The following is a 115,343-nucleotide window of genomic DNA, read 5'->3' on the forward strand; positions in this document are numbered from 1 at the left end:
ATCAACCAGCTTCTCGCCGGCGTTCACATCGCTGCCGCCAGCGAGGCCATCGCCTTCGCCGCCAAGCAGGGTCTCGATATCAGAAAGGTCTATGAGGTCATCACCGCCTCGGCCGGCAATTCCTGGATGTTCGAGAACCGCATGCCGCACGTGCTCGACGGCGACTACACGCCGCGCAGCGCGGTCGAGATCTTCGTCAAGGACCTCGGCATCATCCAGGACATGGCACGCAGCCATCGTTTTCCGGTGCCGATCTCGGCCGCCGCGCTGCAGATGTTCCTGATGACGTCGGCCGCCGGCATGGGCCGCGATGACGACGCCTCTGTGGCGCGGATGTATGCGCAGGTCACCGGCACGACGCTGCCGGGCCCCTCCAAGTAGCAGCACGACGAGTCTTCACGCCATGCCCCGCTTCGCCGCCAATCTCTCGATGATGTTCACCGAGCATCCGTTCCTCGACCGCTTCGCGGCCGCCGCCAAGGCCGGCTTCACTGCGGTCGAATTCCTGTTTCCGTATGACCATCCGGCCGAGGAGGTCGGCAAGCGGCTGCACGGCAACGGCCTGACGCAGGCGCTGTTCAACCTGCCGCCCGGCAATTGGGATGCCGGCGAGAAGGGGTTTGCGGCGCTGCCGGAGCGCTTCGACGATCTCAAGGCGAGCCTCGAGACCGCGCTGCCTTATGCCATGGCGACCGGCGTGAAGCGGCTGCACATGATGGCGGGGATCGCCGAGCGCAGCGATCCGAAGGCGGTGGAGGCGTACTACAAATCGGTCGCATGGGCGGCCGAGTTCTTCGCGCCCCACGGCCTCGACGTCGTCATCGAGCCGATCAATCCGCGCAACGTGCCCGGCTACTTCCTCAACGATTTCGACTTCGCCCGCGACCTGATCCGCGAGCTGAAGATTCCGAACCTGAAGCTGCAGTTCGACATCTATCATTGCCAGATCATCCATGGCGACGTCACGATGCGGCTGCGCGAGATGATGGACATCATCGGCCACATCCAGATCGCCAGCATTCCCTCGCGCAACGAGCCCGACGGCGAGGAGCTCAACTATCCGTTCCTGTTCGCGGAACTTGACCGGCTCGGCTATGCCGGCTTCGTCGGCTGCGAGTACAATCCGCGCGGCCGCACCGAGGACGGGCTCGGCTGGTTCGCGCCCTACAAGGGAGTGAAGCCGTGAGCCTGAAGCTCGGCTGCATCGCCGACGACTACACCGGCGCCTCCGATCTCGCCAACACCCTGACCCGCGCCGGCCTGCGCACGGTGCAGACCATCGGCGTACCGGCTGATGACCTCACGCTGCCCGAGGTCGATGCCGTCGTGGTGTCGCTGAAGAGCCGCTCGATTGAGGCGTCGCTTGCCGTGGCCCGCTCACGCGAGGCCGACACATGGCTGCGCGCACGAGGCGCCGACCACGTGCTGTTCAAGATCTGCTCGACGTTCGATTCCACCGACGCCGGCAATATCGGTCCTGTCATGGACGCGCTGGCGGGCGATGCCGGTGAAACGATCGTGCTGGTGACGCCGGCGTTCCCGGAAACCAGGCGGACCGTCTATCAGGGCAACCTGTTCGTCGGCGGCGTGCCGCTCAATGAGAGCCCGCTCAAGGATCATCCGCTCAACCCGATGCATGACGCCAATCTGGTGCGCGTGCTCGGCCGGCAAAGCCGACGGAAGATCGGTCTGGTCGATCTCGCCACCGTGGTGCATGGGCCGGAGGCGATCAGCCACCGGCTGCAGGAACTGGCCGGGCAGGGCATGGGTGCCGCGATCGTCGACGCCGTGTTCGATGCGGACCTGACCGCGATCGGTGCGGCCGCCTTGAAGAGCCGGGTCTCCGTCGGCGCGTCCGGCATCGGGCTCGGTCTGGCGCGCGCTTTGGTCGAGGCCGGGCGCGTGCATTCCCACGGCTTGGCGCATCACGCCGATGCCCCCGTCGGCGGCTTGGCCGCCTGCCTCGCCGGCAGCTGCTCGCAGGCGACGTTGCAGCAGATCGCGCAGGCCGAGACCATCATGCCGGTGCTGCATCTCGATGCGGCGGGTCTGGTCGCCGGTCCGGACGAGACGCAGCGCGCGCTCGCCTGGGCGCGTGAGCGCATCGCCAAGGGGCCTGTGCTGATTGCCTCCAGCGCGACGCCGGATCAGGTCAGCGCGCTGCAATCCAGGCACGGCCGCGAGGCGGCGGGGCACGCCATCGAGCAGGCGATGGCCGATCTCGCCGAGGGGCTGATCCAGGCCGGCGTGCGGCGGTTGATCGTCGCCGGCGGCGAGACCTCGGGCGCTGTCGTTGATCGGCTGGGGATTCCGGGCTTCCTCGTCGGTCCGGAGATCGCGGCCGGCGTGCCCGTGCTTCGCACGATCGGCGCCGACGCAGGCGACATGCTGCTGGCGCTGAAGTCCGGCAATTTCGGTGGGCCGCAGTTTTTCGCCGACGCGCTCGGGCTGATGCGCTAACTGCGCGTCAGCCGACTCCCGGCTGCGTCGGCCCGTGCCGGATTTTGGAACGACGTGCTTGGCCTCGGTCCCGATCTCATCATCTGCTTAGTTTGTGAGCCGTCGCTCGGCGCGGCAGCGCCGTCGTGCCGCCATAAGCATCGGGACGCACACTGAAAAAGCAGAAGTTTTTTGCGTGTAATGCCCGATAACTCCCGTAAATTAACGGTCTCTAGGGACCTCACCGCTATACCTCCAGTACGGACCGTCGCGTGACGCGTTCATCTGTGGGTAGGGCAATGAAACTGAATCGGATCGGCTACAAACTCGGGCTCGCTGGCGCCATCGGCGCATCTCTCGCCGTCGGCATGATCGCTAACCAGTTGATGGCGGAAAGAGCGGTCAACCACGCCAATCAGCAGGCCGAGCGCGCGCGGCGCGTCGTCGAGAGCGTGCTGTCGGCCAGCATCAACATGCAGCAGACCCAGCTCGGTGGCCGTTCGGCGCGGCTGGCGCGTGCGCCGGCCGAGGCAGAGAAGGCCGCCGCCGACATTCAGCAGTTCTCGACCGGGATGGTGACGGACATCGACGCCGCACTCGCCAACGTGTCGACCGCCGACAATCGCGCCCGGCTGACCCGGATCAAGGAGCTGATGACGAGCTATGCCGCAGGAGCGGTCGATCTCGCCGAGGCGCAGAAGAAGTTGCTGACGCAGATCGAGAAGCGCAGTGCTGTCTCCAACGACTGGAACACCAGCCTGAAGGCGCTGCTCGCCTCGCCGTCGCTGCCGAAGCTCGCCTTCCGCGAGCGGGTCGAGCGCCAGCTTCACGCTGCCGATGCCAAGTTGAACTACATGCGGTCGCAGGCCTGGCGGTTCGGTATGACTGGCGATGCCGCGACGATCCTGACGGTGAAGCAGACGGTGCCGGGGCTGAAGAGCTCGCTGACCGATGCCCGCATGCTGGCCGACGACCGCGAGATCCAGGCCACGATCACCAAGCTCAATGGCCTCGCCTCGGACTTCGTCGCCGCGAACGACGAGGTGGTGAAGACCGAGGGGATCAAGGAGGCCGTACTGCGCGACCGCACGCTCATCTATCTCGGCGAGGCCGGCGAGCTGATGTCCTCTGCGATCCAGGACGCGCGCGCGCGCAACGCGAGCGCGCGGTTCGAGGCAGACCAGGTCGCCGCGCAGGCGAGCTATATCACGCTGTTTGTCGGATTGGCGGTTCTGTTGTCGGTGATCGGTTCGGTCGTGTTCTCGTTCCTCGGGATCGCGCGGCCGTTGACGCGGCTGAACGCGGCGCTCGGCGAGATGGCGCGCGGCCGGCTCGACATCGCCATTCCCGGCGCATCGCGGGGTGACGAAATCGGCGATCTCGCCAAGACCGTAACGGTGATCCGTGGCAATGCGGAGGAGAAGGCGCGCGCCGAGGCCGAGGAAAAGAGCGCGCAGGACGCGATCACGGCGCGCCAGCGCAAGGCCGACATGCAGCGGCTGGCCGAGCAGTTCGAAGCCGCGGTCGGCGAGATCGTGAACACCGTCTCGTCGGCCTCGAGCCAGCTCGAGCAGTCCGCCACCACGCTGACCCAGGCCGCGACGCGCTCGCAAGGCTTGACGACGGCGGTTGCGTCCGCCTCGGAGGAAGCCACGACCAACGTCCAGTCGGTGGCGTCTGCGACCGAGCAGATGGCCTCGTCGGTCACCGAGATCAGCCGCCAGGTGCAGGAATCGGCGCGCATCGCCAACGACGCCGTCGGCCAGGCCCGCACCACGACCGGGCGCGTCAGCGAGCTGTCCAAGGCTGCCACCCGCATCGGCGACGTCGTCGAACTGATCAACACGATTGCCGGCCAGACCAACCTGCTGGCGCTCAACGCCACCATCGAGGCCGCACGCGCCGGCGACGCCGGCCGCGGCTTCGCGGTCGTCGCCTCGGAGGTCAAGGCGCTGGCGGAGCAGACCGCGAGGGCGACTGGCGAGATCGGCCAGCAGATCTCGAGCATCCAGGTCGCAACGCAGGAGTCGGTCAGCGCGATCAAGGAGATCTCCTCCACGATCGAGAAGCTGTCGGAAATCTCCTCGACCATCGCAGCCGCCGTCGAAGAGCAGGGCGCGGCGACGCAGGAGATCTCGCGCAACGTCCAGCAGGCGGCGCATGGCACGCAGCAGGTCTCGTCCAACATCGCCGACGTCGAGCGCGGTGCGGCCGAGACCGGGTCGGCCTCGGCCCAGGTGCTCTCAGCGGCACAGGCGCTGTCCGGCGACAGCAACCGTCTCAAGCAGGAGGTCGCGAGCTTCCTCGGTTCGGTGCGGGCGGCGTAACGCCGAGACGCGGAAGCGGCCAACTCGGATTGCGCAGGGGATTAAAAGGCCGGAGCATCGAACGCTCCGGCCTTTTGCGTTGTCTCGCGTTGCATCGACGCCGGCAAACTAACCTGCGTAGTCAATCTGCGTTTTTAACTTGTGTTAAGAATCGGCGCGTAGGGTCCGGACGTTCGCGGCCAACGCGCAGTCGAGTCCCACGGGCAGACGGCGCTTCTCTCGTTCGGTCGCATGGCACGAGACGACGCGTCGCACGGCAAGCCGGAGCGCGTTACCGATCTGGACGGGCAACGATCAGTTTTCGATCGTTGCTCCGTATTTGCACGGACATCGTCTTAACCAGACTTAATATTGGGTTCCGTAGCTTCCACGCGTGGGCTGCGGGCCCGTTTGCGTGACGACGAGGGCGAGCCCCCCGACCGTCGACGTGATCTGTCCCCGAGCGCCCCAAGCATGAGTCGCGCCCGTGGAGACTGACATGTCGTTTGCAATGCCTCATCGCCTCAAGCTCACCATCGGGATCAAGATCTACGCCCTGATCGGTCTGAGCTTCCTCGGTCTGATCGGCCTGACTGCCTTCAATTCCCGTGAGCTCGCTGCCGGCCTCAAGCAGCAGAAGCAGCTCGAGCTGCGGCATCTGACCGAGCTCGCGCTCGCCATCTTCGCCGAGGAGCATGCTGCCGCGCAGAAGGGGACGATCTCGGTCGCCGACGCGCAGAAGCGCGCTCTGGAGCGCGCCTCCCAGCTCCGCTATGGCGGCAACGAGTATTTCTTCGTCACGGACATGACCGCGAAGATGCTGATGCATCCGATCTCGACCAAGCTGATCGGGCAGGACGTCGCGGACATGAAGGATCCGAACGGCAAGAAGCTGTTCCAAGAGATGATCGACGTGGTTCGCCAGCATGGCCGCGGCTTCGTCGACTACGATTGGCCGAAGCCCGGCTCCGAGACGCCGCAGCCCAAGCTCACCCATGTCGCAGGCTTCGCACCCTGGAATTGGCTGGTCGGGACCGGCGTCTATATCGATGACCTCTCGGCTCAGGCCTGGGCCTCGACGCGGCAGTCGTTGATGGCGGCCGGGATCGTGCTGCTGATCCTGCTCGTCGTGTCGACGCTCGTCGGGCGCGGCATCACCAGCCCTCTGCATCGCATGACCAGCGCGATGAAGAGCCTCGCCGGCGGCCGTCTCGACGTCGAGGTCCCCGGCGTAGGACGCGGCGACGAGATCGGCGAGATGGCCGGCGCCGTCGAGGTGTTCAAGAGCAATGCGGTCGCACGTCACGCGCTGGAAGCGGAGCAGAAGGAAGCCGAGCAGCGGGCGCTGGCCCGCCGCAAGGCCGACATGCACAAAATGGCCGACGACTTCGAAAGCGCCGTTGGCGAGATCGTCGAGACGGTCTCGTCGGCTTCGTCCAGACTGGAAGTCTCGGCGGATACCTTGAGCAAGACGGCGGTCCGCGCCGGCGAGCTCGCAACCACGGTGGCGGCTGCGTCGGAGGAAGCGTCGACCAACGTGCAATCCGTCGCCTCGGCCACCGAGGAGATGACGTCCTCGGTCACCGAGATCGGCCGCCAGGTGCATGAATCGGCGCGCATGGCCAACGAAGCGGTCGAGCAGGCGAAGAAGACCAACGAGCGGGTGAGCGAGCTGTCGCGCGCGGCGAGCCGCATCGGCGACGTGGTCGAGCTGATCAACAGCATTGCCGGGCAGACCAATCTGCTGGCGCTGAACGCCACGATCGAGGCGGCGCGTGCCGGCGAGGCGGGGCGGGGCTTCGCCGTGGTCGCCGCCGAGGTCAAGGCGCTGGCGGAGCAGACCGCCAAGGCGACCGATGAGATCGGCCAGCAGGTGGCCGGCATCCAGGCGGCGACACAGGAATCGGTTGCGGCGATCAGGCTGATCTCCGGCAGCATCGAGCGGCTGTCGGAGGTTTCCTCGACGATTGCAGCCGCTGTCGAAGAGCAGAACGCCGCGACCAAGGAGATCTCGCGCAACGTGCAGCAGGCGGCGCACGGCACGCAGCAGGTCTCCGTCAACATCACCGACGTGCAGCGCGGCGCCACCGAGACCGGCTCGGCCTCGACCCAGGTGCTGGAGGCGGCCCAGGGGCTGTCGACAGACAGCAACCGCCTCAAGCGCGAGGTCAGCCGCTTCCTGCAGACGGTCCGCGCGGCCTGACAGGCCGCGGCAATCTCACTAGCTCAATCAACGATCCGACCAGCGTGTCTCAACGAGTTCAAATCCCGTCATGATGGCCTTCCTTGACCTCCGGCCCCGCCACGAGGTGGTGAACCGGATCCGATCGCTCGCGACTTCCTCGGTGATCATCCTCACCCTCATGCTCACGACCTCGGTCGGTGCCGCGCCCGGCGACAACCTCGCCGTCGTGCGCGACCTCGGCGGCAGGATCGGTCCCGCCATCGGAGCGGCCCTTGCCTGCAGCGAGATCCCTCGGCCGCGGATCCAGGCCATCATCGGCAAGTTCCAGGCCGTCATCCGGGAGGCGTCGAGCGACGACGGCGATCGCAACGAGCTGACGCGCGAGTTCGACCGCTCCATCGCCGACGGTCGCGCGGCCGTGGCGAGTGGCCGTCAGGACTGCCGGCGGGCCGAGCTTCAGCTCGCAGACATCGAGCGATCGATCGGCGCGCCCGCAACGGCGGCCGGCGCGCTGCCGGACTCTGCGCCCTCCATCGCTGCGGCTGGTGCGACGAGCGCCGTGCCTGCTCCATCGGTTCGCGGCGTCACGGAGCGCGACATCACGTTCGGCAGCGTCTTGCCACTGTCGGGCGCGAACAAGGAATCGGGTCGGCTGCTCAAGGTCGGCATCGAAGCCGCCTTCAACCGCGCCAACGACGCCGGCGGGGTCAATGGCCGGATGCTCAAGCTCGTCGTCGCCGATGACGGCTATGATCCGAACCGCACGCTCGACGCCATGAAGCAGCTCTACGAAAAGGAGCGCGTGTTCGGCTTCGTCGGCAGTTTCGGGACCGCGACGGCGGCCGTCGCGATCCCATATTCGCTCGAGCGCCGGATGCTGTTCTTCAGCCCCTATACCGGTGCGAACGTCTCGCGCCACGATCCGCCGGACCGCTACGTCTTCAACTATCGTCCGAGCTATTCGGAAGAAGCCGATGCGCTGGTCCGTTACCTGGTGAAGCTGCGCCGCGTGCCGCCACGCCAGATTGCGCTGTTCGCGCAGGACGATTCGTTCGGCGATGCAGGCTTTGCCGGCGTGGCAAAGGCGTTTCGCGTCCTCGGCCTCAGCGACGCCGCGATCCTGCGCGTCAACTACACCCGCAACACCGTGGATGTGGAGCCGGCGATCAACCAGCTCAAGGCCCAGAAGGTGCCCGTCCGCGCGGTCATCATGGTCGCGACCTCGCGCGCGGCGGCGAAGTTCATCGAAAAGGCGCGCGATGCGCTTCCCGGCGTCCTCTTCGTCAATGTGTCGGCGGTCGGCGCATCGGCGCTTGCCAATGAGCTCATGCTGCTCGGTTCGCGCTACGCGGCCGGGGTCGTCGTGACCCAGACCGTTCCCGCCGTCTCCGGCTATTCGAGCGTGGTGCTCGACTACAAGGCCGCGCTGGCTCGACACTTCCCCGGCGAACCGCCGGACTACACCTCGCTCGAGGGCTACATCGAGGCGAGTATCCTGGTTCAGGCCCTGAAGCAGGCCGGTCCGCAGCTCGATACCGAGCGGCTGATCGATACGCTGGAGTCGATGCGCAACATCGATCTCGGTCTTGGCGCCTCGCTCAACTTCGGCCCCGCCGAACATCAGGCCTCGCACAAGATCTGGGGCACGGCGCTCGACGAGACCGGCGCCTATCAGCCGATCGAGCTGGAATGACGCGGCTATCGCCGGGGTGCAGCGCGGCTCCGGCGAGACCGGCTCGGCGTCGTCCCAGGTGCTCTCGGCGGCGCAAATGCTGTCCGGCGACAGCAACCGACTGAAGCTCGAGGTTGGACGTTTCCTGGACACCGTGCGCGCAGCCTGATCCCGGCGCGCAGATCCCGACCAGACCAGGGCGTGGCCGCGAGGCCGCGCCCTTTTTTCGTGGGCCGGTCGGCGCGGACGGCGGGCGAGGCAGCCGGCCAGGCGCGCGGGACCACCGATCGCCTCGGCGGGCTGTCGAAGGCCGCGACCCGCATCGGCAAAATCGTCGAGCCGATCAACATCACCGCCGGCCGAACCAACCTGCTGGCGCTCTTGCGCTTCCTGCAAACGGTTCGCACCGATTGATCCAGTTTCCTGCATCAACGGCGGCAACATGGTTGGGCCGTTCTGTCTGGCTCGTATCGAGGAGACACGCCGGCGACAGGTCTTGTGAGATTGCGGCCGTCCGTGAACGGGGTCCAGCGACCCGTATTTCGACGGTTGCGGCATTTTATCTTAGGTTAATCGGCGACTGCGACAATCGATGCATCGTTTGCAGCAAAATTAGTCATGCCGATGCCGGCATGACTCGCGGCCATCATCGTCGATTGAAAGACTCGCCATGCGTAAGAATTTGCCCGTCACCAACGTCGAGTATCCGATCACGGATGACACGCTGATCGTGTCCAAGACCGACACGAAGGGCAAGTTGACCTTCTTCAACCAGGATTTTGTCGATGCGGCCGGCTTCACCGAAGCCGAGCTGATGGGGCAGCCGCACAACATCGTGCGTCATCCGGACATGCCGCCTGAAGCTTTCGACAATCTCTGGACCACGCTCAAGGCCGGCCGTCCCTGGGTCGGAGCGGTCAAGAACCGCCGCAAGAACGGCGACTATTACTGGGTGCTGGCGACGGCGTCGCCGATCTGCAAAGACGGCCAAGTCGTCGGCTACACCTCGGTGCGCACCAAGCTGCCCGCTGACCAGCGCGCAGAGGCCGAGCAGGTCTATGCGGCGATCCGCGAAAAGCGGCCACATGGTTACAAGATCGACGACGGCATCGTCCGCCGCCGCTCGGTGTTCGACCATCTCTCGATGTTCACCGGCACGATCGCGGCAAGGCTGCGAACGCTGGTCGGATTGCAGACGCTGTTCCTGCTCGTGCTTGGTGTCATCTCGTTCGGGGAGGGCGGGCTCGCCGGAATGACCGCCGTGGCGATTGCTGCTACCGGTGTCGTGCTGTGTGGCATGGTCGGACTGCGCACGATGAACGTGATCGTGGCGCCGCTCGATCATGTGAACGAGACGATGGAAAGCATCACCCAGGGCAAGCTCGACACCCGCATGCACATCGAGCGCGACGACGAGATCGGCCGCGCCTTGCGTAACCTGCAGACCGTCCAGACGATGGTGCGGTTCAACGCCAGGGAGCTCGGTGAGCAGGAGCGGCGCGCAGCCGCCTCGCGCAAGCGGGAGATGTCGGAGCTCGCCAACAGTTTCGAAGGCGCCATCGGCAACATCGTCAATACGGTGTCCTCGGCCTCCAGCGAGCTCGAGAGCTCGGCCAACTCGCTGTCGAGCACCGCCGTGCGAGGGCAGGAGCTTTCCACCACCGTCGCCGCGGCCTCCGAAGAGGCGTCGGCCAATGTTCAGGCCGTCGCCTCGGCGACCGAGGAGCTCACTTCGTCGGTCCGTGAGATCAGCCGCCAGGTGCAGGAGTCCGCGCGCATCGCCTCCGATGCGGTCGAGCAGGCACGCCGCACCAATGATCGTGTCGGCGAGCTGTCGAAGGCGGCGACCCGCATTGGCGACGTTGTCGAACTGATCAACACGATCGCCGGGCAGACCAATCTGCTGGCGCTCAATGCCACGATCGAGGCCGCGCGGGCGGGCGAAGCCGGCCGCGGCTTTGCCGTCGTCGCCTCCGAGGTCAAGGCGCTGGCCGAACAGACCGCCAAGGCGACCGGCGAGATCGGCCAACAGATTTCTGGCATCCAGGGGGCCACGCAGGAGTCGGTCGGCGCCATCAGAGAGATCTCGACGACGATCGAGCGGCTGTCGGAGATCGCCGCGACGGTGGCGGCCGCGGTCGAGGAGCAGGGCGCAGCAACCGCCGAGATCTCGCGCAACATCCAGCACGCCGCCGCAGGTACACAGCAGGTGTCCGCCAACATTTCCAACGTCCAGCGCGGCGCCAGCGAGACCGGCGACACCTCGGGGCAGGTGCTCAGCGCCGCGCGCCAGCTCTCCGGTGATAGCCAGCGTCTCAAGCTGGAGGTCAGCCGCTTCCTGCAATCGGTTCGCGCCGCCTGACCCAAGACAGTGACGAAGCGGAGGACAGCGGCCGAGATTGGCCGCTGTCGCATCCGATAGTCGAACGACACAGCCCTAACGATAGCCGCGGACAGAGCCGACGACGCCCCCGCGAACCACGTCGACGCTCATGCGTGCGCCGTTCGTCAGGCGGCGCCCCGCTCGACCGGATCATCCCCACCGTTGCAGACTCCCCACACCTGACGCCCCGGCCAGAAAGGCCGTTGTCGCGCCATAATCCCGCTAAGGTGCGGAGATTAACTTGTGTTAGGCATTTATTCAACCGACGGTATATTTGAGTGGCAGGCAATGTGATTGCGGGTGGTTTTTCGCGAAGGACCCTGGTGCTATCGGCCGCGACGGCCGCGGCTGCCTTGGGTCTCGATGCGGGACTAGCCGTCGTTGCCGCCAAGCCGCACCGCCGCACTGAGGATCCCGCACGCGGCTATCGCCGGATCACGATCGGCGAGGCGGAGGTGATCGCCCTCTACGACGGCGTGTGGGAAAAGCCGCACGAGGCCGGCTTCATCAGCAATGCCAGCATCAGCGACGTGAAGGACGCACTGCGCGCCGCTGGTCTGAGCCCGGCCTTCGTCCCGGTCCCGATCTCCACCTTCGTGGTGCGGCTGAAGGGCAAGACCGTGCTCTGCGATGCCGGCGGCGGTGGTCAGGTGCAGGGCTACAATTCCGACTCGATCTTCGTTTCGGGTCGCATGCTGGACAATCTGAAAGCAGCCGGCATTCGCCCGGAAGACATCGACACCATCCTGATCTCGCACTTCCATCCCGATCATATCTTCGGACTGCTCGGCGAGAACACCGACGCGCCGGTGTTTCCCACCGCCGAGATCATCGTGGCTGCGGCCGAGTACAAATTCTGGACCGATGCATCTCTGACCAGCCGGCTGCCGCCGTGGCGGCAGTCGCTGGCGCGCCGCATCCAGAGCGTGATCCCGGGCTGGAAGAACGTGCTGCCGGTCGAGGGCGAGGACGAGGTGGTGCCCGGCATCCGCTTCGTCAGCGTCCCCGGTCATACCCCGGGGCACACCGCGTTTCATCTCGGCTCCGGAGCGGAGCAACTGATGATCTCCGGCGACACCGCCTATGTGCCGGCGTTGTGCCTGCGCCATCCGGAATGGCACGGCGCCTATGACCAGGACGGCGCGGCTGCCGAGGTCAGCCGGCGGAGATTGCTCGATCGTATCGTTGCAGAAAAGATGTTGGTTTGTGGATCTCATTTTCCGTGGGCCGCGTTCGGTCGGCTCACCCGCGATGGCGCGCATTATGCGCTCGACCTGCTCCCCGCGTGATCCCGGACCGACCTCGGAAGAGAGGTTCGGGATCGCGCCATGACGACGCATTATGAGGTGCTCGGCGTATCGCCGCGGGCCGATCTCGACACGATCAAGCGGGCGTTCCGCCAGGCCGCCAAGGCGCACCATCCCGACCTCCGGGGCAGCGCCGATGCGGCGTCGGAGCATCAGCTCAAGCTGATCATCGTCGCCTACAACGTGCTGCGCGACGCGGGCCTGCGTGCCGAATACGACGCCCATCTCGCCTCCGAGCGCGACCGCGTCCGCCGCGAACGCTGGGACGCCATCCTGCAGTTTACCGCGGCGACCGCCGTGCTCAGCGCGGTCCTGATCGGCCTGGAGATTCTGCTGTTGCCCTCCGCCGGTGACTGGATGAGCAGGCAGGCGACGCGCTCGATCGTGACACCGTCGCCGCAGGCCCGATCGGGGCCGCAGCGCAAGGTCGCAGGTGAGACCGTCCCGGCGCCTGCCGTCCAGGACGCGACCGGAGCCGTGCTCCCGCTGCCGCCTCCGGCGGCGGAGGCCCCCGCGCCGCCTCCGCCGGCAGAGCCGAAAGCGGCAGAGCCGGTCGTGCCGCCTGCGCCGATGACCGCCGCATCCTTGGTGAAGCGCGCGATGGACCGCAGCCGACAGGGCGATCTCGAGGGCGCCGTCGCCGATTTCGACGAAGCAATCCGGCTCGCGCCCCGCAATGCCGATCTCTATCACTACCGCGCCAAGGATCTGGTCCGCATGGGTCGCTTCGACCGGGCGCTTGGCGATTATGAGCGGGCGATCCGGCTGGATCCGCACAGCCCGATGCTGTTCCACGATCGTGGACTTGCGTTCCAGCGCAAGGGAGATCTCGACGAAGCCCTTGTCGATCTCGACCACGCCGTGCGCATGGGCTTCAGCGATGCCGCAACGTACAGCGACCGGGGCACGGTGTGGCTGGCAAAGGGGCACTACGACCGCGCGCTCGCCGACTTCAACCAGGCGCTCAAGCTGGATCCGGAATTGGCGGTCGCGGCCGCCCGGCGTGACGAGGCGCTCGCGCGCAAGCGCGACCAGCAATTGGCGGGCGACGACAGCGCGCCTCCGGCGGCTGCGGAGACCACGGGCACGGTGCCTGCCAACGTGAAGCCCAGGCGAAGTGGGCGCTGAGCGCCGGCCCGTGATCCGCACTCGACATCCAGGACGCGGTGGGCAGCGTTGTGCTCACACCTGTCGGCGCGACCGTTCCATCGCGCGGCGGTTTGCGATCCAGGAGCGCGCCATGAGCGTCTACGTGTCCGTCACCGGCTTCCGCCCGCATCGCGGCCTCACGCGGCTGGCGCGATTCTGGTGGCACACGCTGCGCGCCGTCCGCCAGGCGCGTGCGGCTCCCGGGAATCTGCGCGTCGAGCTTCGTCCAGTGAATGGCATCTATCACACGCTGACGGTCTGGACCGACGAAGCCAGCATGCGCGCCTATGTCAGAAGCGGCGCGCACCGCCGCGCCATGATCGGCTTCCGCGACCTCGGTGGCGGCAGGACGCTCGGCTTCGCGGCGGAGCGCGATCCCGATTGGGAGACGGCCCATGCGCGCTGGCAGCACGAGGCGCGGGAGGTGTGAGGCGACGGAAGCGAACTAATTCGTCCGCCACTCCGGCACACCATCGGCGGCCATCGTGATCGTGCCGAGCGCGCCGACCGGCGACCTGTCCTGATCCATCAGCCGCGCCAGCGTGGCTGCGTCCTGCGCCGGCACGCGCGCCAGCGTGCGCGTGTCCTGCTCGGTGCGCAGCATCACCACGCCATGCTCGACCTCGCCGTTGCGATCGAACAGCGCGGTGAAGCTCTCGACCCTGCCGCCGCCGCCGGCCTCGCTGACGAACTCCGGCGCGGCGGCGCGATGCCGATCGGCCTCGGCCTGCACGCTCACCTCCTGCGACAGCGATGACGGCGGCTCGCGCGAGATCACCAGCGCATGATGCTTGGTGACGAAGCCGCCCTGGCCGTACAGCAGGCCGCGCCTGGCGCCGCCGCGCAGCCGCCGCACCATCGCGCAGGCGGCATGCGTCATGTAGGTGTTGAGCGGCGCGCCGAAGAAGGTCAGCCCGCCGGTGACGGTCGGCTCCACGTCAGCGCCGAGGCCGAGGATCCGCCGCGCCATCTTCGGCACGCAGGGAAAGCAGCTGTAGAGCTCGATGACGTCGAACGCCGCGCCGTTGCCGCCGACGATGTTCATCGCGGCCCGCAACACGGCGTTCTGCGGATGACTCTCGGCGAACTGATCGCGCGTGAGGTAGTCGCGCGGATCCTCCGCCGATGCGCCGCCGAGCGGATAGATCATGCGGCTGTCGGCAATGCCCGCCGCACGCGCCTTGGCCAGGCTGGTCAGGATCAGCGCCGCGCCCATGTTGACCATGGGATTGGCGACCATCAGCTTGGTGTAGGGCCAGGCGATCGGGCGGTTGTCGGCCGACGGAGTCGTGATCTCCTCGGGCGCGAAGTGCCGCTTCAGCCAGGCGTTGGGATTGTAGGCGGCAACCGCGGAAAAGCGCGACCACAGCTCGCCGGATTCCGCGAGCGCCTGCCGCGTCGTCTGGCCCCATTTGGCTGCGCTCGCGACTTCGTAGAACGGATAGACCGTGACCGGACGGAACACGCCGAGCTTCACCGCTAGCGGCTTCTGGAATGCAGCGCCGCGCTTCGGCCCCTCGACGTCATGCGCGAACGGCGTCCACGGCAGGGTCACGCCGGCGCGTTCGGCCTTGGTCGCCGTCGATTGCGCCTCGGCGCCGCAGACCACTGCGACCTCGCATTCGCCGCGCGCGATGCGCAAGGCGGCCTCGTGCAGAAAGCGGATCGGGCTCTCGCCGCCGACGGGACCGTAGTGGCAGTGCGCCGGGCTCACGCCGAGCCGCTGCGCGAGAAGCTGCTCGGGATCGCGGTAGCGCCAGCTCAGGAAGTTGACGACGTCGAGCGAGCCGGTGTCCTGGATGAGCTTGGCGACCGCGTCATTTTCCGCGCGGCGGATCGCCTGTTCGAGCAGCGCCAGCGGCTCGAGACCGTCGCCGATGTTCTTGGGGCGATCGACGATCTCGCCCACGCCGACGATCACGGGAATGCGGTCGGGGGGCAGGGGACTTGCAGTCATCGGCGTTTCCAGGAGCCGGCCCGCGACGGACCGTCATTGTTGTCTTGTCTCCGTTCTGTCATCGCAGGTTCGACCGCGCAATGCAGAAAATGCTGATGGCGCCCGCGCGCAGCGTGGCTTCCGCTCGACGGCATATGCGCCTAAAACGCTCGCTCCTGACGCTCACGCCGGAGTCTGCCGTGTCTGAACAGAACAGCTATGTGCCGCCCAAGGTCTGGACCTGGAACAAGGCGAGCGGCGGCCGCTTCGCCAACATCAACCGGCCGATCGCAGGTCCGACGCACGAGAAGGAATTGCCTGTCGGTCGTCATCCCTTGCAGCTTTATTCTCTGGGAACGCCGAACGGCGTAAAGGTCACAGTGATGCTCGAGGAGCTGCTGGCGCTCGGCCACAGCGGCGCCGAATATGACGCCTGGCTGATCCGGATCGGCGAGGGCGATCAGTTCGGTTCGGGCTTCGTCGCCATCAATCCCAATTCCAAGATCCCGGCGCTGCTGGATCGCAGCGGGCCGGAACCGATCCGCGTGTTCGAGTCCGGCGCGATCCTGGTTTATCTGGCCGAGAAGTTCGGCGCCTTCCTGCCGACCGAGCCGGCCAAGCGCGCCGAATGCCTGTCCTGGCTGTTCTGGCAGATGGGGGCTGCGCCCTATCTCGGCGGCGGCTTCGGCCACTTCTATGCCTATGCGCCGACCAAGATCGAGTATGCCATCGACCGCTTCGCGATGGAGGTGAAGCGCCAGCTCGACGTGCTCGACCGCCGCCTGGCCGAAAGCGAGTATCTCGCCGGCCCCGACTACACCATCGCCGACATCGCGGTGTGGCCGTGGTACGGCGCGCTCGCCAAGGGCCTGCTCTACGAAGGCGGCGAGTTCCTCTCGGTGCAGGACTACAGGAATGTCCAGCGCTGGACCGACCAGATCGCGCAGCGCACCGCTGTGAAGCGCGGCCGCATGGTCAACCGCGTCTCCGGCGATCCCAAGAGCCAGCTCCACGAGCGCCACGACGCCAGCGACTTCGAGACCAAGACACAGGATAAGATCGGGCAGGGCACGTAGTTGCGCGTGTAGGGTGCACAAAGGAGCGGCGAGCTCATCGCGGCGTGCAACAACCGTGGAGCGCGCCGTGCCCAACGTCGTCCCTCGCCGGCGCCGTCGGTGGGCACGCGCCGCCTGACGGCCCCGATTGCCCCCCTGCGGTTCGATGCACGATTGCTCTTGTTGCACGTGCGAAGTCTCGGCCGTTGCCGCGCTGCGATGCTATGATTGCGGACGTTCGCGGCTTTTCTCGCAGTGAGAGAATGTGCAACGATCAATTCGCAGCGGCCGTGCATGCCGCTAGATTTCGATGAGAGCCGGCGGTGATGACCGCGGGTTCAAAACGACCACTCCGGAGGGAGTTGCATGATCGACAGACGTGATCTGCTCAAGGGAGCAGGGCTGGCGGCGCTGCTGGGCGGGTTTGGCGCGACGCGCGCGCTGGCCGAGGACACCGTGACGTTTCCCTTCGCCAACGGCGAGCGCCCGCTGGTGAAGTATCCGCAGAAGCGGCCGATGATCGGCCTGACCAGCCGGCCGCCGCAACTCGAAACGCCATTCGGGGTGTTCAATGACGGCGTGATCACGCCGAACAATGCCTTCTTCGTCCGCTATCATCTGGCGGGCCTGCCTTACGATCTCGATCCGGACAGGTTCACGCTCGCGATCAAGGGGAAGGTCGACAAGCCGCTCAAGCTGTCGCTCAAGGACATCCGGAAGATGAAGGCGACCGAGATCGTCGCCGTCAACCAATGCTCCGGCAACAGCCGCGGCTTCTTCGAGCCGCGCGTCGCAGGTGGCCAGCTTGGCAACGGCGCCATGGGCAATGCGCGCTGGCGGGGCGTGCCGCTCAAGGCCGTGCTCGAGATGGCGGGCGTCCAGACGGGCGCGAAGCAGGTCACCTTCAACGGTATGGACGGCCCGGTGATCGACAAGACGCCGGACTTCGTCAAGGCGCTCGACCTCGATCACGCCATGAACGGCAAGGTGATGCTCGCCTATGGCATGAACGGCGAGGACCTGCCGTTCCTCAACGGCTTTCCGCTGCGCCTGATCGTGCCGGGCTATTACGGCACCTACTGGGTCAAGCACCTCAACGAGATCACCGTCATCGACAACGTGTTCGACGGCTTCTGGATGAAATCGGCCTATCGGATTCCGGACACGCCGAACAATGCGATCGAGCCCGGGACCGCGCCGAAGGCGACGATTCCGATCAATCGCTTTACGGTCCGTTCCTTCATCACCAGCGTGAGCGATGGCGCGAAGCTGAAGGCGGGCACGGCGACGCTGCGCGGCATCGCATTCGACGGCGGAAGCGGGATCAAGCAGATCGCGGTCTCGACCGATGGCGGCCAGACCTGGACCGACGCCAAGCTCGGCAGGGATCTCGGGAAATATTCCTTCCGCGAGTGGAAGCTGGCGGTGAAGCTTGCCGCGGGATCCCACGATCTCAAGGTGCGGGCCACCAGCAACTCCGGCGAGACGCAGCCGGAGACGCCGCGCTGGAATCCGGCCGGCTATCTGCGCAATGTCATCGAAACCGTCCGCGTCACGGCGGCCTGAGGAGCAGCACCCATGCAGCGGACGTTTTTCCTCATCGCCACGCTAGCCACCGGACTTGGCTGCCTTGCGGGCAGCCCCATCGCCCTGACCGCGGCGTCAGTCAACTACCAGGTTCCGCAGGAGACTGCCGCCTTCAAGCCCGGGCCCGATCTCGCCGTCGTGCAGGGCAACTGCACGGCCTGTCACTCCTCCGACTACATCAAGACGCAGCCGCCGATGCAGAACAAGAAGGAGTTCTGGCAGGCCGAAGTCACCAAGATGATCAAGGTTTATGGCGCCCCGATCGACGCGGCCGATGTCGGCAAGATCGTCGACTATCTCGCCGCAACCTACTGACGCCAGGGCCCGGCGGCCAGGGCGTTCAGCCATCGCCCTTCGCCGGCGGGAAATCCATCCGGTCGTCGGTGCGGCAATAGCGGTCGGCGAACATGCGCCCGACAGGATGGAACAACTCCATCTCGACCCGCATCTTCTCGGTGTCCCACAATTCGTCACGGATGTGGAAAGCGAGGCCTTCGCCGAGCACCAGCACGCGATCGCCATTGACGTCGATGAGCTGCCAGGTCTTGCACTCCATCGCGAACGGCGCCTCCGCCAACCGCGGAACGCCGATCATCCGGGACGGTGTGAGCTTGAGCCCAAGGTGATCCGGCTCGCCGATCTCGGGCGGAAAGTCGCCGCCGGTCTCATGCATCGCCTGCGCCAGGGGCTCGTCGGTGACGTGGACCACGAACTCGCCTGAGCTGCGGATGTTGACCAGCGTGTCCTTGATCCGGCCGTCCGGCCGCAGGTTGATCGCGAACACGCACAGCGGCGGGTCCTCGCCGAGCACGTTGAAGAAAGAGAACGGTGCGGCGTTGACCACCCCGGTCTCGCCTCTCGTCGTAACCCAGGCGATCGGCCGTGGCAGCACGAAGGAGGTCAGGATCTTGTAGCGCTCGCGCGGGCTGAGATCGGTGGCGAGGTATTCCATGTAGAGGCCTCTGATGCGTCGGTTCCCCGACCGTAGTGGGCCGCGACGCGATCAGGAAGCCAATAAAGCGGGCAGGGGTGCGCACCTCGGCGTCGTCGCGGGAAATTCCATGTTTCCGGGAACGGCTCCGCCGGCGCCACGTTCGGACAGCACGGCAACTACAATCAGCGCTGGCGCAGGGCAGCCCACAGACCACGCCGCCGCCGAGTGCGCAGAATTCCGGAGCAGGCATCCAGGGCGCGCCTGGCAACAAGAACGGACCGGGCACTGAGACGAAAGGCGGCACCGTCGGCTCGTCCACGATCAACCGCCATAATCCGGACGTCAGCGCTCAGGACCCGTCGAACATCAAGGGCATGCCGGGGAATAAGAACGGCCCACCGGCCAAGAAACCGCAGGACTGACGCCTGCGATGGCAGCTGCGCGATTGCGCAGCTGCCATCGCACGCCAGCGCTGAGGTGTCGTCAGATCAGGGCAGGGCCGCTGCGCCGTTGGTCACGATCAGATTGTCGGTGTCTGCCGGGGCCAGTTCGCTCGTCGCATCGCCGCCGAGATATTTGTCGAGCGTCGCCTGGATCCGTTCCCGCGCCGTGTAGGGGCCGCGGTCGCTCATCCAGGTGTGCTGGAACTCGGTCTTGATGATGTCGATGCCGCTCTTCTTGTCGACATGCGTTGGCAGAACGCCGGGGTCGGTCTTGAACTGCGGATCATCCGAGCGGAACGACAGGATCTTGAGCTTGTCCCTGATAACGAAAGGAACGCGCAGATTGTCGAGCGTCACCACCTGCGAGACGATGTTCGGATGCTCCTTGGCGAAATACATCGCGGTATCGCCGCCATTGGAGTGGCCGACCAGGGTCAGGTGATCGTAGTCGGCATTCGGATGACGCTTCTTCATCTCGTTCAGCACGCAGAGGATGTTGGCCTCGCCTTTCCGGTAGACGTCGAGCCGGCCGACATAAGGCATCCCGACCTTGGTGACGAGCGGCGGATCAGTCGGAAGGTCCTGCTGGACGCTGGCGACAAGGTAGCCGCGCGCGGCGAACACGTTCGCGAGGAAGGAGTACTCGGTGTTCTTCACTGTGTTGCCGTTGCTGATGATGGCGACCGGCAGCCGCCACAGCCCGGCATTGGCCTTCATCTCGTAGTCCTTGCGCACGGCGACATCGACATTGATCGACCGCTGCCGCGCGGCATCGAAGAACTCGCGGCTTTCGTGCTGAATGCCCCATTTGGCCATTGCAAAGTAACCGGCCACAGCCAGGGCAGACACACAGGCCAAAACCGTCACACCGCGCTTCATGGTATCCTTCCTTGGACGTCTCTCCGTTATGTGATGGAAGACAACGCCCGGGTCACGGGGGTGTGGCAGCCAGGGGTGGATTAAATTTCCGAAATCTTGCAGTGCAGCACGGGAACAATCCGCGGTTGGTGAACCGGCGCGCCGGCTCACCTCCCACTGCGAGGAGTCAGAATGCGGTATAGCCGCCGTCGATCACGAGGCAGTCTGCGGTGTGATAGGACGACGCCTTGCTCATGAGGTAGACGGCGATGCCGCCGAAATCCGACGGCTCGCCGAAGCGGCGCACCGGGATACGCGGCATGACGTTGGCAACGAACTTCTCGTTTCCCATGATGCCTGCGGTCATGTCGCTCTTGATCCAGCCAGGCAGGATCGCATTCGCGGTGACGCCGTGGCGTGCGAGTTCGACGGCGAGCGCGCGGCACAGCGCATTGATTGCCGCCTTGGTTGCCGCATAGTGCTCGTTCCGCGCGGTGCCGAACAGCGAGGCGAGGCTGGAGGTCGCGACCAGGCGGCCGAACGGATCGCCGGCTTCGGCGCGCGCGGTCATGTGCTTGGCGGCGGCCTGGAAGGCATGGAAGACGCCGTCGAGATTGGTCGCGAACATTGTGCGCCATTCCTCCTCGCTGCGCTCGATGAAGGGTTTGCGGCCGCCGCCGCCGATGCCGGCGTTGGCAAAGCAGCCGTCGACGCGACCGAAGGTGTCGAGTGTCGCCTTCATCGCCTCGTTGACGGAAGCAGGGCTCGTCACGTCGCAGACATGGGTATCGACCCTGCCGGGCCCCGCGGCCATCGACGCCGCAGCCGCCTTGTTCTTCTCGGCGTTGCGGCCCCAGATCGAGACGTTGCAGCCACTGGACGCAAGTGCCTGGGCGATTCCGAGGCCTATGCCTCCATTGCCGCCGGTGACGACGGCCACACGGCCGGTGAGGTCGAACATGCTCATGGGGTTCTCTTGGGCGTTTCCGTGATGATGTGAGCGCGCTGCGCGCCGCTTCGGTTATTGGGATGATCCAACCATGGACAAGCGAAGCGCAAAAATCAAATATGCTGACAGAACCGTGCCGCGCTTCAAATTTCCGCGGCGAAGAATGCACTGACCGAAAAGCTCTTGAGAGGAAAACATGCAGTTCAAGCACGTCACGCTCGATTTCGACGGGCCCGTCGCCGTCCTCACGCTCGATCATCAGGAGGTCATGAACGCGGTCTCGATCGATATGCTTGGCGGGCTCGCCGAGGCGCTCGACGAGATCGAGGAGAAGAAGGCGGAGGTGCGCTGCCTGGTCGTAACCGGCGCGGGGCGAGCGTTCTGCACCGGTGCCAATCTGCAGGGCCGCAATGCGCAGGCGAAGCCCGGCCGCAGCAATGCCGGCGCCGCGCTCGAGACGGCCTTTCATCCGTTCCTGCGCCGCTTGCGCAATCTGCATTGCCCGATCGTGACGTCGGTCAACGGCCCGGCCGCCGGTGCTGGCATGAGCTTCGCGCTGATGGGCGACATGATCCTGTGCGCGAAGTCCGCGTATTTCCTGCAAGCCTTCCGCCGCATCGGTCTCGTTCCCGACTGCGGCTCGACCTGGCTGTTGCCGCGCCTCGTCGGCAAGGCGCGCGCGATCGAGCTGTCGCTGCTCGGCGAGAAGCTGCCGGCCGAGACGGCGCTGCAATGGGGCCTCGTCAACCGCGTCTATGACGATGCGGCCCTCAAGGAGGAAACGATGAAGCTCGCGCGCGAGCTCGCCAACGGGCCGACGGTGGCGCTGGCGCAGATCCGCAAGCTTTACTGGGACAGCCCGGAGAACTCGTTCGAGGAGCAGCTCAACGCCGAATTCCAGTCGCAGCGCATCGCGGGCGGCACGTCGGATTTCAAGGAGGGCGTCACCGCGTTCCTCGAAAAGCGCCCGGCCAAGTTCAAGGGCCAATGATCGAGGCCGAGCTGTCGCGCTGCGTCGCCTCGTTCATGCCGGGGGCGACTGGCGTGCGCGGCGCCGCGAAACTCTCCGGCGGCGCCAGCCAGGAGACGTGGCGGTTCGACATCGTCCATCCCGGTGGTGATGTCGGCGCCATCCTGCGCCGCTCGCCGAAGGGCTACGGCGCCGCGCCCGGGCGTGCCGCCGGGCTCGACAACGAGGCGGCGCTGATGCGGCTCGCTTGTGCGGCCGGCGTGCCGTCGCCCGAGGTACTGCACGTGCTACGGCCGGAGGACGATCTCGGCGCCGGTTTCATCATGCGCCGCGTCGAGGGCGAGACCATCGCGCGCAAGATCCTGCGCGATGCTGAATTCGCCGAGGCGCGGCCGCGCCTCGCGCGCCAGCTCGGCGGCATCGCTGCCGGCATCCACGGGATTCGACGCGAGACGCTGCCCGCGTTGCGCGAGATGAACGCGACCAGGGAGATCGCGGAGCTCGCGCGCGAATATCAAAGCTTCGACTGGCCGCGCCCGGTGTTCGATCTCGCGCTGCGCTGGCTGTCGCACAACGATCCCGGCCCCTCGGCGGAGGTGACGCTGGTGCATGGCGATTTCCGCAACGGCAATCTCATCATCGGCCCCGACGGGGTGCGCGCTGTGCTCGACTGGGAGCTCGCCCATCTCGGCGATCCCATGGAGGATCTCGGCTGGATCTGCGTCAACTCCTGGCGCTTCGGCGAGATCGACAAGCCCGTCGGCGGCTTTGGCTCGCGCGAGGAGCTGTACGCGGGCTACGAGGCCGCTGGCCGCAAGGTCGATGCCGGCAGGGTGAAGTTCTGGGAGGTCATGGGCACGTTGCGCTGGGGCGTGATGTGTTGCGGCATGATGCAGCGGTTTCGCTTGGGTCCCGACCACTCGATGGAGCGCGCCATGATCGGCCGCCGCGCGTCGGAGACAGAGATCGATCTGCTGCGGCTGCTGGCGCCGAGAGGAGAGGGCTGATGCATGACGAACCGACGCCGACGGAGCTGGTGAAGGCGGTCGCGGATTTCCTGCGCACCGACATCGCGCCGCTGATCTCCGGGCACCCGGCGTTCAAGCTGCGCGTGGGAATCAACGCGCTCGATCTGGTGGTGCGGCAGTTGACGCAGGCTGCTCCGGCGGATGCCGCGGAGCACGCGCGGCTGAAACAGCTATTGAGACGAGACGGCGACTTGCTCGAACTGAATCGTGTGCTTTCCGAGCAGATCGCCAGTGGTGCCGTCGATCTCGGCACGCCGGGCCTGAAGGACCACCTCTGGCAGACCACGCTCGACAAGCTCGCTGTCGATCAGCCCAACTACGCGTCCTACAGGCGCGAGGCGGGGAGGGGCCAGGATGATGCCTAATTCTCCGTCGTCATTGCGAGGAGCGCCAGCGACGAAGCAATCCAGACTGCTTTGGGACTCTGGATTGCTTCGCTTCGCTCGCAATGACGGCGGCGGGAGCTGGACGGGCGTTGCGATCACCTCGGCCGTCGTCCCGGGGCGCGACGCAGTCGCGAGCCTGGAATCCAGACTCCCGTTCGTGGTCACGGATTCCGGGCGCGCGCTCCTCGTGTCCCGGAATGATCACCTTGGCGATGCGCTACCGCCCCAGCCATTTCGGCGGTCGCTTCTCGGAAAACGCCTTCGGCCCCTCAATGTAGTCCTGCGAGTGGATCATCGCCTGCACCGCCGCGTAGTCGCGCTGCTCGGTGATGGCCTGCTCCAGCGACACCGCGAGGCCCTTCTCGATCGCCTGTTTGGAGGCGCGGATCGACATCGGCGAGTTCTTGGCGATGGTGTCGGCCCAACGCTCCGCGGCCGCCAGCGCCTCGCCCTGCGGTACGACCTCGTTGACGAAGCCGAGCTCGTGGCCCTCGCGGGCGCCGACGTGGCGGCCGGTCAGGATCATGCCCATCGCGCGCTTCATGCCGATCTGGCGCGGCAGCCGCTGCAGCCCGCCGGCGAGCGCGGCGAGGCCGACGCGCGGCTCGGGCAACGCGAAGGTCGCATTCTCGGAGGCGATGATCAGGTCGCAGGCCAGCGCGATCTCGAAGCCGCCGCCCATCGCAACGCCGTTGACGGCCGCGATCAGCGGCTTGTCGCAATCGAAGCGCGAGGTCAGTCCGCCGAAGCCGCTTTTGCCCCAGCCGCGCGCGCCGCCGGCCGCCTGCCATTTCAGATCGTTGCCGGCGCAGAATGCCTTGTCGCCCTCGCCGGTGACGATCGCCACCCATTGCTCGGGATCGGCGGCGAAGCCGTCGAACACGCGCTCGAGCTCGTAATGCGCCTCGATGTGCAGGGCGTTGTAGACCTCGGGGCGCGCCAGGGTGACGATCGTGATCGGCCCCTTGCGCGTCACTCTCGAAAACTTCAGCTCCATCGGCCGTTCCTCCTGTTTTCTGATTGGCTGTCGCGCATCAGCTTAGCGCCTGCGCAGGTGTCGCAGTCATCCAAATACGCAACGGCGCTGCGCGCCACAAGCGCGCGACGGGAGGTCGCGCCCATCAGGACCAAGAACAACAACGAAACGCACAGGGAGACACGCCATGGATTTTTCCTTGCCGAAGGAATTGGTCGCCTACCTCGACGAGCTCGATCGCTTCATCGCCGCCGAGATCAAGCCGCTGGAGCAGGCCGACGACAACATCCGCTTCTTCGATCATCGTCGCGAATGGGCGCGCACCGATTTCGAGAATGGCGGCCTGCCGCGGCATGAGTGGGAGCAGCTGCTGCGCAAGGCCAAGGATCGTGCCGACGCGGCCGGGCACCTGCGCTTTGCGATCCCGAAGCGCTACGGCGGCAAGGACGGCTCGAACCTCTGGATGGCGGTGATCCGCGAGCATTTCGCGTCGAAGGGCCTCGGCCTGCACAACGACCTGCAGAACGAGCACTCGATCGTCGGCAATCTGCCGATCGTCACCATGCTCGACCGCTATGGCCGCGACCACCAGAAAGCGATGATCGACGGCTCGATCACCGGCAAGTACCGCATCACGTTCGGTCTCACCGAGCCGCATCACGGCTCGGACGCAACCCACATGGAAACCAAGGCGGAGCCGGCCACCCGCGACAACGTCAAGGGCTGGCTGATCAACGGCGAGAAGATGTGGACCACGGGCATGCACGTCGCCACCCATTGCGCATTGTTTGCGCGCACCTCGGGCAAGGACGGCGATGCCCGCGGCATCACCTGCTTCCTGGTGCCGGCCAAGACCGAGGGCGTCAAGGTCGAGGAGTATCTCTGGACCTTCAACATGCCGACCGACCATCCGCGGGTCAGCTTCACCGACGTGTTCGTGCCGGAGGACGCGCTGTTCGGCGAAGTCGGTCGCGGCCTGTCGCTGGCGCAGTGCTTCGTGCACGAGAACCGCATCCGGCAGGCGGCGAGCTCGCTCGGTGCGGCCGTATTCTGCATCAACGAGAGCGTGAACTACGCGCGTGAGCGCAAACCGTTCGGGAAGGCGCTGGCCGAGAACCAGGCGATCCAGTGGCCGCTGGTCGAGCTGGCGACGCAGGCCGAGATGCTGCGGCTGCTGATCCGCAAGACCGCCTGGGAGATGGACCAACTCACCCAGGCGCAGGTCGAGCACACACTCTCCGACAAGGTCTCGATGTGCAACTACTGGGCTAACCGTCTGTGCTGCGAGGCGGCCGATCGCGCCATCCAGGTTCATGGCGGCATGGGCTATTCGCGCCACAAGCCGTTTGAGCACATCTACCGCCACCACCGCCGCTACCGCATCACCGAAGGCAGCGAGGAGATCCAGATGCGCAAGGTGGCGGGCTTCCTGTTCGGGTATATGGGGGTGAACAAGAGGTGATGTCGTCTTGATCGAAGGCCGCCGCAATCCCAGCGCTCAATTCACCTGCCGATCCTTGCCCGCCCAGTACGGGTCGCGCAGATTCCGCCGCAGGATCTTGCCGGACGGGTTGCGCGGCAGGGCGTCGAGGAAGTCGACGCTCTTCGGCGTCTTGAAGCCGGCGATGCGGGTGCGGGTGAAATTGATGATGTCGGTCTCGGTGGCGCGCTTGCTGGGCTTCATCACGACGATCGCCTTGACGGCCTCGCCCCATTTGTCGTCGGGAATGCCGATCACGGCGGCCTCGGCGACATCGGGGTGGTCGCAGATCGCGCTCTCGACCTCGGCCGGATAGATGTTCTCGCCGCCGGAGATGATCATGTCCTTGATGCGGTCGTGGATGTAGACGTAGCCGTCCTCGTCCATGTAGCCGGCATCACCCGTGCGCAGCCAGCCGTCCTTGCCGAGCGTGCGTGCGGTCGCCTCCGGCAGGTTCCAGTAGCCGGTCATGTTGGAGCCGGAGCGGGTGGCGATCTCGCCGACCTGCCGCGGCGGCAGCGGGTTGCCCGAGGGATCGATGATCGCGACTTCGACGCCCGGCAGCGGCTTGCCGGCCGAGCGCATCCGCTCCAGCCCTTCGACGTGATCCTCGGGCGGCAGCGCGATGATGGTGCCCGTGGTCTCGGTCATGCCGTACATCTGCACGAAGCCGCATTTGAACACCTCGATGCATTCCTTCAGCAGCGCCGCCGGGATCGGCGAGGCGCCGTAGAGCATGTATTTGAGCCGCGAGAAGTCGACCTGCCGCGCTCGCGGCTGCCGGACCACGAACTGCATCGCGGCGGGCACCATGAACAGCTTGGTGATGCCGGACTGTTCGAAGAAGTCGAGGATCTTCGTGGGATCGAACTCGCGCGCGATCACGCCGCGGGCGCCGTGGTAGAGGCTCATCAGGCCCCAGCCGGAGCCGCCGATGTGGAAGATCGGCATCGCGATCAGCGAGACGTCGTCGGTCGTCCATTTATTCCAGTCCGGCTTCTCCTCGGGATTGCCGGTGTTGACGAGGTTGAGGAAGTTGGCGTGCGACAGCATCGCGCCTTTCGGCTTGCCGGTGGTACCGGAGGTGTAGAGCTGCAGCGCGATGTCCTTCGGCGTGATCGCCTCGCCGGGAGCGTCGGCGCTCTGCGCGTCGCGCCAAGCCGTGTAGTCCTGCCATTCCGGCGCGCCGCCTTCGGTGGTGATGATGTGCCGCACGCTCGGAATCTGGTCGCGGATGTTGCGGATCATCGTGATGAACTCGGGACCGACGAACAGGGCAGGCGCCTTGCAGTCCTCGACGATGAAGGCGACCTCGGGACCGGCGAGGCGCCAGTTCACCGGCGCCATCACGACGTTGGCCTTCATGGCGCCGACCAGCAGCTCGAAATAGATGTCGCTGTTCTTGCCGAAATAGGCGATCCGCTCATGCGGCTTGATGCCGATCGCCTTCAGCGCGTTGGCAACCTGGTTGGTCTTGCGGTCGAATGCGGCGAAGCTGGTGAGGCGGCCTTCGAACTCATAGGCGGTGGCGGAGCCAAGCGCTTCCGCCTGCCTGCGCACGACGTCGACGAGCGTCGACGCTGCCGTCGTGACGGACATGTTTCCCCTCCGATTGCGTCTTGTTCTTTGTTCGATGTCTTGTCGTGGTCCTCGCCCCGGATTGCGCCGGAGCAAGCATCTCTCGATCAGTCTACAGGGAGCAGGTCGCCGATCAACAGGGTGATTGCGCCAATCAGCTCGTGCGCGTCGCGCGATCCTTTTCGTTCTGCGCCTTGATCGACTCCTTGGCCTTGGTCCAGTCGTCGTCGCTCCAGTCGCGCAGCTGATAGAAGTTGCCGCCCATCGCCAGCGCCTGGGCGCCGTCCATCGCGATGGTCTCGCCGTTGATCCAGTTGCAGCCGCCGGAGATCAGGAACACCGCGAGGTTCTGCAGCTCCTCCATGGTGCCGACGCGACCCATCGGGTTCATCGCCTTGGTCCGCGCGCCGGCCTCGTCACCGGGCTTGATGCGCTTGCTCATGCCTTCGGTCGGGATTTCGCCGGGTGCGATGGTGTTGAGGCGGATGCCGTAGCGGCCCCATTCAGTCGCGAGCGACATCGTCATGGCGTGGATCGCCGACTTGCTCATCGCCGAGGGCACCACGTAAGGCGAGCCGTTGCGCACCCAGGTCACCGTGATCGAGACGACGTTGCCCGGCTGCTTCGCCGCGATCCAGCGCTTGCCGACGGCGTGCGTCACGTAGAACGTGCCGTGCATCACGATGTTGGCGACGGCATCGAAGCCGCGCGGGCTCAATTCCTCGGTGCGGGAAATGAAGTTGCCGGCCGCGTTGTTGATGAGATCTGTGAGACCGCCTTCCTGGAAGATGGCCTCGATCATGTCCTCCACCGCCATGGCATTGCGGATGTCGACGCCATGGCTGGTCACACGGCCGCCGTAGAGGTCCATCAGTTCGGTCGCGGTCTCGTCGCAGACGATTTTCCGCCGGCCGCAAATATGCACTTCGGCGCCGAGTTGCAGGAAGCGTGCAGCCATCGCTTTGCCAAGGCCCGTGCCGCCGCCGGTCACCAGAATGCGTCGACCTTCGAGGAGATTGTCCTTGAACATGGGAGTTTCCGCCTGACATGTTATGAGTTAATTGGTCGATTGACTAAATCGCTCCGACAGCCTTCTGTAAAGTCACAAAGACATCCGTAGGGAGACCGCTCGATGGACAACCGCCTCGCGATCGAGATCAAGGACGGCGTCGCCGATGTTCGCCTGGTTCGCGCCGACAAGATGAATGCGTTGGACATGGAGATGTTCGAGGCGCTGGTCGCGGCGACCGACCGGCTGTCGAAGGAGAAGGGCCTGCGGGCGGTGGTGCTGTCCGGCGAGGGCCGCGCCTTCTGCGCTGGCCTCGACATGGGCCGCTTCGCGGCGATGAAGGATTCCGGCGGCAACGGCATACCCGGCGGCGAGAAGCGCGACCTCACCGTTCGCACCCACGGCAAGGCCAACTTCGCGCAGCAAGCGGTATGGGGCTGGCGGCAGTTGCCGGTGCCGGTGATTGCTGCAGTGCATGGCGTCGCCTATGGCGGCGGCTTCCAGCTCGCACTCGGCGCCGACATGCGCTACGTCGCGCCGGACACCAAGATGTCGATCATGGAGATCAAGTGGGGTCTGGTGCCCGACATGGCGGGCACGCCGGTCCTGGCCACCCTGATGCGCGACGACATCCTGCGCGAGCTGACCTACACGGGCCGGGTGTTCTCGCCGGAGGAAGGCCAGTCCTACGGCCTCGTCACCCGCATCTGCGCCGATCCGCGCGCGGCTGCGCTGGAGACCGCGCGTGAGATCGCCGGCAAGAATCCGGATGCGATCCGCGCCGCCAAGCGGATGCTGAACAATCTCTCGGTCGATCCGGGGCCGGCGCTGCTCGCCGAATCGGTCGAGCAGCAGAAGCTGATCGGCAGCCCGAACCAGCTCGAATCGGTGCGCGCCAACATCGAGAAGCGCGCGCCGAAGTTTGCGGACTGAGTCCGTCATTCCGGGATGCTCCGAAGGAGCAGGCCCGGAATCTCGAGATTCTCCGGTGCGCAACTGCGCACCTGAGTTCGATGCTCCGCGCAAAACGGCACCGCCGTTTTGTCGCGGCGCATCGCCCCGGATTGATGGCGGAAACTCAAACCGACGCCAGATCGGATAACAAAGAAAATGGAAACGTCCTCCCTGTTCTGCGGCATCATCTCCGGCGAGCGCCGGCGCAGCCACGCCGAAATCGCCGACCGCGCCGCGCGGATCGCCAGCGGCCTCGCGCAGCTCGACGTACGCCAGGGCGATTGCGTCTGCATGCTGATGCGCAACGACATCGCCTTCATCGAGGCGGCCTATGGCGCGATGCGGCTGGGCGCCTATGGCGTGCCGGTGAACTGGCACTTCAAGCCGGAGGAGATCGACTACATCCTCAAGGACTCCGCGACCAAGGTGCTGATCGGTCACGCCGATCTGCTGCATCAGCTTCGCGGCCTGATTCCACCTGGAGGCACCGTGCTCAGCGTGCCGACGCCGCCGGAGATCCTGTCCAACTACAAGATCGACGCGGATCTGCTCGCAACACCGGAGTTCGCGACCGACCTGGAAAGCTGGCTGACACAGCAGAGCCCTTACGAAGGGCCGCAGGTGCCGCAGCCGCAGAACATGATCTACACCTCCGGCACGACCGGTCATCCCAAGGGCGTTCGCCGCAGTGCGCCGACGGTGGAGCAGGCCGCCTCGGCCGAGCGCATGCGCGCGTTGATCTACGGGCTGAAGCCGAACGCGCGCGCGCTGCTGCCGGGGCCGCTGTATCATTCGGCGCCGAACGCCTTCGGCCTGCGGGCGGGCCGGCTCGGCGGCGCGCTGGTGCTGATGCCGCGCTTCGAGCCGGAGGCGTTTCTCGACGTCATCCAGACAGAGCGGATCGATACCATCTTCATGGTGCCGACCATGTTCATCCGGCTGATGAAGCTGCCGGAGGAGGTTCGCCGCCGCTACGACGTCTCGTCGTTGCGCCATGTCATTCACGCTGCCGCGCCGTGCCCGGCCGACGTCAAGCGCGCGATGATCGACTGGTGGGGGCCGGTCATCTACGAGTTCTACGGCTCGACCGAATCCGGTGCCGTGACCTTCGCGACCTCCGAGGACGCGCTGCGCAAGCCCGGCACCGTCGGCAAGGTCTCGCCGGGCGCGGAGCTGCGCTTTCTCGGCGAGGACGGTCGCATCCTGCCGCAGGGCGAGATCGGCGAGATCTATTCGCGCATCGCGGGCAATCCGGATTTCACCTATCACAACAAGCCGGAGAAGCGTGCCGAGATCGACCGCGACGGCTTCATCACCTCGGGCGATGTCGGCTACATCGATGCCGAGGGCTACGTCTTCCTGTGCGACCGCAAGCGCGACATGGTGATCTCTGGCGGCGTAAACATCTATCCCGCCGAGATCGAAGCCGTGCTGCATGCCGTGCCCGGCGTGCATGATTGCGCCGTGTTCGGCATCCCAGATGCCGAGTTCGGAGAAGCCCTGATGGCCGTGGTCGAGCCGCAGCCGGGCGTGACGCTTGACATTGGGGAGATGAGGGCCCGGCTGAGAGCGTCGCTGGCCGATTACAAGGTGCCCAAGCACATCGAGATCCACGAGAAGCTGCCGCGCGAGGACTCCGGCAAGATCTTCAAGCGGCGGCTGCGCGATCCCCATTGGGAGCAGGCGGGGCGGAAAATATGATGATGGGCCCGCACTTGGCGGCGAAAGGAGGCGAGACCGACATTGAATAGGGCAGGCGACGCCTCTTTCTTGATCTTGCGCTGCGGTATAGATACGGCAGACTGACCCGTAAATGGGCAGCTGCTGGAGAGCGCATCCATGTCGCCGCAAGCCATGACAGAGGAAATCCGTCCCAACCGCGCCGCCGAGGCGCAGGCCATGGAGGAGGACGCGCGGCTCCGGGACGATATCCGGCTGCTCGGCCGCATCCTCGGCGATACCGTCCGCGACCAGGAAGGCGCCGAATTGTTCGACCTCGTCGAGCGCATCCGCCAGACCTCGGTGCGCTTCCACCGCGACGAGGACCGCCAGGCGCGGCGCGAGCTGGAGCAGATCCTCGACGGCATGACGACGGCTGAGACGGTCCGCATCGTCCGCGCCTTCAGCTATTTCTCGCACCTCGCCAACATTGCCGAGGACCAGAACAACATCCGACGCATGCGTGCCAGGAGCGACTCCAATGGCGGGTCCGGCATGCTGGCGGCGACGCTCGCTCACGCCAAATCCGCCGGGTTCGAGGCTTCCGATCTGCGCAAGTTCTTCTCGACGGCGCTGGTCAGCCCGGTCCTGACCGCGCACCCGACCGAGGTGCGGCGCAAGAGCACGATGGATCGCGAGATGGAGATCGCGATGCTGCTCGACCGCCGCGAGCGGATGCAGTTGACGCCGGACGAGCGCGAGGCCAATGACGAGGCGCTGCGCCGCGCCGTGCTGACCTTGTGGCAGACCAACCTGCTGCGCCGGACCAAGCTGACGGTGCTCGACGAGGTCACCAACGGCCTGTCGTTCTACGACTACACGTTTCTGCGTGAGGTGCCGCGTCTGCTGTGCTCGCTCGAGGATCGGCTCAATGACGGAGCGGAGGTGGCAGGCGATCTCGCCTCGTTCCTGCGAATGGGGAGCTGGATCGGCGGCGACCGGGACGGCAATCCGTTCGTCACCGCCGAGGTGATGCGCGGGACGCTCAAGCTGCAATCCAGCCTGGCGCTGCACTACTATCTCGAGGAACTGCATCTGCTCGGCAGCGAGCTGTCCATCGCCGCGCATCTCGCCGATGTCTCCGAGGAGCTGCGTGCGCTGGCCGAGCGCTCGCCGGACACGTCGCCGCATCGTCGCGGCGAGCCATATCGTCTGGCGGTGTCCGGCATCTATGCGCGCTTGGCGGCGACGGCGAAGAAGCTCGGTATCCAGATCAGCCGGCTTCCCGTGGCGGCGGTGGCGCCTTACGACAGCGTCAAGCAGATGCAGGATGATCTCGACGTGCTGCATCACTCGCTGATCGCCAACAATGCCGAGGTGATCGCCCGCGGGCGGCTGCGGCTGCTGCGGCGTGCAGTGGATTGCTTCGGCTTCCATCTGGCCCGGCTCGACATCCGCCAGAATTCGGCGGTGCACGAGCGCACCGTCGCCGAGCTGATCGACACCGCGATGCCGGGCATGTCCTACATGGCGCTGAGCGAGGATGCCAGGGTCGGCCTGCTTGTCAGCGAGCTGCGCAATGCGCGGCCGCTGGTGTCGCAATTCGTCAAGTACAGCGACGAGACCGTCGGCGAGCTCGCGCTGTTCCGCGCGGCCGCCGAGGCGCACGCGACGTTCGGTGCCGACGTGATTCCCCAGTGCATCATCTCGATGTGCAAGGGCATGTCGGACATGCTCGAGGTGGCACTGCTGCTCAAGGAGGTCGGCCTGATCGACCCTTCGGGCCGCTGCGCCGTCAACATCGTGCCGCTGTTCGAGACGATCGAGGACCTGCAGGCGTCCAGCGGCATCATGGACCGCATGCTGGCGCTGCACGATTACCGCCGCCTGGTCGACAGCCGCGGCGCCGTGCAGGAGGTCATGCTCGGCTATTCCGACAGCAACAAGGACGGCGGTTTCGTCACCTCGGGCTGGGAGCTCTACAAGGCGGAGATCGGCCTCGTCGACATCTTCGAGCGCCACGGCATCCGGCTCAGGCTGTTCCACGGCCGCGGTGGATCGGTCGGCCGCGGCGGCGGACCGAGCTACGACGCCATCATCGCCCAGCCGGGCGGCGCGGTGAACGGCCAGATCCGCATCACCGAGCAGGGCGAGATCATCTCCAGCAAATATTCCAACGCCGAGGTCGGACGTAACAATCTGGAAATTCTCGCCGCCGCGACGCTCGAGGCCAGCCTGCTGCATCCGCGGCAGCCGGCGCCGAAGCGCGAATATCTCACCGCGATGGACCGGCTCTCGGAGCTCGCGTTCAAGGCCTATCGCGGCCTGGTCTACGAGACCGACGGCTTCGTCGACTATTTCTGGGCCTCGACCGTCATCAACGAGATCGCGACCTTGAACATCGGCAGCCGCCCGGCCTCGCGCAAGAAAACCCGCGCGATCGAGGACCTGCGTGCGATCCCCTGGGTGTTCTCCTGGGCGCAGTGCCGGCTGATGCTGCCGGGCTGGTACGGCTTCGGCAGCGCGGTCGAGACCTGGATCGCGGAAAATCCGGAGCAGGGCATGCCGTTCCTGCGCGAACTTTATCAGGAATGGCCGTTCTTCCGCATGCTGCTGTCGAACATGGACATGGTGCTCGCCAAGAGCTCGATCGCCATAGCCTCGCGCTATGCCGAGCTGGTCCCGGACGAGGCCCTGCGCGAAAAGATCTTCGGCCGCATCCGGCGCGAATGGAATCTGGTGATCGAGACTTTGCTCGACATCACGGGGCAGGAGCGGCTGCTGCAGGGCAACCCGCTGCTGGAGCGCTCGGTGCGCAACCGCTTTCCCTATCTCGATCCGCTCAACCACGTGCAGGTCGAGCTGCTCAAGGAGCATCGCGCGCAGAACCCGGACGAGCAGGTGCTGCGCGGGATTCAACTAACGATCAACGGCATCTCGGCGGGGTTGAGAAATACGGGATGAGGGCGAGTGGCGAGTAGCGAATAGAGGGTCTATTCGCTACTCCCTATTCGCCATTCGCTATCTTCAGGGCTTCAGCGCACCCTGCGCACTCGTATAGACCGCATAGAGCGACGTCGAGCCGCAGATGTAGAGCCGATTACGCTGCTGGCCGCCGAAGCACAGATTGGCGACGGTTTCCGGAATGTGAATCTTGCCCAGCAACGTTCCGTCCGGGGCATAGCAACGTACGCCGTCCTCGTTCGGATCGCCCCAGCCGACCGAGCACCAGACCCGCCCGTCGCGATCACATCGGACGCCGTCGGAGATGCTGGGCTTAGGCATTTCGGCGAAGACCTTGCTGTTCGTCAGCTTGCCGGCGGCGTGATCGACGTCGAACACGCGGATATGCGCGGGATTGTCGGGCCCGTCGGTGAAGCCAGTGTCGATGACGTAAAGCTTCGTTTCGTCGGGTGAGAAGGCGAGCCCATTGGGCTCGACGAAGTCGTCGGCAACGACCTTGACCTCTCCCGATTTCGGATCGACCCGATAGACATTGTGCTTGTCCTGCTCGGGCGCCGCCTTGAGGCCCTCGTAGAAGCCACCGATGCCGTAGACCGGATCGGTGAACCATATTGCGCCGTCGGCCGCGACCACTGCATCGTTCGGCGAATTCAATCGCTTTCCATTATAGCTGTCGGCGATGATCGTGATCGAGCCATCGAGCTCGGTGCGAGTGACCCGCCGACCGCTATGTTCACACGTGATCAGCCGTCCTTCTCGATCGATGGTGTTGCCGTTGGAATTCATCGACGGCTGCCGATAGACGCTGAGGTGACCATCGTCCTCGGAGAACCGCATGATGCGATTGTTCGGGATGTCGCTGAACAGCAGATAGCGACCGGCGGCAAAATAGACCGGGCCTTCGGCCCAGCGCATTCCGGTCGCGACGCGTTCTACGGCCATCGTGCCCGCGAAGGCCGGAAACTCCGCCGGCCCGGATGACAGCTTGGGCTTTTTCGACGACTCCAGGTGAGAGTCCGGATAGCGGCTGCCCGGCAAGGGACCGAGAGGCAGCGGATCTGTCGAGATTGTCGGTGCCCCGGTCTGGCCGAAGGGCGTGACGGTTGCAGCCGATGCTGACGTCACGGTTGCCGCGGCAGCGGCGAATGCCGCGGCTCCTTTCAGCAATCTGCGCCTGTCGAAGCCATCTGCTCCGACCAGCGAGTTCTGCGCGACGTCGTGTCGTGGAGTCGTCATATGTGTCCTCCCATTTTTTTGTTGGGAGGCGACCATACGACAGAATCGTGGCGACGTGCGGGTCGTCTCGATAAAAAACAACTTGAGAGTGTGTGCGCTGCGAATGGACTTTGCGCGCTGCAAATCTCAGATCGGGTCCCAGCCGAACACGTCGGCGGAACGATCGAGCTTGTAGAACGACGGCTTCAGTGCCGGCATGCCATGCTCCGCAATGGTCTGCGGCGTCCAGCCTTCGCCGCGGTGCACCGAGCGCAATGGGCGCGACTGGCTCATCAGGAAGATCTCGTTCATGCGAACGGCGAAGATCTGGCCGGTGACGTCTTTCGAGGCATCGCTGAGCAGATAGGCGACGACGGGCGCGATCTTCTCGGGCCCCATCCGCTTCATGCGTTCGACGCGTTCCTTCTCGGCCTCGGTCTCCGCCGGGATGGTGCCGATCATTCGGCTCCAGGCAAACGGCGAGACGCAATTGGAACGCACGTTGAAGCGGCCCATGTCGAGCGCGATCGACTTCGACAGGCCGACGATGCCGAGCTTCGCCGCGGCGTAATTGGCCTGGCCATAATTGCCGATCAGGCCCGAAGTCGAGGTGAAATGGACGAAGGAGCCGCTCTCCTGCTCGCGGAACAGCCGCGCGGCGGAGTGAGCGACATAGAACGACCCCATCAGGTGGACCTTGATGACGGCTTCGAACGCCTCGATGCTCATCTTGTGGAAGATCATGTCGCGCAGGATGCCGGCATTGTTGACCACGCCGTCGAGCTTGCCGAAGTGGTCGGTCGCGGCCTTCACGATCTTGCTGGCCGGGATCGCTTCGGACACGCTCTCGAAATTCGCCACCGCCGTGCCGCCGCGCTTCTTGATTTCCTCGACCACTTCCTCCGCCGGCGCTGCGCTGGTGCCCGAGCCGTCGGAGGCGACGCCGGGATCGTTGACCACGACCTTGGCGCCTTCGGCGGCGCACAGCAGCGCGATCTCGCGCCCGATGCCGCGGCCGGCGCCGGTGACGATGACGACTTTGTCCTGCAGCGATTTGGTCATGAGAGGTTCTCCTTAGCGTGATGTGCTGTTCATCCTGCCCCGTTTGCGTCAGGGCTATTGCATTTGACGAGACGGCTCAGATCAGCCGGGCTGCCTGCCAATATGTTGCTCCGTCATGCCCGGCTTTGTCCCGGGCATCCACGTCGTTCCGAGGGCACCGGACGACGTGGATGGCCGGGACAAGCCCGGCCATGACGACAAAACGAAAGAGAGCGACCGGAACGGCGAGCGTCGTTACCTCTCGTTGGTGAAGATGATCGTCCCCGATGCGGCGAACATGCCGCCGACGCCGTGGCACACCGAGATCTTGGCTCCTGGTACCTGCGCCGGGGCGATGCCACGCATCTGGCGCACGCTCTCCTGCAACGCATACATGCCGTACATGCCCGAATGCATGTAGGATAGGCCGCCGCCGTTGGTGTTGAGCGGCAGCTTGCCGCCTGGCCGTGTGTGACCGGCTGCGATGAACGGCCCGGTCTCCTCATGCGGCATGAAGCCGAGATCACCGAGACCGAACAGCGGCAGATGCGCGAACGCGTCGTAGATCATGAGATGGTCGACGTCGGCATGGCCGATGCCGGCCTCCTTGAAGGCGAGGGGGCCCGCGACCTTGAAGGCGCGCGATGAATTGAACGTCTCCATCTGGCTGACCATCGGCGTCTCCACGCTTTCGCCGGTGCCGAGAACATAGACTGGCCTCTGCGGAAAATCCTTGGCGCGATCGGCCGAGGTCAGGATCAGCGCGCCGCCGCCATCGGTGACGAGGCAGCATTGCAGCAGCCGGAACGGGTAGGCGATCATGCGCGAGTTCAGCACGTCCTCGACGGTGATCGGGTCCTTCATCATCGCGCGCGGGTTCTTTGCGGCCCATTCGCGCTGTACGACGGCAACCATCGCCAACTGCTCATGGGTGATGCCGTACGTCTTCATGTAGCGCAGCACGGGGATCGGGAACATGCTGGGCGGCCCGTAGACGCCGAACGGCGCCTCGAACTGGCCCTGCAGGCTGTCCGGCGGGATCGAGCGCGGCAGCTTGCCGATCATCGATTTGCCGCTCTCGGCGTGGGTGATCAGCACGGTCTTGCATAGGCCGGCCTCGATCGCAGCCGCGGCGTGGCGGACATGCAGCATGAAGGAGCAGCCGCCGACCGAGGTGCCATCGACCCAGGTCGGCGTGATGCCGAGATAATGACAGATCTGCTGCGGCGTCTCGACCGCGGTGGCGAAGCCGTCGATGTCCGACAGATTGAGCCCGGCATCGGCGATGGCATTCAGCGCCGCGTCCGCATGCAGCTGGATCTGCGACATCGTCGGGATGATTCCGAGCTCGGTGGTCTCGGCCGCGCCGACCACGGCCACCTGGTTTCGACGCATGGCGCTATCCTTTCGCCGGCCGGAACAGGGGCAGGGTGATCTGCTCGTCCATTTTCTCGAATGTGACTTCGAGGGCCATGTCGAGCTCCAACGCCTCCGGTGTCTGCGGGCAGCCCGTGATGTTGCTCATCATGCGCGGGCCCTCTTCGAGCGCCACGACGGCAATGGCGTAGGGCGGCGTGAAGCCGGGCGCAGGGGGACGATGGTTGATGACGTAGCTGTAGAGCGTGCCTTTGCCCGTGGCCTTGAAGATGCTGACCTTGCGGCTGGCGCAGGCCGGACAGAATGGGCGCGGCGGGAAGTAGACGTGGGCACAGGCGTCGCAGCGCTGCAGCCGCAATTCGCCGGCCCGGGTGCCGTCCCAGAAATGCTGCGTCTCGGGTGTCGGTTTGGGGCGTGCACGCATCGGCTCGGCCATCCCGGTTGATCCTCCCTGCGGCGGGCTCCGTCGCCCGCTCCTTTGCATCCGTGATGCGCCATTTGACGCAGACGCGTCAACGGTCCATCACGCCACGCATGCGGCCCTCCGGGAGGCGCAGAGGTGTTTGGACGGCAATTGCCGCCTGATGAAAATTGGTCTTTGATGCTGGGAGTATGATCGGAGCCGAGATGAAGCTGCGTGACATCGCCCATTCCAGAACTGGCGACAAGGGTGACACCTCGAACATCTCGGTCATCGCCTACGACCCCAAGGATTACCCGCTGCTGCTCGCACAAGTCACGGCCGAGCGGGTGAAGGCGCACTTCGCCGGCATTGTCCAGGGCGGGGTGGTCCGCTATGAGCTGCCCAACATTGCGGCGCTGAATTTCGTGATGAGCCGGGCGCTCGGCGGCGGGGTCACCCGGTCGCTCGCGCTGGATGCGCACGGCAAGTCGCTGAGTTCCGCGCTGCTCGATCTGGACATCGCGGCCGATGCCGCAGACACGCGATAGGATGCCATGACCGTTTCGAATCCGACCCTGGCCGCGCTGGCCGACGATCTCGCCGCCGGTCGCACCACGTCCCGCAAGCTGGTGGAGGAGTGTCTCGCCCGGATCGCCGATCCCGCCGGTGAGGGCCAGCGCGCCTTCATCCATGTCGACAAGGAGGCCGCGCTGGCGGCGGCCGACGGCATGGACGCGCTGCGCAAGGCCAATGCGGCGCCGTCGCCCTACGCCGGCATTCCGGTCTCGATCAAGGACCTGTTCGACATCAAGGGCCAGGTCACCCGCGCCGGCTCGCGGGCGCTGGAGGATTCCGCGCCGGCCGAGGCCGATGCGCCGGCGGTGGCGCGGCTGCGCCGGGCCGGCTTCGTCGTGATCGGCCGCACCAACATGACCGAGTTCGCTTATTCCGGCATCGGCATCAACCCGCATTACGGCACGCCGAAGAGCGCCTGGAAGCGCGACGTCGGCCATGTGCCCGGCGGCTCGTCGTCGGGCGCCGCGGTCTCGATCGTCGATCGCATGGCCTATGGCGCGCTCGGCACCGACACCGGCGGCTCCTGCCGCATTCCCGCGGCCTTCAACGGCATCACGGGCTACAAGCCGACGCAGGCCCGCGTGCCGCTCGACGGCGGCGTGCCGCTGTCGACCACGCTCGACAGCTTTGGGCCGCTCGCCAACACGGTCGCCTGCTGTGCCGTCCTCGATTCCGTGCTGGCCGACGAGCCGGTCCGCCCGCTCGCGTCGCGCCCGGTGAAGGGTTTGCGGCTTGCGGTGCCCACCACGGTCGTGCTCGACGAGCTCGATGTCGAGGTCGCCGAGACCTTTGAGCGGGCGCTGCAGACGCTGGCGAAGCAGGGGGCGCTCATCGAGCGTATCGAATTCCCCGAGTTCCTCGACGTCGGCCTGATCGGCATGAAGGGCGGCTTCGCCGCCGCCGAGAGCTACGCCTGGCACCGCTTCCTGCTGACAGCCAAGGGCGACGTCTACGATCCGCGCGTGTCCGTCCGTATCATGCGCGGCGAGGCGATCACCGTGCCGGATTACATCGAGATGCTCAACGCGCGCCGCTCGCTGGTGAAGCGCGCCGCTGCACGCATCGCGCCCTACGATGCGCTGGCGATGCCGACCACGGCCAACGCGCCGCCTGTCATCGCCGATCTCGCCGACGACCAGGCCTTCGCCCGCGAGAACATCCGCGCTTTGCGCAATTGCACCTTCATCAACATGATCGACGGCTGCGCCATCTCGCTGCCGGCGCACCGCCACGGCGAGGTCCCGGTCGGCCTGATGCTGGCGCAGTCCGGCGGCCAGGACCGCAAACTGCTGGAGATCGCGGCTGGGGTCGAGGGCGTGGTGCGGGGCTGAGTAGGGAAAGAGCCCGGCGTTCCGACGCCGGATGGGAACCTGTCGTCGTTACGGTATCATCGACATGGATGCTACCGGAAATCGGGTGGTGCCCCGCTGGCCACTCCGTAACACTGTCGTCATTCCGGGATGCGCGCCCTTGCGCGCAGGCGCGGAATACATGACCACGATCGTACGTATGGATTCCGGGCTCGTCGCTTCGCGCCGCTCCGGAATGACAGCTGGAATGTCCGAATGACCAGGCTCAAACAGGCTGCGCTCGACATCGATACTCCCGCCGCGATCGGGATCGACCAGCTCGATTGGGCGATGGTCGAACGCGATCTCGATTCCAGCGGCTGCGCCGTGTTGACGCAGCTGCTGTCGTCGGAGGATTGCCGCGCCCTGGCGGCGCTCTATCCGGACGACCGGCACTTCCGCAGCCGCGTCGTCATGGCGCGGCATGGTTTCGGCCGCGGCGAGTACAAATATTTCAGTTATCCGCTGCCCGATCCGATCGCGCAGTTGCGGCCGCGGCTCTATTCGCATCTGGTGGCGATCGCCAACCGCTGGAATGCGACGATGGGGATCGACATCCAATTTCCCGCCGAGCACGACGACTTCCTGGCGCGCTGTCATGAGGCCGGCCAGACGCGGCCAACGCCGCTCTTGCTGCAATATGTCGAGGGCGACTACAACTGCCTGCACCAGGATCTCTATGGCGAGCACGTGTTTCCGCTGCAGGTCGCGATCCTGCTGTCGGAGCCGGGGCGCGATTTCGAGGGAGGCGAGTTCGTGCTGACCGAGCAGCGGCCGCGCATGCAGTCGCGCGCCGAGGTGGTGCCGCTCCGGCAGGGCGATGCGGTGGTGTTCGCGGTCCACAATCGCCCGGTCCAGGGCACGCGCGGCAGCTACCGTGTCAACATGCGTCATGGCGTGAGCCGGCTGCGTTCCGGCCGGCGGCATACGCTCGGCGTGATCTTTCACGATGCGAAGTAGCATATGACGGATCTGTTCGATGGATTTGAGATCGCCGGACCGGCGCGCGAGCCGCTCGCGCCCGGCGCGGTGCTGCTGCGTGGTTTTGCGCAGCCACATGCGACGGAGCTTCTGGCCGCGATCGAGGCGATCACCGCGCAGGCGCCGTTCCGCCGGATGATCACGCCCGGCGGGGGCACCAGATGTCGGTGGCCATGACGAATTGCGGCTCGGTCGGCTGGGTGACGGACCGCAGCGGCTATCGCTACGATCCCGTTGATCCAGACAGCGGACAGAGGTGGCCGGCGATGCCGCCGCTGTTGCGACAGCTCGCCGAGCAGGCGGCGAGCGAGGCAGGCTTTGCCGCCTTCGCGCCCGATGCCTGCCTGATCAATTGCTACGAGCCCGGCGCCAAGATGTCGCTGCATCAGGATCGCGACGAGCGCGACGTCGGCGCGCCGATCGTCTCGGTGTCATTGGGCCTTCCCGCGACGTTCCTGTTCGGCGGCCTCAAGCGCTCCGACAAGACGCAACGCTATCGGCTGGCCCATGGCGACGTCGTCGTCTGGGGCGGCCCGGCGCGGCTCGCCTTTCACGGCGTCGCGCCGCTCGCCGATGGCGAGCATGCTCGGCTCGGCCGCCGGCGCATCAACCTGACGTTCCGCCGCGCCCGATAGTCCTGGCCGCTCTGTGACGTTCCTCATTTTGCAGCGGGCATCCCTGGCTCTATGCTGCGCCCGGGAGAGGGGCCATGAGCACTGTCGAACTTGCGGACGAGCGGGCGCCTGCGGCGGCGCGAATAGGACTTCACCTTGCGCTGCTGCAGCTGGTGTTCACGCTGCTGTGGACGACCTACGTGATCTATCTGCCGAAGCTCGCCGCCCAGGCCGGCATCGCGCCCTCCGCCGTCGTTCTGATCCTGATGCTGGACCAGGCGATCTTCACATTGTCCGATACCGCGATGGGACTTGCGGCCGATCGCATCGGGCGCGCCGCCGCGCGGTTCGGTCTCTTCATCGGCCTGCTGACTGCGGTATCCTGCGCCGCCTTTGTCGCGCTGCCTTTCGTGGCGGCGTCCGCAGGTCCAGCGGTCTTCATCGGACTGATCGCGATCTGGGCGCTGACCTCGTCGGTCTTGCGCGCGCCGCCCTTGACGCTGCTCGGGCGCCATGCGGCCCGGCCGGCCATTCCGTTCCTGGCAGCGCTGGTCATGCTCGGCTATGGCGTGGCCGGCGCCGTGTCGCCCTATCTCGGCGTGATCCTGCGCGACTACGATCCGCGCCTGCCGTTCGTCATCTCATCGGCCGTGCTGCTGCTGACGGCGCTCGGTCTCTCGCGCATTCCGCAGGATAGCGGTCGGGCAGCGCAAGCAGCGGCCAAGCTCGAGCCCAGGCCACTGCGGGGACTGCCCCTGCTGTTCATCGGCGCCATGGTGATCCTCGCGCTCGGCTACCAGCTGCATTTCAGCATCAACAGCTCGGCCTTCTATCTCCGCTTCGCCAGGCCGGAGGACCTTTCCTGGCTGATGCCGGTGTTCTGGATCGGCTTCAACCTCGTGCTGTTCCCGGCCAGCGTGGTCGTCAAGCATCGCGGCGGGCTCATCGTGATGGGATTCGCCGGTCTGCTCGGTGCGCTCGCGATCGTGATCGCCGAGCTCGCGGGCGCATTGACCGTGCTGATCGTGGCGCAGTTCATCGCCGGGGCGGCCTGGGGCTGCATGATGATGAGCGCCATTTCCGCGGCGCTCGCGATCGGGACGAACGGCGCCGAGGGCAAGGTGACCGGGCTCGTGTTCTCGGCGCTGGCGCTGGCAACCTTCGCGCGGATCGCTGCCGTCGCCGGCGGTCTGCAGAAGTTGCCAGACTATGCGCCGCTGGTGCAGTGGGCGCCGGTCGCGTGCTGGCTCGTGGCCGGCGCGGGCCTGCTGGCGATGGCCGCCGCCGGATTGCAGGGACGCCGCGCGTCCCCGCCGTGAGGTCGATCAGATCCCTGGAGGCTTCGACGGATGGATGAAGGCCCAGGGCGAGACCTCGGAGTCGCGCGGCACCTCGATGTCGATCAGATATGGCCCGCCATGCGCCAGCGCCGTCTCGAGCGCGGATTTGAACTGATCGGGTGACGTGACCTTGCTGGCGGCGACGCCGAAGGATTCGGCGAGCGTGACGAAATCCGGATTGACGAGATCGGAGGCGACGACGCGGCCGTCGAAGCGCTCACGCTGGTCGCGCCGGACATTGCCATAGGAATTGTTGTTGAACACCAGGGTGACGACGCCGATGTTGTATTGCACGGCAGTCGCCAGCTCCTGCACGGCGAACATGAAACCGCCATCGCCGGTGATCGCGATCACAGGTCTGTCGGGATGCGCCACCTTGGCACCGAGCGCGGTGGGAAAACCCGCGCCGAGCGTGCCCTGATAGCCCGAGGTGATGAAGGTGCGCGGCTCGTAGACGGGAAAGCCGTACCAGGAGGCGAAGCCGACCTGCGACAGTTCGTCGGTGACGATGGCGTCGCGCGGCAGCACCTCGCGGAGCACGTTCAGATAGGCCATCTGCGGCTGTACCTTCTGGATCTCCTGCAAGGTCGCTGCGGTGACCTCCCGGATCGCGGCGCGGCGTCCCGAGCTCTTGCGGTACCCCGCCTTGCTCACAGCAGCGACGAGCGCGGCCGTGCCCGCCTTGGCATCGGCGACGATGCCGGCGTCGACGATCAGGCGCCGCATCTCCACCGGGTCGATGTCGATGCGGATCGACTTCAATCCATCCGGCTTGAACGGCCAGCGGAACGTGGTCGGCAGCTCCATGCGGGTGCCGATGCCGATCATCAGATCGGTCGCCGGCCAGAGCTTGTAGGCAGCAGCCATCGTCAGTCCGAGCTCGTGTGCATTGGAGACGATGCCGCGCCCGGACCGGAAGGCGACGACCGGCGCGTCGATCATCTCGGCGAGCTCGAGGATGTCCTCGCGCGCCTCGATTGCGCCTGAGCCGACGAAGATCATCGGCGCCTTCGCGGACGTGATCAGCCCGGCCGCCTTGGCGATGCGGTCGGGATCGGGCTGCGGCGGCGCGAACCGTGCCAGCGGCATCGCCGCGGCGGTGGCCGCCTTCTGCGTGAACACGTCCCACGGCATCTCGAGCGCAGCGGGGCCGCGCCGCCCCGACATCATCTCCTGGAACGCGCGCGCGACCTGCGTCGGCGCGCTGTCGGGGTATTCGATGCGCTCGGCCCATTTGACGAAGGTGCGCAGGGTCGCGAGCTGGTCCGGCATCTCGTGCAGATGGCCGCGGCCGCGGCCGAGATAGTCGGTCGGCACCTGGCCCGTGAGACAAAGCACCGGTTCGTTGCAGCCGAAGGCGGTGAGCAGTGCCGCGCCGGCGTTGAGCACGCCGGGACCCGGCACGACGCTGAACACGCCGGGCCTGCCGCTGGCGCGGGCATAGCCGAACGCCATGTAGCCGCAGGCCTGTTCGTGGCGGGCGCCGACGACCTTGAGCTGCGCCTGGTGGAAGGCATCGAACAGGCCATAGACCTGCGCTCCAGGCAGGCCGAACACGGTGTCGACGCCGTGGGCGACGAGCCCGCTGACGATGGCTTCGCCGCCGGTCATGGTGGTCATGCTGACATTCCGTTGCTGACTTTACAGAGCTTCGTCGACGACGCCATTGCGCAAGGTGCCGACGCCCTCGGCTTCGATCTCGATGACGTCGCCGGGCTTCAGATAACGCGGCGGATCGAACCGTGCACCGGCGCCGGTGGGCGTGCCCGTCACGATCACGTCACCGGGGACGAGCGTGGTGAAGGTCGAGATGTAGTTGATGAGGTAGCGGAAGCCGAAGATCAGCCGTGACGTGCGGTCGTCCTGGCGCAACTCGCCATTGACGCGCGTCGTCAGCCGGATATCGGCAATCTGGCTCTCATTCGTGTAGGGCACGATCCAAGGCCCGAGGCTGCCGGTCGAATCGAAGTTCTTGCCTTGTGTGACGTTGAACTTGGCATGCCGCACCCAGTCGCGGATGGTGCCCTCGTTGCAAAGCGTGAGTGCGGCGATGTGATCCAGCGCCTGGGCCTCCGGGATGTGACGGCCGGCCTTGCCGATGATCAGCACGAGCTCGCCTTCATAGTCGAGCTGCGGCGAGGCGCGGGGACGCACCAGGGGCGTTTCATGGCCGACGAAGGAGCGCGGCGTCCGCATGAACATCGACGGATATTTCGGCGCGTCCTGGCCATCCTTGTATTCGGCATTGCGGTCCGGATAGTTGACGCCGATGCAGATGATCTTCTCCGGCGAAGCAATCGGCGGCAGCCAGGTGATGGCATCGAGGCCGTGATCGGGCGACAGCCCGGCTGCGGCATCGATCAACCGGGGCAGGGCGCCCGCGGCGATCACCTCGCGCAAGGTCGGATAATCCCTGGCGAACCGCGCGGAGAGATCGACGAGGCCGGTGTCGGTCACGAGCCCGTAGCGGACCGAACCATCGACGGCATAGGTGGCGAGGCGAGGGGAGGTCATGGGCAGTTCTCCTTAGACGCCGAGCCGCTGGATCTTGTGGGTGCCGCGGGCGAGCGAGACGTGCTTGGTCTCCATGTAGAAGTCGAACGAATAGTCGCCGCCGTCGCGGCCGATGCCCGATGCCTTCATGCCGCCGAACGGGGTTGGCAGGTGGCGGACATTCTCCGAGTTCAGCCAGATCATGCCGGCTTCCAGCGCGTCGGCGACGCGCAGCGCGCGGCCCATGTCGCCGGTCCAGACATAGCCGGTGAGGCCGTATTGCACGTCATTGGCGACCGCGATCGCGTCAGCCTCGTCGCGGAACGGGATCACGGTGAGAAACGGCCCGAACACCTCTTCTTGCGCCACGCGCATGGTCTGGCGCGCGCCGGTCACCAGCGTCGGCTCGACGTAATGCCCGCCGCCCGGGCCGTCGAACCGCTTGCCGCCGACGGCGATGATCGCACCGTCCTCGCGTGCAACGTCGACATAGGAGCAGACCTTGGCGAGATGCCGCTCGTGGATCAGCGGCCCGATCTCGGTGGCGGGATCGAGCGGATGACCCACTTTCAGCGCACGCACGCGCGCCGCAAGCTTGGCCGTGAAGGTCTCGGCGATGCTCTGCTGCACCAGCAGGCGGCTGGATGAGGTGCAGCGCTCACCGTTGAGCGAGTAGATCATGAACACGACGGCGTCGAGCGCGCGGTCGAGATCGGCATCGTCGAACACGATCACCGGGTTCTTGCCGCCGAGCTCGAAATGCACCCGCTTCAGGGTCGGTGCGCCCTGCGCCATGATCGCAGATCCCGTCGAGCTCTCGCCGACGAAGCCGATTGCCTTGATCGCGGGATGCTCGGTCAGCGCCTTGCCGGCCTCCTCCCCGAAGCCATGAACGGTGTTGAGGACGCCGTCGGGAATGCCGGCGTCCTTGGCGAGCTTGGCCAGCCACTGCGCCGTGATCGGCGACCATTCCGCCGGCTTGTGTACGACCGTGCAGCCGGCCGCGAGCGCCGGGGCGATCTTCCAGGTCGACAGCATGAACGGCGTGTTCCATGGCGTGATCACGCCGACCGGGCCGATCGGCACCCGCGTCGAGATGTTCCAATGCTCGTCGCTCGGCGTACTCAGGCCGTCACGCGCCTCGGTGCATTTGTCGGCGAAGAAGCGGAAGTTTTCCGCCGCGCGGACCGCGGCCTTGGCCATGAAGCGATAGGCCTGCCCGGTGTCGATGCATTCGAGCACGGCGATGTCGTCGGCATGGTCCTCGATCGCGTCGGCCACGCGATGCAGCAGCTTGCGCCGCATCGCCGGCGCCATGTCGCGCCAGGATCTGAAGGCGAGTGCGGCCGATGTCGCCGCGCGGTCGATGTCCTCTGCATTGCCGCGAGCGACCTTGGCCAGAACAGTGCCGTCGATCGGGGACTTCGTCTCGAACGTCGCGCCCGAGATCGCCGGCACCACCTTGCCGTCGATGAAGTGGCCGATGCCCTCGTCCTTCAGCTTCGCGAGCAGGGGAGCGGCACGGTCGAGATTGGCCTTGTAGATGTCGGTCTTGGGGCTGGCCTTATCCATGGGATGCCTCCGCTTTCAGGGCGTCGTGGATGTTGTTGCGCTTCCAGCTGGTCGCGGCGTCGTTGATCTGCATGTCGAAGGACAATGCGAACTTGGTGCTTGCGAAGACCGGATCGAGATACGCCGAGAGTGCCTTGAAGACGTGCTCGCCGGCCTTCTGCCGTGCCGCGAGGTCGCGGCCTTCGCCGAGCCGCAGCAGCATGGCGAGGAAGGCGGAGTCGGGCTTGCCGTCGGCGATCGCGTAGTGCTCGCAGCGGATCGCGCGCACGCGGATGCCGCCGATCGGAAAGATCCCGGTCTCGCTGGCGGCCTTGCGGACCACTTCGCAGACGTTGGCCATCACGACAAAGGCGTCGAGATTGGCGGAGTATTCGATGCTGAAATGCGGCATGATGCGGTCGCTCCGGGGCAGGCTTCAGGCGAAGTAACAGCTCACCGTCCCATACGAGCCGTAGTCGGCCTGGATCGTGTCGCCCTTGCGCGCCTCGATCGGCCGGATGAACGAGCCGGCAAGGACCACCTGTCCCGGCTCCAGCGCGAATCCATTTGCCGCGATCTTGTTGGCGAGCCACGCAACGGCCGTTGCCGGGTTGTTCAGCACGCCGGCGGCCAAGCCGGTCTCTTCCAGTTGACCGTTCTTATAACAGAGTGCGCCGATCCAGCGCAGGTCGGCATCGAGCGGCCGCAGCGGCCGGCCGCCGAGCACGATGCCGGCATTTGCGGCGTTGTCGGCGATCGTATCGAAGATCTTGCGGGTCGCCTTGGTCGCGGGATCCACCCGCTCGATCCGCGTATCCAGGATCTCGAGTGCCGGCACCACGAAATCCGTCGCGTTGAGTACGTCGAACAAGGTGCAGTCCGGTCCAGACAGACGGTGCTTCATGACGAAGGCAAGCTCCGCCTCGATACGCGTCGCGATGAAGCGGTCGGACGGCACCAGCCCGCCATCGGCAAAGAACATGTCGTCGAGCAGCACGCCCGAATCCGGTTCATCGATGTTCAGCGCGCTCTGCATCGCCTTCGATGTCAACCCGATCTTGTGACCCTTGATGACGCGGCCCGCGGCCACCTTGATGCTGATCCAGGCCTCCTGGATCGCATAGGCATCTGCGATGGTGATATCGGGAAACTCCTGCGACAACTGCCTGATCTGGCGGCGGCTCTTTTCGGCCTGATCCAGGCGTAAGGCGCAGCTATGAATCTGGTCGCTCGCAAGAGGCATGGTCTATCGCTCAGAAAAAAGAGATGGCGACAGATGATTAACATGTTAAGTTTCAGTCGGCAAACCGAAAGGACGTTTGCTGCAGTGCAAATGTTCAGGATGGCCCACGGGAGATTGAGGAGATTGATGTGAGCGAGACCAGGGCCAAGGTCGCCAGGCAGGCTGCGAAGGAGGCGCGCAAGGTGCCGATGCGCGACTTCTCGCAGTCGCTGCCGATGGCCTTGTTGCGGGCGCGTGAGGCCGTGATGCGGCAGTTTCGCCCCAATCTGCGACAGCACGGCCTGACCGAGCAGCAATGGCGCATCTTGCGCGCGCTGGCGGCGGTCGATGTGATCGAGGTGACGGAGCTGGCGCGGGTCGCGTTCCTGCTCGGGCCCAGCCTGTCCCGCATCCTGCGCGATCTCGAGGCGCGCGGCTTGATTCAGCGCGAAGTCGATAGCCGCGACATGCGCAGGGGCGTGTTGTCGATCTCGGCCAAGGGCATGAAGCTTATCGCACAGGTCGCGCCGAGCTCAGAGGCGATCTATGCATCGATTGCCAGCCGGTATGGCGCCCGCAAGCTTGCCGCATTGCACAAGATGCTGGGCGAGCTGGAGCAGAGCATCGGCGGCGATCTCGACGTCTCCGACGACGGCTGATATGCCGCGGACCAAGCGCAATGGCGCGGTCTCATGCTTGGCAGGCCGTTCGGCGTTTTGATAAGAAGCGATGCAGTCGAGCGGAGAGGGCGTGCGTCGCAGGCATGGCAAACCATGCTAACTCTGTTTTCGCATGCTGATCGAACCCGCGAGTTGTCATGGTCACTATCAAGGTTGCGCATCTCATCGATTTCGTTGCCGACGTCTTCGAACACGCCAATTCCTCGCCGGAGGAGGCCCGCCGGATCGCGACCTATCTGACGACGGCCAACCTGACAGGGCATGACAGCCATGGTGTGATCCGGGTGCCCGTCTATATCCGTTGGCAGAAGATGGGTTCGATCGTGCCCAACCAGACCGCAGAGGTCGTGGTCGACACCCCGTCGCTGGTGGTCGTCGACGGCAAGTTCGGCTACGGCCAGACCGTGACACCACAGGCCGTGAGGATCGGCATCGAGCGTTGCAAGAAGAGCGGCTTGGCCGCGTTGGCGCTGCGCAATTCCGGCCATCTCGGCCGGGTCGGCGACTGGGCGGAAATGGCCGCCGCCGAGGGGCTCGTCTCCATTCATTTCGTCACGGCCGCAGGTTCACTGCTGGTGGCGCCCTATGGCGGAGTCGAGAAGCGGTTCTCCACCGCGCCATATTGTGTCGGCATCCCGCGCCAGGGAAAGGATCCCATCGTGCTCGATTTCGCGACCTCGATCGTGGCCGAGGGAAAGGTCTTGGTGGCGAGCCGCGGCGGCAAGAAGCTGCCCAAGGGCGCCTTGATCGATGCCGACGGGACGCTCAGCGAGGATCCGGCGGTGCTCTATGGACCCTATGAGGCCGAGGGGACGCGCGACCACACCAAGGGGACGGGAGCGATCCGCGCCTTCGGCGAGCACAAGGGCTCTGGTCTCGCCTTCATCTGCGAGCTGCTCGGCGGCGCCTTGACCGGCACCGGGGCGACGTCGGCAAATCGGCGCTTTGCCAACGGCATGCTCGCGATCTACATCGACCCGAAGGTGGTCGATCCGGCGAGCTTCTTTGATGGTGAGATCACCCGCTATACGGATTTCATCCGGGCGACCAAGCCGGTCTCCGGCGTTGATCAGGTGCTGGTGCCGGGCGATCCCGAGCGCAAGATGCGGGCCGAGCGTACGGCCAATGGCGTGCCCTTGCCCGATGACACCTGGGCGGCAATAGTGAACACGGCACGCGAAGTGGGTGTCAGCGAAGCGAGCATTCAGCGGGCGACATCGTGAAATCAGTGTGACTGCGGGTGGTGCGAAGCATCCATGCTCAGATTGAGCGGGATTGCATTGCGTTGCGCCATCGGCGAGAACGCATTCTAACGAGACGGATCGGTTGAACAACAAGGGAAGGAAACGCAGTCGTGGCGAACAATAAGGTCAAGCAACTCTGGGCCGAAGGCAAGACGGTGGTGAATGCCTGGCTCGCGATCCCCTCGGGCTTCTCCGCGGAGGTCGTGGCTCAGTGCGGCTTCGACAGCGTCACCGTGGACATGCAGCACGGGGTGCAGGACTATCTGTCGATGGTGCAATGCTTCCAGGCCATGCATGGCCATCCGGTCACGCCGATGGTGCGCGTGCCGTGGAATGAGCCCGGCATCATCGGCAAGGTGCTCGATGGTGGCGCCTATGGTGTCATCTGCCCGATGGTCAACACAGCGCAGGAAGCGCGCAACCTCGTTTCCTATTCCAAATATCCGCCGAAGGGTGTGCGCTCCAACGGTCCGATCCGCTCGGGCATGTATGGTGGTGCGGGCGAGTATCAGAAGACGGCCAACGACGAGATCGTGCTGCTGCCGATGATGGAGACCAGGACCGCGGTCGAGAACATGGAAGCCATTCTCGATGTCGAAGGCATCGACGGCGTCTATATCGGGCCCTCCGATCTCGGCTTTTCCTATGGCCTGGTGCCGAAGCTTGATCGTGACGAGCCGGAAATCCTCAAGATCTATGAGAAGATCGTGAAGGAGTGTGGCAAGCGTGGGCTCAATCCCGGCATTCACTGCAGCGGCGCCGAGGGTGCGGTCCGCGCCATCAACATGGGCTTCAAGCTCGTGACCTTGTCGAACGAGGTCGGCCTGATGCAGGTCTATGCCCGCCAGCAGGTCGCGCAGACCCGCAAAGACTCCGGCGGCAAGGCCTGAGGCGAATTGCGAATAGGGAGTAGCGAATAGGGGATTCATTCATTCGCTATTCGCAACTCGCTATTTGCATGCCTGTTTGCGACCTACCGATACAAACGAAGAGAGACTGCCATGGCTCCCGCCCCCGTCATCCGTCTTCATCCCGAGGACAGCGTCCTGATCGCGCGTGCGAGTCTGCCGCCCGGCCTCGCGGTTGCCGATGGCGTGGCCACGGTGGACCGCATTCCGGCGGGGCATAAGGTCGCGGTGCGTCCGATCGCGCAGGGCGAGCCCATCCGCCGCTACGGCCAGATCATCGGCTTCGCGACCGCGCCGATCGCGCCCGGGCAGCACGTTCATACACAGAACTGCGGCATGGGCGATTTCGCCAAGGACTACGCCTATGGCGTCGACGTGAAGCCGACGCCGAATTTCGATCTTCCGGCGACGTTCGAGGGCATTCGCCGGCCCGATGGCCGGGTCGCGACCCGCAACTACATCGGCATTCTGACCTCGGTGAACTGCAGCGCGCATGTCGCGGGCCTCGTTGCCGACGTGTTCAAGCGCAATCCCTTCACCGGTGACGATCCGCTCGCCGACTTCCCGAACGTCGACGGCGTCGTGGCGCTGACGCACAAGACCGGCTGCGGCATGACGCTCGACGAGCCGCTGAAGCTGCTGCGGCGAACCCTCGGCGGCTACGCGCGGCACGCGAACTTCTCTGCGGTGATCGTGCTCGGCCTTGGTTGCGAGGCCAATCAGATCGGCGGATTGATGGAGGAGCAGAAGCTCGCCGGCCGCCTGCGCGCCATGGACATCCAGGAGGTCGGCGGCACCCGCAAGACCGTCGAGGCCGGCATCGCTTTCGTCAGGGAAGCGCTCGCCGACGCCAACAGGGTCAAGCGCGAGACGGTTCCGGCCAGCGAGCTGACTGTCGCCCTTCAATGTGGTGGGTCCGACGGCTATTCCGGCATCTCGGCCAATCCGGCGCTCGGTGCGGCAAGCGATCTGCTGGTGCGACATGGTGGCACAGTGATCCTGTCGGAGACGCCCGAGACCTACGGCGCCGAGCATCTGCTGACGCGCCGCGCAGTCAGCCGCGACGTCGGCGAGAAACTCGTCTCCCTGATGCGCTGGTGGGAAGAGTATACCGCGCGTGAAGGGGCGGAGATGAACGCCAATCCCAGCCCGGGCAACAAGGCCGGCGGCCTGACGACGATTCTCGAGAAGTCGCTTGGCGCGATGGCCAAGGCCGGCAGCACCAATCTGGTCGATGTGCTGCATTATGCGGAAGCCGTCACCAAGAAGGGCTTCGTGTTCATGGACACGCCCGGTTACGACCCGGTTGCGGCGACGGGGCAGGTGGCCGGCGGCGCCAATCTCGTCTGCTTCACCACCGGCCGCGGCAGCGTGTTCGGCTGCAAGCCGGCGCCGTCCATCAAGCTCGCGACCAACACGCCGATGTACAAGCGGATGGAAGACGACATGGACGTGAATTGCGGCACCATCCTCGACGGCGAGGAGACGGTGCAGGAATGCGGCCAGCGCATCTTCGAATTGATGTTGAAGACCGCCTCGGGGCAGCCGACCAAGAGCGAGAGCTTCGATTTCGGCGGGGCCGAGTTCGCGCCCTGGGTGCTCGGCGCGACGATGTAGCTGGATCACTCAGCTATTCGGCGGCCCCTATCGGGGCTGCGGTCCGGTGTCCCGGCATCTGATCGCAGCTGAGATCGCAAGTTAACTGAGACTGGATCGCAACTGAGATCAGATGACAGGTGAGCGCGCCGCCATGGGCTGGCTGTCGTGGGCAGTCCGTCATGGGCTGGCCCTGCCGACGCTCGCGCGACCGCGGCGCCGAGCAATTTACCGCTGGTGGCCCAGGCCGATGCCGAGCGCCAGAGCCTTCTGACGGAGCGAGCCTTCGGTCCGCTTCATCGCCTTGGCGATCTTGGCAACCGGGGTCTTGGACTTCGAGTGCTGCTTCAGCAGCTTGATGTCGGCGGGCGTGTAGGGTTTCCGCGCCAACTTCTTGGTAGCTGCCTTCTTAGCTGTCTTCGCCACTTGATTCTCCTTTTGGCAATGATGGTCCTAAATAGCATGTGTAGTCGAGCTATCAAGCGATTGCGGCAAATGCAACGCTATTAGTTCTTGTTAGTTCATCATTCGGGGTTAATCCCTGCTTTGACGACCTGGTCAATCTTCCGTGAGCGCCTGCGCGCCTTCCTGTGGACAACTCTCCGCGTGCGGCCGGATAGGTTGTTTGTTCTTCTCTCGTTCTTCGTGACGGGCCCGATTGAGGCGCGCAGCGGCCGGAAAAGCGACCGGTGCGTGCAGCGGAGACACCTGATAGGGCGGCTCAACTGGGCCGGCGGGGTCCAAATGCCGCCTTTCGGGCTTAGGATCGTCCATTAGGCAGCTCTGCCCTTTGTTAGTGCTTGATCCCTAAGCACAGCAATGTTCTGCTTAAAAAAGTTGCTGGAGCGCCGAAGCCTCGTGTCAATCTACGTCGCATTACATCACGTCACCCATTACAAATACGATCGTCCGGTCGAACTGGGCCCGCAGACCATCCGCCTGCGTCCTGCACCACATACCAGGACCCCCGTGCTGAGCTATTCGCTCAAGGTCACGCCGCCCAACCATTTCGTGAACTGGCAGCAGGATCCGCAAGGCAATTGGCTGGCCCGCTACGTTTTCCCCGAGAAGGTGAACGAACTCAAAATCGAGGTCGACTTCACGGCACAGATGACCGTGATCAATCCGTTCGACTTCTTCGTCGAGCCTTACGCCGACAGTTTTCCCTTCGCCTATCCGGAGGGCCTCAAGGTGGAACTGGCGCCCTATCTCGAGACGATCGAGCCGGGGCCGTTGTTCGCGGAATACTTGAAGTCGATTCCCCGCGATGCGGACAACACGGTCAACTATCTCGTCGAACTCAATGCGCAGTTGCAGAAAAAGATTCATTATATCATCCGGATGGAGCCTGGCGTTCAAACGCCGGAGGAGACGCTGTCGTCGGCCGCCGGCTCCTGCCGCGACTCGGCGTGGCTGCTGATCCAGACGCTGCGGCATCTCGGGCTCGCCGCTCGCTTCGTCTCCGGCTATTTGATTCAGCTTCGTCCCGACATCGATCCGGTCGAGGGGCCGGTCGAGGTCGAGAATGATTTCACCGATCTGCATGCCTGGGCCGAGGTCTATCTGCCCGGCGCTGGATGGATAGGCTTCGACGTCACCTCGGGCATGCTGGCGGGCGAGGGACACATCCCCGTTGCAGCGACTCCCCACTATCACTCGGCCGCGCCGATCAGCGGGAGTGCCGGAGTTGCCGAGGTCAACTTCAACTTCGAGATGAATGTGAGGCGCATCCGCGAAGCGCCGCGGATTACCCGGCCATTTTCGGATGAGGCGTGGGACCGGCTCGACCGCCTCGGCGAAGCCGTCGATGCCGATCTCGCCGAAAACGACGTGCGCCTCACGATGGGCGGCGAGCCGACCTTCGTGTCGATCGACGACATGGAATCGGCGGAGTGGAATACGGCTGCCGTCGGCCCGGCCAAGCGCGGGCTCGCGGACAGCCTGATCCGGCGTCTGCGCGCGCGTTTCGCGCCCGGTGGCCTGCTGCATTACGGACAGGGCAAGTGGTATCCCGGCGAAAGCCTGCCGCGCTGGGCGTTCGGACTGTATTGGCGCAAGGACGGTGAGCCGATCTGGCGCAATCCGGATCTGATCGCCAGCGTCGATGGCCCGCGCAGGGCGACGATCCAGGATGCAGAGCGTTTCCTGGACACGGCCGCCGAGACGCTCGGGCTCGAGCCGGACTACGTGCTGCCCGCGTTCGAGGATCCCGCGCATTGGCTGCAGAAGGAAGCCGCGCTGCCCGAGAACGTCGACGCGCTCGACTCCAAGCTCGCCGATCCCGAAGAGCGCGCGCGCATGGCGCGGGTGTTCGACGAAGGGCTGCACATTCCGCGCGGCTTCGTGCTGCCGATCCAGCGCTGGAATGCGCAGCCCCGGCGCTGGCGCAGCGAGCGCTGGGGCCTGCGGCGCAAGCGCCTGTTCCTGATTCCCGGCGACTCGCCGCTCGGTCTGCGGCTGCCGATCGGCTCGCTGGCCTACATTCCGCCGGAGGATTTCCCGTACGTCCACGAGCAGGACCCGATGGAGCAGCGCGGGCCGCTGCCGATGTTCACGCAGGGGCGTCCGGTGATCGTGCCGCAGGTACCGCCGCTGCCGAAGCTCGATCGCGCGCCGAAGCCGCAGCAGGACGTTCAGTATCAGTACTGGGGAGGGCTCGGCGTCCGCACTGCGATGTCGGTCGAGATCCGCGATGGCATTCTGTGCGTGTTCATGCCGCCGGTCGAAACCATCGAGGACTACCTGGAGCTGGTCGCAACGGTCGAAGCGACGGCCGAGTCGATGCAGATCAAGGTTCACGTGGAGGGCTATGCACCGCCGTTCGATCCGCGCATCGAGGTCATCAAGGTGACGCCCGATCCCGGCGTGATCGAGGTCAACATCCAGCCGGCCGCGAGCTGGCGGCAATCGGTCGACATCACCTTCGGACTTTATGAGGATGCCGCGAAGGTGAGGCTCGGCGCCAATCGCTTCCTGATCGATGGCCGCCACACCGGCACCGGCGGCGGCAATCATGTCGTCGTCGGCGGCAGCTCGCCGCAGGATTCGCCCTTCCTGCGCCGCCCCGATCTGCTGAAGAGTCTCGTCCTGTATTGGCAGCGGCACCCGTCGCTGTCTTATTTGTTCTCCGGCATGTTCATCGGGCCGACCAGCCAGGCTCCGCGCATCGATGAGGCGCGCCACGACAGCCTTTATGAGCTCGAGATCGCGCTCGCCAACGTGCCAAGGACCGGGCAGAGCGTGCCGCTGTGGCTGGTCGACCGGCTGTTCAGGCATCTGCTCGTCGACATCACCGGCAATACCCACCGCTCGGAAATCTGCATCGACAAGCTGTACTCGCCGGAGGGACCGACGGGCCGGCTCGGACTCGTGGAGTTCCGCGCGTTGGAAATGCCGCCGGATCCGCGCATGTCGCTGGCGCAGCAGCTTCTCATCCGTGCGCTGATCGCCAAATTGTGGCGCGAGCCGCAGGACGGCCGGTTCGTGCGTTGGGGCACGGCACTGCACGACCGCTTCATGCTGCCCCACTTCATCTGGGAAGACTTTCTTGATGTCCTGGATGAGCTGCGGTCGTCCGGCTACGACTTCTCGCCGGAATGGTACCAGGCGCAGCTCGAATTTCGCTTTCCGACCTTCGGCCGCGTGCAGCATGGCGGCGTGACCCTGGAGCTGCGGCAGGCGCTGGAGCCCTGGCATGTGCTGGGCGAGGAAGGCGCCGCGGGCGGCACCGTGCGCTATGTCGATTCCTCGGTCGAGCGACTTCAAGTCAAAGCCGAAGGTTTCATCGAAGGCCGCCACCTCATCACCTGCAATGGTAGGAGGATGCCGATGACCTCGACCGGACGGTCGGCGGAAGCGGTGGCGGCGGTTCGTTTCAAGGCATGGCAGCCGGCCTCCGGCCTGCACCCGACGATCCCGGTGCATGCGCCGCTGACCTTCGACCTGATCGACACCTGGAACGGCCGTTCGCTGGGCGGCTGCGTCTATCACGTCGCCCATCCCGGCGGCCGCAACTACGATACCAAGCCGATCAACTCCTACGAGGCGGAGGCGCGGCGGCTCGCCCGCTTCCAGGGTCACGGCCACACTCCGGGACGAATCGCGCTGCCGCCGGAGGAACGCACAAATGAATTCCCGATGACCCTCGACTTGCGCAGGCCGCTCCTGCATTGATGGCACGGAGTTTGTGCGGAGGACCAGGGTATGGACGGCTCGAGCGGCCAGGACCAGGGAGCGAGCCCCGCCGCCGGTCGGCCGGCGGCACGTTCTCCGCTGCGCCGGGCCGAGCATTGGGCCCGCGACTACACCCGGCTCCCCGGCATCCCCGATGAGTTCATCGGGGCCGACGGCCGTCCGCGACCGGTCTGGACCCGCTTTGCCGAGACCTTCGCCGCACTCGCGCCGAGCGACATCGAGCGCCGCTTCGCCTCCGCCGATCGCCATCTGCGCGAAGCCGGCGTCACCTATCGCTCGCCGGGCGACAACGCCGAGCGATCGTGGCCGCTGAGCCATCTGCCGCTGCTGATCGACGAGTCCGAATGGGCTCAACTGTCCCAGGGCATCGTCCAGCGCGCCGAGCTGTTCGAACGGGTGCTGCAGGACATCTACGGCGAGGGACGGCTGGTGGCGAGCGGCGCGCTGCCGGCAGCCGCCGTCGCCGGGTCCAGCGAATATCTGCGCCCGGTCTGCGGCGTCAAACCGCCCGGCGGCCGCTTCCTCGGCATCTACGCCGCCGATATCGGCCGCGGGCCCGACGGCGGCTGGTGGGTGCTCAACGACCGCACCCAGGCGCCGTCCGGCATGGGCTATGCGCTGGAAAATCGGCTCGTGCTGTCGCGCGCCTTCTCCTCGATCTACAAGTCCATGAACGTGGAGCGGCTCGCGCCGTTCTTCGAAGCTTTCCGCGATGCTCTGCGCGCCAGCGCCGATCGTGACGAGCCGCGCATCGGCGTGCTCACGCCGGGCATGTTCAGCGAGACCTATTTCGAGCACGCGACGCTGGCGCGCTATCTCGGCTTTCTGCTGGTCGAGGGCGACGATCTCGCTGTCAGCGGCGACCGCGTGCACATCCGCACCGTCGCCGGCCTGAAGCGCGTCGACGTGCTGCTGCGGCGGCTCGATTCCAACTCGCTCGATCCGCTCGAACTCGATGCCGGCTCGCGACTCGGCGTCGCCGGCCTGATGGACGTCGTGCGCAAGGGCGGCGTGGTGATCGCCAACATGCCGGGCTCCGGCGTGCTGGAGGCGCGCGCGCTGCTTGGCTTCCTGCCGAGCCTCGCGCGGCGCGTGCTCGGTGAGGATCTCAAGATCCCGCACATCGCGACCTGGTGGTGCGGCCAGAAGTCCGCGCGCGACGAGGTGCTGTCGCGGCTCGAGGAGTTCGCGATCGAAGGCGCCTATGGCCGCGCCGTGCCGGGCTTCGCGAGCAGCGGTCCGGTGCTCGCTGGTGAGCTCTCGGCCGCCGAGCGCGAGCGGCTGCGCGCCGCGATCAGCCAGCGCGGCATCGATTATGTCGGCCAGGAGGTGGTGCGGCTGTCGACCACGCCGGTGTGGGAGGACGGTCGGATCGCGCCGCGGCCGTTCGTGCTGCGGGTGTTCGCTGCCGCCACGCCCGACGGCTGGACCGTCATGCCCGGCGGCTTCTGTCGCATCGCCGACAAGCTCGATGCGCGCGCGGTGTCGATGGGCGACGGCGCGCGCGCCGCCGACGTCTGGGTGGTCGCCGACAAAGCGGTGGCGGCGCGCACCTTGCTGCCGGGCTCCGACAATGTGCGGATACGCCGCATCGCCGGCGTGCTGCCGAGCCGCGCCGCCGACAATCTGTTCTGGCTCGGACGCTATCTGGAGCGCGCCGAGGCCACCGTGCGGCTGATCCGGGCGCTCGCAGCCCAGCATCGTGATCCGGGCAAGGGATCGCCGGCGCAGCTCAACACCTCCGAGCGCATCCAGCGGCTGTTGCTGGCGTGGGGCGCGGTCGAGCAGACCTCGCGCAGCAAGGGATTCCAGGTTGCTGCCGAAGCCCTGCAGGCCGAGCCGCAGTTCGGCTCGGCGCTGTCGCTGCTCCGATCGGCGCAGCGCACCGCGACCTCGCTGCGCGAGCGCCTCTCGCCCGACGCCTGGCAGGTCATCACCGAGATGCCGAATCGGCTGGCGCAGGAGGCGGAGGATGAGGACGCCGTCGTCAGCATCGCCGAGCTCACGCTCGACCGGCTCGCGAGCTTCGCCGGCCTTGCTCAGGAGAACATGAACCGCGCCGCCGGCTGGCGTTTCCTCGACATGGGGCGCCGCGCCGAACGCGCCATCAACACCGCGCGGTTCGCGCGGCAGTTCGGCTATGACGAGGCGACGCCCGAGGATCTCGACGTCCTGCTCACCCTGGTCGATTGTCAGATCACCTATCGCTCGCGCTATCTGATCGGCCCGGCGCTGGCGCCGATCCGCGATCTCGTCGTGCTCGACCTCTACAATCCGCGCTCGGTCGCGTTCCAGGTCGAACTGCTGAACGAGCACATCGCGAGCCTGCCGGTCCTGAAGGAGAACGGGCTGATCGAGCGGCCGCAGCGCCTCGCGATCTCGCTGGGCGCGCGGCTGACCGCGGCGGAGGCGGCCCATCTCGATGGGCGCACGCTGTTTGCACTGGAGCAGGACCTGCTCAATCTGGCGGAGGCGATCGGTCAGCACTACTTCCCGCACGGTCCGAATGCGACGCGGCCGGAAAAGCTGACGGGCCTCGCGTGATCTACGACATCCGGCACGTCACGACCTATGAGTATGAGAGCGCCGTCAGCTTTGCGCGCTGCTCGCTGCGGCTGGAGCCGCTCAGCGGTGACGGCCAGGAGCTGATCTCGCATAGCGTCGACATCCGGCCGCGGCCCTCGGAGCGGACGGCGCGGCGCGATTTCTTCGGAACGTTGACCGAGAACGTCGTGATCGACACCCAGCACCGCCACCTGCGCATCGACTCGCGCTCGCGGGTGAAGCTGTCGCGCACGCCGCCCGAGCGCGATGCGCCGAGTGCGGAGTGGGAGCAGGTGCGCGATGCAGCGTTCGAGGCGACGAGCCTCGGCCCGTCGTCGCCGATCGGCTACGTCTTCGCCAGCGCGCTGGTGCCGGTGCTGGAGCCGGTGACGGACTATGCCGCGGCAAGCTTTCGCGCCGGCACCGGCATCGTTGCCGGCGCGGCCGACCTCATGCGGCGCATCCGCAAGGAGTTCAGATACGATCCGAAGGCGACCGTGATCTCGACCCCGCTGCGCGAGGTGTTCGACAATCGCCACGGCGTCTGCCAGGACTTTGCTCACGTCATGATTGCCGGCCTGCGCGGGCTCGGTCTGCCCGCGGCCTATGTCAGCGGTTATCTGCGCACCATCCCACCGGAGGGACAGCCGCGGCTGCAGGGCGCCGACGCCACCCATGCCTGGGTGTCGCTGTGGTGCGGCGACGACCTCGGCTGGATCGGCTTCGATCCGACCAACGATCTCCTGGTCGGCAATGATCACATCATCCTCGGCATGGGCCGCGACTTCTCCGACGTCTCGCCGGTCGACGGCATCATCGTCGGCTCGCGCAAGCAGAAGCTCGGCGTCGCCGTCGACGTCGTGATGGTCGAGTAGGGTTCCCTGACCGGGAACGGTCGGAACATTTTTCCCGCATCGCACTTGATCCGCCCGAGGGGCCCGAATGGGGGCTGGCTGACCCTTTCGAGCGATGGAGTGATCGACATGAAACGTGTTGCAATCGTCATTGGCCTGGTCGGCGCCTGCGTCGCCGGCAGCGCCTCGGCCCAGCCGAGTGCGAACCTCACCGGCACCTACCGCTGCATCCAGATGTGCCGCGACGGCATGATCGGCGCGCCGGCCTTCGTGACGCAGAACGGCGATGCCGTGAACCTGACCACCGAAACCGGCGAGTCCCTCCAGGCCTGGCCGGACTGGAATGCTCCCAATAGCCGGCTTTGGATCGACGCACGTGACGAAAGCGCAGTGTATTCGCCCGACGGCATGCGCATCCAGTTCGACGACGGCCGTGTCTGGGAGCGCGACCTGCCGCCGCCGCTCATCGTCCGCCGCGCGCCGGTGGTGTACGGGCGATAAGCGATCGCCATTGCTATCGAGGCTCTCGCGCACGCGGGGGCCTTGATTTGCGGGTGAGATGAACGGTGCCGGCCTCACGATCCAGTACTCGCCGGAAGGGGTGATGAATCGAGACGCCGCGGCGTACCGGATGCCCGCCTGCGCGGACATGACACGGGGTACGGGGCGGCGTTCTCGCGACACGATCTGTCCGAGTCATGAAGGATAGCTCGAACCCTCTGAGAACAAGAGGGCGCAGGGAATGCCGGGTGATGGCCTCACCCATGGCCCGCCTGCGAAAAGAATGCAGGCGGCAGGAACCACAGGTCCAGCCGGATCAACCCGGCATTCCCTGCGCGATGGCTTTACGGCTTATACGTGGTCTCCCTGGTGCGCCGGGCTTTCTGGCCACCATCCCCAGCGCGATCGTATTGCGCCAGGTTGACACCAGCATCGGGGTGTCGGGACATCACGACTTCACCGTGCGCATCATGCCGTTCGTCCGCGCGACTGATCACGCTGCAGCACCACACGCCCACCGCTCCCCAGGCTCCACGTTCGTGACGATCGCGATACGCCCCTCTCACGAGCCCGGGATGGCCGGAAACATCGGTCTGATTTGCCCGACGACACAAGTGGGCAAGCGTGCGACAAACTGGCACGACGGGTAATTCGGGCATGGCGGATATGCGCGATCTATTAGTTGCCGTTCAGACAGCGAGCGCCATGCTGAATCCGGCACCAGCAGAGAAGCTCAGCACTTCCGCATCTGCAAACAATGCTCTCGCCCCTCGACATCAGTCCGAAACGACTCGATGAAGCCGCCCTGGCGCTGGGTCACATACACGGTCTTGCCGTCGCTGCCGCCGAAGGCGAGGTTGGTCGGCTCCCTGGCTTTCAGCGCGATCTCCCGGATCATGCGCCCATCCGGCGCCAGCATGGCGATGCTGCTCTTGAGGATGTGCGCGACCAGCAGCCGGCCGCTGGCGTCGGTGCGCAGTCCGTCGATCGTGTTCGGCTCGAAGGTCTTGATCAGCTTTGGCCGTGTCAGCGCGTCGCCGTCGATCGCATAGGACCAGATCTCGCCGCTGTTGGATTCGCCGACATAGAGCGTGCGGCCGTCGGGGCTGAGATCGATGCCGTTGGCGGTGCCCATGGCACGCGGCGCCGACATGGCTGCGCCTTGCAGGGATCCGTCGGGTCCTTTCGCGATCCGCCAGATGCGGCCGCTGCGCGCCTTCCAGTTGGGATCGCTCGCATAGATCGTGCCGTCGCGCGCCAGCGTGATGTCGTTGGGCTGGCTCATGTCATCGGCATGGAAGACGAGGCGGGGCTCGGTCGTACCGGGGGCGATGGCGAAGATGTTGTGGCGCTTGTAGTCGGCGACGAACATCGTGCCTGTGGCGTCGATGCGGATGGCGTTGCCAATGCTGTTGTCGGGCAGCTCGGTGAATTTTTCGGAGGCCGTCGCCTCCGGCGCGAGCTTGCCGATCGTGCCGGCCTTGCCGAGATTGACGACGAACAGATTGCCGTCGCGGTCGACGGCGGGCCCCTCGATGCCGAAGGTGTATTCGCCGGATGGAGTGAGCTGGGTGCTCTCGAACAGTTTTGGTGCGGCGAGGGTGGGCGCGCTCGCAAGCAAGAGCATGAGAACAGTCGCCAAACCCGAGATGCGTAGGGTGGACAAAGGCGCAGGACGACGCCGCTTGCGCCCGAACGCACGCTCGTTCGCGCCGTGCCCACCAGCCGCAGCACCGGTGCGCGCGGCCGGTGGGCACGCGCCGCCTGCGGCGGTCGCTTTGCCCACCCTACGGGCCATTGCAAGCCGGTCAGAGCGGCACCAGAAACTGCTGTTGGATGTAATAGCCATTGTCGTCCGTACAGGTGCCGTTGAGGTAGGTATCGGCGGGCCGGAAGAAACGGCTGAAGCCGGGCTTATTGACGGCAGACCTCTCGGTCATCACGACGACCTTGCCGAACGGGATCTCGCCGCATTCGCGGCCGTCGCCGGCGAAGAACTTGCGATGCGGAGGGCCGCCCGGTTTCACCCGCATCCTGGTTCCTGGAATCATGCGCGCGACCAGATCGTCCGCCACATCAAGCACCCTGGCGTAGCCTGGTTCCGTCTTGATGAGGTTGGCGCCCGGCGGCATCTGCCGCTCGGCACCCAATCCGCGCAATCGTTGACGCAGCCGGCCGGCTTCGGGATCGCCCGGATAGATCCAGCCGTCTTGCGCCAGCATGAAGCGCAGCACGGCGCGGTCCTTGTCGTCATCGGATTGCCCGGCCTTGAGGCCGAAATCCGAATGGCAGCCGCTGCAATGTTTTTCGATCAGGCTCCTGCGCACGGTCGTGAGCCGCGCGCGACTCGCCGCGTCCTGCATCACGAAAGCCGCAAGCCGGTCGATCAGCGCCTCGCTCCTGATGTCGCAGGGCAGGGGTTCGGGGGCAGCCTCGCCAGAGCGGTCGATGCGGATCACGGTCTGGTTCTTGTCCTCGACCAGCCAGATCGCGCCGTCGTCGGCGATGGTCATGCCGACCGGCGCGCCCTGCGGCCGGATGCCGTTGACGCGATGCCACCCCGTGATGATCTCGTCGAACGCCGCGGCCGGCGCGGGACCGGCTGCGGTCTGGAAAGCGCGGGTTGGCTCGGCGGCGCAGCTCACATGGTAGCGCACCGGCGCCGGGCTCAGCTTGGGCAAGCCGTGGTCGTCGACCTCGAAGGCGAGTAGCCGGCTGCCGGTCGGCCGATAGCCATGCAGGCCGACCAGCAGCTTGCCCTTCAGGTCGTCGAAGCGATCGCCGGTGTAGTAGAGCATGCCGAGCGGCGCGCCATGCGGCGGCAGCAGCGACCAGGGCTGCTTGTAGAGCGTGGTGGTGTTGCAGAGGTTCTTGAGCGCGCCGGACTGCAGCACACGCTTGAATTCCGGGCTCGGCGTCGTCAGGTCGTAGCAATAGGGCCAGCCATAGTGGCGGCCTTGCTCGATCGCGTTGATCTCCTCGTTGGGCGCGAAGATGTCCTGCAGGTCGCGCGCGTTCTCGCCCTGCAGGAACGCGGTGCCGGGATCGGGAAAGCGCGGATGCAGCGCCAGCGCCATCGAGTTGCGCAAGCCGCGCGCGAACACCTCATGAGGCGGAGCGGAATCGCCGGGTTTCAGCGCTGGAAAGAGGCCGCCGGCGGGCGGCGTGAACAACCAGATGGAAGCCAGCGGCGAGGTGCCGTCGCCCGCCGCGCAGGGTCGCGTGATCGGCGCCGGCGACAGGCAATTGTCGCTGTGCGAGCCGATGTTGACGAACAGCCGCCCGTTGCGGTCGAAAGCGAAGGCCTTCAGCGGATGCGCACTCTCCGCGATCCGGGTGCCGTCCGGCAAGGTCAGGCGGCGCCCAGGCAGATCGCGGATGATGGTCTCGATGGTCGCTCTCGGGTTCGCGGCGAGCGGATCGAAGCGGAAGATCGCGGTGTCGGTCGAGGCGTAGATCCTGCTGTCGAGGCCCGCGGCGAGGCCGAATGGATAGGACAGTCGCGTGACCGCCTCGCGGATGCGCTGGCCCGCGGGCGCTACGGGATCGAGGATGAGGAGGCGGCCGTCGTCATGGCCCCAGCCGCCCATGTCCGCGACCACGAACAGTTGATGGCCGGGAATCTGCACGATGCTGCGGGGAAATCGCAGGCCGTCGTCGCGACTGGCGACGAGGCCGGCGCAGAAGCCGGGCTTCATGTCGATCTGGAGGCGCGGAAAGGTGAGGGCGCCGTCGCCGCAACTGGCCGGGCCGAGCGCGTAGCCGCTGCGGATCGTCGCGTCGTCGGCGTGGCCAGCTCCGATACCGATGAGCATGGCGGTCGCGACGGCTGCAAGACTGTGCCACGACCATTCCATGCGTCGGTCCCGCTCAGTGAAGCAGATTGTATTGGATGATGTAGGCGGCGGCGCCGGCAAAATAGCCGAGCAGGGCGATGCCGCTGATGCGGCGGACGTACCAGAAGAAGTGGATGTTCTCGAGCCCCATCGCGGCGACGCCGGCCGCCGAGCCGATGATCAGGATCGAGCCGCCGGTGCCGGCGCAGTAGGCGACGAACTCCCACAGGAAACTGTCGGGCGGAAACTGGCTCAGGCTGTACATGCCCATGGATGCTGCGACCAGCGGCACGTTGTCGATGACCGCGCTGGCGAGGCCGAGCACGATCACGATCAGGTCGAGCCGGCCGACGGTGCGATCGAGCCATTGCGCCAGCGCCTGCAGGATGTGGGTGTGCTCCAGCGCTGCGACGGCCAGCAGGATGCCGATGAAGAACACGATCGAGGGCATGTCGATGCGGGTCAGCGCATGTACGAGCGTCAGGCGCTGCTTCTGCTCCGAGGCCTTCTCGCGATGGATGATCTCGCCGACCATCCAGAGCAGGCCGAGGCCGAACAGGATGCCCATGAACGGCGGCAGGTGCGTCAGCGCCTTGAACACCGGCACGGCGACCAGGATGCCAAGGCCCATGAAGAACATCAGATTGCGCTCGAACGGCAGGATCGGGCTGATCGAGGCGAGCCCTGCGCTCGCCGGAGGCGCGAGCTGCTTGCCGCGCAGCGTGACGCTGACGACCGCGAGCGGCACCAGCAGGTTCAGGAGCGAGGGGATGAAGACCGACTTCATGATCGCGAGCGGCGTGATCTGGCCGCCGATCCACAGCATGGTGGTGGTGACGTCGCCGATCGCCGACCACGCGCCGCCGGCATTGGCGGCAATCACGATGATGGCGGCGAACACGAGACGATCTTCGTCACGCCCCGACAGCTTCTTCATCAGCGACACCATCACGATCGCGGTGGTGAGGTTGTCGAGCATGGCGCTGAGGAAGAAGGTCACGAAGCCGACCAGCCAGACCAGCGTGACCTGATTCCTGGTGCTGATCAGCGAGGTCACGACCTCGAAGCCGTTGTGCGCGTCGATGACCTCGACGATGGTCATCGCCCCGATCAGGAAGAAGATGATCTGCGCGGTCGAGGCCACGGACTCGTTGAGTTCAGCCGCAACGGCCGGCGCGGTCCCGCCCATGACGGCGTAGATGGTCCACATCAGGCCGGCACCGACCAGAGCGGTGGCTGCCTTGTTGATCCGGAACGGATGCTCCAGCGCCACCACGGCATAGGCGAGCGTGAAGACGGCGACGATGGCGGCGGTCATGGGCAGGGCATTCCGGGCTGGATCGGCGGGAGACGGATGGAACTGCCCAAGATATGACCGATCGGCGTCCGGCCAGCAAGCCGTGAGCGCTGTTCAGGCTGGACGAACGCCGGTTACACCAGGGCCGACGCGATCGCGTCGGCGTGGCTCCGGATGGCGCGGATCTCCGCCGCGCTGCGGCGCTCGAGATTGACGTACTGGTTGCGCATGCGGCCATTATTGGCGAAGCGCCGGCGGTGCTTGGCAAGGAAGCTCCAATACAGCGTCGTGAGCGGGCAGGCCCTGTCGCCGGTCGCCTGCTTCGGATCGTAGCGGCAGTTGCGGCAATGGTCGCTCATGCGGTCGATGTAGTGGCCCGACGCCGCATAGGGCTTGGTGCCGACCACGCCGCCGTCGCCATGCTGGCTCATGCCGAGCGTGTTGGGCAGCGACACCCAGTCGATGGCGTCGTGAAACATCGACATGTGCCAGAGGTGCACATCGTAGGGCCGGACGCCGAGCAGCATCGCGAACAGGCCGAGCACCATCAGCCGCTCGATGTGATGCGCATAGGCGTGATCGATGGTATGGCCGATCGCCTGCGCCAGGCAGCGCATCTCGGTCTCGCCGGTCCAGTAGAAGCGCGGCATCGGCAGGCCGGCGTCGAGCGCGTTCTCATCGGCGTAGTGAGGCATGCGCTGCCAATAGATGCCGCGCACGAATTCCCGCCAGCCGATGATCTGGCGGACGAAGCCCTCGAGCGCGTTCAGCGGCGCGTTGCGGCTCTGAAGCGCGGCCGCGACCACTTCGCGCGGATTCAGCATGTGCAGGTTCAGCGCGCCCGACAGCCGCGAGTGATACAGGAACGGCTCGTCGCTCAGCATCGCGTCCTGATAGGTGCCGAACAAGGAGAGGCGCCAGGCGACGAAATCGGAAAGCTCGGTCAGCGCGTCGACGCGCGACACCGGCAGGTCGAAGCGGTCGAGCTTGCCGGGACTGTTGGAGAAGCGCGCCGCGACCAGCATGAGCACGTCGCGCGTGATCGCGTCGGGCGCATAGGATCTGGCGACGGGGATCGGCGGGCGCGACTTGCCGAATCCCTTGCGGTTCTCGGCGTCGAAATTCCAGCTGCCGCCGACCGGGCGGCCGCTCTCGTCGATCAGGATGCCGGTCTTGCGCCGCATCGCGCGGTAGAACGTCTCCATGATCGGGCGCGGATGGCGCTCGGTGAAGGCGTCGAACTCCTCCGCCGTGCACAGGAAGTGGCGGTCGGCGCGGATGTCGGGCCGCTGCGGCAGCTTGCGCAAGCCCTCGCGCACGCGAAAATCGCCGGGCTCCAGCACGATGGTCGCCGCAGGCCGCAGCGCCGCCTGATGCCGCGCGATCTCGCTGTCGAGTGCGCCGGTGTTGGCGGGATCATCGAGCCGGACGTAATGGACGGTGCGGCCGCGGCTCTCGAGATCGGCGCGGAAGTGGCGCATCGCCGCGAAGAAATACGCGATGCGCATCTTGTGCTGCGGAACGTAGCTGGCCTCGTCGCTGACCTCCATCTGCAGCACGGCGTCCTGCTCCGGGTCGAAACCGTCGAAGGCCGCCGAGTCCGCATCGAGCTGGTCGCCCAGCACGATGACAAGGTGTCTTACGGCACGTGTCCTGGTCATGGGACCTTGGTCATCACGCCATGCAGCCGATCAGGCGGCCGCCGCGGTAACCGCGTGGGCCTGGCCAAGACAGTCCTTGCGCACCGTGAGCAGGCTGCGATGCAGCCAGGTCTTGATGGTGCCGACCGGCACGCCAAACCGTTCCGACAGACGCGTCCGGCTTTCGCCCTCGAGATAGGCGAGCGCCAGCAGCCGTCGGCGCTCCTCCGGCAGCCGCCCAAGCGCCTCGCGGGCGATCGGTTCCGCCAGCGCGTAGTCGAATTCGTCGGCGGCGCTGTCGGCGGGATCGGGGATCGCGAGGGCCTCATCGAGCTCCGAGGTCGGCACGCCGGTGGCGCGCAGCGCGTCGATCGCGGTGTTGCGCATGATGCTGCACATCCAGGTGATGGGCGAGGCGCGCGTCGGGTCGAAGCTCGCGGCATGCCGCCAGATCTTCAGGTAGCCATCCTGCAGGATGTCGTCGAGGTCAGCCGCGGACGGCAGCAAGGCGCGCACGGTCTTCCGCATCTTCAAGATCGTTGCAGCATGGAGCTCGGCAAAGGCTTGCTCATCGTTGCGTCCGGCACGGGCCAGCAGGCTGCCAAGATGCGCGACGCAACCCTTCTGATCCGCGCTTGCTGATCGCATCATTCTCCTCCATGCGCTCTCTCTGAACGGAAACGGGTCAGAGTCAGATGCGGATCACCGCCAGCGTGCTGTCGGTATCGCGCGGAGGGAAGTGGCGAATCGTCCAGCCGATCTAGCTCGTCTTGATTGCTCCGCGGCGGCACGCCACGATGCGATCAGAGCTCAGAGCCGGACGAAGGGGCTGATGAGGCGGCCGAGCAGGCCGTGCATGCGCAGGTCGCCGGTCATGGCGACGAGGCAGAGGCAGGGGCCCTCGTCACCGACCACCGGACGATGGTCGACCTCGTCGTCGCCATAGTCGAAGTCGCCGGGTCCGTAATAGCCGCCGAGATGGCTGAAGCTGCCCTTCAGCACGCAGGTCAGCTCATTGCCGGAATGCGTATGCTCCAGCATCCGCGCCCCTGGCTCCGAGCGCAGCAGGAAGGCGCGCGATTTGCCGGTGCCAGGCAGCAGGATCGGGCGCATGCTGATGCCGGGTGCCACGCGCCGGCGCTTGCCGATCTTGCAGCGCTTGACCATCTCGGGCAGGTCCGCGAGCTCGGGATCGTGCTCGGCGACCTCGCTCACCTGCGGCGCCGCCTGCGGGCGTCGATCGATGCGGGCCATCACGGCATCGAAAGCATCCGCGCCCGTCGCGATCGGCTCGGCCGCGTCCAGCGAGGCGCCGGCGAGCTGCTCGATGGCGCGGACGAAGCGCTGGCATCGGCCGCAATCGGCGACATGGACACCGACGACCAGCCGCTCGGCCTCGTCGAGCGCACCAGTGGCGAAGTCGGCCAGCAGGTCTTCCGGCGGGTGGTGGCTGATCGTCATGTCGCGTCGTCCAACAGGTCTCTCAGGCGATTCATCGCCAGTCTGATTCGTGACTTTACCGTACCCAGCGGCAGGCCGAGCACCGCCGCGATTTCCGAATGCGGTCGTTCCTCAACGAACGACAGGCGGATCACGGTGGATTGCTCCGCCGATAATCTTTCGATCGCGGCCGCTACCCGTGTGGCATCTTCGACACGCGAGACGATCTGGTCGGCTGCGGGCGTCGGATCGGCTTCCTCGTCGCGCCCCACTTCTCTGCTCAGCCGGCTGTCGCGGGCGGCCTTGCGCACGGCGTCGATCCGCTGGTTGCGCGCGATCGTGAAGATCCAGGCGGCCGCGCCGGCCGTCGACGGATCGAATTGCCCCGCCTTCGTCCACACCGCCACCATGGTGGATTGGGCGATTTCCTCGGCGTCGTCGGCGTTGCAGCCGGTCTTGATGAGGAAACCTTTGATGCGGGGCGCAAAATGCGCGAACAGGGCCTTGAACGCCTCGCGGTCGCCGCGCGCGGCGACGCGTCCGATCAATTCAGCCCAATCCACAGTCGCCTTCGGCCCTCTGCTCACATTCACCTTGGTACGGGCGCCCAAGGCCCGTGCAAATCGATGCCGGGACGATGCCACGTTCCATTGCGCTAATCCAGCCGCTCTCATCGCGTGGTCATGGTCCCCGGCACGCATGCTTGATCCCGGATAACGTGGCTCATGGACGGCTGGATCACAGCGGGCGGACGATTTTCCGTGCCCCTCAATCCTTCAGATCGGAATTGACCATCGCCAGGAACTCCTGGCGGCTCATCGGGTCGGTGCGGAAGCAGCCGAGCATGCGGCTGGTGGTGAGATCGACGCCGTGCTTCTTGACGCCGCGCGAGCTGATGCAGTGATGGGCTGCCTTGATCACGACCGCCACGCCCTGCGGCTGCAGCACCTCGTCGATGATGTTGGCGATCTCGGCGGTCATGCGTTCCTGGATCTGCAGCCGGCTGGCATAGGCCTCGACGACCCGGGCGAGCTTGGAAATCCCGACCACGCGGTTGCGCGGCACGTAGCCGACCCAGGCGCGGCCGATGATGGGCGCCATGTGGTGCTCGCAATGGCTCTGGAACGGGATGTTCCGCAACAGCACCATCTCGTCGTAGCCGGCGGTCTCCTCGAACGTCTTGCGCAGATACTCCTCGGGGTTCTGCTCATAGCCGGAAAAATAGCTCTTGTAGGCCCGCGCGACGCGGGCCGGGGTCTCGGAGAGACCCTCGCGTGACGGGTCCTCGCCGATCCAGGTCAGGATGGTGCGGATGGCGTCCTCGACGTCATCCTGGGTGACCGCAACCGGGTCGCAGGCGAACGGAAGTTTCTTGGCTGTCTGGCGCACGATGGCTCTCCAAAAACCAAGAAACGGTTCCGGTGTCGGAACGGATCACGTCTTGTGGGGGCGATTTCCGCAACCGATGGCTCGCCGCCGTCAGCTCGCCTTGCGCAGCCGCATCTCCGCAGACGGACCCGAGCGGAGGTTCTGGAAGAACTTCTCGACCTCGTTGGCGAGCGTCTGCGCGGTCGCGTTGAGGTCGCCGGACGCCGACAGGACGGAGGCGGCGGCTGTCGAGGTCTCGCTGATGGCGTCGCGGAGCGAGTCGATGTTCATGACCAGCGTCTGGTTGCCCTGGGCGGTCGACTGCGCGTTGGTCGAGATCTCCCGCGTCGCCTGGTCCTGTTGCTGGATGGCATTGGAGATGTTCGAGGTGATCTCGTTGATGCCGCGGACCGCCTGGCCAATCTCGCGGACGGCGTCGACCGCGGTCTTGGTCGAGGCCTGGATCAGGCCGACGTTCTGGCTGATCTCCTCGGTCGCCTTGGCCGTCTGCCCGGCCAGCGCCTTGACCTCGTGAGCGACCACGGCAAAGCCACGGCCGGCCTCGCCGGCGCGGGCGGCCTCGATGGTCGCATTCAGCGCGAGGAGATTGGTCTGCTCGGCGATGGTCTGGATCAGGGTCAGTACGCCGTCGATGCGCTGGGTGGCGGCGGCAAGGCCCTCGATCTCCGTGACCGACTTCTCGGTGCGTTGGCCGGTCTGCTCGACGGCGCCGGCCGACTGCCGGATCTGCCGGCCGATCTCCTCGACCGACGTCGACAGCTCCTCGGCGGCGCTGGCGACGGCGGAGACGTTGGTCGAGGCCTGCGACGTGGCGCCGGCCGCGGTGACCGCGCGCTCGTTGGCATCGGCCGTCAGCCGCGTGATCATCTCGGCGGTTTGGCGCATCGCGGCGGCGTTCTCGGTGACGGTCCGCATCACGCTGCTGATCGCGGTGCGGAATTGCTCGACCGCGGTCTCGATGTGGCGGGCCCGGGCTTCGCGGATTTCCGAGTCCTGCGAGACCTGGACATTGAGGTCGCGGTTATGGGCCATCGCCTGCTGGAACACGCCGATGGCGCGGGCGAGCTCGCCGATCTCGTCGGCCCGTCCGGCATGCGGCACCTCGACGTTCTCGGCGCCGGTCGCGACCTGGCGGATCGTATCGGTGATCTGCGACAGCGGCCGAGCGATCGAGCGGGCGATGATCACCACGCCGGCTGCGACCAGAACCAGCATCAGGCCGCCAAGGCCTGTCAGCACGAGCGAGAGCTTGTTGTTCAGCGCCGTTTCCTCGGCGATCTTTCCTGCGCGCTCGACATAGACTTTGGACAGCGCCTCGAGATCCGTGTTGAGCGCCTTGCGCACGGAGCGATTGGCATCGTTGTCGCCCCACTCGCGTCCCGCAGCCGGGCTGATTTCATTGGCGCGGCGGACCAGTTCGGCGCGGAATTCGACGAATTGCTCGATCCGCTTCTTGAATGTTGCGAATTGCTGGGCGTCGTCGGCCTGGACGATCGCCTGCCACTTGTCGACGACCTTCAGGATCTCGGCGTTGAACTTGAGCAAGCCGTTGCCGTATTGCTTCACGACGGCCGGGTCTGTCGACATATAGACGCCGCGCGACTCCATGACGACGGCATAGACGAGGCCGTTGACCAGCTGAACGTTGTGAGCGGCGAGATTGGCTGTCTCGATGGCTTTGATGAGCTCCGTGGCCCGCCGCGAGTTGTAGTCGGACAGCCAGGTGATTGCGGCGGTCAATAGCGCAAACAATGCAAAGATTGCATAGAGCTTGACTGCGATGGACTGGCGCGTGGCCGTCTTCGTTGACGTCGGGCGTGAGGTCATGAGGTGAGATACCGCAAGTTTTTGCTACGACGGAGGAGGCGCTTGATTGTTAATAGTTATGCAAAACCTTCATGGAGAAAGCGTTAAGTGGACATCGTCAGTATTATGCAACCACAGCGTACTTTGCTTGGCGTTTCAATCGATTAGTTGGTGCTCCGCAGCAGGGGCGGGCGCCGGGGCATCCGGTCGACTACGGAGGGCATGCGCCATTTCGAGGCCCCGCGTTCCCCTGCAAATGCATTGCAAACCAGTGGCCGCGCGCACGCGCGCTCCGCAATTGGTTCGCCGGTCGGAGACAGGCGGGAGCAGTCGTCGCGCTCGACCGATCAATTATCCATCCGATTGGAACTTTGGATCGCCCTTCGCATTCCGCCATCCGTATTGCGATGCATCGGATCAGGTCGCCTCGTCAGGACGCGTCGGATCATGCCAGGCAGCGTGAGCATCTGGCACGCGGCGGGGACGTCGCGCCTTGCGACAGGAGCGGAAGGCGCGATCGCACTCAACTTTTCCGGAAGGGGTAGCGAAGCCTTATCTTCGGCCGTAAGGTAACCGGTTAGCGGGTTGTCGCGAGGGGCAGTCGATGAGATTCGAGGGCATCGAAACGGTACGTCGCATTCTCTGTGTGTTTCCGCGCTACACCTCGTCGTTCGGAACCTTCGAGCATGCCTATCCGCTCACCGACGGCATCCAGGCCTTCATGCCGCCGCAGGGGCTGCTGCTGATCGCGGCCTATCTTCCAGGTTCCTGGCAGGTGCGCTTCATCGATGAGAACATCCGCCCGGCGCAGGACGAGGATTTCTCATGGGCCGAAGCGGTGTTCGTCAGCGGCATGCACATCCAGCGTCAGCAGATGAACGACATCTGCCAGCGGGCGCACGCGTTCGACCTGCCGGTCGCGCTCGGCGGCCCCTCGGTCAGCGCCTGTCCGGACTACTACCCGAGCTTCGACTATCTGCATGTCGGCGAGCTCGGTGATGCGACCGACGAGCTGATCGCGCGGCTGGCGCGGGATCCGTCACGGCCTGCGCAGCAGGTCGTGCTGCGGACCAACGAGCGGGTGGCGATGACCGATTTCCCGGTGCCGGCCTACGAGCTCGCCGAGGTGAAGAAGTACTTTCTCGGCAGTATCCAGTATTCCAGCGGCTGCCCCTATCAGTGCGAGTTCTGCGACATCCCCGGCCTCTATGGGCGCAACCCGCGCATCAAGTCGCCGCAGCAGATCATCGCCGAGCTGGACAAGCTCAGGGAATGCGGCGTCACCGGCTCGGTCTATTTCGTCGACGACAACTTCATCGGCAACCGCAAAGCCGCGACGGAGCTGCTGCCGCATCTGATCGAATGGCAGAAGCGCACCGGCTATGTGATGCGGCTCGCCTGCGAGGCCACGCTCAACATCGCCAAGCGGCCCGAGATCCTGGAGAAGATGCGTGAGGCCTATTTCATCACCATCTTCTGCGGCATCGAGACGCCCGATCCGGATGCGCTGACGGCGATGCAGAAAGATCACAACATGATGGTGCCGATCCTGGAGGGGATCAGGACCATCAACAGCTACGGCATGGAGGTCGTCTCCGGTATCATCATGGGGCTGGACACCGACACGCCGCAGACCGCGGACGCGCTGCTGCAGTTCGTCGAGGAGAGCCGGATCCCGCTGCTTACGATCAATCTGCTGCAGGCGCTGCCGAAGACGCCCCTGTGGGATCGCCTCGAGCGCGAGGGCAGGCTGGTCCACGATGACGGTCGCGACTCCAACGTGAAATTCCTGATGCCCTATGACGAGGTGGTCACGGCGTGGCGGCGCTGCATGGAGGTGGCCTATGAGCCGGAGCGGCTGTTCGCGCGCTACAAGCACCAATGCGACACCACCTATGCCAACCGCATCGAGGTACCGGTCAGCGACGAGATGAAGAGTTGGCCGAACATCAGGCGCGGCCTGGTCATGATGGGCAAGATCTTCTGGAAGGTGGGCGTGCTCGGCGACTACAAGCGGCCGTTCTGGCGCTTTGCCTGGAGCCAGCTCAAGCGAGGCGAGATCGAGAATTTCATCGCCGTGGCGTTGATCGCGCATCACCTCATCATGTTTGCGCGCGCCGCCTCGCGCGGGCATCAGAACGCGTCGAACTACTCGATCCGGCTGCGCGAGGCCGCCCTTCCCGCAGGGTGATGGTCCTCTGTGGAACTGGGGGCGGCGGGTGGTGCTCGCCAGCACCGGCTCGCGGCCTGCCCAGAGCAAGGGACGGCTCGGTCGGATACCGGTCCTTGAGTCGTTCAGGTTTCGAGGCCCCGCGTCCGTCGGGGCCATCCACGCTCTTTTCAAGCACGGCAGAATCGTGGCGTGATCGGAAGCCGTGGCGGCTCGCCGTATTGTGTGGCCGCGCATGGTTGCGGCCGGGGAGTGAACCCTGCTAGATCGCCTCGACGAATTTTCACGTGTTTTCAAGGATTAGCTTGGGCTGCGGGCCACAATGCGGTCATCTCTGCTTCGCTGAGCGGCCTTATTTCTGCCCTATGCGCTCAGGCCCTCAGAATTGGGCCGCACCCCAACCACTGGACACCGCATGCTGGAAGTCAGGCACGACAACGAAGTCCATGTCGAGAAGGTCGAGCACCGGCCGGCCGACAGCATCGCTTTTGGCATCGAACGACTCGGCCTCCTCGCGGTCAAGGCGCCGATCTTCTCCTGCGTCGTCCTGCTCGTCCTCATCGTGGCGGCGGTGTTCGGCATCAAGCGCATCCAGATCGACGATTCGCTCAGCCAGCTGTTTCGCTCCGACAGCAAGGAATTCCACCAGTACGAGGAGGTGACGAAGAAGTTCCCGGCCGAGGAATTCGACGTCCTCGTCGTGGTCGAGGGCCAGACCTTGCTGGCCCGCCAGAACCTCGAGAAGCTTCGTGACTTCGTGACCGACCTGCAACTGGTCGAGGGTACCCGTGGCCTGGTGTCGCTGTTCTCGGCCCGTCAGGCGCCGGCGCCCGGCAAGCTGCCGGCAGCGCTGTTTCCGTCGGATCTGCCGGAGGGCGAGGCCTACGACAAGTTCATCGAAACGGTGAAGTCGAACGAGATCATCCGCGGCAAGCTGTTGTCGGAGGACGGCACGCTCGCCCTGATCGTGCTGTCGCTCGAGCCCAAGGTGGTCGCCTCGAACGATCTCGGGAAGGTGGTGGGCGACATCCGGAAGCTGATGGCGGAGGACCTCGCCGACACCGGCCTGAATGTCCAGCTTTCCGGCGTGCCGGTCATGCAGCTCGAGATCCGCAACGCGGTGGAACGCGACGGGCTGACCTACAACATTCTCGGCATTCTCGCCGGCTGCATCATCGCCATCATCTTCTTCCGCAAGGTCTCCTTCATGATCGCAGCGGCGTTTCCGCCGCTGATCGCGATCATGCTCGCGCTCGGCGCGCTCGGCTGGGCCAATTTCAATCTCAACATGTTCCTGAACGTGATGACGCCGCTCATCATGGTCATCAGCTTCTCCGATTCGATGCAGCTTACCTTCGCCGCCCGCGACCGCCTGATCGCGGGTCAGGACAAGGTGACGGCGTTCAAGAACGCCGTGCTGGTCGTCGGCCCGGCTTGCGTGCTGACCCACGCCACCGCCGGCATTTCCTTCATCGCCCTGCAGTTTTCCGACAGCGACCTGATCCGCAAGTTCGGCGAGGCGGGGCTCGCAGCCACCATCATCGCGCTGGTCGCGGTGCTGTCGCTGGTGCCGGTGTTCGGCGTGCTGCTGGTGCGCAACGAGAAGACATTCGCGGTCAAATTCCAGGGCGCCGACGCCGGCGTCCAGGCGCTGCGCAATTTCTGCTACTGGATCGCGGTGCGCATGGTCGGCCGTCCCGGCCTGTTCAGCCTGATCGCGGTGGTGTTCGTCGGCTCGCTCGCGGTGGTGTATTCGACCCTGGAGCCGCGCTATCGCCTCGCCGACCAGGTGCCGGACAAGCAGCAGGCGGTTGCAGCAAGCAACCGGCTTGATGCCAAGCTGACCGGCGCCAACCCGGTCAACGTGCTCATCCAGTTTCCGAAGGGCGCCTCGCTCTATGCGCCGGAGACGTTGCAGACGATCGCCGACGTCCATGCCACCGTCGAAAAGACTGCTGGTGTCGGCAACGTCTGGTCGGTCGAGACGCTCCGGCGCTGGCTGGCCGAGAAGGCCGGCTCGTCGGATACGGCGACGTTGCAGGAATACGTCAATCTGATCCCCGAGCACCTCGTGCGCCGCTTCATCGACAAGGAGCAGGACGCCGTCGTGGTCGCCGGCCGTGTGCCGGATGTCGATTCCAGCCAGCTGCTGCCGGTGGTCGACAAGCTCGACCGCGAGCTCGATGCGGTGAGAAAGAAGCATCCCGGCTATGAAATCGCCGTTACCGGTCTCGCCGCCATCGCCGCGCGCAACTCCGCCGGCATGATCGAAAAGCTCAACCATGGGCTGACGATCGAGTTCGCGCTGGTCGCGATGTTCATCGGGCTGGCCTTCCGCTCCTGGGTGGTGATGCTCGCCTGCATCCTGCCCGGCATTTTCCCTGTCGTGATGTCGGGCACCGTGCTGTGGGCAATGGGTGAGGGGCTGCAATTTGCCAGCGTGGTGGCGCTCACGGTCTCCTTCGGCCTTGGCCTGTCGGCCACCATCCACTTCCTGAACCGGCTGCGGATGGAAAGCGCTCCCGGCGTCAGTGCCGCGGTCGCGGTGGAGCGTGCCACCGTACTGGTCGGACCGGCGCTGATCCTCACCACCGTGGTGCTGGCCTGCGGCCTGGTCGTCACCGTGTTCTCGGATCTGCCGTCGCTGCGGCTGTTCGGTTGGCTCAGCGCTTTCTCGATGGTGGCGGCGCTGTTTGCCGACCTCTTCATCCTCCGCCCGACCGCGATGTTCCTGATCAACCTGTCGCAGAAGCTGAAGCGCAAGCCGCTTTAGCCCAGGCTGTTGCGTAAACCAGGGCCGTCATCACCGGCGAAAGCGTGTGATCCAGCACGCCGCGGCCTATCGGTTCAATCAGGACAGCCTCTGGAATACTGGAGCGCCCGGTCCCGTCTGCGCCTTCGGCTTCGACGCGGCTATGAGTTCAAGGGCGCGCCGGAGCTTTAGCGAAGGCGGCAAGCCGGGCGACGACAGCGGCGGGTCTCATTCGTATCCGACGGCTGCGGAAGCACCGCAAAACAAAACGGCCCTGACATTGTCAGGGCCGTTTGCGCATTCGACTGCCCGTGAGCGCGCGACGCGCTCCGGTCCAAGGATCAGGTCTTCGACATCGTGATGTTGACGCCGCGGATCTCGCCCTTGGAGGAGATCTGCACGACCTGCTTGTTGCCGCTGGTCCTCAGGGTGATGCTGGCGGCGAAGCCGGCGGCCTGCACGAACACGTCGATCTGGCCGTTGCCGGCGGTGCCCTGCAGCTCGCCGTTCACGTTGCGGCTGGATTCGCTCCAGTTGCCGGAGATGCGATCGCCCTGGCTGGTGACGTCACTGGTCAGGAGGAACTTGTAGCTGTCGCTGGCGCATTGCAGACTCTGCTTCAGATTGGCGCCGGCCACCTTGTAGCTGGCCTTGCAGCGGATGCGCTCGGTGGTGCCGTCGGACAGCGCGACCGTACCGTTGCCCGACCACGACCCGTCGAAGCCTGCGAACGGGCCCGACTGAGCCTGAACCGCGGTCGCCGCCACGAACAATGCCGCTCCGAGACCGGCGGCCTTGACGACGCGCCCAGAGAAAGGTGAGCCGAACAGTTTCATATCGAGTTTCCCATCCAAAATGACACCGCTGTGTCGGCGTACGCCGCCGCTTCGAACACTTGGTGTTCTCGCCGAAGGTTAGGTTCAAATGACGGCCGGTCGGGCGCTGCGACCGGATGCCATGATGCCCGCCGACACCGTGCGACGGGTCGGCGCCGAATGGTCGTCCTCGCAAGACGGCTGCACGCAAGCCGCCTCGACGGCGCTGCATCTAACGGTCCGCGCGGCATGCTTGCAACAGCCAAATGCGAAAAACGTGTTCCGAGAATAACGCCCTAGTATCAACGCCTTGTTTGTGCCAAAGCTGTGATCTCCGAGCTTGATCCGCTCGGGATCATAGGGCGCAAATTTGGCCGCATTTGGCAGCGTACCTCCGGCGCTGGGGGGCTTGCGGTCCTTGCCAAACCAAACAGGTGTTTCCCGGGCAGCATCGGCGATCCGGGAGGTCTCCTCTGCTGTCAAAATGAAGGAACACGATGCGTAAGATTTTCCTGGCACTTTCCCTGCTGTCGTCGGTGTCCGTTTCCACCGGTGCGTTCGCGCAAGGCCGCGGCGGCACGCCCGAAGAGCAGGCGGCCTGCACGCGTGACGTTCAGAAGTTCTGCCGTGCCGTCATCGATCAGGGTGACTTCACCATTCTGGCGTGCCTCAAGGAGAACCGGCCCAAGATCAGCCCGGCCTGCGACCAGGTTCTGAAGACCCACAACCAGTAAGCGGTTGCCGTTCGGAACGGTTGTTTCCGAACTCCCTTGGTTAACGACCGCCGGCCCGCCCCTCAGGGGAGGCCGGCGGTTCGGTCCTATGGGCTGCCCGACATCGATTGCATTGGTTTTGGCGGGATCTTCGCCTATATGGGGCGAGCAATCCGTTCGCATGAGCGAAGCGGCGGGCATTGTTTTCGGTAGCGCCCTTTCAACCTGATAGCTGTTTCGTCCATGACCACCGCGAGCGATTTGCGATCCGGCAAGACACACCGGGACGAGAACTTTCCGGTGGCGTCGTGGATCATCCGTCCCGAGCACCGGGCGCTGATCCTCGCCTTCTACAATTTCGTGCGCACCGCCGACGACATCGCCGACCATCCGAGCCTGCCGGGCGACGAGAAGCTGCGGCTGCTCGATCTGCTCGAAGCCGAGCTGACCGGGACGGGCGAGACCCTGGACGTCGCCGTCAGCCTGCGCCGGGCGCTCGCCGAGCGCGGCATGCCGCCCCGGCACGCGCTCGATCTGCTGGTTGCCTTCCGGATGGACGTGACCAAGCTGCGCTACGAGAACTGGGACGAGGTCATCCACTACTGCCGCTACTCGGCGATGCCGGTCGGCCGCTTCATGCTCGACGTGCACGGCGAGTCCACCGCGACCTGGCCGGCCTCGGACGCGATCTGTGCGGGCCTGCAGATCAACAACCATTTGCAGGACTGCGGCAAGGACTACAAGGCGCTCAACCGCGTGTATCTGCCGCGCGATGCGCTGGCGGAAGCCGGCGCGACCGTCGAGATGCTCGGCGAGGCCAAGTCGCCGCCGCCTCTGCTGGCCTGCCTGCAGAAGCTCGCGGTGCGCAACGCGGCGCTGCTCGATGAGGGCAGGGACCTCAACAGCGGCGTCAAGGATTTCCGCTTCGGACTGGAGATCGCCGTGATCCAGGCTTTCGCTGACCGCATCGTGGCGTTGCTGAAGGTGCGCGATCCGCTGAGCGAGCGCGTGCACCTGTCGCCCGTCGGCATGCTCGGTCTCACCTTCACGTCGGTCATGGGCGAGATCGGCCGCCGCGTGGCCGGGCGTCATCCCGTCACCAAATCGGCAGCCGGCGCATGACCCTCGAGGCAACCGCAGACAATATCGATCACGGCACGGCAGCCTCCGGCAGCTCGTTCTATGCCGCCATGCGCATCCTGCCGCGCGCCCAGCGCGACGCGATGTTCCAGGTCTACAGCTTCTGCCGCGAGGTCGACGACATCGCCGATTCCGACGGCCCGCGGCCCGAGCGGCTGGCGGCGCTACAGAAATGGCGCGACGACATCGACGCGCTGTACCAGGGCAACCCGCCGCCGCGGCTGCGCGACTATGTCAGCTCGGTGAAGACCTTCGGGCTGAAGCGCGAGGACTTCCTCGCCATCATCGACGGCATGGAGATGGACGTGCCGCAGGAGATCCGCGCGCCCGATCTCGCGACGCTCGACCTCTACTGCGATCGCGTGGCGAGCGCGGTTGGCCGGCTCTCGGTGCGCATCTTCGGCATGCCCGAGGAGGACGGCATCCTGCTTGCCCATCATCTCGGCCGCGCGCTGCAACTCACCAACATCCTGCGCGACATCGACGAGGACGCGGCGATCGGCCGGCTGTACCTGCCGCGCGAGGCGCTGCTGTTCGCCGGCATCACCGGCGACGATCCGGTCAAGGTCACGCAGGAGCGCGCGCTGCCGAAGGTCTGCAACTCGGTTGCGGTCAGGGCCAAGACGCATTTCGAGAAGGCCGACGAGATCATGCGGCGAAATCGCCGGCGCGCCGTGCGGGCGCCGCGGATCATGTCAAAATACTATCGTGCCGTGTTCGACCTCTTGCTCGAGCGAGGCTTCGCGCTGCCGCGCGAGCCCGTCCGCGTGAGCAAGCTCACGAAGATCGGCATCATCCTTCGTTACGCAATCATCTGATGCACAAGACAGCTCACATCATCGGCGCCGGCGTGTCCGGCCTTTCCGCCGGCGTGCGGCTCGCCAATGCGGGCTACATCGTCCATGTCCACGAGGCGACGCAGCAGCTCGGCGGCCGCTGCCGGTCCTATTACGACGCCGCGACCGACCTGGTGATCGACAACGGCAACCATTTGCTGCTGTCGGCCAATCATCACGTGCTGTCCTATGCCCGCGCGATCGGCTCGGAAGCGGGGCTGGTCGGGCCGGAGAAGGCGCAGTTCGCCTTCGTCGACATCCGGAGCGGCCAGCGCTGGCTGCTCGATCTCGGCAACGGCCGCCTGCCGCTGTGGGTGTTCGACGAGGGCCGCCGCGTGCCGGATACCAAGCTCGGCGACTACCTCGCGCTGTCGCCGCTGATCTGGGCCGGTACGTCCAGGACGATCGGCAGCACGATTCCCTGCAAGGGTACGCTGTATGACCGTCTGGTGCAGCCGCTGCTGCTTGCGGCGCTGAACTGCGATCCGCCGGAAGGGTCGGCGGGGCTGGCCGGCGCCATCGTCCGCGAGACCTTGCTCGCCGGCGGCCAGGCCTGCCGGCCGCTGATCGCGCGCGACGGCCTGTCGGGCGTGCTGATCGATCCGGCCGTGAAATTCCTGGAAGGCAAGGGCGGCAGCGTGCGGATCGGCCGCGAGCTGCGCGGCCTCGACGATGCGGGTGGTCGCGTCACCGGGCTCAGGTTCGGCGGCGATGAAACCGTCGCGCTCGGTCCGTCCGATGTCGTGGTGCTCGCCGTGCCGCCGCGGCCGGCGATGGCCCTGCTGCCGGGGCTCACGGGGCCGACGAAATATCGTGCCATCGTCAATGCCCATTTCCGCATCACGCCGCCGCGCGATGCACCAGCTCTGCTCGGGGTTGTCGGCGGCCTGGTCGAGTGGCTGTTCGCCTTCCCGCAGCGGCTCTCGGTCACCATCAGCAATGGCGATCGCCTCGTCGACATGCCGCGCGAGGAGCTCGCCGCCGCGATCTGGACCGACGTCTGCAAGGCCGCCGGCATCACGGCCGAGCTGCCGCCGTGGCAGATCGTGCGCGAGCGTCGCGCCACCTTCGAGGCGACGCCCGAGCAGAACGCGCTCCGACCGGGAGCGAAGACGGCGTTCGGCAATCTCGCTCTGGCGGGGGACTGGACCGATACCGGCCTGCCGGCAACCATCGAAGGCTCGGTGCGCTCCGGCGACCGCGCTGCGAATCTCCTGCTCGGGCACGGCTGACCGGCGCAGGGGCGGCCGAATCTGGCCGCGCCGTCATGCCGCCTGCCGTGAGTCTCACATTTTCGTGGCGTGGTTCTTGCTTAAAGTTCCACGCCCGGTGGCACCGGCGCAATCTGTTCCAGGGCGGAACAGGGATCGGCGGGGCCAAATGGCAACACCGGGCAAAAAACGCATCAGGTGCCGGTGCAGTGCGGCGCAAACGGGGTTTCCTCGCGGATTTTTTCTGCGTAATCCTCGGTTTGTTAAGGCCTTTCCGCTCTGGCGCCGCCGTGGCTGAGGCTTTGGAACAAGAGACGGAGACGTCGGATCACGCGACGTCCGAGAAGGTGTCAGGGGTCGGATTGTGAAGTTGGGGATGGGGGACGACACGTCCGCGGATCGCCCGATTGATTCGCGGCCGGTCTTGGTCGTGACGGGCTTGGTGCAGGAGGCCCGGATTGCTGCCGGGCCCGGCATGATGGTGATCTGCAGCTCGAGCGACCCCAGGCAGTTGCGCTCGCTGCTCACCGTGTTCGATCCGACTTCGATCCGTGGCGTCGTCAGCTTCGGCGTGGCCGGCGGTCTCGATCCGAGCCTCAAGGCCGGCGACATCGTCGTCGCCACCGAGGTGACCGCCGGCGATGCCCGCTGGCTGTCGGGCCTGTCGCTGCGCGAGGAGCACATCGCCCGCGCCGCCCTGAAGAAGCGCCGCGTCGTGCGCGGCGTGCTCGCCGGGGCCGAAGAGGTGGTGGTGGCCCAGGCCCGCAAGGCGGCGCTGCGCATGAAGACCGGCGCGGCCGCGGTCGACATGGAGAGCCACATCGCCGCCGCCTATGCCGCCGAGTACGGGCTGCCGTTCGCGGCGCTGCGGGTGATCTCCGATCCCGCCCATCGCACCCTCCCGTCGCTTGCCAAGGACGCCATCAAGCCCAACGGCGACATCGACCTGCCGATGATCCTGCGCGGCGTCGCCCGCAATCCGGCCGTGCTGCGCGGCCTGGTGTCGACGGGCATCGAGTTCAATCGCGCCCTGCGCTCGCTGCGCGGCGCCCGCGACCTGCTGCTGAGCGGCATGCTGGCGGCTGAGCATTTCCTCGAGACCGAGACGCTGGCCGCTGCCGAGGCGTGAGCCGTTTGCTCGTCGCGGAGCGTAACGTCCATTCCGATCCGCAGATCAGTTCAATGAAAAAGGCCGCCGATCACTCGGCGGCCTTTTGATTGATCAGAGCGTGAAGATCAGGCGGCCGTCGAGGCCTTCTGCTGCGCCTCGATCGCCTCGTCGTGACGGATCTCGGAGAGGCGCTTCTGCACCTCCGACGAGAACACGTATTGCGCCGGGCGCTGCTTGGAGAGGTCGATCTCCGGCGCCATCGGGCCTTCGGTCTTGATGCCGCGCAGCGACACGAACATCGCCTTGATCGGGTTGGTCAGCGCCGCATTGGCGGCGGTCGCCTCGTAGCCGCAATGCGCCATGCAGTCGGCACACTTCTCGTACTTGCCGGTGCCGTAGGAGTCCCAGTCGGTGGTCTCCATCAGCTCCTTGAAGGTCTTGGTGTAGCCTTCGCCGAGCAGATAGCAGGGCTTCTGCCAGCCGAAGATGTTGCGCGCAGGCATGCCCCAGGGGGTGCACTCGAACTCCTGGTTGCCGGCCAGGAAGTCGAGGAACAGACCGGAATGCATGAAATTCCACTTCTTGCCCTTGCCGAGCTTGAAGACGTCGCGGAACAGCTGCTTGGTCTTGGTGCGGTTGAGGAAGTGCTCCTGGTCCGGGGCGCGCTCATAGGCGTAGCCGGGCGACATGGTGACGCCGACGCCGAGCTCGGTGGTGAAGTCCAGGAACTTGGCGATCTCCTCGGCGGGGTGGCCGTCGAACACCGTGGCGTTGACGTTCACCGTGAACCCGCGCGCCTTGGCGGCCTTGATCGCGGAGACGGCGCGGTCGAACACGCCCTTCTGCGACACCGCCTTGTCGTGATGCTCGCGCAGGCCGTCGAGGTGCACCGAGAAGAACAAATACGGCGACGGCTCGAACAGGTCGAGCTTCTTCTCCAGCAGCAGCGCATTGGTGCAGAGCGAGACGAATTTCTTGCGGGCGACCAGGCCGCGCACGATCTCGCCGATCTCCTTGTGGATCAGCGGCTCGCCGCCGGGGATGGCGACCATCGGCGCGCCGCACTCGTCGGCCGCGTCCCAGCACTCCTGCGCGCTCATGCGGCGGTTGAGGATCGCGTCGGGATAGTCGATCTTGCCGCAGCCGGCGCACGCCAGGTTGCAGCGGAACAGCGGCTCCAGCATCAGCACGAGCGGATAGCGTTTCCGGCCGAGAAGCTTCTGCTTCATCAGATAGGCCCCGATACGCAGTTCCTTATGGAAGGGGATTGCCATTACGTCTCTTCTTTCTGGACCAAACGAGGACCGATCAGCCCGCGACCAATTCGGCCGGCAGGCGGAATTCGATGTTTTCTTCCCGCCCCGGGACCACCGCGACCTCGACCGGTCCGATGCGCCGCAGGGCTTCGATGACGTCGTCGACGAGAACTTCGGGAGCCGAGGCGCCGGCGGTGATGCCGACGGCCTTGGCATCCTTCAGCCAAACCGGATCGAGCTCGCTGCCATCAGCGATCAGATAGCTTGCGACCCCGGCCTCGGTGCCGATCTCGCGCAGTCTGTTCGAGTTGGAGCTGTTGGCGGCGCCCACCACCAGGATGACGTCCACCAGCTTGCTTAAGTCCCTTACCGCAGATTGCCGGTTCTGTGTCGCATAGCAGATATCCCGGATATCGGGACCTTGAAGGTCTGTAAAGCGGGCTTGGAGGGCTAAAATGATGTCTCTTGTGTCGTCCACGCTGAGCGTGGTCTGGGTAATATAGGCCAGCGGGGTATCGACCGGCAGGGGCAGGGTGGCCACATCGGCCACGTTCTGCACCAGGTGGACCGGGCCGGGAACCTGGCCCATGGTTCCCTCGACTTCCGGGTGGCCGGCATGGCCGATAAGTACCAGGGTACGGCCTTTGGACATGTAGCGCTTGCCCTGGTTGTGGACCTTCGTCACCAGCGGGCAGGTAGCATTGAGCACCGGCAGCCCGCGGGCGGCCGCTTCCTCCTCCACCGTCCGGGCGACGCCGTGGGCGCTGAACACGGTGACGGCGCGCGGGGGGACCTCGGAGAGGTCCTCGACGAAGATGGCGCCCTTGGCCTTCAGGCTCTCGACCACGTGCTTGTTGTGGACGATCTCATGACGCACATAGACCGGCGGGCCATACTTCTCCAGCGCGCGCTCCACGATCTCGATCGCACGCACGACTCCAGCACAAAAACCGCGCGGCTGCGCGAGATACACCTGCATTGGACGTCCAGCCACATTGCCTCACTTTCGACCTGGCACCTCCGTGCGTGCGACAGGGTTGCAATAATCGCACCAGCGAATGCCCAATGGCCCGCCACACGGATGGAAACGCAGGGCTTTGTGTCAAAAATCGAGCGAAGAAGAAAGCCGGTCTGCAAGCGGCTCGCATGTGACACGTCGCACACAGCCCGCGATAGGCTACCGGTAATCTGGTAATTATAAATTAGATCAATCAATTGAGTTGGTTATGCTCTCACTCGTTCGTCACTTTACCGCCGAGAACAGCCGCTATATCAGCCGCCCCGACGGTTCCGTGCATCGTTCGACCTGATCCGCCGTCGACGGACCATCCTCGTCTTCAAGGTTGGGCCAGGCCGGGTCGGGGCGCCGCTCAGGATGTGTGCGTCCGGGGCTCGCCCTGATCGGGGAACTCCGCCATGAAGCGGACGTTTCCGCCCAGCTCTCTAAACATTAGAAAGTCACGAAGTGCTGACCACGTTTGTCGTCTCGATCGTCAAGGCCTGCACCCGGTTTGCCTGGCCGACATTGATTGCGGCCCTGCTGCTCTCCGTAGGCGCGGGCTTCTATACGGCGCGTCATTTCTCCATCAATACCGACATCAACAAGCTGATTTCGCCCGAGCTCGACTGGCGCAAGCGCGACCAGCAGTACGAGCAGGCCTTCGATCGCGATCGGATGATCCTGGCGGTGGTCGAAGCGGCGACGCCCGAGATGACAGGTGTGGCGGCCGATGCGCTCGCCAAGAAGCTCAAGGGCGACACCGCGAACTTCTCATCGGTCGAGCTGCTCGGCGGCGGCGAGTTCTTCGCCAGGAACGGCCTGCTGTTCCTGCCGACCGAGGAGGTCAAGCAGCTCACGGACCAGTTCGCGGCGGCGGCACCGCTCGTCGAGATCATGGCCGGGGACCCCTCGATCCGCGGCCTGACCGGTGCGCTGGAGACCGGCCTTGCCGGCGTCAAGCGCGGCCAGGTCAAGCTGGACAATGCCGCACGGCCGTTCGACTACATCTCCCAGACGGTGGAGACCGTGCTCGACAAGGGCGATGCGACCTTTTCCTGGCGCCAGCTGATCTCCGACAAGCCGCTCGAAGACAGCGACAAGCGCGCCTTCATCCAGTTCAAGCCGATCCTCGACTACCAGGCCCTGGAGCCCGGCAAGGCCGCCACCGATGCGATCCGGCAGGCCGCGGCCGAGCTCGATTTCCCCAACCGCTTTCACGCGCGCGTGCGGCTGACCGGTCCGGTGCCGATCGCCAACGAGGAATACGCCACCGTGCAGGAGGGCGCCGTCGTCAACGGCATCGGCACCGTGGTCGTCGTGCTGATCATCCTGTGGCTGGCGCTGCATTCGGCCAAGATCATCTCGGCCGTGTTCATCAACCTGTTCATCGGCCTCGCCCTCACCACGGCCGTCGGCCTGATGATGGTCGGCTCGCTCAATCTGCTGTCGGTCGCGTTCGCTGTGCTGTTCATCGGCCTCGGCGTCGATTTCGGCATCCAGTTCAGCGTGCGCTACCGCTCCGAGCGGTTCAAGAACGACAATCTGCCTGAGGCGCTGGCGGAAGCCGCGCGCCGCTCCGCGGTGCCGCTGTCGCTCGCGGCGATGGCGACGGCTGCCGGCTTCCTGTGCTTCCTGCCGACCGACTACAAGGGCATCTCCGAGCTCGGCGCCATCGCCGGCGCCGGCATGATCATCGCGTTCCTGTCGTCGATCACGGTGCTGCCGGCGCTGCTGAGGATTCTCAATCCGCCCGGCGAGAAGGAACCGGTCGGCTATGCCTTCCTGGCGCCGGTCGATCATTTCCTCGAGAAACACCGCGTGCCGATCATCGTCGGCACGCTCGGCCTGGTCGTCGCCGGCCTGCCGCTACTCTACTACATGAAGTTCGACTTCAACCCGATGAACCTGCGCAATCCGCGCGCCGAGTCGATCGCGACCTATCTCGACCTGCGAAAGGATCCGAACACGGGCGCCAACGCGATCGACGTGCTGACGCGCTCCGAGACCGAGGCCAAGGCGATCGAGGCCAAGCTCGAGAAGCTCCCCGAAGTGGCGCGCGTGATGTCGCTCGACAGCTTCGTCCCCGAGGACCAGCCGGCCAAGCTGAAGCTGATCGCGCAGGGCGCGAAGGTGTTGGGGCCTGCGCTCAATCCGGATCAGGTCGATGCGGCGCCGAGCGACAAGGAGAATGTCGACGCCCTGAACTCGACCGTCGACAATCTCCGGCGCACCGCGGGCGAGAGCAATGGGCCGGGCGCGGTCGCGTCGCGGCGGCTCGCAGATGCGCTTGCCAGGCTCGCGGGCGCGAGCGAGGCGGTTCGCAACAAGGCACAGGCGGTGTTCGTCGAGCCGTGGAAGATCACGCTGACGCAGCTCAGCGCCACCCTCCAGGCGCAGCCGGTCAGCCTCGCGAACCTGCCGCCGGAACTGGTGTCGCAGTGGAAGAGCAAGGACGGACTGATTCGGGTCGAGGCGCAGCCCAAGGGCGATCCGAACGACAACGACAATCTCAGGCGATTCGCCAACGCCGTTCTGACGGCCGAGCCCAACGCGATCGGCGGGCCGGTCTCGATCCTGAAGTCCGGTGACACGATCGTGAAGGCATTCATCCACGCCGGCATCTACTCGCTGGTCGTGATCAGCCTGCTGCTGTGGGTGACCTTGAAGCGCTTCACCGACGTGCTGATGACGATCGTGCCGCTGCTGGTCGCAGGCGCCGTGACGTTGGAGATCTGCGTGCTGATCAAGCTGCCGCTGAACTTCGCCAACATCGTCGCTCTGCCGCTCCTGCTTGGCATTGGCGTCGCGTTCAAGATCTACTACGTGGTGGCGTGGCGCGGCGGTCGCACCAATTTGCTCCAAACCAGCCTGACCCGGGCGATCTTCTTCAGCGCACTGACGACGGCGACCGCATTCGGCAGCTTGTGGCTGTCGAGCCATCCCGGCACGTCCAGCATGGGCAAGCTGCTGGCGCTGTCGCTGGTCACCACGCTCGCCGCCGTGCTGCTGTTCCAGCCGGCCCTGATGGGCAAGCCTCGCGAGATCAAGGAGCAAGAGGGCTCTTGATCACCGAATAGAAAAAGCGGCCGATCTCTCGGCCGCTTTTTTTTGTTCGGGTGACGGACGCCAATTAGCGGGCGCGCGCAATATCGGGCAGCAGGCAGATATCGCCGACCTGGTCCGCGGGCTTGTGTCCCGGCTTGGCCGATGCGGTTGCGCCACTGCCGACGCCGGTCGTGGTCTTGGCCGCCGGGGCAGGGGCCGGCGCGATTGGTTTCTGTGTACCTTTGGCCATGCTGTTTACGGGGCTCGACGGGATCGGCGGAGCAACCCGCGTCCAGGTCTCGCCGCCGCACAGGAAGCCGAGCACGCAGCCCTTGATCTCCAGGTGATCGGGGTCGACCGGCGTGATGGTGGAGCTGTAGAGCTGCCCATCCTTGGCGTTGTAGACTTGGCCTTCCCACGCGTCTGCGCCGGGCTTCTTCTTCATGTCGATCAGGATCGGCATGCCGAGCGTCGGCCGGCTCTGGCGGGCCGGATCGGGGTTGTTGCTGTCGCGTCCGCCCGGGGTCTTCTCCCAGGCCACGACGCCCCACATGCTGCCATTACATTGTGCGACTCGGATGTTAGCGACGCCGTCGGCGACCCGCCAGTCGCCGGTGGGGTCGGCCGCGAGCGCGGAAGAAATTCCTGCTGCGAACACGACTGCGGAGTATGCTAGTGTCGTCGACATGAGATATCTAAGGCGATGCAACATTGGCAGAAACCCGTGCTTGCTTTGATGGTGCGAATGAGGGCAAAACGCCGCATTGCGCGTTTTCAGTTGACGTCACGTCCATCAACCGAAGTATGTAGCCGATGCTAAAACCCAATCTAGACGTTTCCGAGATGTTTGTGGAGCGCCAAGCGCAGCGCAGCACGATGCACTCTCGGCATCTGAACGAGCAGCTTGTCCGCGTTCTAAAGACGATTGGATATGATGTTGGGTTCCAGAAGGGACAAGGGCAATATCTCTACGATCGTGATGGCGCCCGTTATCTTGACCTGCTCAGCGGTTTTGGCGTCTTTGCAATCGGCCGCAATCATCCGACGCTGCGTGCCGCGCTGAAAAGCGTCCTCGACACCGATCTGCCGAATCTCGTTCAGCTCGACGTCTCGACCTTGGCGGGCGTTCTTGCCGAGCGGCTGCTGGAATATGTCCCGTATCTGGACAAGGTGTTCTTCGCCAATTCCGGCGCCGAGACGGTGGAAGCCGCGATCAAATTCGCGCGTGGCGCGACCGGCCGGCCCGGCATCGTCTATTGCGGGCACTCCTATCACGGTCTCACCTACGGCGCGCTGTCGCTGACCGATGATTCGAACTTCCGCAACGGCTTCGAGCCGCTGCTGCCGGGCTGCACGGCGATCCCCTTCAACGATCTCGCCGCGCTCGAGCAGGCGCTGTCGTCGCGCGAGATCGCAGCGTTCATCGTCGAGCCGATCCAGGGCAAGGGCGTCAACATGCCCTCCGACGAGTTCCTGCCCGGCGCCGCGGCGCTCTGCAAGAAATACGGCACCATCTTCATCGCCGACGAGATCCAGACCGGCATGGGCCGCACCGGGCGGTTCCTTGCGGTGGAACATTGGAACGTCGAACCCGACATGGTGCTGCTGTCGAAGGCGCTGTCCGGGGGCCATGTTCCGGTCGGCGCGCTGCTGACGCGCAAGCAGATCTTCGACAAGATCTTCAACCGCATGGACCGCGCCGTGGTGCACGGCTCGACCTTCGCCAAGAACGACCTCGCGATGGCCGCCGGCATTGCCACGCTCGAGGTGATGAAGGCCGAGAAGCTGGTGGAGGCCGCAGCCAAGCGCGGCGCCGAGCTGCGGCTGGCGCTGACGCGGATGGTGCCGGGCTACGAGCTGCTCAAGGAAGTGCGCGGCAAGGGACTGATGATCGGCGTCGAGTTCGGTCCGCCGAAATCGCTGCGCCTCAAGGCGTCGTGGACCATGCTGGAGAGCGCCAACAAGGGCCTGTTCTGCCAGCTTATCACGGTGCCGCTATTCAAGGATCACAAGATCCTGACCCAGGTCGCCGGCCACGGCTTGCATACGATCAAGCTGCTGCCGCCGCTGACCATCACCGAAGAGGACTGCGCCTGGATCGAGCGCGCCTTCGACGACGTCATCGCGCAGAGCCACAAGGTCCCCGGCGCGATCTGGTCGCTCGGCAAGACCCTGGTCGACAACGCGATCCGCAAGTCGGCGTGATGTTCGCATCGGGTGGGCAAAGGCGCGTGGCGCCGTGCCCACCGTTTCAGTTCGTCTCCGGACAGACCGTGGGCACGCTTCGCTCGCAATGACTGAAGCGCAAGAGCGCGTCACCCCTCCTTGTTCGCACCCATCGCGCGCTCGAACCGCTCGCCGAACTCGTTGAGTTCGTCGGCACCGATATCGCTGACCGCCCAATAGCTCAGACCGCGGTCGCGCCAAGAGCGGATGTTGAAGCCCTGGATCGTGTCCATCCGTGCGGCGCGGCGCTCGGTGGACGAGGTCTGCGCCACGAACAGATTGATCACGTGCTGGCGGCGGCGATAGACCACCGCGCCGATCGCGCGTGCGTCGACGTAATCGAGCCGCCCGCCGATGAGGGTGAAGCCCTGCGCGGTCAGATCGATCACCGGCGGCGCGACGTCGAGCTTGCCGTTGAACCAGGGCTTGACGGTGTGCTGGTCGGTCGAGATGACGTCGGTGAGGTGGCCGGCCTGTAGCGAGCGCAGATGCGCCGAGACGATCTCGGCCTCGATCCGCTGCTGGTCGTCATTGCGCAGCACGATGGCGACGAGGCCGGTGGCGGCCAGCGCCGACACCGCCGAGCCCAGGGCGAAGCCTCGCAGCAGCGTGCGGCGGCTCGGCGGCACGGCAGCGAGCGGGATGATGGAGGCCGCATCGGCCGGCGGCAGGGCGGCTTCGATGCGCTGGCGCAAGGCAGGGGACGCCCTGTAGCCGAGGTCGGTGCCGGCGAGCATCTGCTTCATCTGCCTGACCGCGGCAAGCTCCGCGGCGCAGCGCGGGCAGGTCGCAACATGGGCTTCGACCTCACGAGCGTGGCCGGCATCGAGCTCGCCATCGGCCAGCGCGTGGATCAGGATCTCGGCTTCATCGCAGGTCATGGCTTAAGGCTCCTCCTGCGCGAGCCAGGCGGCGCGCAGCATCGCGCGGGCGCGGGCAAGACGCGACATCACGGTGCCGACCGGCACGCCGGCGGCCTCCGCGATCTCGCGATAGGACAGATTGTTGACCTCGCGCATGACGAACGTCTCGCGAAACGGCTCGGCCAGCGTGTCGATCAGCCGGCGGATCGCCGAGGCATCACGTTCCCGCAACACGGCGCCTTCCGGCGTCTCGGCGCTCTCCTGCCACAGCGGGGGCTGCTCGGCCGCTTCCGGCGCGTCATCGAGCGCCTTGACCGGCGCGCCGGCCCGGCGCGCGAATTCGGCGTGGCAGACATTGCGCAGGATCGCGAACAGCCACGGTTTCATCGCCGGGCCGCGATAGGTGTCGAAATGCTTCAGCGCGCGCAGGTAGCATTCCTGCACCGCGTCCTCGGCGTCGGCGGCGTTGCGCAGCAGATAGCGCGCCAGCGTGTAGGCATCGTCGAGATAGGGCAGCGCCGCCTCGCGGAAGCGTCGCGCCTTCTCGGGATCGTCACTGGCTGTCGTCACCGGCGAGGTCTCCGGCCCGGTTCGCGGTCGCACGGCGCGGCCGGCGGTACGCCGCCGACCGGCCCATCCGACGATGCTCATGCCCTGGTTCGCGATGCTACTCAACCTTGATCAGCCCCGTCATGTGCGGATGCAGCGAACAGAAATATTTGTAGTCGCCGGCGGCTGCGAACGTGAAGGAGAAGCTGTCGTCGGTGTCGAGCGTTTTCGATCGGTATTTCCCGGCCGACACCACCGTGTGCGGAATGTCGTCGTGGTTGGTCCAGGTGACGGTGTCGCCGACCTTCACCGTCACTTCGGTCGGGGTGAAGGTGAAATTGTCGATCGTGACCTTGATGGTCTCGGCGCGCAGCGGCGTGGCGCAAACAAGCAGTACGGCGGCCAAGCCGGCACCGCGAAGAACAGGCTGGATCATCGCGTTTTCGTCCCTCAGCCCGCAAGCGGCGTGTCGATGATCGCGAGCCGCTCGGCCCCGACCTTGAAGTCGATGCTGGCAATGCCGAGCAGGCTGCGCAGCCTGGCGTCCTCGACCTTCATCGGGCCGGGCGAGGGCGCCGTGCCCGGCGCCGGCTGCGGAAAGGCGGTCGAGCGCGCGGTATGGAAGGTGACGTTGCCTTCGACCTTCTGCATCACCTGATGGATATGGCCGTTCAGCACCGTCACCGAGCCGAAGCCCTTCAGGCTGTCGAGCGCGCGCCCGCCATCCTCGGTCCCCCAGCCCCATTGCGGATACACCGTCCACAGCGGGATGTGCGCGAACACCACGATCGGCGTCGATTTCGAGCGGCCCTTGAGATCCTGCTCGAGCCAGGCAAGCTGCTCGGCGCCGAGATTGCCGAGCCCGCCGGCCTTGAGATCGACCACGTTGACGAGCCCGACGAAGTGCACGCCATTGGCATCGAACGAATACCAGCCGGAACCGCGCGTGCCCTTGCCGTAGCGCTCCTTGTAGAGCTTGACGTCCTCGTCGAGGAAGTCGTGCTCGCCCGGCACGTAGTGCACGTCGAGCCTGGACTGCGAGATGATGCGGTCGGCATCGTCGAACTCGGCTGCCTTCGACAGATGCGAGATGTCGCCGGTATGGATCATGAAGGCGGGCTTCACCGGCATCGCCTTGATGCGGTTGACGGCCTCCTCGAGCGTGCCGGTCGCGTTGGGATTGGCTGGCTTGTCGAAGCCGACATGGCTGTCGCTGATCTGCAGGAAGGTCAGGCCGGGCGCGGGCTGCTCGGCCGCCCGCGCCGCGTCGACCAGGCCGAGCGAACGTGGCACGCCGCCCGACAGCGTCCAGAGCACGCCCGTGCCCGCCCATGTCATGCACTCCAGCACCTTGCGGCGGCTGACGCCGTTCTCGTCATGATCACCAAGGCTCATCGTCATCTCCCGTTGCCCGTCATCGGGCTTGCGGGTGAGAAGAGCGGTCGCTGCCCGGTTTTATTCCCGGCTTCTCGTCATCGAAACGCGATGACGTGTTCGTGATCATGCCGGCAATGGCCGGCGGCTCACCTGGTCACGCAGGATGTCGGCGCAGGGCCGCGCGAATGATATGAGCGGCGCGCGCCGCCGTGGGGCGGCTGATGGACTGGATGCGACGTCGATGCATGAGCGCGTGACCCCGACCCTGCAACGAACCGAGACGTCGCGCGATCGGATCGTGCCGCTCGACCGCGCCAGGACCTTCATCACGCTCTCGGTCGTGCTCTATCACTCCGCCATCAACTACACCGATTTCGGCCAGGGCGGCGACCGCATGCACTGGCTCGGCTTCGATCTCGTCGCGCTGTTCAACGACAGCTACTTCATGTCGTGCATGTTCTTCATCTCCGGCCTGTTCGTGCCGGCAAGCCTGGCGGGCAGGGGCGCGTCGGACTATGTCGGGCGCCGTGCGCTGCGGCTCGGCGTGCCCTATATCGTGTCGATCTTCGTGATCATGCCGATCGCCTACTACCGCTACTACGTGGCGGAGGATCAGTTCAGCGCGGTGTGGTGGCGGATGATCAGCGAGGGGCCGTGGCCGTCCGGCTCGGCCTGGTTTCTCGGCGTGCTGCTGGGGTTTGATATGCTGGCTGCGTTCGTCTGGGTCCTGGCACCGCAGGCGGTCGGCGCACTCGGGCGTTGGGCCGGAATGGTGCTGCACTATCCGCTCACTGGCTTCCTGATCTTCCTCGTGATCGCCAACCTGGTCTATCTGCCGCCGCATCTCGGCTTCGGTGACGGATTCTGGTTCATGCCCGGACATTTTCCGCTGCCGCTGCAGGCGAGCCGGGTGCTGCTCTATCCGGCCTTCTTCGTCGGCGGCGTCGCGATCGGCGCAGCCGGGCTGCGGACGGGGCCGTTCGCAGCCGACGGCGCGCTGGTGCGGCGCTGGTCGATCTGGTTCGGTCTTTCCTACGGCTGCTATGGCGCGATCCTGTTGCTGGCCTACGCGCATCACAATTGGATCGCCGATTTCGATTCCCCGCCACTGTGGTGGCGCGCGGCCTATGGCATGGCGGTGGCGAGCTTCTGCGCCGCGATGGCGTTCGGCGTGCCGACCTTCTTCCTGCGCTGGGCGAAGGCGCCGCTGGCGCTGATGGATCGCCTGCAGCCGTCGGCCTACGGTATCTACCTGCTGCACTTCCTGCCGCTGCTGTGGCTGCAATATCTGGTCTACGAGCCGGCGTGGCCGGCGGGAGTGAAGTTCGCGATCGTGCTGATCGGCACGCTGTCGGTGAGCTGGCTGGCGACTGTGCTGTTGCGCCGGATACCACTGGTGGCGCGCGTCATCTAGTCAACGTGCGATGATGCGTAGGGTGGGCAAAGGCGCGCCCGTGACCCCTGCGGTGAGTCGGGGCTCTCGCCCGCGCCGTGCCCACCACGTCCTTGCGAAGGCGTCGATGGACGGTGGGCACGCGCCACTATGAGGAGATAGGCGCTATTGCGAGGAGCCAAAGGCGACAAAGCAATCCAGAGTTCGGGCTGGGCCCTGGATTGCTTCGCTTTGCTCGCAATGACGGTTGTGGTGGACACCGAGCGTCCCCACGAACTCCGTCATCGCGAGCGCAGCGACGCGATCCAGGGGACGCGCGCTGGCTTCAGCCGTCGCCCGTCGGTCACGGCGGACGACGCCAGCGCTACCGCCCATCCTCCAGGATCATCATCGCCGCCTTCTCCGCGATCATCGCGGTCGGCGTGTTGGTGTTGCCAGAGGTGATCGTCGGCATGATCGAGGCATCGGCGACGCGCAGCCGTTCGATGCCGCGAAAGCGCAGCCGCTCGTCGACGACGGCCATCGGATCATCGGCGGAGCCCATCTTCGCCGTGCCGACCGGATGGAAGATCGTCGTGCCGATGTCACCGGCGGCCTTGGCCAGCGCCGCGTCGTCGTCGCCGACGGATGGGCCGGGCAGATATTCCTCCGGCCTGTAGGCGGCGAGCGCGTTCTGCTTCATCAGCCGGCGGGTGACGCGGATGGCATCAGCCGCCACCTGGCGGTCGTCCTCGGTCGCCAGATAGTTCGGCGCGATCGACGGCGCTTCGTCGATCCCCGCTGAGCGGATGCGAACGGTGCCGCGCGAGGTCGGACGCAGGTTGCAGGCGCTGACCGTGATCGCGGGAAAGCGATGCAGGGGATCGCCGAACTTGTCGAGCGACAGCGGCTGCACGTGGAATTGGATGTTGGCGCGGTCGCGCGTCGCATCCGAGCGCGTGAAGATGCCGAGCTGCGACGGCGCCATGGTCAGCGGCCCGCGGCGCCGGAACGCGTAGTCGAGCCCCATCAGGCCGCGCCGCACCAGCGAGTAGTAGGTCTCGTTCAGCGTCTTCACGCCCGTGACCTTGTAGATCGCGCGCTGCTGCAGATGGTCCTGCAGGTTGCGTCCCACGCCCGGTCTGTCGAGGACGACATCGATGCCAAGCTCGCCGAGCCAGTCGGCCGGGCCGATGCCCGAGCGCTGCAGCACCTGCACCGAGCCGATCGAGCCGGCGCTGAGGATGACCTCGCCCCTGCTGCGCGCCTCGATGGTCTCGCCGTTCTGCCGGTAGCGTACGCCGACGGCGCGGCCGTTCTCGACGATCAGGCGATCCACCAGCACCTGCGTTTCCAGCCGCAGGTTCGGCCGGTTCAGCGCCGGCTTGAGGAAGCCCCGCGCGGAGGACCAGCGCCGGCCGCGCTTCTGGTTGACGTGGAAATAGCTGATGCCTTCATTGTCGCCGGTATTGAAGTCGGGGATGCGGCGGAGGCCCATCTGCTCGGCGGCATCGCCGACCGCGTCGAGCACCGCCCAGGACAGCCGGGGCGCCTCGATCCGCCAGCCGCCGCCGATGCCATGGTGTTCGCTTTCGCCGAGAAAATGATCCTCCAGCCGTTTGAACTCCGGCAGCACGTCGGAATAGCTCCAGCCGGCGAGACCGAGCTGGCGCCAATGGTCGTAGTCGGCGGCCTGGCCGCGCATCGAGATCATGGCGTTGATCGCCGAGCAGCCGCCGATCACCTTGCCGCGGGGGTAGGCCAGCGAGCGGCCGTTCAGGCCCGGCTCGGCCTCGGTGCGAAACATCCAGTCCGCGCGCGGATTGCCGATCGCAAAGAGGTAGCCGACCGGAATATGGAACCAGATCCAGTTGTCGTTGCCGCCGGCCTCGAGAATCAGCACACGGCGCTTCGGATCGGCCGACAGCCGGTTGGCGAGGATGCAGCCGGCGGTGCCGGCGCCCACCACGATATAGTCGTAATCCCCCTCGAGCTGTCTCGGCATCGGCATTCCCTTCCCATCGTTGCCAGCTTTTAGTCAGCCCGGACGGGGCCGGACAAGCGCCACGTTCATGGCTGGTTGACCGAGCCATGAGACGGGCGCAGCCCTTATCTTGGGCGGTGCGGCTTTTGCATGCTAAACAGGCGCAAAGTCCCACCGGAGTTACGAGATTCCTCATGCCCATCGTCAACCGCGTCGCCGATCTGCAGCCCGATATCCAGGCCTGGAGGCGGGATATCCATTCGCATCCGGAGCTGCTCTACGACGTGCACCGGACGGCGGCCTTCGTCACCGAGCGGCTGCGCGAGTTCGGCTGCGATGAGGTCGTGACGGGCCTCGGCAAGACCGGCGTGGTCGGCGTCATCAAGGGCCGCAAGCCCGGCCACGGCGAGGTGAAGGTGCTCGGACTGCGCGCCGACATGGACGCGCTGCCGATCGAGGAGGCGACCGGGCTGCCCTATGCCTCGAAGACCCCGGGCATGATGCATGCCTGCGGCCACGACGGTCACACCGCGATGCTGCTCGGCGCCGCGCGCTATCTCGCCGAGACCCGCAACTTCGCCGGCGAGGTCGCGGTGATCTTCCAGCCCGCCGAGGAGGGCGGTGGCGGTGCGGACGCGATGATCAAGGACGGGCTGATCGACCGTTTCAAGATCGACCAGGTTTACGGAATGCACAACGGGCCCGGCCTGCCGGTCGGCGCGTTTGCCATTCGCCAGGGCCCGCTGATGGCATCGACCGATGCGGTCGACATCGCGATCGAGGGCCATGGCGGTCATGCCGCCAAGCCGCACAATTGCATCGACTCCCTGCTGGTCGGCGCCCAGCTTGTCACCGCGCTGCAGCAGATCGTGTCGCGCAGCGTCGACCCGCTGGAGGCCGCGGTGTTGTCGATCTGCGAGTTCCACGCCGGCAATGCCCGTAATGTGATTCCGCAGAGCGCGGTGCTGCGCGGCACCGTGCGGACGCTGACGCCGAAGGTACGTGAGCTGATGGAGAAGCGCGTGCGCGAGGTCGTGACCGGCGTCGCCCAGATGACCGGCGCCAAGATCGACCTGAACTATGCACGCGGCTATCCTGTCGTCATCAATCACGCCGAGCAGACCGAGATCGCGATCCGCGCCGCCAGGGAGGTCGCGGGCGACGCCAATGTGCACGAGATGCCGCCGATGATGGGCGGCGAGGACTTCGCCTACATGCTCGAGGCGCGCCCCGGCGCCTTCATCTTCGTAGGCAATGGCGACAGCGCCGGCCTGCATCACCCCGCCTACAACTTCAATGACGAGGCGATCGTCTACGGCACCTCGTTCTTCATCAAGGTGGTGGAGAATACGCTGGCGGCGTGAGGCTCGCGGCCGCGTGCAGCGGCACCGCCGCGATCAGGCACGAAAGTGGACTGGCAGGGCCCGTGCGATGAGCGCGGGCCTTTTGCTTTCCATATGCACGTCGAGCTTCATGAGCTACGCGAGAATGTGCGCTGCCGCGGAATGAGGTGCGACAATATGCCTGGCGGGTGACATCCGAGAGCGCAAGACGTCATCACGCGTGGTCACTGCCGGCCTGAGACGACCGCAGTGCGTCGCTCATTCGAGCAATCAACAGGTGTATCTGACAAACTACTCTATTGTTAAAGAACTAGCTTCATGTTAGTTTTTTTCTGGCTTCGACGACTGGCGAATTGGGACAGCCTGAGCGAAGTGCTTAGCACAGCTACATTGCTTCAGGTTCTGTGAGTTCAGGGCGCGAGATCACAGAGCTTGTACCGGGACGTTGCTATTTCCTTTCTGAACGATGGCGGTTCTCAACCGACTGGGAGTATAGGAATGGCTGATCGCGATCCGGCGGAAATGCGCAAGAAGGTCGATCTGGCGCTGAAATCCGTAGTCGACTCAGAGATCGCACGCGCGTCTCTGAAGATCGACATCATGGCAGAAGGCGTTCCATTCTCGCGTGGAGCGATCTTCAGCAAGACCAATCCATTCTCGCGCGGCATCGTCTTCAGCCGCCTTGCGGCGATGGAGCGTCCGGACGAGATGGAACGTGAAATCGCCAACGATCCCGCGGTGTTGGGGGCTCTTGCGGAGCGTCTCACGCAGGTACGGGCGGTGAAGGACCTCAAGGGTCAATTTAGCGTGCCGCAGGCGGGGGGCGCGCCGAAATCGGTCAGGTGAATGGATCGATCGTTCGGCTAAGACGGAGCGAAGCGGGCCTGCGATGTCGGATCTTTCCGACGTGACGTGTCGTGGGCCCGCCCGCGACTCGCTGGTGCGGATGACGGGCAATGGTCGCCGTCATCAGCGTGACCTTTCCTGATAGCTGCTCTTGATTCCGGCATCGGTTGCGGTCCTGTCTGACGGCGGGACAGCTTGCGGCCGGCTTCGTTGGCGTATTTCCGGAGGCATGCTCGATCATGAGTGACGCGTGGACCTGGCGACCGTCGAAATCTGCCTGGCATGAAAAATTCAACGACAGGATCCTGAGATGGCAGCCGGAGGATCGCCTCGGCCTCGACTGCGAGCCGCTCAAGGCGTCGCTCATCGAAGCCAACGCGCGTGAAGCGGACTGGCTTCGTCATCCCTGCATGAACTCCATCACCTATGAGGGGCATGACAAGAGCCCGCAGCGTGATCTGCAGGTGGCGATCTGGACGGCGGCGAATGCGCCGACCCCATCCACGTCGCTGACGACGCCGGAGCCGTTGACCTTGTGGTCGCCGGTCGGAGGCTACCGGATCGAGGCCGGCGCCTATGACCTGAACGAGCTGGTTGGGCTGCTCCCGATGAAGGAATGGCCGTACGACATATCGGTCGACGTGGGGTGCCACTCCCTCGGATTCCCGATTCCCGACACCTGGGCCGAGCACACCGATCTCTCGTTCGACGAGCAGGCCCGGATGACGCGCGAGGTGACGAACGCGCTCGAGATCCTCGTGACCGCCGCGAAGAAGTTTCCTGAGTGCGTGAATTGGGTGTCCGATGTGACGCGGGTCCTGATCCCCCTGCGCAGCAGCGAGCGATCCTATTTCCGCAGCGGGTCGCAAGCCGATGTGCCCGGGATGGTTTACGCCGACCTGTTCGGCGGCCTGATGCAGGTGATGGAGGCCATCGTCCACGAATCCGCGCATCTGCATCTGTTCATGGCGGAGGCGTCGGGACCCCTGGTGGATCCGCAGCACCAGGGACGCTACGCATCGCCGTTGCGGCCGGAGCCGCGGCCCTTGCGCGGGATCCTGCTGGCCTTTCACGCCATCGCCTACATCTGCGCCTTCTATCGTGAGGCCGAGAAGCAAGGGTTCGGCGGATCAGCCGAGTATCAGGCCGAGCTTGCCAATATGCTGACCAAGCTCAAGGAGGCGCAGGTCGTACTGGACGGTGCCCGGCCGTTCCTGACCGAGGACGGCCGCATCTTCGTCGATCGCACCGCCGAGATTGCGTACCAATGAACGACGGTCCCCATCTTCACTTCGTGTTCAAGGTCGCGTCGCGCTGCAATCTGAACTGCTCCTATTGCTACGTCTACAACAAGGGCGACAGCACGTGGAGAGAGCGGCCCGCGATCATGGATGATGAGGTCGTCGAGATCGCGATCGACCGCATCCGCCGCCATTGCCAGGCAACAGGTCAGAGCTATCTGACGATCACCTTTCATGGCGGCGAGCCGTGCCTGGTCAAGCAGGAGCGGTTCAGCTCATGGTGCCGGAAGATCAAGGAGGGGCTGGCGGGCGTCGCGCGGGTGCAGCTCTGCATGCAGACCAACGGCACGCTGCTCGACGACGGCTGGGCCGAGATCATCAAGAGGTTCGACATCGATCTCGGGATCAGCATCGACGGAACCCCCGAGGTGCATGATGCCCTGCGCGTCGATCATGCCGGGCGTGGCTCCTATCGCGATGTCGAGCAGGGCCTTGCCGTGCTGCGCCGCGCCGGGATTCCGCTGCGCTTCCTGTCGGTGATCCAGCTCGGGGCGAGCGGTGCCGCGGTGCATCGCCATCTGACGAGCCTGGGCCCGGCCTCCATCGACTATCTGCTGCCGGATTTCACCCACGACACCATCGCGGCGGTTCGCGACCGGTATGGACCGACACCCTGTGCCGATTTCCTGATCCCGATCTTCGAGGATTGGTGGCGGGACGGCACGCTGGATCTCCGGATCAAGATCTTCTGGAACATCGCTTGGCTGGTCCAGGGCGGGGAGAGCCGCATCGACATGCTCGGCAACCAGCCGCTGACCTTCCTGTTCGTCAACACCGATGGCGAGATCGAAGGGCTGGATGTGCTGCGGGTCTGCTACGACGGCGCCGCGCGCACCGGCCTGAATGTGCGGACGTCCGACTTCATGGACGTCCGGCACGCCGGCGAATTCCATCGTGCGGCGGTGTTCGAGGGCATGCCGCTGCCCGACGGCTGTCGCGCGTGCCGCGAGCGCGACACGTGTGCCGGCGGCTATCTTCCGCATCGCTATGCATCGCGGACGGGCTTCAACAATCCGACGGTGTGGTGCGCCGATCTCCTGAAACTGTTCGATCACGTCCGCGAGCGGCTGGGAACGTCGGTGGAGGAAACCAAGCTGCGCCGGGCTCATCTCCTCGACACCGCCCTGCGGCGGGCGGTGGGGCTGCAGCAGGAATCTCCGGCCATCGGCTGAGGTCGGACCTCGATCGCCGACTTATGCGCGCTGTCGCGCGGGCCTGCTGCAAGGCGGCGTGGTCGAGAGTGGAACGTGGAAGGAGTGCGCACGATGACGATCACCCTGATGCCTGACGTTCTGCGCTGGAATGACTACGAGGCGGTGTGTGACGGCGTGCTTGCGACCTATGGCGACCGGCTCGCGCAGAAGCTGGGCGAAGCCCTCGGCGAGATCGGCCGCGACGACCCTGCGGGCGGGGACGAACTGCGCAGCCTGATGGATCGCGTGGCGGACGACGGCTTCATGCGGGTTCTCGATGCCCCCGAGACCTCGTTCCGTCTGCTGTCGGCGCCGGGCCGGTACGCCGAGGACAAGGGACGATTTCTGCGCGATTCATTCGTGGCTGAGGCCTTGCGCCAGGGACTCGAGATCACCGCCGATCGGGAGCTGTGGACCGCGCTCGGCGATCGCGGCTATCGGCGTGACGGCGCCTGCATCTGGCCGCAGATCGAGGGCATGCCCGTGACCGATTACGGCAGCCCGCATGCGGTCAAGGTGGATCTGTCCGGCCAGGACCGGCCGGTCCCGCCGCAGCGCCCGCCGTTCTCCGAGGACGAAATCGACCGGCTGCACGATCTGCTGCACCGGTCCCTGGATGCGCTCGAACGGACCGAAGCGGGGCTTCCCCGCTTCGTCGCGCGCTTCAACATCGCGCTCATCCTGCAGAAGGATCCGGAGAGCCCGGGCAGCTTCTCGTCAGGATCGAACGGCTACTACATCGGCCGCACCTTCCTCGCCAACCCGCATCTTCCCGAGATCGACGAATCCCACATCGCCGATGCGCTCGTCCATGAGGGCATCCACGCGCTGCTCTACATGCAGGAGCAGGAACAGCCCTGGTTCCTCGATTCGACGGCGAAGGGCTCGCTGCCGCGCATCACCTCGCCCTGGAGCGGCAGCCGGCTGCCGTTTCCGTCCTTTCTACAGGCCTGTTTCGTCTGGTACGGCCTGCTGCACTTCTGGAGCCTGGCGATGCAGTCCGGCGCGTTCGAGCAGGGCGTCGCGATGAAGCGCATCCAGCTCTGCCTGCGCGGCTTCTGCAAGCAGCCGTTGCTCGACAGCATCGCGGAGTTTTCGTCGGTGGTCGACGCCGACGTGCAGAAGACGATCGAGGAGATGCAGAACGTCGTGGTCGGCGCCTTTGCCGATGTCCGCCGTGCGGGCTGATGCGACGACGTCAGCGGCGGTTGAGTGTGGAGGCTGCGGATGGCGAATGGAACGGCACTGCATCGGGATCGTCTGGCGCGTCCGGTCCCGAAGAGCTTTCGATGGGGAACTCAGCGGTCGGTGCCGCCGTCGCAGACGGTCGAGCGGGTGCGTCCGTTCCTGGGAGAAATGGGAATCACGCGCATTGCTGACGTCACGGGTCTCGACCGCGTCGGCATTCCCGTCACCATGGTCTGCCGGCCGAACTCGCGCTCGGTCTCGGTGTCGCAGGGCAAGGGGCTGACCCTGGATGCTGCGAAGGCGTCGGGCGTGATGGAATCGATCGAGCTGTTTCACGCCGAGACGATCACATTGCCGCTGAAGCTTGCGACCTATGCCGAGCTGATCAGCGACCATGAGGTGGTCGACGTGGCGGACTTGCCGCTGATCGCCGGCGGGCGTTTCCATCCCGATCTGCAGATGCTGTGGATCGAAGGGCGCGATCTCATGGCCGATGCCGACGTCTGGGTGCCGTTCGAGATGGTGAACCTGTCGACCTCGCGGCCGGAGATGCCGGCCGGCAGCTTCATCTCGTCGTCGAACGGGCTGGCGTCCGGCAACCAGCTGATCGAGGCGGTCCTGCACGGCATCTGCGAGGTCGTGGAGCGCGATGCGACCACGCTCTGGCACCTCCGCAGTCCGGACGAGCAGCAGAGCCGGCGCGTCGCGCTCGAGACGGTTCAGGACGAAGGCAACCGGCGGCTCCTGGAGATGTGCGAGCGCGCGGGCCTCGAGGTCGTGGCGTGGGACATCAGCTCCGATGTCGGGCTCGCCGCCTGCCAGTGCCTGATCTTCGATCGTGACGAGGAGCTGGGGCGGGATCTCTACGCGGCGTTGGGCATGGGCGCGCATCTGTCGCCAGAGATCGCCTTCCTGCGGGCGCTGACGGAAGCCGCGCAGAGCCGGCTGACGCTGATCGCGGGCGCGCGCGACGACGTGTTCCGCGAGGAATATGACGAGAAGGCGTTGGCCGCACAGTTTCTCGGCGAGCAGCGGGCGCTGCTGCGGAACAGCCCGCCGACGCGAAGCCTGCGCGAAACTCCGTCGCTGGCAGCGGAGACGTTCAACGATGATCTCGCCGTGGTTCTCGAACGGCTGCAATCCGCCGGTGTCCGGCAGGTGATCGCGGTCGATCTCACCAAGAGCAGGTTCGAGATCCCCGTGGTGAGGATCATCATTCCGGGGCTCGAAACCTTCGACAAGAATCCTGACTACAGCCCGGGGCGCAGAGCGCGGGCCTTCGCCGGCGATCAGATCTCGCGGCATCAGCCATCGGGGCATCCGCTATGACGTGCATCGTATTCACCGGGCCGACGCTGCATCCGCGCGACGCGGCGCTCGAATTGGAGGCCGAGTATCTCCCGCCGGTGCAGCAGGGCGACGTCTATCGTGCTGCGCTGGCGAAGCCTGCGGCGATCGGAATCATCGACGGCTATTTCGAGCAGGTGCCCTCGGTGTGGCACAAGGAGATCCTGTGGGCGATGGCCAACGGCATCCACGTGTTCGGCAGCGCCAGCATGGGCGCGCTGCGCGCGGCCGAGCTGCACGCGTTCGGCATGGAAGGCGTCGGCAAGGTGTTCGCGGCGTATCGCGACGGCGTGTTCGAGGCCGACGACGAGGTCGCCCTGATTCACGGACCGGCTGAGCTCGGCTTTCCCGCGCTGTCCGAGCCGCTGGTCAACATCCGCTTCACCCTGCAGAAGGCGGTCGACCATGGCGTGATCTCGGAGGCGTCCCGCCTGGTCCTGGAGGCGCTCGGCAAGGCAAGCTTCTATCCCGAGCGCAGCTACCCGGCGCTGCTGCAGGGCGCGCGGTCCGACGGCAGCCTAGCCGCGCAGGAGATCGACGCGCTGGAGGCGTGGCTGCCGGATCACCGCGTCGACCAGAAGCGCGAGGATGCGCTGGAGATGCTGCAGACGATGCGGCGCCGGTTTGCCGGAGACACGGTGCCCAAGGCGGTCGATTACGCCTTCGAGCACACCCAGCTATGGGACGGCCTGATGCAGGACGCGCAGCGTTCGGCGGCCGCAGCGCGCGAGACGGTGATGCCGGACGGAACGCCGCACCTGCTGGACGAGCTGCGCCTGCTGGCCGTGCGCGGCAGCGACCTGTCCGACAAGGCGATCGCGCGATTTCTCGCGGCATCGGAGGCGAAGCGCCGCGGCATCAGGGTCGACGCCCAGGCGCTGAGCGCGGAGATCATCCGGTTTCGGCAGAGCAGGGATTTGATGGACCCGGCCGAGCTCGAGGCATGGATCGCGCGCAACGGCCTGACCCGGTCGGAATTTCTGGAGCTGATGCTGGACGAGGCGCGCATCCGATCGTTCAGGAAGGGGCTCAACGGCTCGGCCCTGAATGCGCTGGCCGACTGGGCGCGGATCGACGGCCATTTCGAGGATCTGCTGGCGCGCGCACGCGACAAATGCGAGGTGCTGAAGCAGACGGAGCTCGACGGCCGCGGCAGTCCGGCGGACTATGGCCTCGGCGAGGGCGAGCTGATGGCGAGATACCTGCCCGCGATGCAGGCCGGCGCACCCGACCGGGACGAGACGGACGTGGCGGTGTCGCTCGGCTTTCCCGACCGAGCAGCGCTGATCCAGGCCTTGCTGCGTGAGCACGTCTACACGTCGCGCAAATCCTGAGGCCCCGTTGTCGCGTGGGGGCGGCCCGGTCGAGGCCATGCCGGCCCGTCACGCCGCATGTGCGCGCTTGATCGCGGCCGCGGCAATCTTCAGGTCCTCGACGAAGCGCTCATACTCCCGCGCCTTGGCGTCGGCATCCGGCAGCCGCAGCAGGTAGGACGGGTGCACCGTCACCATCGCCTTGGAGCCGTCGGGCAGGTCGGCGACATGACCGCGGTTCTTGGTGACCTGCGTGATCTTGCCGAACACCGCTTGCGCGGCGGTCGCGCCCATCGCCACCACCAGCGCCGGACGCACGGCGGCGAGCTCGCGCTCGTACCATTGCCGGCAGGCCTTGATCTCCGGCGTGTTCGGCTTCTGGTGCAGCCGGATCTTGCCGCGCGGCACGAACTTGAAGTGCTTCACCGCATTGGTGACGTAGACCTTGGACCGGTCGATGCCGGCCTCTTCAAGCGCGCGGTCGAGCATCTGGCCGGCCGGGCCGACGAACGGATGGCCGGCGAGGTCCTCCTTGTCGCCGGGCTGCTCGCCGACCAGCATCAGCGGCGCATGCGCGGGGCCTTCGCCGAACACGGTTTGCGTGGCGTCCTTCCACAGCGGGCAGGCGCGGCAGGAAGCGGCTTCTTCGCGCAAGGTCTCAAGATCGGCGGCCTCGACATCACGTGAGGTCTCGGCAGCGGGCGCGTGGGCTTTCGGCTTGCGGCTCATCGCGGTCTCCTCGACGCGTTTCTGCGGCTTGTGGGGTTCAGTGCCGGCTTCGGCGATCATCGATGACGTGCGCCGGCTGGCTGCCGCGATCAGCGGCTGGATCAGCTTGGCCTCGGGCAGGTTCTGCCAATATTTCTTCGGCATCTCCTTTTCCATCGCCTTCACTTTCAGCCGTGCCGGATTGAAAATGCTGGCATAGTAACGCAGCCAGACCTCTTCGAGCCGGTCCTCCGACGGCGCTTCAGCCTTGCTCACACCGGGCGTGAAGCTGACGCGGCTGCCGTCCCAATGCGCACAGAGTTCGGGCGTCAGGATCGACCACGGCATGTCGGCGAAGCGGCGGGCGAAAAATGGCGCGGCGCGCTCGACGATGTGGTGCTCGGGCTCGAACCAGGCGACGTAGCGCGCCTCGCGCTCGCGGCCGACCTCGCGGAAGCGGACGAAGGCATGCATCTTGTGGACGTCGCGGCGCACCGCCCGCGCCAGCGCGTTGGCCTGGGCGACATCAGGATCGGTCGCGATCTCCATGAGATCGTGGTTGGTCCGCAGACGCCACAGCAGCCGGTAGAGCAGGGCGAAGCGGTTGGGATCATTGTGCAGAATCGCGCTCTCGGCGAGCTCCATGAAGCTCGCCGGCACTGAGAACGCGCCCTTTGGCACCTCGGGAAGCTGCGTGTCGGCCTGATCGTCGAACAGGTCGGGCGCTGCGCCCTTGACGCGCCAGCTGACGTCGGCCGGCTTGACGTCGTTCATCGCCAGCGCCCGCGCCGCCTGACGCCAGCCGTCGAAATCAGTGTCGCTGTCGAGGGTTACGACGTGCATTTCACCTCTCTCGTCATTGCGAGCGAATCCGCCGCGTCATTCCGGGGTTCGATGCTTCGTATCGCCCCGGAATGACGGCTGTTTCCTGGCTTCGGTCTTCGCCACGACGTTCAATTAGAACCCAAATCCCAGCTGCTGCGGTTTGGGCCGCAGCCGGGCTCTGAGGCTGGCACCGTCGAGCAGGGACGGCTGTGGCCGGTGGTCGGAGAGAACGATGAACGGCAGGACCTTGTTCCTGACAACGTTGAGCCGGGCGAGATCCGCAAACCGGATCGTGGTGGTGCGGCGGGTGGCGAGGATGCGCTGGACGGTGCGGGTGCCGAAGCCGGGCACGCGCAACAGCTCCTCGCGGCTCGCTTTGTTGATGTCGAGCGGAAAGCGGTCGCGGTGGCGCAAGGCCCAGGCGAGCTTGGGGTCGATGTCGAGCGGCAGCATGCCCTCGCTCTCCTCGACGATCTCGTCGGCGTCGAAGCCGTAGAACCGCATCAGCCAGTCGGCCTGGTACAGCCGGTGCTCGCGCACCAGAGGCGGTGCCTGCAGCGGCAGCGCGCGGCTGGCATCGGGGATCGGGCTGAAGGCGGAGTAATAGACGCGCTTGAGCTTGTAGGCGCCGTAGAGATTGGCCGAGGTCGACAGGATGACGCGGTCGTTGGCGTCGTCGGCGCCGACGATCATCTGCGTGCTCTGGCCGGCCGGCGCGAAGCGCGGCGGCCTGGCCCGGCGCACCGTCTTCTTCGCCTCCGCCGTCTCGTCGAGCTTGAGCCGGAGACGGCCCATGGTGCGGCGGATGGCGCGCTGGTCCTTTTCCGGCGCGAGCGTCGTCAGGCTCGCCTCCAGCGGCGTCTCGATGTTGATGCTGAGCCGGTCGGCATAGCGGCCGGCCTCGGCGATCAGCGCCTCGTCAGCCTCCGGAATCGTCTTCAGGTGGATGTAGCCGCGGAAGCGATGCTCCTCGCGCAATTTGCGCGCGACGCTCACAACCTGCTCCATCGTGTAGTCGGGGCTGCGGATGATGCCCGACGACAGGAACAGTCCTTCGATGTAGTTGCGGCGATAGAAGTCGATGGTCAGCTTCACCACCTCGTCGACCGTGAAGCGCGCGCGGGCCACGTTGGAGGAGGCGCGGTTGACGCAATACAGGCAATCGAAGTTGCAGGCATTGGTCAGCAAAATCTTGAGCAGCGAGATGCAGCGTCCGTCCGGCGCATAGGAATGGCAGATGCCCATGCCGGGCGAGGTCGAGCCGAGGCCCTTGCCGTCGCGGGAATCCCGCATCTCGGTACCGCTGGAGGCGCAGGACGCGTCGTACTTGGCGGCATCGGCCAGGATCTCCAGTTTGCGCAACAGCTCCATGGCTTTGAATCCCTTTGATTCCATTCGTTGAATCACACCCGGGTCAATCCCGATTGACTCTCTCGAAGGCGTTAGCTTTATATTAGAACGTATCATGAACAAAGAAGGTCGTCGCGGGTTCACTGCCTGATCACTGAAACAACGGCAGCGCCCGCACGATGGATTGAAGAGGAGCGGCGACGGATGACCGGCGCACGCATGGATACGCTCGCGCGTCTGCGCGGCCGCATTGCCCGTCTCGAGGCGGGAGATGGCGCACATGATTTGCGCCGGGTCGCGCTCGGCCATGACGAGGCCGACGCGACCTTGCAGGGCGGGCTCGCGACCGGCGCGCTGCACGAGGTGTTCGCCGAGACCGGCCGCCAGGCGGCAGCCGCGACCGGCTTCCTGTGCGGGCTTGCCGCGCGTGTCGCCGCGCACCGGCCCCTGATCTGGATCCGGCAGGATTTCGCCGAGCGCGAGATGGGCGCGCTGTCGATGAGCGGGCTCGCCGAGCTCGGCCTCGATCCGCGCCGCATCGTCATCGTGCGCGCGCCCGATCTCGACCACGCCTTGCGCACCGCCGCCGACGCGCTCGCCTGCGATGCGCTCGGCAGCGTGATGCTGGAGGTGTGGGGGGAGACGCAAAAGCTCGATCTCGTCGCCAGCCGCAAGCTGACCCTGGCGGCGCAGGAATCCGGCGTCACCGCGCTCATGTTGCGCATTGCGGCTGCGCCCGAGCCGTCGACCGCGGAGACGCGCTGGATCGTGCGCACCGCGCCGTCACCGCTCGTTGCCCCGTGGATGGCGTGGGGCGCGCCGCGCCTCGATGTCGAGCTCATTCGCAACCGTCACGGCCAGACCGGACGATGGATCATGGAGTGGACCCCCGATGCATGCCGTTTCAACGAACCGGCGGCGGATCCTCAGCCTGTGGCTGCCGCGCCTGCCCATCGATCGCATCAAAAGACAGCGGGCACTCACAGGCGCTCCGCCTGAGAGCAAGCCGCAGGTCGTCGTCATCAAGGACGCCAATGCGCTCTTGATCCATTCGCTGGACGAAGCGGCGGCGTGCCACGGTGTGTCGCTCGACCAGCCCTTGGCGAATGCCCGCGCGGTCTGTCCCGACCTCGTCGCGCACGAAGCCGATTTGGCGGCTGATGCAAAGATGCTGGAGAGCATCGCCGACTGGTGCGACCGCTTCACGCCGCTGGTGGCGCTCGACCCGCCGCATGGGTTGTCGCTCGACATCACCGGCTGCGTGCATCTGTTCGGCGGCGAAGCCAGGCTGATGCAGTCGGTCTGCGACGCGCTGACCGCGCATGGCCTCATTGTGTCGGCGGCGATCGCCTCCAACGCCGTCTGTGCGCGTACACTGAACCGCCAGGTGCATGGCCGCATCGTGCCCGACGGCGAGGAGGCGGCCGCGGTGGCGCCGCTGCCGGTGGCCGCCCTCGGCGGCAGCGAGGCCATTACGCTCGGCCTGCGCCGAGCCGGCCTCAAGACCATCGGTGACGTCGCCGCGCGCGGCCGCAACGAGATCACCGCGCGGTTCGGCGCCGCCTTCACCCGCGTGCTGGCGCAGGCGCTGGGCGAGGCCGATGCGCCGATCAGCCCGCGCAAGGTCCCGCCGGACTACATCGTCGACAAGCGTTTTGCCGAGCCGGTCGCGACCGACACGGTGATTGCGGCCAGCCTCTCCCGTCTGGCCGCGATGCTGGTGGCGGCGATGGCGCAGCAGGGTAAGGGCGCGCGGCGGCTGGAGGCCTGCTTCTTCCGCACCGATGGAATGGTGCGCGTGATCACGGTCGACACCGGCCAGCCGGTCACCGAGGCCGCAATCATCGACCGGCTGTTCCGCGAGCGGCTCGAGGCGCTGAACGATCCGCTCGATCCCGGCTTCGGCTTCGACATGATCCGGCTCGCTGCTGGCCGCAGCGAGATCGTGGTGCAGCAGCAGCGCGATCTCGATGCCCATGTCCACGACAATGACGAGCTGTCGGCACTGATCGACCGCATCGCCGCGCGCATCGGCGGCAAGCGCGTGGTCGTGCATCTGCCGGTCGATACCCATGTTCCGGAGCGCGTGGCGCTGCCGCTGCCGGCGCAGCAAAATCTCGCCGCCGCCACTGCTGCCGCCTGGCCGGAGCGCGCCGAGGGCGAGCCGCCGCTGCGACCTCTGCGGCTGTTCGCGCACCCCGAGGCGATCCAAGTCATTGCGGGCGTGCCGGACGGCCCGCCCGCGCGCTTCGTCTGGCGCCGTGCCGCGCATGCCGTGGTCCGCGCCGAGGGCCCGGAGCGCATCGCGATGGAATGGTGGCGGCCGGACGGGCAGGGCCTCACGCGCGATTATTTCCGCGTCGAGGACGAGCACGGCCTGCGCTTCTGGCTCTATCGCGACGGGTTGTATGACCGTGAGTTCGAGCAGCCTGAGGGCCCGCCGGTGCAGCCCGCCTGGTACATGCATGGCCTGTTCGCATGAGGGTCGGGATCGCACATCTCTCGCGGCGATCTCGCTGCTCACCCTCCCCTGGAGGGGGAGGGTCGGCTCGCATGCGCGCATGCGAGCCGGGGTGGGGTGACGGAGCATCCGCACCTGCGGTGCTCGTCGAAGCCAACTCACGCACGGCTGAGAAGAGCGGGCCCAATGACGACCGGTTGCTGGGCTCACCCCACCCCGCCGCGCGCTGTGCGCGCGTCGACCCTCCCCCTCCAGGGGAGGGTGGGCAGCTGCGCAAGCCGCTTGGTGAGGGGCTGTCTTTCGTATCGCATGGGCAACGCGCCGCCCCAGCCTTCGCAGCCGCGCCATGACTCCCATCCCCTATGCCGAGATCGGCGTCACCACCAATTTCTCCTTCCTGCATGGTGGTTCGCATCCGCAGGACTATGTGCACCAGGCCGCCGAATATGGCCTCACCGCCATCGGCATCGCCGACCACAACACGCTGGCCGGCATCGTGCGCGCCTATAGCGAGCTGAATAACGACCGGCTCAGCTACAAGCCGAAGCTGCTCTACGGCGCGCGGCTGGTGTTCACCTGCGGCACGCCGGACATCCTGGTCTATCCGTGCGACCGCGCGGCCTACGGCCGGCTGTGCCAGCTGCTCACCCGCGGCAAGCGCGGCAGTGACGCGGACAAGGTCGCCAAGGGTGATTGCCGCCTGAGCTTCGAGGACCTGTTTGAGTTCATCGAGGGACAGTTGCTGGTGCTGATGCCGCCGCATCGCTTCGACGAAGCCGCGCTCACCACCATTCTCACGCGGCTGAAAGACAGCCCCGCCGAAGGCGTGTGGCTGGCCGGCAGCCTGCTGTATCGCGGCGACGATCGGCGCCGGCTGGCGCGGCTGTCGCGCCTCGCAGCTTCCAGCAAGGTGCCGCTGATCGCCACCAATGACGTGCTCTATCATCATCCTCGACAGCGGATGCTGCAGGATGTGCTGACCTGCATCCGCGAGAAAGCCTCGATCGAGGCCATCGGCCGAAGGCTCCAGGCCAATGCCGAGCGCCATCTCAAGCCGGGACACGAGATGGCGCGGCTGTTCCGTGACCACCCCGACGCTGTGACCGAGACGCTCCGTTTCACCGACCGCATCGTGTTCTCGCTCGACCAGCTCAAATATCAATATCCCGACGAGCCGGTGCCGCCGGGCAAGACCGCGCAGGGGCATCTGCAGGATTTGACCTGGGCCGGCGCCAAGACCTATTTCGGCGACCATCTCGATGACAAACTGCGCGCTGTCCTCGACAAGGAGCTGGCGCTGATCGCCGAGCTCAACTACGCGCATTACTTCCTCACCGTCCACGACATCGTGCGCTACGCCCGCAGCCAAGGCATCCTGTGCCAGGGCCGTGGCTCGGCGGCGAACTCGGCCGTGTGCTACGTGCTCGGCATCACCTCGGTCGATCCGACCAAGATCGATCTGCTGTTCGAGCGCTTCATCTCCAAGGAGCGGCTGGAGCCGCCCGATATCGACGTCGATTTCGAGCATTCGCGACGCGAGGAGGTGATGCAATATGTCTATCGCCGCTACGGCCGGCACCGCGCGGCGATCATCGCCACTGTCATCCATTATCGTCCGCGCAGCGCCATTCGCGACGTCGGCAAGGCGCTGGGCCTGACCGAGGACGTCACCTCGGTGCTCGCCGACACCGTGTGGGGCAGCTGGGGCGACGGCCTCTCCGACATGCAGGTGCGCCAGGCCGGGCTCGATCCCGCCAATCCGATGATCCGCCGCGCCGTGGAGCTGGCATCGGAGCTGATCACCTTCCCGCGTCATCTGTCGCAGCATGTCGGCGGCTACGTGCTGACGCAGGATAGACTTGATAGTTACGTCCCGATCGGCAATGCCGCGATGGACGACCGCACCTTCATCGAATGGGACAAGGACGACGTCGATGCGTTGTCGATGATGAAGGTCGACGTGCTCGCGCTGGGCATGCTGACCTGCATCCGCAAATGCTTCGACCTGATCGCCGATCACAAGGGCAAGCGATACGTGCTCTCCGATATCCGCTCGGAGGACGATAACGAGGTCTACCGGATGCTGCAGCGAGGCGAGTCGCTCGGCGTGTTCCAGGTCGAGAGCCGCGCGCAGATGAACATGCTGCCGCGGCTGAAGCCACGCACCTTCTATGATCTCGTCATCGAGGTCGCGATCGTCCGGCCCGGGCCGATCCAGGGCGACATGGTGCATCCCTATCTGCGCCGCCGCAACAAGCTGGAGAAGGTGAGCTATCCGTCGCCGTCGCCGGATCACGGCCCGGCGGACGAACTCTACAAGGTGCTGCACAAGACGCTCGGCGTGCCCTTGTTCCAGGAGCAGGCGATGCGGATCGCGATCGAAGCCGCCAAATTCTCGCCCGAGGAGGCCAACGGTCTGCGCCGCGCGATGGCGACCTTCCGCAACGTCGGCACCATCGGCTCTTATGAAGAGAAGATGGTCAGCAGCATGATCGCGCGCGGCTACGATCCCGCCTTCGCCAAGAGCTGCTTCGACCAGATCAAGGGCTTTGGTTCCTACGGCTTTCCGGAAAGCCATGCCGCGAGCTTCGCCCAGCTCGTCTATGTCTCGTCCTGGCTGAAATGCTTCCACCCCGACGCGTTCTGCTGCGCGCTCTTGAACTCGCAGCCGATGGGTTTCTATGCGCCGGCCCAGATCGTCGGCGACGCCCGCAAGAACGGTGTCGAGATCCGCAACATCGACGTGTCCTACAGCTTCGCCGACAACACGCTGGAGGAAATGGGTGGCAAATACTGCGCCGTTCGCCTCGGCTTCCGCCAGATCGACGGCTTCCGCTGGATCGACCGCGACGAGGAGCGGATCAGGAAATTGTCGGAGGCGCTGCGGAGGAAGGCGCAGCCTGCTCCAACATCTTCAAAAGGTGCTGGGGAGGCTCTCTCCCCATCGTCATTCCGGGGCGCGCGCAGCGCGAGCCCGGAATCCATACTCCCGATCGTGGTTATGGATTCCGGGCTCGCCCTCCGGGCGCCCCGGAATGACGGCGTGGGTGGAGTTGTTTCTAACTCGCAAACGCTTGGTGCATTTGGAGAGCATGCAAACGCATCGCCCCGCAACGATAACGAGACACAAGCCGACATCTTCGACCGCGAGGACGACTGGGCCGACCGCATCATCCGGGCGCGCGGCCGCGGCCCCTTCACCTCGCTGGAAGACTTCGCTCGCGACACCGCTCTGCCCAAGCGCGCGCTGCTGCTGCTGGCCGATGCGGATGCGTTCCGCTCGCTCGGGCTCGACCGTCGCGCCGCGCTCTGGGCCGTGCGCCGGCTGCCCGACGACGTGCCGCTGCCGCTGTTCGAGGCTGCCATCGCCCGCGAGCAGCCGGACGAGGGCGCCAGGCCGCTGCCCGAGATGCCTCTACCGGAGCACGTCGTCGCGGACTATCAGACCATCCGCCTGTCGTTGAAGGGGCACCCGATGGAGTTCCTGCGCGAGCGTTTCGCTGCCGAAGGCGTGATGGCCTGCCGCGACGTCAATGATGCCAACGACCGCCGTCGCGTCCGGTGCGCCGGCGTGGTGCTGGTGCGGCAGCGGCCGGGCAGCGCCAAGGGCGTCGTGTTCATGACCCTGGAGGACGAGACCGGCATCGCCAACATCGTGGTGTGGCCGAAGGTGATGGAGACCTTCCGCAAGGAGGTGATGGGCGCGCGCCTGGTGCTGGTCGAAGGCCGCATCCAGAGCAGCCCGGAGAAGGTGGTCCATCTCGTCGCCGAGCGCCTGGTCGACCGCAGCGCCGATCTCACCTTGCTGTCAGACGATCGTCTCGGTGCCGTGCCGCACGGCCCGATGCCCGTCGAGCCGCTCAACGACGACCGCCGCGATCATCCCGACACTCCCTCCCAGCGCGTCAGCCACCCCCGCAACGTCCGCATCCTGCCGCGCTCGCGGGATTTCCATTGAGGGGGGCCGCGGACTTGTTGCGACATGGTGGGCACGGCACTTCGTGCGATCCTTCGCATCGACTAAGCGCCTTTGCCTACCCTATGGTTCTTTATGAGTTGAGAGATGGGCGCCACGAATTGTAGGGTGGGCAAAGGCGCGACGCGCATCGCGCGTCGTGACGTGCCCACCGGCCGTCACACGGTACTCACCGTCATATTCATATGGAGTGCAGTGACGCGATTCAGAAATTCAGAAAAATCGCGTCTCGCCACAAAATTCTACTTTCACTTTTTCCGAAATCATGCTCTATTGCCGCCATCCCGCTCCATCGAGAAGGGGCGTAGCGCGCGATCGTCACGACACGCGGGGCGGGGAGCGATGGCTGCGAGATGCCGCAGCGCGGGGCGAGGCCTTGCGCGGACGAACGGCAGCTTGCGGACGCGAAGGCGTGTGGTCCTGGCGCCCCGATGCTGGCGCCAAGTCTGCGGGCGATGATCCCGCCGACGACGGTGGCTAACAAGCCGGACACCGGGGAGAGCGCGCAGTAAGCGTGAAAACCGTCGCGCAGGGAAGGCCGGGTGATCTCGGCTGCACCTGTGGTACCTGCCGCCTGCATTCTTTTCGCAGGCGGGCCGCAGGCGTCAGTCGGCGCCTGGCCTTCCCTGCGCCCTCCTCACGAGAGGGTGAAACGGTCAGCACAACTCGGACGCATCCGCGCCGCGAGGCGGCGTTCCAATGTTCATTGCGCAATTGATGAATCTCGGAGACCCGCGATGAACCGTGTCACCATCTCTCTCGCACCAGGACCGG

Annotated in this window: 92 protein-coding genes and 1 pseudogene (1 of these 93 running past the window's edge); 56 read left to right on the plus strand and 37 right to left on the minus strand. The window is 65.8% G+C overall.

What is annotated here, in order from left to right; genetic code table 11:
- The 12 genes from ltnD to ACQR1E_RS18760 all read left to right on the plus strand — a co-directional run.
- A protein-coding gene (gene ltnD / locus ACQR1E_RS18705; protein ID WP_410052215.1) for an L-threonate dehydrogenase crosses the window boundary here: on the plus strand, positions 1-381 show its final stretch. It extends 543 nt beyond the left edge of the window; the window shows 381 of its 924 coding nt (coding positions 544-924); its start codon lies off the left edge, out of view; it ends in the stop codon at positions 379-381.
- A gap of 22 nt (positions 382-403) precedes the next feature.
- Positions 404-1,186 (plus strand): 2-oxo-tetronate isomerase, encoded by a 783-nt coding sequence (gene otnI, locus ACQR1E_RS18710; RefSeq protein ID WP_434897411.1) that lies wholly within the window; start codon positions 404-406, stop codon positions 1,184-1,186.
- Positions 1,183-2,460, plus strand: coding sequence for a 3-oxo-tetronate kinase (gene otnK / locus ACQR1E_RS18715; RefSeq protein WP_315826371.1), 1,278 nt, complete (start codon positions 1,183-1,185; stop codon positions 2,458-2,460). Before otnI ends, otnK begins: the two co-directional genes overlap by 4 nt.
- A gap of 278 nt (positions 2,461-2,738) precedes the next feature.
- Positions 2,739-4,766: a methyl-accepting chemotaxis protein gene (locus ACQR1E_RS18720; protein WP_315749165.1), complete on the plus strand. Its 2,028-nt coding sequence runs from the start codon at positions 2,739-2,741 to the stop codon at positions 4,764-4,766.
- A gap of 478 nt (positions 4,767-5,244) precedes the next feature.
- Positions 5,245-6,948, plus strand: coding sequence for a methyl-accepting chemotaxis protein (locus tag ACQR1E_RS18725; RefSeq protein WP_315714951.1), 1,704 nt, complete (start codon positions 5,245-5,247; stop codon positions 6,946-6,948).
- A 160-nt stretch (positions 6,949-7,108) separates the two neighbouring features.
- Positions 7,109-8,623, plus strand: a complete 1,515-nt coding sequence (locus ACQR1E_RS18730) for an ABC transporter substrate-binding protein (RefSeq protein ID WP_315826483.1) — start codon at positions 7,109-7,111, stop codon at positions 8,621-8,623.
- Between the two features lie 16 nt (positions 8,624-8,639).
- Positions 8,640-8,771, plus strand: coding sequence for a hypothetical protein (locus tag ACQR1E_RS18735; protein ID WP_409999235.1), 132 nt, complete (start codon positions 8,640-8,642; stop codon positions 8,769-8,771).
- Between the two features lie 32 nt (positions 8,772-8,803).
- Positions 8,804-9,016 carry a hypothetical protein gene (locus ACQR1E_RS18740; protein ID WP_410052347.1) on the plus strand — a complete coding sequence of 71 codons (213 nt, stop codon included), beginning with the start codon at positions 8,804-8,806 and terminating at the stop codon, positions 9,014-9,016.
- Positions 9,017-9,272: 256 nt separating this feature from the next.
- Positions 9,273-10,964, plus strand: coding sequence for a methyl-accepting chemotaxis protein (locus tag ACQR1E_RS18745; RefSeq protein WP_434841569.1), 1,692 nt, complete (start codon positions 9,273-9,275; stop codon positions 10,962-10,964).
- A gap of 344 nt (positions 10,965-11,308) precedes the next feature.
- Positions 11,309-12,274, plus strand: coding sequence for an MBL fold metallo-hydrolase (locus tag ACQR1E_RS18750; RefSeq protein WP_434897412.1), 966 nt, complete (start codon positions 11,309-11,311; stop codon positions 12,272-12,274).
- A gap of 39 nt (positions 12,275-12,313) precedes the next feature.
- Complete coding sequence (locus tag ACQR1E_RS18755) at positions 12,314-13,420, plus strand: tetratricopeptide repeat protein (protein WP_434897413.1); 1,107 nt, start codon at positions 12,314-12,316, stop codon at positions 13,418-13,420.
- Positions 13,421-13,532: 112 nt separating this feature from the next.
- Positions 13,533-13,871 (plus strand): antibiotic biosynthesis monooxygenase, encoded by a 339-nt coding sequence (locus ACQR1E_RS18760; protein WP_316164368.1) that lies wholly within the window; start codon positions 13,533-13,535, stop codon positions 13,869-13,871.
- 15 nt (positions 13,872-13,886) lie between these two features.
- On the opposite strand, the gene ACQR1E_RS18765 is transcribed toward ACQR1E_RS18760, so the two are convergent.
- Positions 13,887-15,398, minus strand: a complete 1,512-nt coding sequence (locus tag ACQR1E_RS18765) for an acetyl-CoA acetyltransferase (RefSeq protein WP_434897414.1) — start codon at positions 15,396-15,398, stop codon at positions 13,887-13,889.
- A 134-nt stretch (positions 15,399-15,532) separates the two neighbouring features.
- Between ACQR1E_RS18765 and yghU the strand changes: the two genes are divergently transcribed.
- The 3 genes from yghU (at position 15,533) to ACQR1E_RS18780 (ending at position 18,334) form a co-directional block, all read left to right on the plus strand.
- Entirely contained in the window at positions 15,533-16,453 is a 921-nt protein-coding gene (yghU, locus tag ACQR1E_RS18770; protein WP_409998601.1) for a glutathione-dependent disulfide-bond oxidoreductase, read from the plus strand.
- A 345-nt stretch (positions 16,454-16,798) separates the two neighbouring features.
- The gene (locus ACQR1E_RS18775) at positions 16,799-17,998 is read left to right on the plus strand and encodes a molybdopterin-dependent oxidoreductase (RefSeq protein ID WP_434897415.1); all 1,200 of its coding nucleotides are present in this window, start codon (positions 16,799-16,801) and stop codon (positions 17,996-17,998) included.
- A 12-nt stretch (positions 17,999-18,010) separates the two neighbouring features.
- Complete coding sequence (locus tag ACQR1E_RS18780; protein WP_434897416.1) at positions 18,011-18,334, plus strand: cytochrome c; 324 nt, start codon at positions 18,011-18,013, stop codon at positions 18,332-18,334.
- 25 nt (positions 18,335-18,359) lie between these two features.
- On the opposite strand, the gene ACQR1E_RS18785 is transcribed toward ACQR1E_RS18780, so the two are convergent.
- Positions 18,360-18,971 carry a flavin reductase family protein gene (locus ACQR1E_RS18785; protein ID WP_434897417.1) on the minus strand — a complete coding sequence of 204 codons (612 nt, stop codon included), beginning with the start codon at positions 18,969-18,971 and terminating at the stop codon, positions 18,360-18,362.
- Positions 18,972-19,141: 170 nt separating this feature from the next.
- On the opposite strand from ACQR1E_RS18785, the gene ACQR1E_RS18790 reads away from it, so the two are divergent.
- Positions 19,142-19,375 (plus strand): hypothetical protein, encoded by a 234-nt coding sequence (locus ACQR1E_RS18790; RefSeq protein WP_434897503.1) that lies wholly within the window; start codon positions 19,142-19,144, stop codon positions 19,373-19,375.
- Between the two features lie 66 nt (positions 19,376-19,441).
- Here the strand turns inward: ACQR1E_RS18790 and ACQR1E_RS18795 are convergent, their stop codons facing one another.
- Complete coding sequence (locus ACQR1E_RS18795) at positions 19,442-20,275, minus strand: alpha/beta hydrolase (protein ID WP_315714939.1); 834 nt, start codon at positions 20,273-20,275, stop codon at positions 19,442-19,444.
- 166 nt (positions 20,276-20,441) lie between these two features.
- Positions 20,442-21,221, minus strand: a complete 780-nt coding sequence (locus ACQR1E_RS18800) for an SDR family NAD(P)-dependent oxidoreductase (RefSeq protein WP_315749184.1) — start codon at positions 21,219-21,221, stop codon at positions 20,442-20,444.
- Between the two features lie 178 nt (positions 21,222-21,399).
- On the opposite strand from ACQR1E_RS18800, the gene ACQR1E_RS18805 reads away from it, so the two are divergent.
- Genes ACQR1E_RS18805 through ACQR1E_RS18815 form a run of 3 tightly spaced genes read left to right on the plus strand, consistent with a single transcriptional unit; the run spans position 21,400 to position 23,566 of the window.
- Complete coding sequence (locus tag ACQR1E_RS18805; RefSeq protein WP_315749186.1) at positions 21,400-22,194, plus strand: enoyl-CoA hydratase/isomerase; 795 nt, start codon at positions 21,400-21,402, stop codon at positions 22,192-22,194.
- Complete coding sequence (locus ACQR1E_RS18810; RefSeq protein WP_316170574.1) at positions 22,191-23,180, plus strand: phosphotransferase family protein; 990 nt, start codon at positions 22,191-22,193, stop codon at positions 23,178-23,180. The genes ACQR1E_RS18805 and ACQR1E_RS18810 overlap by 4 nt, the downstream gene beginning before the upstream one ends.
- Positions 23,180-23,566 carry a DUF6285 domain-containing protein gene (locus tag ACQR1E_RS18815; protein WP_434897418.1) on the plus strand — a complete coding sequence of 129 codons (387 nt, stop codon included), beginning with the start codon at positions 23,180-23,182 and terminating at the stop codon, positions 23,564-23,566. The genes ACQR1E_RS18810 and ACQR1E_RS18815 overlap by 1 nt, the downstream gene beginning before the upstream one ends.
- 238 nt (positions 23,567-23,804) lie before the next feature.
- Here ACQR1E_RS18815 and ACQR1E_RS18820 read toward each other — a convergent pair whose 3' ends face one another.
- Positions 23,805-24,584 (minus strand): enoyl-CoA hydratase-related protein, encoded by a 780-nt coding sequence (locus tag ACQR1E_RS18820; protein WP_316164377.1) that lies wholly within the window; start codon positions 24,582-24,584, stop codon positions 23,805-23,807.
- Positions 24,585-24,750: 166 nt separating this feature from the next.
- Here ACQR1E_RS18820 and ACQR1E_RS18825 point away from each other — a divergent pair, with 166 nt between their 5' ends.
- Positions 24,751-26,025 (plus strand): acyl-CoA dehydrogenase family protein, encoded by a 1,275-nt coding sequence (locus tag ACQR1E_RS18825; RefSeq protein WP_316164378.1) that lies wholly within the window; start codon positions 24,751-24,753, stop codon positions 26,023-26,025.
- Positions 26,026-26,061: 36 nt separating this feature from the next.
- Here the strand turns inward: ACQR1E_RS18825 and ACQR1E_RS18830 are convergent, their stop codons facing one another.
- Positions 26,062-27,642 (minus strand): fatty acid--CoA ligase, encoded by a 1,581-nt coding sequence (locus tag ACQR1E_RS18830; protein WP_434897419.1) that lies wholly within the window; start codon positions 27,640-27,642, stop codon positions 26,062-26,064.
- A 133-nt stretch (positions 27,643-27,775) separates the two neighbouring features.
- Positions 27,776-28,651 (minus strand): SDR family oxidoreductase, encoded by an 876-nt coding sequence (locus ACQR1E_RS18835; protein WP_315749193.1) that lies wholly within the window; start codon positions 28,649-28,651, stop codon positions 27,776-27,778.
- Between the two features lie 102 nt (positions 28,652-28,753).
- Between ACQR1E_RS18835 and ACQR1E_RS18840 the strand changes: the two genes are divergently transcribed.
- From ACQR1E_RS18840 to ppc, 3 genes are all read left to right on the plus strand, one after another.
- Positions 28,754-29,563, plus strand: a complete 810-nt coding sequence (locus tag ACQR1E_RS18840; protein WP_434897420.1) for a crotonase/enoyl-CoA hydratase family protein — start codon at positions 28,754-28,756, stop codon at positions 29,561-29,563.
- Between the two features lie 177 nt (positions 29,564-29,740).
- Positions 29,741-31,285, plus strand: coding sequence for an acyl-CoA synthetase (locus tag ACQR1E_RS18845; RefSeq protein ID WP_316170569.1), 1,545 nt, complete (start codon positions 29,741-29,743; stop codon positions 31,283-31,285).
- Between the two features lie 138 nt (positions 31,286-31,423).
- A complete protein-coding gene (ppc, locus tag ACQR1E_RS18850) occupies positions 31,424-34,207 on the plus strand; it encodes a phosphoenolpyruvate carboxylase (RefSeq protein WP_315714928.1) in 2,784 nt (927 codons plus the stop codon).
- A 63-nt stretch (positions 34,208-34,270) separates the two neighbouring features.
- Here ppc and ACQR1E_RS18855 read toward each other — a convergent pair whose 3' ends face one another.
- The 4 genes from ACQR1E_RS18855 to ACQR1E_RS18870 all read right to left on the minus strand — a co-directional run bounded on the left by ACQR1E_RS18855 (position 34,271) and on the right by ACQR1E_RS18870 (position 38,276).
- The gene (locus ACQR1E_RS18855) at positions 34,271-35,149 is read right to left on the minus strand and encodes an SMP-30/gluconolactonase/LRE family protein (protein WP_315714998.1); all 879 of its coding nucleotides are present in this window, start codon (positions 35,147-35,149) and stop codon (positions 34,271-34,273) included.
- A 420-nt stretch (positions 35,150-35,569) separates the two neighbouring features.
- A complete protein-coding gene (locus ACQR1E_RS18860; protein WP_315714927.1) occupies positions 35,570-36,484 on the minus strand; it encodes an SDR family oxidoreductase in 915 nt (304 codons plus the stop codon).
- Positions 36,485-36,718: 234 nt separating this feature from the next.
- Positions 36,719-37,858 carry a thiolase C-terminal domain-containing protein gene (locus ACQR1E_RS18865; protein ID WP_315714926.1) on the minus strand — a complete coding sequence of 380 codons (1,140 nt, stop codon included), beginning with the start codon at positions 37,856-37,858 and terminating at the stop codon, positions 36,719-36,721.
- Positions 37,859-37,862: 4 nt separating this feature from the next.
- Positions 37,863-38,276 (minus strand): Zn-ribbon domain-containing OB-fold protein, encoded by a 414-nt coding sequence (locus ACQR1E_RS18870; protein WP_315714925.1) that lies wholly within the window; start codon positions 38,274-38,276, stop codon positions 37,863-37,865.
- Between the two features lie 191 nt (positions 38,277-38,467).
- Between ACQR1E_RS18870 and ACQR1E_RS18875 the strand changes: the two genes are divergently transcribed.
- The 5 genes and pseudogenes from ACQR1E_RS18875 (at position 38,468) to ACQR1E_RS18895 (ending at position 43,082) form a co-directional block, all read left to right on the plus strand.
- Positions 38,468-38,791: an AtuA-related protein gene (locus ACQR1E_RS18875; protein ID WP_315714924.1), complete on the plus strand. Its 324-nt coding sequence runs from the start codon at positions 38,468-38,470 to the stop codon at positions 38,789-38,791.
- A 6-nt stretch (positions 38,792-38,797) separates the two neighbouring features.
- Positions 38,798-40,150: an amidase gene (locus ACQR1E_RS18880; protein WP_315714923.1), complete on the plus strand. Its 1,353-nt coding sequence runs from the start codon at positions 38,798-38,800 to the stop codon at positions 40,148-40,150.
- A 234-nt stretch (positions 40,151-40,384) separates the two neighbouring features.
- Positions 40,385-41,128, plus strand: a complete 744-nt coding sequence (locus ACQR1E_RS18885; protein WP_315714922.1) for a 2OG-Fe(II) oxygenase — start codon at positions 40,385-40,387, stop codon at positions 41,126-41,128.
- 3 nt (positions 41,129-41,131) lie between these two features.
- A pseudogene (alkB, locus tag ACQR1E_RS18890) lies at positions 41,132-41,784 on the plus strand (DNA oxidative demethylase AlkB).
- A gap of 74 nt (positions 41,785-41,858) precedes the next feature.
- Positions 41,859-43,082, plus strand: a complete 1,224-nt coding sequence (locus tag ACQR1E_RS18895; RefSeq protein ID WP_315714920.1) for an MFS transporter — start codon at positions 41,859-41,861, stop codon at positions 43,080-43,082.
- A gap of 6 nt (positions 43,083-43,088) precedes the next feature.
- Here ACQR1E_RS18895 and ACQR1E_RS18900 read toward each other — a convergent pair whose 3' ends face one another.
- The 5 genes from ACQR1E_RS18900 to hpaH are packed head-to-tail and all read right to left on the minus strand — an operon-like array spanning position 43,089 to position 48,390.
- Positions 43,089-44,723 (minus strand): thiamine pyrophosphate-dependent enzyme, encoded by a 1,635-nt coding sequence (locus tag ACQR1E_RS18900; RefSeq protein ID WP_315749207.1) that lies wholly within the window; start codon positions 44,721-44,723, stop codon positions 43,089-43,091.
- Positions 44,724-44,744: 21 nt separating this feature from the next.
- The gene (locus ACQR1E_RS18905) at positions 44,745-45,617 is read right to left on the minus strand and encodes a fumarylacetoacetate hydrolase family protein (protein ID WP_316170568.1); all 873 of its coding nucleotides are present in this window, start codon (positions 45,615-45,617) and stop codon (positions 44,745-44,747) included.
- Between the two features lie 12 nt (positions 45,618-45,629).
- The gene (hpaE, locus tag ACQR1E_RS18910; protein WP_316202250.1) at positions 45,630-47,168 is read right to left on the minus strand and encodes a 5-carboxymethyl-2-hydroxymuconate semialdehyde dehydrogenase; all 1,539 of its coding nucleotides are present in this window, start codon (positions 47,166-47,168) and stop codon (positions 45,630-45,632) included.
- Complete coding sequence (locus ACQR1E_RS18915; protein WP_315826358.1) at positions 47,161-47,559, minus strand: 5-carboxymethyl-2-hydroxymuconate Delta-isomerase; 399 nt, start codon at positions 47,557-47,559, stop codon at positions 47,161-47,163. The genes hpaE and ACQR1E_RS18915 overlap by 8 nt, the downstream gene beginning before the upstream one ends.
- A gap of 24 nt (positions 47,560-47,583) precedes the next feature.
- The gene (gene hpaH / locus ACQR1E_RS18920) at positions 47,584-48,390 is read right to left on the minus strand and encodes a 2-oxo-hept-4-ene-1,7-dioate hydratase (protein WP_315826357.1); all 807 of its coding nucleotides are present in this window, start codon (positions 48,388-48,390) and stop codon (positions 47,584-47,586) included.
- 188 nt (positions 48,391-48,578) lie between these two features.
- Between hpaH and hpaR the strand changes: the two genes are divergently transcribed.
- The 4 genes from hpaR to ACQR1E_RS18940 all read left to right on the plus strand — a co-directional run bounded on the left by hpaR (position 48,579) and on the right by ACQR1E_RS18940 (position 52,818).
- The gene (gene hpaR / locus ACQR1E_RS18925; protein ID WP_434897504.1) at positions 48,579-49,028 is read left to right on the plus strand and encodes a homoprotocatechuate degradation operon regulator HpaR; all 450 of its coding nucleotides are present in this window, start codon (positions 48,579-48,581) and stop codon (positions 49,026-49,028) included.
- A 158-nt stretch (positions 49,029-49,186) separates the two neighbouring features.
- Positions 49,187-50,272 carry a malate/lactate/ureidoglycolate dehydrogenase gene (locus ACQR1E_RS18930; protein WP_316185195.1) on the plus strand — a complete coding sequence of 362 codons (1,086 nt, stop codon included), beginning with the start codon at positions 49,187-49,189 and terminating at the stop codon, positions 50,270-50,272.
- Positions 50,273-50,403: 131 nt separating this feature from the next.
- Positions 50,404-51,183 carry an HpcH/HpaI aldolase family protein gene (locus ACQR1E_RS18935; protein WP_315714912.1) on the plus strand — a complete coding sequence of 260 codons (780 nt, stop codon included), beginning with the start codon at positions 50,404-50,406 and terminating at the stop codon, positions 51,181-51,183.
- Between the two features lie 111 nt (positions 51,184-51,294).
- Entirely contained in the window at positions 51,295-52,818 is a 1,524-nt protein-coding gene (locus ACQR1E_RS18940) for a UxaA family hydrolase (protein WP_434897421.1), read from the plus strand.
- Between the two features lie 207 nt (positions 52,819-53,025).
- Here the strand turns inward: ACQR1E_RS18940 and ACQR1E_RS18945 are convergent, their stop codons facing one another.
- The gene (locus tag ACQR1E_RS18945; RefSeq protein WP_008964013.1) at positions 53,026-53,223 is read right to left on the minus strand and encodes a hypothetical protein; all 198 of its coding nucleotides are present in this window, start codon (positions 53,221-53,223) and stop codon (positions 53,026-53,028) included.
- 432 nt (positions 53,224-53,655) lie between these two features.
- On the opposite strand from ACQR1E_RS18945, the gene ACQR1E_RS18950 reads away from it, so the two are divergent.
- From ACQR1E_RS18950 to ACQR1E_RS18965, 4 genes are all read left to right on the plus strand, one after another.
- Entirely contained in the window at positions 53,656-56,970 is a 3,315-nt protein-coding gene (locus tag ACQR1E_RS18950) for a DUF2126 domain-containing protein (protein WP_434897422.1), read from the plus strand.
- A gap of 30 nt (positions 56,971-57,000) precedes the next feature.
- Positions 57,001-59,535 (plus strand): circularly permuted type 2 ATP-grasp protein, encoded by a 2,535-nt coding sequence (locus tag ACQR1E_RS18955; RefSeq protein ID WP_434897423.1) that lies wholly within the window; start codon positions 57,001-57,003, stop codon positions 59,533-59,535.
- A complete protein-coding gene (locus tag ACQR1E_RS18960) occupies positions 59,532-60,410 on the plus strand; it encodes a transglutaminase family protein (protein WP_434897424.1) in 879 nt (292 codons plus the stop codon). The genes ACQR1E_RS18955 and ACQR1E_RS18960 overlap by 4 nt, the downstream gene beginning before the upstream one ends.
- Before the next feature lie 99 nt (positions 60,411-60,509).
- Positions 60,510-60,890: a hypothetical protein gene (locus ACQR1E_RS18965; protein ID WP_315714907.1), complete on the plus strand. Its 381-nt coding sequence runs from the start codon at positions 60,510-60,512 to the stop codon at positions 60,888-60,890.
- 733 nt (positions 60,891-61,623) lie between these two features.
- On the opposite strand, the gene ACQR1E_RS18970 is transcribed toward ACQR1E_RS18965, so the two are convergent.
- From ACQR1E_RS18970 to ACQR1E_RS19010, 9 genes are all read right to left on the minus strand, one after another.
- On the minus strand, positions 61,624-62,517 hold the full coding sequence (locus ACQR1E_RS18970) for an SMP-30/gluconolactonase/LRE family protein (protein ID WP_434843538.1): 894 nt from the start codon (positions 62,515-62,517) through the stop codon (positions 61,624-61,626).
- 181 nt (positions 62,518-62,698) lie between these two features.
- Positions 62,699-64,747, minus strand: a complete 2,049-nt coding sequence (locus ACQR1E_RS18975) for a PQQ-dependent sugar dehydrogenase (RefSeq protein ID WP_316202248.1) — start codon at positions 64,745-64,747, stop codon at positions 62,699-62,701.
- 13 nt (positions 64,748-64,760) lie between these two features.
- A complete protein-coding gene (nhaD, locus tag ACQR1E_RS18980) occupies positions 64,761-66,044 on the minus strand; it encodes a sodium:proton antiporter NhaD (protein ID WP_315749228.1) in 1,284 nt (427 codons plus the stop codon).
- Positions 66,045-66,157: 113 nt separating this feature from the next.
- A complete protein-coding gene (locus ACQR1E_RS18985) occupies positions 66,158-67,684 on the minus strand; it encodes a cryptochrome/photolyase family protein (RefSeq protein WP_434862778.1) in 1,527 nt (508 codons plus the stop codon).
- A 30-nt stretch (positions 67,685-67,714) separates the two neighbouring features.
- Positions 67,715-68,311: an RNA polymerase sigma factor gene (locus tag ACQR1E_RS18990; protein WP_315749230.1), complete on the minus strand. Its 597-nt coding sequence runs from the start codon at positions 68,309-68,311 to the stop codon at positions 67,715-67,717.
- Positions 68,312-68,473: 162 nt separating this feature from the next.
- Positions 68,474-69,124: a ChrR family anti-sigma-E factor gene (locus ACQR1E_RS18995; RefSeq protein ID WP_315749232.1), complete on the minus strand. Its 651-nt coding sequence runs from the start codon at positions 69,122-69,124 to the stop codon at positions 68,474-68,476.
- Positions 69,121-69,666: a sigma-70 family RNA polymerase sigma factor gene (locus tag ACQR1E_RS19000; RefSeq protein ID WP_315714900.1), complete on the minus strand. Its 546-nt coding sequence runs from the start codon at positions 69,664-69,666 to the stop codon at positions 69,121-69,123. The genes ACQR1E_RS18995 and ACQR1E_RS19000 overlap by 4 nt, the downstream gene beginning before the upstream one ends.
- Before the next feature lie 205 nt (positions 69,667-69,871).
- Positions 69,872-70,492, minus strand: a complete 621-nt coding sequence (folE, locus tag ACQR1E_RS19005; protein WP_315714899.1) for a GTP cyclohydrolase I FolE — start codon at positions 70,490-70,492, stop codon at positions 69,872-69,874.
- Positions 70,493-70,582: 90 nt separating this feature from the next.
- Complete coding sequence (locus ACQR1E_RS19010; RefSeq protein ID WP_315749234.1) at positions 70,583-72,319, minus strand: methyl-accepting chemotaxis protein; 1,737 nt, start codon at positions 72,317-72,319, stop codon at positions 70,583-70,585.
- A 583-nt stretch (positions 72,320-72,902) separates the two neighbouring features.
- Between ACQR1E_RS19010 and ACQR1E_RS19015 the strand changes: the two genes are divergently transcribed.
- Positions 72,903-74,489, plus strand: a complete 1,587-nt coding sequence (locus ACQR1E_RS19015) for a B12-binding domain-containing radical SAM protein (protein ID WP_315714897.1) — start codon at positions 72,903-72,905, stop codon at positions 74,487-74,489.
- A gap of 394 nt (positions 74,490-74,883) precedes the next feature.
- A complete protein-coding gene (locus ACQR1E_RS19020; protein ID WP_434897425.1) occupies positions 74,884-77,241 on the plus strand; it encodes an efflux RND transporter permease subunit in 2,358 nt (785 codons plus the stop codon).
- Positions 77,242-77,561: 320 nt separating this feature from the next.
- Here the strand turns inward: ACQR1E_RS19020 and ACQR1E_RS19025 are convergent, their stop codons facing one another.
- Positions 77,562-78,056 carry a hypothetical protein gene (locus ACQR1E_RS19025; RefSeq protein WP_315737293.1) on the minus strand — a complete coding sequence of 165 codons (495 nt, stop codon included), beginning with the start codon at positions 78,054-78,056 and terminating at the stop codon, positions 77,562-77,564.
- 476 nt (positions 78,057-78,532) lie between these two features.
- On the opposite strand from ACQR1E_RS19025, the gene ACQR1E_RS19030 reads away from it, so the two are divergent.
- The 5 genes from ACQR1E_RS19030 to ACQR1E_RS19050 all read left to right on the plus strand — a co-directional run bounded on the left by ACQR1E_RS19030 (position 78,533) and on the right by ACQR1E_RS19050 (position 83,064).
- Complete coding sequence (locus ACQR1E_RS19030) at positions 78,533-78,769, plus strand: hypothetical protein (RefSeq protein ID WP_315714894.1); 237 nt, start codon at positions 78,533-78,535, stop codon at positions 78,767-78,769.
- A 222-nt stretch (positions 78,770-78,991) separates the two neighbouring features.
- Positions 78,992-79,870, plus strand: a complete 879-nt coding sequence (gene hpnC / locus ACQR1E_RS19035; RefSeq protein WP_434897426.1) for a squalene synthase HpnC — start codon at positions 78,992-78,994, stop codon at positions 79,868-79,870.
- Entirely contained in the window at positions 79,867-80,706 is an 840-nt protein-coding gene (gene hpnD, locus ACQR1E_RS19040) for a presqualene diphosphate synthase HpnD (protein ID WP_316164399.1), read from the plus strand. The genes hpnC and hpnD overlap by 4 nt, the downstream gene beginning before the upstream one ends.
- Positions 80,706-81,956 carry a hydroxysqualene dehydroxylase HpnE gene (gene hpnE / locus ACQR1E_RS19045; RefSeq protein ID WP_434897427.1) on the plus strand — a complete coding sequence of 417 codons (1,251 nt, stop codon included), beginning with the start codon at positions 80,706-80,708 and terminating at the stop codon, positions 81,954-81,956. Before hpnD ends, hpnE begins: the two co-directional genes overlap by 1 nt.
- Before the next feature lie 343 nt (positions 81,957-82,299).
- Complete coding sequence (locus ACQR1E_RS19050; RefSeq protein ID WP_409977888.1) at positions 82,300-83,064, plus strand: phosphorylase; 765 nt, start codon at positions 82,300-82,302, stop codon at positions 83,062-83,064.
- 107 nt (positions 83,065-83,171) lie between these two features.
- Here the strand turns inward: ACQR1E_RS19050 and hpnH are convergent, their stop codons facing one another.
- A complete protein-coding gene (gene hpnH / locus ACQR1E_RS19055) occupies positions 83,172-84,320 on the minus strand; it encodes an adenosyl-hopene transferase HpnH (RefSeq protein WP_315714889.1) in 1,149 nt (382 codons plus the stop codon).
- A 34-nt stretch (positions 84,321-84,354) separates the two neighbouring features.
- Positions 84,355-85,281, minus strand: coding sequence for a 4-hydroxy-3-methylbut-2-enyl diphosphate reductase (ispH, locus tag ACQR1E_RS19060; protein WP_315714888.1), 927 nt, complete (start codon positions 85,279-85,281; stop codon positions 84,355-84,357).
- 486 nt (positions 85,282-85,767) lie between these two features.
- On the opposite strand from ispH, the gene ACQR1E_RS19065 reads away from it, so the two are divergent.
- Positions 85,768-88,368, plus strand: a complete 2,601-nt coding sequence (locus ACQR1E_RS19065) for an MMPL family transporter (protein WP_434897428.1) — start codon at positions 85,768-85,770, stop codon at positions 88,366-88,368.
- Between the two features lie 64 nt (positions 88,369-88,432).
- Here the strand turns inward: ACQR1E_RS19065 and ACQR1E_RS19070 are convergent, their stop codons facing one another.
- Positions 88,433-89,059, minus strand: a complete 627-nt coding sequence (locus tag ACQR1E_RS19070; protein WP_409977889.1) for a DUF2147 domain-containing protein — start codon at positions 89,057-89,059, stop codon at positions 88,433-88,435.
- Between the two features lie 101 nt (positions 89,060-89,160).
- On the opposite strand from ACQR1E_RS19070, the gene hpnO reads away from it, so the two are divergent.
- Complete coding sequence (gene hpnO, locus ACQR1E_RS19075; protein WP_315714885.1) at positions 89,161-90,552, plus strand: aminobacteriohopanetriol synthase HpnO; 1,392 nt, start codon at positions 89,161-89,163, stop codon at positions 90,550-90,552.
- A 110-nt stretch (positions 90,553-90,662) separates the two neighbouring features.
- Here hpnO and ACQR1E_RS19080 read toward each other — a convergent pair whose 3' ends face one another.
- The 4 genes from ACQR1E_RS19080 to ACQR1E_RS19095 form a co-directional block, all read right to left on the minus strand.
- Positions 90,663-91,454: an anti-sigma factor family protein gene (locus tag ACQR1E_RS19080; protein WP_316170555.1), complete on the minus strand. Its 792-nt coding sequence runs from the start codon at positions 91,452-91,454 to the stop codon at positions 90,663-90,665.
- 3 nt (positions 91,455-91,457) lie between these two features.
- Positions 91,458-92,006, minus strand: coding sequence for a sigma-70 family RNA polymerase sigma factor (locus tag ACQR1E_RS19085; protein WP_315749251.1), 549 nt, complete (start codon positions 92,004-92,006; stop codon positions 91,458-91,460).
- Positions 92,007-92,103: 97 nt separating this feature from the next.
- Positions 92,104-92,421 carry a cupredoxin domain-containing protein gene (locus ACQR1E_RS19090; protein WP_315749252.1) on the minus strand — a complete coding sequence of 106 codons (318 nt, stop codon included), beginning with the start codon at positions 92,419-92,421 and terminating at the stop codon, positions 92,104-92,106.
- A gap of 14 nt (positions 92,422-92,435) precedes the next feature.
- Positions 92,436-93,380 carry a metallophosphoesterase family protein gene (locus ACQR1E_RS19095; RefSeq protein WP_434897429.1) on the minus strand — a complete coding sequence of 315 codons (945 nt, stop codon included), beginning with the start codon at positions 93,378-93,380 and terminating at the stop codon, positions 92,436-92,438.
- A gap of 223 nt (positions 93,381-93,603) precedes the next feature.
- Between ACQR1E_RS19095 and ACQR1E_RS19100 the strand changes: the two genes are divergently transcribed.
- Positions 93,604-94,776, plus strand: coding sequence for an acyltransferase family protein (locus ACQR1E_RS19100; RefSeq protein ID WP_434897430.1), 1,173 nt, complete (start codon positions 93,604-93,606; stop codon positions 94,774-94,776).
- Between the two features lie 343 nt (positions 94,777-95,119).
- On the opposite strand, the gene ACQR1E_RS19105 is transcribed toward ACQR1E_RS19100, so the two are convergent.
- The gene (locus ACQR1E_RS19105) at positions 95,120-96,739 is read right to left on the minus strand and encodes a GMC family oxidoreductase (protein WP_434897431.1); all 1,620 of its coding nucleotides are present in this window, start codon (positions 96,737-96,739) and stop codon (positions 95,120-95,122) included.
- Positions 96,740-96,912: 173 nt separating this feature from the next.
- Between ACQR1E_RS19105 and ACQR1E_RS19110 the strand changes: the two genes are divergently transcribed.
- The 7 genes from ACQR1E_RS19110 to ACQR1E_RS19140 all read left to right on the plus strand — a co-directional run bounded on the left by ACQR1E_RS19110 (position 96,913) and on the right by ACQR1E_RS19140 (position 105,270).
- Positions 96,913-98,082, plus strand: coding sequence for a M20 aminoacylase family protein (locus ACQR1E_RS19110; protein WP_316170549.1), 1,170 nt, complete (start codon positions 96,913-96,915; stop codon positions 98,080-98,082).
- Positions 98,083-98,559: 477 nt separating this feature from the next.
- A complete protein-coding gene (locus ACQR1E_RS19115; RefSeq protein ID WP_315714878.1) occupies positions 98,560-98,907 on the plus strand; it encodes a hypothetical protein in 348 nt (115 codons plus the stop codon).
- A 239-nt stretch (positions 98,908-99,146) separates the two neighbouring features.
- Positions 99,147-100,178: an aKG-HExxH-type peptide beta-hydroxylase gene (locus ACQR1E_RS19120; RefSeq protein WP_316170548.1), complete on the plus strand. Its 1,032-nt coding sequence runs from the start codon at positions 99,147-99,149 to the stop codon at positions 100,176-100,178.
- Entirely contained in the window at positions 100,175-101,380 is a 1,206-nt protein-coding gene (locus tag ACQR1E_RS19125; protein ID WP_316170547.1) for a radical SAM protein, read from the plus strand. Before ACQR1E_RS19120 ends, ACQR1E_RS19125 begins: the two co-directional genes overlap by 4 nt.
- A 93-nt stretch (positions 101,381-101,473) precedes the next feature.
- Positions 101,474-102,589 carry an aKG-HExxH-type peptide beta-hydroxylase gene (locus ACQR1E_RS19130; protein WP_316191764.1) on the plus strand — a complete coding sequence of 372 codons (1,116 nt, stop codon included), beginning with the start codon at positions 101,474-101,476 and terminating at the stop codon, positions 102,587-102,589.
- 39 nt (positions 102,590-102,628) lie between these two features.
- Positions 102,629-103,918: a YcaO-like family protein gene (locus tag ACQR1E_RS19135; protein WP_315714874.1), complete on the plus strand. Its 1,290-nt coding sequence runs from the start codon at positions 102,629-102,631 to the stop codon at positions 103,916-103,918.
- A complete protein-coding gene (locus ACQR1E_RS19140; protein WP_316170545.1) occupies positions 103,915-105,270 on the plus strand; it encodes a TfuA-like protein in 1,356 nt (451 codons plus the stop codon). Before ACQR1E_RS19135 ends, ACQR1E_RS19140 begins: the two co-directional genes overlap by 4 nt.
- A 48-nt stretch (positions 105,271-105,318) precedes the next feature.
- Here ACQR1E_RS19140 and ACQR1E_RS19145 read toward each other — a convergent pair whose 3' ends face one another.
- On the minus strand, positions 105,319-106,800 hold the full coding sequence (locus tag ACQR1E_RS19145; protein ID WP_316170544.1) for a UdgX family uracil-DNA binding protein: 1,482 nt from the start codon (positions 106,798-106,800) through the stop codon (positions 105,319-105,321).
- 114 nt (positions 106,801-106,914) lie between these two features.
- Complete coding sequence (locus tag ACQR1E_RS19150) at positions 106,915-108,153, minus strand: putative DNA modification/repair radical SAM protein (protein ID WP_434897432.1); 1,239 nt, start codon at positions 108,151-108,153, stop codon at positions 106,915-106,917.
- A 183-nt stretch (positions 108,154-108,336) separates the two neighbouring features.
- Between ACQR1E_RS19150 and ACQR1E_RS19155 the strand changes: the two genes are divergently transcribed.
- The 3 genes from ACQR1E_RS19155 (at position 108,337) to ACQR1E_RS19165 (ending at position 114,551) form a co-directional block, all read left to right on the plus strand.
- Positions 108,337-109,131 (plus strand): ImuA family protein, encoded by a 795-nt coding sequence (locus tag ACQR1E_RS19155; RefSeq protein ID WP_316164413.1) that lies wholly within the window; start codon positions 108,337-108,339, stop codon positions 109,129-109,131.
- Positions 109,025-110,614, plus strand: coding sequence for a Y-family DNA polymerase (locus tag ACQR1E_RS19160; protein ID WP_315749269.1), 1,590 nt, complete (start codon positions 109,025-109,027; stop codon positions 110,612-110,614). The genes ACQR1E_RS19155 and ACQR1E_RS19160 overlap by 107 nt, the downstream gene beginning before the upstream one ends.
- Positions 110,615-110,939: 325 nt before the next feature.
- Entirely contained in the window at positions 110,940-114,551 is a 3,612-nt protein-coding gene (locus ACQR1E_RS19165; RefSeq protein ID WP_434897433.1) for an error-prone DNA polymerase, read from the plus strand.
- The last annotated feature ends 792 nt before the right edge of the window (positions 114,552-115,343 follow it).

It is taken from the genome of Bradyrhizobium sp. HKCCYLRH1030, assembly GCF_051168395.1.
Classification (GTDB): Bacteria; Pseudomonadota; Alphaproteobacteria; order Rhizobiales; family Xanthobacteraceae; genus Bradyrhizobium.

Excerpts from the sequence above, each read along its gene's own strand:
- otnI (WP_434897411.1), top strand. The coding sequence starts at position 404 with ATGCCCCGCTTCGCCGCCAATCTCTCGATGATGTTCACCGAGCATCCG.
- ACQR1E_RS18720 (WP_315749165.1), top strand. The coding sequence starts at position 2,739 with ATGAAACTGAATCGGATCGGCTACAAACTCGGGCTCGCTGGCGCCATC.
- ACQR1E_RS18725 (WP_315714951.1), top strand. The coding sequence starts at position 5,245 with ATGTCGTTTGCAATGCCTCATCGCCTCAAGCTCACCATCGGGATCAAG.
- ACQR1E_RS18730 (WP_315826483.1), top strand. The coding sequence starts at position 7,109 with ATGCTCACGACCTCGGTCGGTGCCGCGCCCGGCGACAACCTCGCCGTC.
- ACQR1E_RS18745 (WP_434841569.1), top strand. The coding sequence starts at position 9,273 with ATGCGTAAGAATTTGCCCGTCACCAACGTCGAGTATCCGATCACGGAT.
- ACQR1E_RS18755 (WP_434897413.1), top strand. The coding sequence starts at position 12,314 with ATGACGACGCATTATGAGGTGCTCGGCGTATCGCCGCGGGCCGATCTC.
- ACQR1E_RS18760 (WP_316164368.1), top strand. The coding sequence starts at position 13,533 with ATGAGCGTCTACGTGTCCGTCACCGGCTTCCGCCCGCATCGCGGCCTC.
- ACQR1E_RS18765 (WP_434897414.1), bottom strand. The coding sequence starts at position 15,398 with ATGACTGCAAGTCCCCTGCCCCCCGACCGCATTCCCGTGATCGTCGGC.
- yghU (WP_409998601.1), top strand. The coding sequence starts at position 15,533 with ATGCGCCTAAAACGCTCGCTCCTGACGCTCACGCCGGAGTCTGCCGTG.
- ACQR1E_RS18775 (WP_434897415.1), top strand. The coding sequence starts at position 16,799 with ATGATCGACAGACGTGATCTGCTCAAGGGAGCAGGGCTGGCGGCGCTG.
- ACQR1E_RS18780 (WP_434897416.1), top strand. The coding sequence starts at position 18,011 with ATGCAGCGGACGTTTTTCCTCATCGCCACGCTAGCCACCGGACTTGGC.
- ACQR1E_RS18785 (WP_434897417.1), bottom strand. The coding sequence starts at position 18,971 with ATGGAATACCTCGCCACCGATCTCAGCCCGCGCGAGCGCTACAAGATC.
- ACQR1E_RS18795 (WP_315714939.1), bottom strand. The coding sequence starts at position 20,275 with ATGAAGCGCGGTGTGACGGTTTTGGCCTGTGTGTCTGCCCTGGCTGTG.
- ACQR1E_RS18800 (WP_315749184.1), bottom strand. The coding sequence starts at position 21,221 with ATGAGCATGTTCGACCTCACCGGCCGTGTGGCCGTCGTCACCGGCGGC.
- ACQR1E_RS18805 (WP_315749186.1), top strand. The coding sequence starts at position 21,400 with ATGCAGTTCAAGCACGTCACGCTCGATTTCGACGGGCCCGTCGCCGTC.
- ACQR1E_RS18810 (WP_316170574.1), top strand. The coding sequence starts at position 22,191 with ATGATCGAGGCCGAGCTGTCGCGCTGCGTCGCCTCGTTCATGCCGGGG.
- ACQR1E_RS18815 (WP_434897418.1), top strand. The coding sequence starts at position 23,180 with ATGCATGACGAACCGACGCCGACGGAGCTGGTGAAGGCGGTCGCGGAT.
- ACQR1E_RS18820 (WP_316164377.1), bottom strand. The coding sequence starts at position 24,584 with ATGGAGCTGAAGTTTTCGAGAGTGACGCGCAAGGGGCCGATCACGATC.
- ACQR1E_RS18825 (WP_316164378.1), top strand. The coding sequence starts at position 24,751 with ATGGATTTTTCCTTGCCGAAGGAATTGGTCGCCTACCTCGACGAGCTC.
- ACQR1E_RS18830 (WP_434897419.1), bottom strand. The coding sequence starts at position 27,642 with ATGTCCGTCACGACGGCAGCGTCGACGCTCGTCGACGTCGTGCGCAGG.
- ACQR1E_RS18835 (WP_315749193.1), bottom strand. The coding sequence starts at position 28,651 with ATGTTCAAGGACAATCTCCTCGAAGGTCGACGCATTCTGGTGACCGGC.
- ACQR1E_RS18840 (WP_434897420.1), top strand. The coding sequence starts at position 28,754 with ATGGACAACCGCCTCGCGATCGAGATCAAGGACGGCGTCGCCGATGTT.
- ACQR1E_RS18845 (WP_316170569.1), top strand. The coding sequence starts at position 29,741 with ATGGAAACGTCCTCCCTGTTCTGCGGCATCATCTCCGGCGAGCGCCGG.
- ppc (WP_315714928.1), top strand. The coding sequence starts at position 31,424 with ATGTCGCCGCAAGCCATGACAGAGGAAATCCGTCCCAACCGCGCCGCC.
- ACQR1E_RS18855 (WP_315714998.1), bottom strand. The coding sequence starts at position 35,149 with ATGGCCGTAGAACGCGTCGCGACCGGAATGCGCTGGGCCGAAGGCCCG.
- ACQR1E_RS18860 (WP_315714927.1), bottom strand. The coding sequence starts at position 36,484 with ATGACCAAATCGCTGCAGGACAAAGTCGTCATCGTCACCGGCGCCGGC.
- ACQR1E_RS18865 (WP_315714926.1), bottom strand. The coding sequence starts at position 37,858 with ATGCGTCGAAACCAGGTGGCCGTGGTCGGCGCGGCCGAGACCACCGAG.
- ACQR1E_RS18870 (WP_315714925.1), bottom strand. The coding sequence starts at position 38,276 with ATGGCCGAGCCGATGCGTGCACGCCCCAAACCGACACCCGAGACGCAG.
- ACQR1E_RS18875 (WP_315714924.1), top strand. The coding sequence starts at position 38,468 with ATGAAGCTGCGTGACATCGCCCATTCCAGAACTGGCGACAAGGGTGAC.
- ACQR1E_RS18880 (WP_315714923.1), top strand. The coding sequence starts at position 38,798 with ATGACCGTTTCGAATCCGACCCTGGCCGCGCTGGCCGACGATCTCGCC.
- ACQR1E_RS18885 (WP_315714922.1), top strand. The coding sequence starts at position 40,385 with ATGACCAGGCTCAAACAGGCTGCGCTCGACATCGATACTCCCGCCGCG.
- ACQR1E_RS18895 (WP_315714920.1), top strand. The coding sequence starts at position 41,859 with ATGAGCACTGTCGAACTTGCGGACGAGCGGGCGCCTGCGGCGGCGCGA.
- ACQR1E_RS18900 (WP_315749207.1), bottom strand. The coding sequence starts at position 44,723 with ATGACCACCATGACCGGCGGCGAAGCCATCGTCAGCGGGCTCGTCGCC.
- ACQR1E_RS18905 (WP_316170568.1), bottom strand. The coding sequence starts at position 45,617 with ATGACCTCCCCTCGCCTCGCCACCTATGCCGTCGATGGTTCGGTCCGC.
- hpaE (WP_316202250.1), bottom strand. The coding sequence starts at position 47,168 with ATGGATAAGGCCAGCCCCAAGACCGACATCTACAAGGCCAATCTCGAC.
- ACQR1E_RS18915 (WP_315826358.1), bottom strand. The coding sequence starts at position 47,559 with ATGCCGCATTTCAGCATCGAATACTCCGCCAATCTCGACGCCTTTGTC.
- hpaH (WP_315826357.1), bottom strand. The coding sequence starts at position 48,390 with ATGCCTCTTGCGAGCGACCAGATTCATAGCTGCGCCTTACGCCTGGAT.
- hpaR (WP_434897504.1), top strand. The coding sequence starts at position 48,579 with ATGCGCGACTTCTCGCAGTCGCTGCCGATGGCCTTGTTGCGGGCGCGT.
- ACQR1E_RS18930 (WP_316185195.1), top strand. The coding sequence starts at position 49,187 with ATGGTCACTATCAAGGTTGCGCATCTCATCGATTTCGTTGCCGACGTC.
- ACQR1E_RS18940 (WP_434897421.1), top strand. The coding sequence starts at position 51,295 with ATGGCTCCCGCCCCCGTCATCCGTCTTCATCCCGAGGACAGCGTCCTG.
- ACQR1E_RS18955 (WP_434897423.1), top strand. The coding sequence starts at position 57,001 with ATGGACGGCTCGAGCGGCCAGGACCAGGGAGCGAGCCCCGCCGCCGGT.
- ACQR1E_RS18970 (WP_434843538.1), bottom strand. The coding sequence starts at position 62,517 with ATGCTCTTGCTTGCGAGCGCGCCCACCCTCGCCGCACCAAAACTGTTC.
- ACQR1E_RS18975 (WP_316202248.1), bottom strand. The coding sequence starts at position 64,747 with ATGGAATGGTCGTGGCACAGTCTTGCAGCCGTCGCGACCGCCATGCTC.
- nhaD (WP_315749228.1), bottom strand. The coding sequence starts at position 66,044 with ATGACCGCCGCCATCGTCGCCGTCTTCACGCTCGCCTATGCCGTGGTG.
- ACQR1E_RS18985 (WP_434862778.1), bottom strand. The coding sequence starts at position 67,684 with ATGACCAGGACACGTGCCGTAAGACACCTTGTCATCGTGCTGGGCGAC.
- ACQR1E_RS18990 (WP_315749230.1), bottom strand. The coding sequence starts at position 68,311 with ATGCGATCAGCAAGCGCGGATCAGAAGGGTTGCGTCGCGCATCTTGGC.
- ACQR1E_RS18995 (WP_315749232.1), bottom strand. The coding sequence starts at position 69,124 with ATGACGATCAGCCACCACCCGCCGGAAGACCTGCTGGCCGACTTCGCC.
- ACQR1E_RS19010 (WP_315749234.1), bottom strand. The coding sequence starts at position 72,319 with ATGACCTCACGCCCGACGTCAACGAAGACGGCCACGCGCCAGTCCATC.
- ACQR1E_RS19015 (WP_315714897.1), top strand. The coding sequence starts at position 72,903 with ATGAGATTCGAGGGCATCGAAACGGTACGTCGCATTCTCTGTGTGTTT.
- ACQR1E_RS19020 (WP_434897425.1), top strand. The coding sequence starts at position 74,884 with ATGCTGGAAGTCAGGCACGACAACGAAGTCCATGTCGAGAAGGTCGAG.
- ACQR1E_RS19025 (WP_315737293.1), bottom strand. The coding sequence starts at position 78,056 with ATGAAACTGTTCGGCTCACCTTTCTCTGGGCGCGTCGTCAAGGCCGCC.
- ACQR1E_RS19030 (WP_315714894.1), top strand. The coding sequence starts at position 78,533 with ATGCGTAAGATTTTCCTGGCACTTTCCCTGCTGTCGTCGGTGTCCGTT.
- hpnC (WP_434897426.1), top strand. The coding sequence starts at position 78,992 with ATGACCACCGCGAGCGATTTGCGATCCGGCAAGACACACCGGGACGAG.
- hpnD (WP_316164399.1), top strand. The coding sequence starts at position 79,867 with ATGACCCTCGAGGCAACCGCAGACAATATCGATCACGGCACGGCAGCC.
- hpnE (WP_434897427.1), top strand. The coding sequence starts at position 80,706 with ATGCACAAGACAGCTCACATCATCGGCGCCGGCGTGTCCGGCCTTTCC.
- hpnH (WP_315714889.1), bottom strand. The coding sequence starts at position 84,320 with ATGGCAATCCCCTTCCATAAGGAACTGCGTATCGGGGCCTATCTGATG.
- ispH (WP_315714888.1), bottom strand. The coding sequence starts at position 85,281 with ATGCAGGTGTATCTCGCGCAGCCGCGCGGTTTTTGTGCTGGAGTCGTG.
- ACQR1E_RS19070 (WP_409977889.1), bottom strand. The coding sequence starts at position 89,059 with ATGTTGCATCGCCTTAGATATCTCATGTCGACGACACTAGCATACTCC.
- hpnO (WP_315714885.1), top strand. The coding sequence starts at position 89,161 with ATGCTAAAACCCAATCTAGACGTTTCCGAGATGTTTGTGGAGCGCCAA.
- ACQR1E_RS19080 (WP_316170555.1), bottom strand. The coding sequence starts at position 91,454 with ATGACCTGCGATGAAGCCGAGATCCTGATCCACGCGCTGGCCGATGGC.
- ACQR1E_RS19090 (WP_315749252.1), bottom strand. The coding sequence starts at position 92,421 with ATGATCCAGCCTGTTCTTCGCGGTGCCGGCTTGGCCGCCGTACTGCTT.
- ACQR1E_RS19095 (WP_434897429.1), bottom strand. The coding sequence starts at position 93,380 with ATGAGCCTTGGTGATCATGACGAGAACGGCGTCAGCCGCCGCAAGGTG.
- ACQR1E_RS19100 (WP_434897430.1), top strand. The coding sequence starts at position 93,604 with ATGCATGAGCGCGTGACCCCGACCCTGCAACGAACCGAGACGTCGCGC.
- ACQR1E_RS19105 (WP_434897431.1), bottom strand. The coding sequence starts at position 96,739 with ATGCCGAGACAGCTCGAGGGGGATTACGACTATATCGTGGTGGGCGCC.
- ACQR1E_RS19110 (WP_316170549.1), top strand. The coding sequence starts at position 96,913 with ATGCCCATCGTCAACCGCGTCGCCGATCTGCAGCCCGATATCCAGGCC.
- ACQR1E_RS19115 (WP_315714878.1), top strand. The coding sequence starts at position 98,560 with ATGGCTGATCGCGATCCGGCGGAAATGCGCAAGAAGGTCGATCTGGCG.
- ACQR1E_RS19120 (WP_316170548.1), top strand. The coding sequence starts at position 99,147 with ATGAGTGACGCGTGGACCTGGCGACCGTCGAAATCTGCCTGGCATGAA.
- ACQR1E_RS19125 (WP_316170547.1), top strand. The coding sequence starts at position 100,175 with ATGAACGACGGTCCCCATCTTCACTTCGTGTTCAAGGTCGCGTCGCGC.
- ACQR1E_RS19130 (WP_316191764.1), top strand. The coding sequence starts at position 101,474 with ATGACGATCACCCTGATGCCTGACGTTCTGCGCTGGAATGACTACGAG.
- ACQR1E_RS19135 (WP_315714874.1), top strand. The coding sequence starts at position 102,629 with ATGGCGAATGGAACGGCACTGCATCGGGATCGTCTGGCGCGTCCGGTC.
- ACQR1E_RS19140 (WP_316170545.1), top strand. The coding sequence starts at position 103,915 with ATGACGTGCATCGTATTCACCGGGCCGACGCTGCATCCGCGCGACGCG.
- ACQR1E_RS19145 (WP_316170544.1), bottom strand. The coding sequence starts at position 106,800 with ATGCACGTCGTAACCCTCGACAGCGACACTGATTTCGACGGCTGGCGT.
- ACQR1E_RS19150 (WP_434897432.1), bottom strand. The coding sequence starts at position 108,153 with ATGGAGCTGTTGCGCAAACTGGAGATCCTGGCCGATGCCGCCAAGTAC.
- ACQR1E_RS19155 (WP_316164413.1), top strand. The coding sequence starts at position 108,337 with ATGACCGGCGCACGCATGGATACGCTCGCGCGTCTGCGCGGCCGCATT.
- ACQR1E_RS19160 (WP_315749269.1), top strand. The coding sequence starts at position 109,025 with ATGCATGCCGTTTCAACGAACCGGCGGCGGATCCTCAGCCTGTGGCTG.
- ACQR1E_RS19165 (WP_434897433.1), top strand. The coding sequence starts at position 110,940 with ATGACTCCCATCCCCTATGCCGAGATCGGCGTCACCACCAATTTCTCC.